The organism is Chryseobacterium indologenes (genome assembly GCA_016025055.1).
In the GTDB taxonomy this organism is placed as follows: Bacteria; Bacteroidota; Bacteroidia; order Flavobacteriales; family Weeksellaceae; genus Chryseobacterium; species Chryseobacterium indologenes.
In genome coordinates, this window is the sequence record CP065590.1 from 807,398 (window position 1) to 922,740 (window position 115,343).

General features: G+C 36.5%; 80 protein-coding genes, 2 tRNA genes and 17 pseudogenes (2 of these 99 running past the window's edge). 53 read left to right on the plus strand and 46 right to left on the minus strand.

The genetic code is table 11. From position 1 onward, the window contains the following. Positions 1–810 (plus strand): annotated as a pseudogene (locus H3Z85_03705) (methionyl-tRNA formyltransferase) (it extends 140 nt beyond the left edge of the window). Between the two features lie 66 nt (positions 811–876). On the opposite strand, the gene H3Z85_03710 reads toward H3Z85_03705, so the two are convergent. The 5 genes and pseudogenes from H3Z85_03710 to H3Z85_03730 all read right to left on the minus strand — a co-directional run bounded on the left by H3Z85_03710 (position 877) and on the right by H3Z85_03730 (position 5,561). After that, a complete protein-coding gene (locus tag H3Z85_03710) occupies positions 877–1,137 on the minus strand; it encodes a hypothetical protein (protein QPQ52581.1) in 261 nt (86 codons plus the stop codon). Then, positions 1,137–1,955, minus strand: coding sequence for a GLPGLI family protein (locus H3Z85_03715; GenBank protein ID QPQ52582.1), 819 nt, complete (start codon positions 1,953–1,955; stop codon positions 1,137–1,139). The genes H3Z85_03710 and H3Z85_03715 overlap by 1 nt, the downstream gene beginning before the upstream one ends. Before the next feature lie 740 nt (positions 1,956–2,695). Beyond that, the gene (locus H3Z85_03720; GenBank protein QPQ52583.1) at positions 2,696–3,280 is read right to left on the minus strand and encodes a Crp/Fnr family transcriptional regulator; all 585 of its coding nucleotides are present in this window, start codon (positions 3,278–3,280) and stop codon (positions 2,696–2,698) included. Between the two features lie 87 nt (positions 3,281–3,367). Further along, positions 3,368–4,488: pseudogene (ribB, locus tag H3Z85_03725) on the minus strand (3,4-dihydroxy-2-butanone-4-phosphate synthase). Between the two features lie 68 nt (positions 4,489–4,556). Further along, positions 4,557–5,561, minus strand: a complete 1,005-nt coding sequence (locus H3Z85_03730; GenBank protein QPQ52584.1) for an LLM class flavin-dependent oxidoreductase — start codon at positions 5,559–5,561, stop codon at positions 4,557–4,559. 392 nt (positions 5,562–5,953) lie between these two features. Between H3Z85_03730 and H3Z85_03735 the strand changes: the two genes are divergently transcribed. Then, positions 5,954–6,799 (plus strand): M12 family metallopeptidase, encoded by an 846-nt coding sequence (locus H3Z85_03735; protein ID QPQ52585.1) that lies wholly within the window; start codon positions 5,954–5,956, stop codon positions 6,797–6,799. Positions 6,800–6,854: 55 nt separating this feature from the next. Here H3Z85_03735 and H3Z85_03740 read toward each other — a convergent pair whose 3' ends face one another. Further along, positions 6,855–8,981 carry a helix-turn-helix domain-containing protein gene (locus H3Z85_03740; GenBank protein ID QPQ52586.1) on the minus strand — a complete coding sequence of 709 codons (2,127 nt, stop codon included), beginning with the start codon at positions 8,979–8,981 and terminating at the stop codon, positions 6,855–6,857. An 82-nt stretch (positions 8,982–9,063) separates the two neighbouring features. On the opposite strand from H3Z85_03740, the gene H3Z85_03745 reads away from it, so the two are divergent. Beyond that, positions 9,064–9,516 carry a hypothetical protein gene (locus tag H3Z85_03745; GenBank protein QPQ52587.1) on the plus strand — a complete coding sequence of 151 codons (453 nt, stop codon included), beginning with the start codon at positions 9,064–9,066 and terminating at the stop codon, positions 9,514–9,516. A 170-nt stretch (positions 9,517–9,686) separates the two neighbouring features. Here H3Z85_03745 and H3Z85_03750 read toward each other — a convergent pair. Further along, positions 9,687–10,224 (minus strand): annotated as a pseudogene (locus H3Z85_03750) (gamma carbonic anhydrase family protein). 167 nt (positions 10,225–10,391) lie between these two features. On the opposite strand from H3Z85_03750, the gene H3Z85_03755 reads away from it, so the two are divergent. The 3 genes and pseudogenes from H3Z85_03755 to hemH all read left to right on the plus strand — a co-directional run bounded on the left by H3Z85_03755 (position 10,392) and on the right by hemH (position 12,856). Further along, positions 10,392–11,270, plus strand: coding sequence for an iron-sulfur cluster biogenesis protein NfuA (locus H3Z85_03755; GenBank protein QPQ52588.1), 879 nt, complete (start codon positions 10,392–10,394; stop codon positions 11,268–11,270). A gap of 8 nt (positions 11,271–11,278) precedes the next feature. Continuing rightward, positions 11,279–11,806 carry an NAD(P)H-dependent oxidoreductase gene (locus H3Z85_03760; protein ID QPQ52589.1) on the plus strand — a complete coding sequence of 176 codons (528 nt, stop codon included), beginning with the start codon at positions 11,279–11,281 and terminating at the stop codon, positions 11,804–11,806. A gap of 15 nt (positions 11,807–11,821) precedes the next feature. Continuing rightward, positions 11,822–12,856: pseudogene (gene hemH / locus H3Z85_03765) on the plus strand (ferrochelatase). A 72-nt stretch (positions 12,857–12,928) separates the two neighbouring features. On the opposite strand, the gene H3Z85_03770 reads toward hemH, so the two are convergent. Further along, a complete protein-coding gene (locus H3Z85_03770) occupies positions 12,929–14,881 on the minus strand; it encodes a M4 family metallopeptidase (GenBank protein ID QPQ52590.1) in 1,953 nt (650 codons plus the stop codon). A gap of 390 nt (positions 14,882–15,271) precedes the next feature. After that, on the minus strand, positions 15,272–16,492 hold the full coding sequence (locus tag H3Z85_03775) for a DUF5103 domain-containing protein (protein ID QPQ52591.1): 1,221 nt from the start codon (positions 16,490–16,492) through the stop codon (positions 15,272–15,274). A gap of 70 nt (positions 16,493–16,562) precedes the next feature. On the opposite strand from H3Z85_03775, the gene H3Z85_03780 reads away from it, so the two are divergent. Beyond that, positions 16,563–17,201 (plus strand): MBL fold metallo-hydrolase, encoded by a 639-nt coding sequence (locus tag H3Z85_03780; GenBank protein QPQ52592.1) that lies wholly within the window; start codon positions 16,563–16,565, stop codon positions 17,199–17,201. A 150-nt stretch (positions 17,202–17,351) separates the two neighbouring features. On the opposite strand, the gene H3Z85_03785 is transcribed toward H3Z85_03780, so the two are convergent. Genes H3Z85_03785 through H3Z85_03795 form a run of 3 tightly spaced genes read right to left on the minus strand, consistent with a single transcriptional unit; the run spans position 17,352 to position 22,512 of the window. Then, positions 17,352–19,775 (minus strand): TonB-dependent receptor, encoded by a 2,424-nt coding sequence (locus H3Z85_03785; protein QPQ52593.1) that lies wholly within the window; start codon positions 19,773–19,775, stop codon positions 17,352–17,354. A 23-nt stretch (positions 19,776–19,798) separates the two neighbouring features. Further along, the gene (locus tag H3Z85_03790; GenBank protein QPQ52594.1) at positions 19,799–21,280 is read right to left on the minus strand and encodes a trehalase; all 1,482 of its coding nucleotides are present in this window, start codon (positions 21,278–21,280) and stop codon (positions 19,799–19,801) included. 2 nt (positions 21,281–21,282) lie between these two features. Beyond that, positions 21,283–22,512 (minus strand): MFS transporter, encoded by a 1,230-nt coding sequence (locus tag H3Z85_03795; protein ID QPQ52595.1) that lies wholly within the window; start codon positions 22,510–22,512, stop codon positions 21,283–21,285. A 123-nt stretch (positions 22,513–22,635) separates the two neighbouring features. Here H3Z85_03795 and H3Z85_03800 point away from each other — a divergent pair, with 123 nt between their 5' ends. Then, the gene (locus H3Z85_03800) at positions 22,636–23,541 is read left to right on the plus strand and encodes a helix-turn-helix transcriptional regulator (GenBank protein ID QPQ52596.1); all 906 of its coding nucleotides are present in this window, start codon (positions 22,636–22,638) and stop codon (positions 23,539–23,541) included. A 127-nt stretch (positions 23,542–23,668) separates the two neighbouring features. Here H3Z85_03800 and H3Z85_03805 read toward each other — a convergent pair whose 3' ends face one another. Next, positions 23,669–24,223 (minus strand): thioredoxin family protein, encoded by a 555-nt coding sequence (locus H3Z85_03805; protein ID QPQ52597.1) that lies wholly within the window; start codon positions 24,221–24,223, stop codon positions 23,669–23,671. Between the two features lie 309 nt (positions 24,224–24,532). On the opposite strand from H3Z85_03805, the pseudogene H3Z85_03810 reads away from it, so the two are divergent. The 4 genes and pseudogenes from H3Z85_03810 (at position 24,533) to H3Z85_03825 (ending at position 31,426) form a co-directional block, all read left to right on the plus strand. Next, positions 24,533–25,128, plus strand: a pseudogene (locus H3Z85_03810) (TetR/AcrR family transcriptional regulator). Positions 25,129–25,491: 363 nt separating this feature from the next. Beyond that, on the plus strand, positions 25,492–26,652 hold the full coding sequence (locus tag H3Z85_03815) for an efflux RND transporter periplasmic adaptor subunit (protein QPQ52598.1): 1,161 nt from the start codon (positions 25,492–25,494) through the stop codon (positions 26,650–26,652). A gap of 40 nt (positions 26,653–26,692) precedes the next feature. Next, complete coding sequence (locus tag H3Z85_03820; GenBank protein QPQ52599.1) at positions 26,693–29,875, plus strand: efflux RND transporter permease subunit; 3,183 nt, start codon at positions 26,693–26,695, stop codon at positions 29,873–29,875. 138 nt (positions 29,876–30,013) lie between these two features. Continuing rightward, on the plus strand, positions 30,014–31,426 hold the full coding sequence (locus H3Z85_03825) for an efflux transporter outer membrane subunit (GenBank protein ID QPQ52600.1): 1,413 nt from the start codon (positions 30,014–30,016) through the stop codon (positions 31,424–31,426). Positions 31,427–31,592: 166 nt separating this feature from the next. On the opposite strand, the gene miaA is transcribed toward H3Z85_03825, so the two are convergent. Beyond that, complete coding sequence (gene miaA / locus H3Z85_03830) at positions 31,593–32,507, minus strand: tRNA (adenosine(37)-N6)-dimethylallyltransferase MiaA (protein ID QPQ52601.1); 915 nt, start codon at positions 32,505–32,507, stop codon at positions 31,593–31,595. A 43-nt stretch (positions 32,508–32,550) separates the two neighbouring features. On the opposite strand from miaA, the pseudogene H3Z85_03835 reads away from it, so the two are divergent. From H3Z85_03835 to nadA, 3 genes and pseudogenes are all read left to right on the plus strand, one after another. Further along, positions 32,551–33,407: pseudogene (locus H3Z85_03835) on the plus strand (YicC family protein). Positions 33,408–33,489: 82 nt separating this feature from the next. Then, a complete protein-coding gene (gmk, locus tag H3Z85_03840) occupies positions 33,490–34,053 on the plus strand; it encodes a guanylate kinase (GenBank protein QPQ52602.1) in 564 nt (187 codons plus the stop codon). A 101-nt stretch (positions 34,054–34,154) separates the two neighbouring features. Next, positions 34,155–35,173: pseudogene (nadA, locus tag H3Z85_03845) on the plus strand (quinolinate synthase NadA). A 151-nt stretch (positions 35,174–35,324) separates the two neighbouring features. Here the strand turns inward: nadA and H3Z85_03850 are convergent. Next, positions 35,325–35,495: a hypothetical protein gene (locus H3Z85_03850; protein QPQ52603.1), complete on the minus strand. Its 171-nt coding sequence runs from the start codon at positions 35,493–35,495 to the stop codon at positions 35,325–35,327. Between the two features lie 446 nt (positions 35,496–35,941). On the opposite strand from H3Z85_03850, the pseudogene thrA reads away from it, so the two are divergent. From thrA to H3Z85_03895, 9 genes and pseudogenes are all read left to right on the plus strand, one after another. Further along, positions 35,942–38,391 (plus strand): annotated as a pseudogene (gene thrA, locus H3Z85_03855) (bifunctional aspartate kinase/homoserine dehydrogenase I). A gap of 12 nt (positions 38,392–38,403) precedes the next feature. Continuing rightward, positions 38,404–39,329, plus strand: a pseudogene (locus H3Z85_03860) (homoserine kinase). Between the two features lie 22 nt (positions 39,330–39,351). Further along, positions 39,352–40,656: a threonine synthase gene (gene thrC, locus H3Z85_03865; GenBank protein QPQ52604.1), complete on the plus strand. Its 1,305-nt coding sequence runs from the start codon at positions 39,352–39,354 to the stop codon at positions 40,654–40,656. Positions 40,657–40,661: 5 nt separating this feature from the next. Then, positions 40,662–41,030, plus strand: a complete 369-nt coding sequence (folB, locus tag H3Z85_03870) for a dihydroneopterin aldolase (GenBank protein QPQ52605.1) — start codon at positions 40,662–40,664, stop codon at positions 41,028–41,030. A 33-nt stretch (positions 41,031–41,063) separates the two neighbouring features. Then, positions 41,064–42,427, plus strand: a pseudogene (locus tag H3Z85_03875) (DUF4403 family protein). A gap of 34 nt (positions 42,428–42,461) precedes the next feature. Further along, positions 42,462–42,971 (plus strand): RDD family protein, encoded by a 510-nt coding sequence (locus tag H3Z85_03880; protein ID QPQ52606.1) that lies wholly within the window; start codon positions 42,462–42,464, stop codon positions 42,969–42,971. Positions 42,972–43,038: 67 nt separating this feature from the next. Further along, positions 43,039–43,109: transfer RNA gene (locus tag H3Z85_03885), tRNA-Cys, on the plus strand. Positions 43,110–43,751: 642 nt separating this feature from the next. After that, entirely contained in the window at positions 43,752–43,979 is a 228-nt protein-coding gene (locus tag H3Z85_03890) for a glutathione synthase (GenBank protein ID QPQ52607.1), read from the plus strand. A gap of 430 nt (positions 43,980–44,409) precedes the next feature. Then, positions 44,410–45,243 carry a glycosyltransferase family 2 protein gene (locus H3Z85_03895; protein QPQ53835.1) on the plus strand — a complete coding sequence of 278 codons (834 nt, stop codon included), beginning with the start codon at positions 44,410–44,412 and terminating at the stop codon, positions 45,241–45,243. A 569-nt stretch (positions 45,244–45,812) separates the two neighbouring features. On the opposite strand, the gene H3Z85_03900 is transcribed toward H3Z85_03895, so the two are convergent. Further along, complete coding sequence (locus H3Z85_03900) at positions 45,813–46,256, minus strand: hypothetical protein (protein ID QPQ52608.1); 444 nt, start codon at positions 46,254–46,256, stop codon at positions 45,813–45,815. A gap of 347 nt (positions 46,257–46,603) precedes the next feature. On the opposite strand from H3Z85_03900, the gene H3Z85_03905 reads away from it, so the two are divergent. From H3Z85_03905 to H3Z85_03940, 8 genes and pseudogenes are all read left to right on the plus strand, one after another. Further along, positions 46,604–47,161, plus strand: coding sequence for a glycine zipper family protein (locus H3Z85_03905; GenBank protein ID QPQ52609.1), 558 nt, complete (start codon positions 46,604–46,606; stop codon positions 47,159–47,161). Positions 47,162–47,213: 52 nt separating this feature from the next. Then, positions 47,214–48,847 (plus strand): annotated as a pseudogene (locus H3Z85_03910) (hypothetical protein). A 50-nt stretch (positions 48,848–48,897) separates the two neighbouring features. Next, positions 48,898–49,968 carry a chorismate synthase gene (aroC, locus tag H3Z85_03915; GenBank protein ID QPQ52610.1) on the plus strand — a complete coding sequence of 357 codons (1,071 nt, stop codon included), beginning with the start codon at positions 48,898–48,900 and terminating at the stop codon, positions 49,966–49,968. A gap of 17 nt (positions 49,969–49,985) precedes the next feature. Then, the gene (locus H3Z85_03920; protein QPQ52611.1) at positions 49,986–50,549 is read left to right on the plus strand and encodes a thioredoxin family protein; all 564 of its coding nucleotides are present in this window, start codon (positions 49,986–49,988) and stop codon (positions 50,547–50,549) included. Positions 50,550–50,559: 10 nt separating this feature from the next. Then, the gene (locus H3Z85_03925) at positions 50,560–51,099 is read left to right on the plus strand and encodes a TlpA family protein disulfide reductase (GenBank protein ID QPQ52612.1); all 540 of its coding nucleotides are present in this window, start codon (positions 50,560–50,562) and stop codon (positions 51,097–51,099) included. Positions 51,100–51,183: 84 nt separating this feature from the next. After that, positions 51,184–51,525, plus strand: coding sequence for a DUF1232 domain-containing protein (locus H3Z85_03930; GenBank protein QPQ52613.1), 342 nt, complete (start codon positions 51,184–51,186; stop codon positions 51,523–51,525). Between the two features lie 116 nt (positions 51,526–51,641). Beyond that, complete coding sequence (locus H3Z85_03935; GenBank protein QPQ52614.1) at positions 51,642–53,021, plus strand: orotate phosphoribosyltransferase; 1,380 nt, start codon at positions 51,642–51,644, stop codon at positions 53,019–53,021. 80 nt (positions 53,022–53,101) lie between these two features. Continuing rightward, a pseudogene (locus H3Z85_03940) lies at positions 53,102–55,896 on the plus strand (aminopeptidase). 121 nt (positions 55,897–56,017) lie between these two features. On the opposite strand, the gene H3Z85_03945 reads toward H3Z85_03940, so the two are convergent. From H3Z85_03945 to H3Z85_03960, 4 genes are all read right to left on the minus strand, one after another. Further along, positions 56,018–56,827 carry a lamin tail domain-containing protein gene (locus tag H3Z85_03945; protein ID QPQ52615.1) on the minus strand — a complete coding sequence of 270 codons (810 nt, stop codon included), beginning with the start codon at positions 56,825–56,827 and terminating at the stop codon, positions 56,018–56,020. 172 nt (positions 56,828–56,999) lie between these two features. Then, the gene (locus tag H3Z85_03950) at positions 57,000–57,788 is read right to left on the minus strand and encodes a carbohydrate binding domain-containing protein (GenBank protein ID QPQ52616.1); all 789 of its coding nucleotides are present in this window, start codon (positions 57,786–57,788) and stop codon (positions 57,000–57,002) included. Between the two features lie 730 nt (positions 57,789–58,518). After that, positions 58,519–58,857 (minus strand): T9SS type A sorting domain-containing protein, encoded by a 339-nt coding sequence (locus H3Z85_03955; protein ID QPQ52617.1) that lies wholly within the window; start codon positions 58,855–58,857, stop codon positions 58,519–58,521. A gap of 124 nt (positions 58,858–58,981) precedes the next feature. Further along, positions 58,982–59,275 carry a hypothetical protein gene (locus tag H3Z85_03960; protein ID QPQ52618.1) on the minus strand — a complete coding sequence of 98 codons (294 nt, stop codon included), beginning with the start codon at positions 59,273–59,275 and terminating at the stop codon, positions 58,982–58,984. A 150-nt stretch (positions 59,276–59,425) separates the two neighbouring features. Between H3Z85_03960 and H3Z85_03965 the strand changes: the two are divergent. Then, positions 59,426–62,653: pseudogene (locus H3Z85_03965) on the plus strand (hypothetical protein). A gap of 160 nt (positions 62,654–62,813) precedes the next feature. Beyond that, a complete protein-coding gene (gene dusB, locus H3Z85_03970; protein ID QPQ52619.1) occupies positions 62,814–63,809 on the plus strand; it encodes a tRNA dihydrouridine synthase DusB in 996 nt (331 codons plus the stop codon). Between the two features lie 50 nt (positions 63,810–63,859). Here dusB and deoC read toward each other — a convergent pair whose 3' ends face one another. The 5 genes and pseudogenes from deoC to H3Z85_03995 all read right to left on the minus strand — a co-directional run bounded on the left by deoC (position 63,860) and on the right by H3Z85_03995 (position 68,342). Continuing rightward, complete coding sequence (gene deoC / locus H3Z85_03975) at positions 63,860–64,603, minus strand: deoxyribose-phosphate aldolase (protein ID QPQ52620.1); 744 nt, start codon at positions 64,601–64,603, stop codon at positions 63,860–63,862. Between the two features lie 4 nt (positions 64,604–64,607). Beyond that, positions 64,608–65,078: an Lrp/AsnC ligand binding domain-containing protein gene (locus tag H3Z85_03980; protein ID QPQ52621.1), complete on the minus strand. Its 471-nt coding sequence runs from the start codon at positions 65,076–65,078 to the stop codon at positions 64,608–64,610. A 27-nt stretch (positions 65,079–65,105) separates the two neighbouring features. After that, positions 65,106–66,041: an endonuclease gene (locus H3Z85_03985; protein ID QPQ52622.1), complete on the minus strand. Its 936-nt coding sequence runs from the start codon at positions 66,039–66,041 to the stop codon at positions 65,106–65,108. A 371-nt stretch (positions 66,042–66,412) separates the two neighbouring features. Further along, on the minus strand, positions 66,413–67,084 hold the full coding sequence (gene trmD / locus H3Z85_03990) for a tRNA (guanosine(37)-N1)-methyltransferase TrmD (GenBank protein ID QPQ52623.1): 672 nt from the start codon (positions 67,082–67,084) through the stop codon (positions 66,413–66,415). Then, positions 67,081–68,342, minus strand: a pseudogene (locus H3Z85_03995) (NAD(P)/FAD-dependent oxidoreductase). The gene trmD and the pseudogene H3Z85_03995 overlap by 4 nt, the downstream one beginning before the upstream one ends. A 65-nt stretch (positions 68,343–68,407) precedes the next feature. On the opposite strand from H3Z85_03995, the gene H3Z85_04000 reads away from it, so the two are divergent. After that, positions 68,408–69,271 carry a glycoside hydrolase family 25 protein gene (locus H3Z85_04000; GenBank protein QPQ52624.1) on the plus strand — a complete coding sequence of 288 codons (864 nt, stop codon included), beginning with the start codon at positions 68,408–68,410 and terminating at the stop codon, positions 69,269–69,271. 43 nt (positions 69,272–69,314) lie between these two features. On the opposite strand, the gene H3Z85_04005 is transcribed toward H3Z85_04000, so the two are convergent. After that, complete coding sequence (locus H3Z85_04005; protein QPQ52625.1) at positions 69,315–69,827, minus strand: 5'(3')-deoxyribonucleotidase; 513 nt, start codon at positions 69,825–69,827, stop codon at positions 69,315–69,317. Positions 69,828–70,029: 202 nt separating this feature from the next. Here H3Z85_04005 and H3Z85_04010 point away from each other — a divergent pair, with 202 nt between their 5' ends. Beyond that, a complete protein-coding gene (locus H3Z85_04010; GenBank protein ID QPQ52626.1) occupies positions 70,030–71,925 on the plus strand; it encodes an ABC-F family ATP-binding cassette domain-containing protein in 1,896 nt (631 codons plus the stop codon). A 140-nt stretch (positions 71,926–72,065) separates the two neighbouring features. On the opposite strand, the gene H3Z85_04015 is transcribed toward H3Z85_04010, so the two are convergent. After that, entirely contained in the window at positions 72,066–73,121 is a 1,056-nt protein-coding gene (locus H3Z85_04015) for a Gfo/Idh/MocA family oxidoreductase (protein ID QPQ52627.1), read from the minus strand. A 183-nt stretch (positions 73,122–73,304) separates the two neighbouring features. Here H3Z85_04015 and H3Z85_04020 point away from each other — a divergent pair, with 183 nt between their 5' ends. From H3Z85_04020 to H3Z85_04030, 3 genes are all read left to right on the plus strand, one after another. Continuing rightward, positions 73,305–75,638, plus strand: a complete 2,334-nt coding sequence (locus H3Z85_04020) for a TonB-dependent siderophore receptor (protein QPQ52628.1) — start codon at positions 73,305–73,307, stop codon at positions 75,636–75,638. 94 nt (positions 75,639–75,732) lie between these two features. After that, on the plus strand, positions 75,733–76,248 hold the full coding sequence (locus tag H3Z85_04025) for a hypothetical protein (protein ID QPQ52629.1): 516 nt from the start codon (positions 75,733–75,735) through the stop codon (positions 76,246–76,248). A 312-nt stretch (positions 76,249–76,560) separates the two neighbouring features. Continuing rightward, positions 76,561–77,151 (plus strand): outer membrane beta-barrel protein, encoded by a 591-nt coding sequence (locus H3Z85_04030; GenBank protein QPQ52630.1) that lies wholly within the window; start codon positions 76,561–76,563, stop codon positions 77,149–77,151. Positions 77,152–77,247: 96 nt separating this feature from the next. Here H3Z85_04030 and H3Z85_04035 read toward each other — a convergent pair whose 3' ends face one another. Continuing rightward, positions 77,248–77,883: a peroxiredoxin gene (locus tag H3Z85_04035; protein QPQ52631.1), complete on the minus strand. Its 636-nt coding sequence runs from the start codon at positions 77,881–77,883 to the stop codon at positions 77,248–77,250. A 98-nt stretch (positions 77,884–77,981) separates the two neighbouring features. On the opposite strand from H3Z85_04035, the pseudogene H3Z85_04040 reads away from it, so the two are divergent. Then, positions 77,982–78,868, plus strand: a pseudogene (locus tag H3Z85_04040) (mechanosensitive ion channel family protein). A 207-nt stretch (positions 78,869–79,075) separates the two neighbouring features. Here the strand turns inward: H3Z85_04040 and sucC are convergent. The 5 genes from sucC to H3Z85_04065 all read right to left on the minus strand — a co-directional run bounded on the left by sucC (position 79,076) and on the right by H3Z85_04065 (position 84,649). Continuing rightward, positions 79,076–80,266: an ADP-forming succinate--CoA ligase subunit beta gene (sucC, locus tag H3Z85_04045; protein ID QPQ52632.1), complete on the minus strand. Its 1,191-nt coding sequence runs from the start codon at positions 80,264–80,266 to the stop codon at positions 79,076–79,078. A gap of 130 nt (positions 80,267–80,396) precedes the next feature. Further along, positions 80,397–81,674: a chloride channel protein gene (locus H3Z85_04050; GenBank protein ID QPQ52633.1), complete on the minus strand. Its 1,278-nt coding sequence runs from the start codon at positions 81,672–81,674 to the stop codon at positions 80,397–80,399. A 3-nt stretch (positions 81,675–81,677) separates the two neighbouring features. Beyond that, the gene (locus H3Z85_04055) at positions 81,678–82,064 is read right to left on the minus strand and encodes a DUF423 domain-containing protein (protein ID QPQ52634.1); all 387 of its coding nucleotides are present in this window, start codon (positions 82,062–82,064) and stop codon (positions 81,678–81,680) included. A gap of 1 nt (position 82,065) precedes the next feature. Next, a complete protein-coding gene (locus tag H3Z85_04060) occupies positions 82,066–83,154 on the minus strand; it encodes a hypothetical protein (protein ID QPQ52635.1) in 1,089 nt (362 codons plus the stop codon). 166 nt (positions 83,155–83,320) lie between these two features. Then, positions 83,321–84,649 carry a hydroxymethylglutaryl-CoA reductase, degradative gene (locus H3Z85_04065; GenBank protein ID QPQ52636.1) on the minus strand — a complete coding sequence of 443 codons (1,329 nt, stop codon included), beginning with the start codon at positions 84,647–84,649 and terminating at the stop codon, positions 83,321–83,323. A 156-nt stretch (positions 84,650–84,805) separates the two neighbouring features. Between H3Z85_04065 and H3Z85_04070 the strand changes: the two genes are divergently transcribed. After that, positions 84,806–86,065: a putative DNA modification/repair radical SAM protein gene (locus H3Z85_04070; protein QPQ52637.1), complete on the plus strand. Its 1,260-nt coding sequence runs from the start codon at positions 84,806–84,808 to the stop codon at positions 86,063–86,065. 14 nt (positions 86,066–86,079) lie between these two features. Then, positions 86,080–86,838 (plus strand): TIGR03915 family putative DNA repair protein, encoded by a 759-nt coding sequence (locus H3Z85_04075; GenBank protein QPQ52638.1) that lies wholly within the window; start codon positions 86,080–86,082, stop codon positions 86,836–86,838. A 760-nt stretch (positions 86,839–87,598) separates the two neighbouring features. Here the strand turns inward: H3Z85_04075 and H3Z85_04080 are convergent. Together H3Z85_04080 and H3Z85_04085 are read right to left on the minus strand one after the other, a co-directional pair. Further along, the gene (locus H3Z85_04080) at positions 87,599–88,399 is read right to left on the minus strand and encodes a DNA alkylation repair protein (GenBank protein ID QPQ52639.1); all 801 of its coding nucleotides are present in this window, start codon (positions 88,397–88,399) and stop codon (positions 87,599–87,601) included. Further along, positions 88,396–89,034 carry an AhpC/TSA family protein gene (locus H3Z85_04085; protein ID QPQ52640.1) on the minus strand — a complete coding sequence of 213 codons (639 nt, stop codon included), beginning with the start codon at positions 89,032–89,034 and terminating at the stop codon, positions 88,396–88,398. Before H3Z85_04085 ends, H3Z85_04080 begins: the two co-directional genes overlap by 4 nt. A gap of 96 nt (positions 89,035–89,130) precedes the next feature. Between H3Z85_04085 and H3Z85_04090 the strand changes: the two genes are divergently transcribed. From H3Z85_04090 to gap, 4 genes are all read left to right on the plus strand, one after another. Next, on the plus strand, positions 89,131–89,487 hold the full coding sequence (locus tag H3Z85_04090; protein ID QPQ52641.1) for a helix-turn-helix transcriptional regulator: 357 nt from the start codon (positions 89,131–89,133) through the stop codon (positions 89,485–89,487). Positions 89,488–89,821: 334 nt separating this feature from the next. Next, positions 89,822–90,694, plus strand: a complete 873-nt coding sequence (locus tag H3Z85_04095; protein ID QPQ52642.1) for a DUF4846 domain-containing protein — start codon at positions 89,822–89,824, stop codon at positions 90,692–90,694. Positions 90,695–90,777: 83 nt separating this feature from the next. Further along, a complete protein-coding gene (gene pfkA / locus H3Z85_04100) occupies positions 90,778–91,764 on the plus strand; it encodes a 6-phosphofructokinase (GenBank protein QPQ52643.1) in 987 nt (328 codons plus the stop codon). A gap of 33 nt (positions 91,765–91,797) precedes the next feature. Then, entirely contained in the window at positions 91,798–92,802 is a 1,005-nt protein-coding gene (gene gap, locus H3Z85_04105; GenBank protein ID QPQ52644.1) for a type I glyceraldehyde-3-phosphate dehydrogenase, read from the plus strand. A gap of 68 nt (positions 92,803–92,870) precedes the next feature. Here the strand turns inward: gap and H3Z85_04110 are convergent, their stop codons facing one another. Beyond that, the gene (locus tag H3Z85_04110) at positions 92,871–93,371 is read right to left on the minus strand and encodes a hypothetical protein (GenBank protein ID QPQ52645.1); all 501 of its coding nucleotides are present in this window, start codon (positions 93,369–93,371) and stop codon (positions 92,871–92,873) included. 178 nt (positions 93,372–93,549) lie between these two features. On the opposite strand from H3Z85_04110, the gene H3Z85_04115 reads away from it, so the two are divergent. The 3 genes and pseudogenes from H3Z85_04115 (at position 93,550) to recA (ending at position 96,972) form a co-directional block, all read left to right on the plus strand. Beyond that, on the plus strand, positions 93,550–94,347 hold the full coding sequence (locus H3Z85_04115) for a helix-turn-helix transcriptional regulator (GenBank protein QPQ52646.1): 798 nt from the start codon (positions 93,550–93,552) through the stop codon (positions 94,345–94,347). A 71-nt stretch (positions 94,348–94,418) separates the two neighbouring features. Then, positions 94,419–95,616: pseudogene (locus tag H3Z85_04120) on the plus strand (DUF2236 domain-containing protein). A gap of 354 nt (positions 95,617–95,970) precedes the next feature. Beyond that, complete coding sequence (gene recA / locus H3Z85_04125; GenBank protein ID QPQ52647.1) at positions 95,971–96,972, plus strand: recombinase RecA; 1,002 nt, start codon at positions 95,971–95,973, stop codon at positions 96,970–96,972. 124 nt (positions 96,973–97,096) lie between these two features. Here recA and H3Z85_04130 read toward each other — a convergent pair whose 3' ends face one another. Continuing rightward, a complete protein-coding gene (locus tag H3Z85_04130; protein ID QPQ52648.1) occupies positions 97,097–98,539 on the minus strand; it encodes a hypothetical protein in 1,443 nt (480 codons plus the stop codon). Positions 98,540–98,708: 169 nt separating this feature from the next. Continuing rightward, positions 98,709–101,600, minus strand: coding sequence for a S9 family peptidase (locus H3Z85_04135; protein QPQ52649.1), 2,892 nt, complete (start codon positions 101,598–101,600; stop codon positions 98,709–98,711). A gap of 152 nt (positions 101,601–101,752) precedes the next feature. Here H3Z85_04135 and htpG point away from each other — a divergent pair. Both htpG and H3Z85_04145 read left to right on the plus strand, forming a co-directional pair. After that, positions 101,753–103,646, plus strand: a pseudogene (htpG, locus tag H3Z85_04140) (molecular chaperone HtpG). 257 nt (positions 103,647–103,903) lie between these two features. After that, on the plus strand, positions 103,904–104,302 hold the full coding sequence (locus H3Z85_04145; protein QPQ52650.1) for a helix-turn-helix transcriptional regulator: 399 nt from the start codon (positions 103,904–103,906) through the stop codon (positions 104,300–104,302). Positions 104,303–104,456: 154 nt separating this feature from the next. Here the strand turns inward: H3Z85_04145 and H3Z85_04150 are convergent, their stop codons facing one another. Next, positions 104,457–104,753, minus strand: coding sequence for an MGMT family protein (locus H3Z85_04150; GenBank protein QPQ52651.1), 297 nt, complete (start codon positions 104,751–104,753; stop codon positions 104,457–104,459). A gap of 98 nt (positions 104,754–104,851) precedes the next feature. On the opposite strand from H3Z85_04150, the gene H3Z85_04155 reads away from it, so the two are divergent. After that, positions 104,852–104,998 carry a hypothetical protein gene (locus tag H3Z85_04155; protein ID QPQ52652.1) on the plus strand — a complete coding sequence of 49 codons (147 nt, stop codon included), beginning with the start codon at positions 104,852–104,854 and terminating at the stop codon, positions 104,996–104,998. A gap of 166 nt (positions 104,999–105,164) precedes the next feature. Here the strand turns inward: H3Z85_04155 and H3Z85_04160 are convergent, their stop codons facing one another. The 5 genes from H3Z85_04160 to H3Z85_04180 form a co-directional block, all read right to left on the minus strand. Then, on the minus strand, positions 105,165–106,136 hold the full coding sequence (locus H3Z85_04160; protein ID QPQ52653.1) for a deoxyhypusine synthase family protein: 972 nt from the start codon (positions 106,134–106,136) through the stop codon (positions 105,165–105,167). 440 nt (positions 106,137–106,576) lie between these two features. Then, positions 106,577–106,957, minus strand: a complete 381-nt coding sequence (locus tag H3Z85_04165; protein ID QPQ52654.1) for a GreA/GreB family elongation factor — start codon at positions 106,955–106,957, stop codon at positions 106,577–106,579. Between the two features lie 290 nt (positions 106,958–107,247). Next, a complete protein-coding gene (locus H3Z85_04170; GenBank protein QPQ52655.1) occupies positions 107,248–107,892 on the minus strand; it encodes an outer membrane beta-barrel protein in 645 nt (214 codons plus the stop codon). A 45-nt stretch (positions 107,893–107,937) separates the two neighbouring features. After that, positions 107,938–108,330, minus strand: coding sequence for an aminoacyl-tRNA hydrolase (gene arfB / locus H3Z85_04175; GenBank protein ID QPQ52656.1), 393 nt, complete (start codon positions 108,328–108,330; stop codon positions 107,938–107,940). Between the two features lie 46 nt (positions 108,331–108,376). Then, positions 108,377–109,402 carry an AMP-binding protein gene (locus tag H3Z85_04180; GenBank protein ID QPQ52657.1) on the minus strand — a complete coding sequence of 342 codons (1,026 nt, stop codon included), beginning with the start codon at positions 109,400–109,402 and terminating at the stop codon, positions 108,377–108,379. 100 nt (positions 109,403–109,502) lie between these two features. Here H3Z85_04180 and H3Z85_04185 point away from each other — a divergent pair. After that, a tRNA-Gln gene (locus tag H3Z85_04185) sits at positions 109,503–109,573 on the plus strand. A 1,287-nt stretch (positions 109,574–110,860) separates the two neighbouring features. Here H3Z85_04185 and H3Z85_04190 read toward each other — a convergent pair. Together H3Z85_04190 and H3Z85_04195 are read right to left on the minus strand one after the other, a co-directional pair. Continuing rightward, complete coding sequence (locus H3Z85_04190) at positions 110,861–111,532, minus strand: hypothetical protein (GenBank protein QPQ52658.1); 672 nt, start codon at positions 111,530–111,532, stop codon at positions 110,861–110,863. A 2-nt stretch (positions 111,533–111,534) separates the two neighbouring features. Further along, positions 111,535–115,343, minus strand: partial view of a VCBS repeat-containing protein gene (locus H3Z85_04195; GenBank protein ID QPQ52659.1) — the 3' portion only. 3,106 nt of this gene lie beyond the right edge of the window; only the last 3,809 of its 6,915 coding nucleotides appear in the window; its start codon lies off the right edge, out of view; its stop codon occupies positions 111,535–111,537.

Below are 115,343 nucleotides of genomic sequence, written 5' to 3' on the forward strand. Positions count from 1 at the left end.
TCAATCACCGGTAAAAGTATACGCTGCCGAAAATAATATCCCTGTTTTTCAGCCGGAGAAATTAAGAAACCCCGAGTTTCTGGAAGAACTTCGAAAGCTGGATGCCGATGTTTTTGTAGTGGTCGCATTCAGAATGATGCCTAAAATCCTTTTTGAAATGCCTAAAATGGGAACTTTCAATCTTCATGCTTCTTTATTACCGGATTACAGAGGTGCTGCTCCCATCAACTATGCAGTGATCAACGGTGAAGAAAAAACGGGTGCAACTACCTTTTTTATCAATGAAAAAATTGATGAGGGAAATATTTTACTACAGGCAGAGCTTGAAATTTCACCTAATGAAAATGCCGGAAGCCTCCATGACAGACTGATGGAAATAGGAGCTGAATTAGTCGTTAAAACACTGGATGGATTGGCAGAAGATGCTATTGAGGAAAAACCTCAGCCACAAGTTGAACATCCTAAAAATGCATATAAGATATTCAAAGAAGATACCCGAATCAATTGGAATGCTCCCTCTAAAACAGTTCATCAGTTTATTCTCGGAATGTCTCCTTACCCTGCAGCATTTACCACTTTAAAAATAGGTGATGAGGAAAAAGGACTAAAAATATTCGGAGGTACATTTGATCTGACCCCGCATGGGCAACCTGCCGGAACATTAAGCATTTCTAAAAATGAATTTAAAATTTACACTGAAGACGGAACTTATTTCCCGCAGGAACTTCAATTAGAAGGTAAAAAAGAATGACAGTAAAAGATTTCCTGAACGGCTTTCGTAATTTTGACGAAATCTCATTGAAGGATTAAAAATACATTCATATTCCATAAAAAGTCACAGAAGTTTTCTATACTGCTGTGACTTTTTGTATCACCCTATGAGTCTTTACCCACAATTTTCCTTCGAACTCTGCTCAAAGATTCAGGAGTTACTCCCAGATAGGCCGCAATCTGAATATTGGTAAGACGATGCACTGTATTAGGGTATTTCTGTAAAAATTCGATATAACGTTCCTCGGAAGATTTACTTAAGTTATCAATGATCCTGCGCTGTAATGCAATAATAGACATTTGAAATTTGAGCCTCATCAACCGTTCTATTTCCGGCATTTCGGAATATATTGAAGTTGTATTCACTAATTTAATAAATCTAATTCTATAATATTGTTATCTTGTTTCAACTCTTCAAGCGCTGCTTTTTCAAATTGGCGGAAAATTTCATTTCCGGAGTGAAAAACGCCATTAGCATCCGTTTGATCCGGAAAAGCGCCTACTGAACCTGCCATTGGATTTTTTCTAAAATTCTTATAAATTTTCATATATTTTAAATAATTTATTTTCACATCTTTATAATTATTTACGTAAGGATAAATAAAATCACCTTTTGTTGTTTTTATTCCTTTAAGTTCAAAAATGTGGCTTTTGTGATCATCCTCAATTTTAAGAATCAATCCTGGAAGTCCAAAAAATTTATACGGACCACTTTGTATAGGGATCTCTTTTGAAAACCACGCAATCCACTTTCTGCCTGCAAACTCTGTGGTTGCTTTTTGAACATCATATCCCAAAATAGTATTAAATTCCGCAAGTATATTCCATTTTAAGTCTATATTCTGACTAACTGCATATCTATAAGGTCCAAGATGTGTAATAAATTCAATCTTTTGAGTACTAATATCTCTAACTACTCTATCTTTATTCATTTTTATATTAGGGGGCATCGAAAAAATCCCTTTCTTTGAATCTGCATTCAATGTTGAGTCCGATTTGTATTTTTCAAAACTATAGAATTCTGATTTCTTGCTACCAATATTCAAAACCATTATTTCTTTATCTGAATTTTTCAAGTTTGTTGAATCGTGAATAAATTTGTATTCGTAGAAAAATTGTTTGTTTTGGCCCAAAACATTAATTGAGGTTAGAATAAGAATTATGATTCTAATTGTAATCATCATATTTTTTTATTTAAATTAAAAAGCTGTCAAATAATTATTTAACAGCCTCAATTACTTTAGTCTCTTAACAAGCTCTTAAAAAATAACCTGATGGACAATTGCTGCCAGTACTACATCCACCGCAAGTATAGAGATTTGCACAACATTGATAAGTGCTTAGAGGACCCTCTCCTGGATCTTCACAACCCATAGCTCCTCTTGATTGTTCACATTTGGTTCCTCCTGTTAGTTTTCTAAGGTCAATACGAGATAATTTTTTTAAATTCTTCATTGTAAAATAAATTTTGTAATTAAGCTGTAAATATATAAATTAATTTAATCACTGTACAGGGAATTTTATCATATCAATTCTTAGTACAAGAATTGATGAAGGTTTACCTTTTGGAAGCCTCCACATCAAATAGAAAAATTGTCGCAGAATCCTCCTTAAAACAAATTAGTAAAACGATCAAAATCAACAATTTGATATTTAAAAATTTTAAATTAAATAACCCACGTCTTAATTTAATTAATATCTAGAAATAATGAATCTGCCTTTGGAATTAAAAAGACCAGTAGAAAAAATACATCTTGCTAATAGAAGCGAACCATTCTGGAACATTGACCTTTCAAAACAGAATTTACGAACTATGCCTCTTATGTAAATAATAATATATTCCAGTTTATTAAAAGTTTACAAATTATGATACTACTTTCTGTAAAGCAACATTAATAGTAAATAGTATATTTTTTGTATCGCCCTATGAGTCCTTGCCCACAATTTTCCTGCGAACTCTGCTCAAAGATTCAGGAGTTACTCCCAGATAGGCCGCAATCTGAATATTGGTAAGACGATGCACTGTATTAGGGTATTTCTGTAAAAATTCGATATAACGTTCCTCGGAAGATTTACTTAAGTTATCAATGATCCTGCGTTGTAATGCAATAATAGACATTTGAAATTTGAGCCTCATCAACCGTTCTATTTCCGGCATTTCGGCATAGAGTTTTTCTTTATCGGCTTTTTTAATAATAAGAATTTCGCTGTCCTCAAGAGCCTGGATATTGAGCTTTGAAGGAATGTTATTAATGAAACTGTCAATATCAGAAATCCACCAGTTTTCAATTCCGAAGTATAATATCTGTTCATCAGCATTGCGGTCCGTATGAAAAACTTTAAAACAACCTTTCGTTACAAATCCCTCATAAGTACAAATACTGCCTTCTTTTAAGAGAAATTCTTTCTTTTTTACTTCCTGTAGCGTAAAGGCATTACAATATTTCTCCAGCTTTTCGTCTGAGATATCAATATACTCTCTGATATGTTTCTTTAAAGACTCGGTCATAGGTTTAAAAATAAAAAAAAGGTTTAGAAAAATCCTAAACCTTTTTTTATTATATCAATCAATTCGAAAACTGTCGATTAATATTTGTTATAGTTGTACCAGCTCAGTCACTTCTACATCATATCCTCCCACCTGAGGTTTGATATTAGGATTTTGAGTGATTACTTTAAACTTATTAATTCCCAGATTCTTTAAAATCTGCGTTCCGATACCATAATCTCTGTAGTTATATGCTAACGTAGGATGTTGCTCCTGCCCATCCTGATAATTCATAAACTGCTGAAGCTTTCTCAGTGTATTCTCAGAATTGGACACATTGTTAATAAATATGATCGCTCCTTTTCCTGCTTCGTTCACCATATTGGTAACTTTTTCCAGCAGGGGTTTTTCACCGTTATTCAATCTTGTTAATACATCAAAATAGGAATCTGAAGACTGTACTCTTACCAAAACAGGTTCATCAACAGTCCAGGCTCCCTTTGTAAGGGCAAAGTGAATCTGGTCATTGGAAGTCTCTCTGAAAGCATAAAAATCAAACTCACCATAGTGCGTTTTTACTTTTTTCTCTTCAAGTCTTTCAACAAGATTTCCCTTCTTAAGCTGATAATGAATGAGATCTTCAATAGAAACGATCTTCATATCGTGCTTTTGAGCAAAAGCCTGCAGGTCAGGTAAACGAGACATTGTACCATCCTCATTCATGATCTCACAGATCACCCCTCCTTCCTTTAAACCTGCTAAGTGCGTAAGGTCAATAGCAGCTTCTGTATGGCCTGCTCTTTTTAAAACACCTCCTTTTCTTGCACGAAGCGGGAAAATGTGACCAGGTCTCATAAAATCAGTAGGTTTAGATTTTTCATCCATCAAAGCTAAAATAGTTTTCGCTCTGTCACCTGCAGAAATACCTGTAGAAGTTCCGTTCCCCAAAAGGTCAACAGACACCGTAAAAGCTGTCTCTTTAGGATCGCTGCTTCTGCTTACCATCACTTCCAGCCCCAGCTCGTCACATCTTTTTCAGGAAGCGGCATACAGATCAGCCCTCTTCCGTGAAGTGCCATAAAGTTGATAATTTCAGGAGTGGTCAGTTCAGCAGCACAAAGAAAATCTCCTTCATTCTCTCTGTCTTCATCATCTACTACTATGATTATTTTACCATTTCTAAGGTCTTCAATGGCCTCCGGAATAGTATTTAATTTAATATCAGACATTTTTACTTTTTATTTGTGCAAAGATACTTATAAAAATAAGCATTTGCCAATTAATTATGGATGGTTTGTTAGGCTTTGGATAAAGAGTTGACAGCTTCTCTTATAATTTCGTATGATCTTAATCTTTTCTGATGATCGTAAATATGTGAATTGATCATCAGCTCGTCTACATTGAATCTTTCCTGGAAATCTTTAAGTTTTTGCTCAATTTCTGCCTGGTCTCCGATAAATGTATATCTAAGCTTTTGTAAGACCATAGATTTTTCCATGGGTGACCATATTTCATCCATATCATCAACCGGCGGAGCAAAAGGTTTTCTGTCATTTCTTACTATATTGATAAAAGCCTGGAATAAGGTAGTTGAAATTTTATGAGCTTCCCCGGAAGTTTCTGCTGCCACTCCGTTCACACAGGCGATGATATAGGGTTGATCAAGATATCCTGAAGGCTCAAAGTGTTCTCTGTAAATCTTAAACGCCATTTCCATCTGCTCCGGAGCAAAATGTCCGGCAAAAGCATACGGTAAACCGAGCTCAGCCGCCAGCCAAGCACTATCTGTACTTGACCCTAGAATATACAAAGGAATATCCAGACCTTCCCCGGGGATGGCACGTACCATCGCATCGGAATTTTCTTTGGAAAAATATCTCTGCAGTTCCAAAATCTGTCTTGGAAACTGTTCGTTGATAATGGCGGGATTTCTTCCCAGCGCCTGAGCAGTCAATCCGTCGGTTCCCGGTGCTCTTCCTAATCCCAGATCAATTCTTCCGGGGAAAAGAGATTCCAGGGTTCCGAATTGTTCAGCAATAATTAAAGAGCTGTGATTGGGAAGCATAATTCCTCCTGAACCAACCCTGATTGTTTTGGTTCCGTTGGCAATAAAACCAATTAAGACGGAGGTTGCCGAGCTGGCAATACTTTCCATATTATGGTGTTCGGCCAGCCAGAATCTTTTATAGTTCAGATTTTCGGCATGATTGGCTAAAGACAGGCTGTCCTGAAAAGTATCGTGAATGCTTTTATCCTGCTTTACGGGGGCAAGATCTAAAACAGAGATTTCAAAATTTTTCATATCGGGATTTTCATTTTTCTAAAGGAGATCATGGTATCTCTCTTTTTTATTTCACAATTTTAAATTCGGTCTTTTACAACCAAGCAAATTTAAAACATATAAATTGCATTAGTTACTTTTTGTAATTGATAGGATTGATTGATGAGTTCAGGAAAAAACTATGGGAAAACAACAATCGTTATTAAAGAAAATCATATGATTTTTATGAAAAAAAATTATTCTGAATGATCAACTCCCAGCATTCTTCCTATATGATCATTATTCGAATTTTAAATTTTCTGCCATATAAACATTTTAACATAAATAATTCATTAATAAGAGAGATAAATTATTATATTAGTATTTGAAAATAGAATTGAATCAAATTTTCACACCATTTTAAAAATATACATATGAACAAAAAAATCAATGAGTTATTCCTTCAGAAAATTCCTGTGGGAAAGACAATTTTTGCAGGTTTAATGATTGCGACTATGCTGACATCCTGTAGTAAAAACAATGAAGAAATTACTTCTGAAGCTCAAACCAATGCCTTACCCAGCGGAAATGTTCAAAAAGGTCAGTTGAACGGGCAACCTATCACTTATATCAAAAAGGACGGAAAGAATTTTTTCCAGGGAGATATTGTGCTTACTGATGAGCAGCTGAATGATCAATCGGTGCAGAAAGGAGGTGCAAGTTTCTCAAGGTGGCCCGGAGGCAAGATCTATTATACTGTTGCCAGCAATATGGGCTCTATTAATGCCAATAAAATCACTACTGCGGTTAACGAGTATAACAGCAAAACCCACACACAATGGATCCCTCGTACCAATCAGACAAATTATGTTGAATTTATATTCGGAAGTTCATCAGGATCGGACGGCTGGGCTCATATCGGATATCGGGGAGGCAAGCAAACTGTTTCCCTGGATCAGTATATTTCTGTAGGATCTGTGATTCATGAAATGGGACATACGGTGGGACTTTATCATGAACATACCCGCAAAGACAGAGATCAGTATGTAACGATCTTATGGAATAATATCCAGGACGGACAGGCTTACAACTTCGATATTTACAGTTCCGGGACAGATATCGGACCTTTCAACATCAATTCAGTGATGATGTACTGGCCGAATTCGTATTCTAAAAATGGTCAGCCGACGATTAAGAGGGCCAACAACACAAGCTTTACTTATAACAGGACAGGATTTACAACCGGAGATATTAATACAATCAATACCATGTACCCTTAATTTATTTTTATAATCGTTTTCACAATCTTCATTATCAAAAAAGGAAAAGAATTCTTTACGAATTCTTTTCCTTTTTATAATTATAGTGATTCAGAAGAATCCTTATTTCATTGAACTCAAAATTGCTCGGTAATACATTTTTCCATTCTGTAAGGGTTTCGTGGGCTTTTTTGTAAAACTCTGCTTCGAAAGCTTTGATCTTATCTGTGGTGATCACTCTTGAAATATCCAGTAATCCCTGTTCTGCAAACTTGGCAAGATGTCCAATTACAGTTTCTTTTACCAATCCTCTTTCCAGTGCAATTTCACCTATTGTTTTTCCCTGTTCAAAAAGCTGGAAAGTCAATACCTGGGAAGGAACTTTTGCGATTTTAAGGTTGATTTCTTTATCATTCTTCTCATCTAAAAGCCTGGTGTCAAGAAGATGTATTTCTTTCAGGCTGTTCAGGTATTCTTCAATATCTTCTAACCAGTCCCGGAATTCTTCATTGTATTGTTTCAACCCCTTTGCCCCTTTTATTTCAGCATAAAATTCTTTTAACGGATTGAAAATTTTATCTCTGATCTCGATAAAGAAGAAATTAACAGCACCTTTGGTTTTATTTTCAATTTCGGACCATTCTTCTTTTTGTTCAATAAAATGATTCACCTTCTGAAAAATGATACGTTCCAGTTTTTCAAAGATTTTACCCAGATTCACCGACTCATGTTTCAGCTGAAGATAAAGCTGATTGGTTTTTACATGATCAATATTTTTAGTTACCACCGAAAGCTTATTCCAATCTTCTACCGCCTTCAAAATCCATATACAATCTAAGGTACGAAGAACTTTTCTGATGCTGTAATCGTATTTTTCCTGATTCAGGATAGACTCCACCTGATCATTAACGACAGTATTGCTGTGGAAATGTAGAATTCTGTTGTCTTTAAAAATAACTTCAGGGGTAATTTTAGATTTGAGAACAATGCCTTCCAGTGTGCGGCAACGTGATAATGCAACATATACCTGACCCGCTGTAAAACTTTTTCCGGCATCGATGATGACTTTATCAAATGTAAGTCCCTGACTTTTATGAATCGTAACGGCCCACGCCAATTTGACAGGGAATTGTTCAAAGCTTCCCAGAACCTCTTCTTTAATATTTTTGTCGGTATCCAGAAAATATTTCTTCTGCTCCCAGGTTTCTTTTTTAACGGTAATCTCCTGTTCACTTCCTTCTAAAGCAACCTTGATTTCATCTTCATCCAGACCAATAATTTCACCAAGCTTACCATTAAAATATTTTTTTTCTCCGGAAATATCGTTTCTGATGAACATAATCTGTGCCCCGATTTTCAATTCCAGGAACTGATCATTGGGAAACTGGTTTTCTTTAAAATCACCTGTAAGTTTTGCTTCATAAGTTTTTGGATCGACTTTTATTTCAGCCAGTTTTTCCTGATTGATTTCATCTGCCATTTTATTGTGAGAACACAGGTATACATAAGATTCCTTACCCATATCGAAGTCAGGATCGTACCTTGCATTCAGATGGTCAAAGTCTATATTTCCTACATCACCATCCCTGATTGCATTCAGAATTTCAAGAAATTCCTGATCAGACTGACGGTATACTTTTGTAAGCTCGATAGTAACCAGAGGGATTTCTTTAATTGCATGGCTATCAAAAAAGAACGGAGAATTGTAGTACATTTTTAAAATATGCTCATCTCTCACCACAGGCGGGAGCTGAAACAAATCTCCAATGAACAACATCTGTACGCCGCCAAACCGCTGATTATTTCTTCTGATAAACCGAAGGGAAAAATCCATCATATCCAGCACATCAGCCCTGAGCATGGAAACCTCATCGATAATAATAATCTCCACCTCTCTTAACAGCTTGAGCTTATCTTTTCTATATTTGAAGTGAGGCATCAGATCGGCAATATTATTCGCCAAACTGGTATCTATTCTTTCTGTAGTAGGCAGAAAAGTTCTTAACGGCAGTCCAAACATAGAGTGAATGGTAACTCCTCCTGCATTGATCGCGGCAATTCCGGTAGGAGCGATTACAATATGTTTTTTCTTCGTTCTTCTTACAAAGTCGTTCAAAAAAGTGGTTTTTCCTGTTCCTGCTTTCCCGGTCAAAAAAACACTTCTGTTGGTATATTCTATTAAGTCAAAAAAATGATTGTTCATCGTCGTCAAAAATACGGAAATGAATTTGAATTTCTTACCTTGGCACAAGTTTTGAAAATTCTTTAACAGAAAAAAAGTTACTGTGAAAAAAATTCATATTTACATTCCTTTATTAGCATTATGCACTGCATTTACTTTAGTTTCTTGTAATAGCTCTAAGAACATTAACACCAATAAACCGATCGATATTGCAGACCGGCCTGCCGATGAAGACAGCCAGAAATATGATCAGGCTCAGCTGGATAAGATTAAAGCCTCTATTGAATCTGAAGTATCGGGAGAAACATGTACAAATGCAAGTGACTGGGCATTTACCCCAATGGGTGTAAAATCCTGTGGCGGCCCTCAACAATACTTGGCATATCCTAAAAAAATGGAAAGCTCCGTCCTCCCAAGAATCAATGAGTATACAGATAAAGTAAGGATTTTTAACGAAAAATATAATATTATGTCCGACTGTATGGTAATCCCCGCTCCTACGTCTCTCAAATGTGTAAACGGAAAAATACGGCTTATTACCCCGGATAATAATTAAAAATAAAGCAAAGGTCAATATCAAATCGAAAAAAGCTTCGTCATAAGATGAAGCTTTCTTTGTGTATAAACCAATGATTTTTAAAACTGTTTACATTTCATGGGTAAGGTCTTTCTCAAAGTAAAAAGTAATATTCTGAAATCACTTCTCCACTCTGAAAGTATGAAACTTTACAATTCGTAATTTTTAACGTTCTCTTTGTACCATGACGAATATTTCACGTAATTATCAGCAATCCTGTTGACTTCCCCTTCCAGTAGCTGGGCATTGATATCCTTGATTTTTTTTTGCCGGTACACCACCCCAGACTTCTCCTGACTTGATGTGGGTTCCCTGAGTCACTACAGAACCTGCACCTACAATTGAATTTTCTTCTACCAGACAGTCATCCATGACAATGGCTCCCATTCCGATCAGCACATTATCTTTAATGGTACAGCCGTGAACAATTGCATTGTGTCCTATTGAAACATTATTTCCGATATTCAGAGGATGTTTCTGGTATGTACAGTGTAACATTGCATTATCCTGTACATTTACTTTATCCCCCATTTTGATATAATGTACATCACCTCTGATCACTGCATTATACCAAACGCTGCAATCTCTACCCATAGTAACATCACCGATAATGGTAGCTGTTTCTGCTAAAAAGGTGTTCTCTCCTACCTGTGGTATTTTCCCTAAAAGTTCTTTTATAAGTGCCATAGTTTTAATTTGAAAATTTAATATTTATCTCACCTGAAAGGTATATTTTGCTAATTTCTATAGTCTGGTATCTAACTTCTAAATTACAGCGATAGCAAAAATCTAACTCTCAGTTCGCAGCTTCTAACTTGTAATGCGTATTTTTGTATCTCAAATTTAACGAAAAAATGCGTACCGTACTTATAGAACCAACTGAAAACCCAAAAGTGATGAAATTTGTAACTGATTACAATTTGATTCCGGGATCTTTAGAGTTGGACAGAAACTCAGATATTTCAGAAATTCCTTTGGCTCAGGAACTTTTCAATTATCCGTTTGTAGAAAGAATTTTCATCACGGCTAATTTTGTAGCTGTAGCAAAACAGGATACTGTAGAATGGGAACATGTAGTGGAAAGCCTGAAAAATGTAGTTGAAGATGAATTACTGGCTAACCCGAGAATTTACCTTCAGAAGAAAAAAGAAATGTATCAGATTTATGCAGAAATGACTCCGAATCCTAATGTAATGAAATTTGTTTCAAGCAAATTACTGATGGATGGTTTTGTAGAAGTAAAATCAAAAGAGGCTGCTGCAGAAGTTCCTTTGGCTGAGGCTATTTTTAAAGAGTTTGATTTTGCCACAGAAGTTTTTATTTCGGACAATTTTGTAGCGGTTACCAGAGATAATTCTGTGGAATGGCATCAGGTAATGATGACCGTGCGTGCCCTTATTGCTGAATATCTTCAAAATGGTGGTGAGATTTCAAAAATCGAACCCCAGAAACATGAGAATCCGGTTGAAAAAATCATCAACAGGGATTACACGGAAGACGAGCAGAAAATTTCAGATATTCTGAACGAATATGTGGCACCGGCAGTAGAAAATGATGGTGGAAAAATTTCATTAATGGAATATGACCAGGCTAATAAAACTGCAAAAATGTTGCTACAGGGAGCTTGCTCAGGATGTCCAAGTTCTACTGCTACTCTGAAAAACGGAATTGAAAATATTTTAAAACAATTCGTTCCGGATTTAGTTGAAAAAGTAGAAGCGGTAAACGGATAAGAGTTGCGATGACTTCCGGCAAGAAAATTTTGGTTATTATTGGCAGTGCTACAAAAAACTCCAGCAATCAGAAACTTATCGAACAAGCATTTGAGAAAACGGGTAATCCCCATTATCGGATGTACGATGATCTTTCTGTCTTACCACATTTTGACACATCACTGACTGATGTTGATACACCGGAAGAAGTTATAAAAGTCAGAGAAGCTATCAGAAGTGCGGCGGGAGTGATATTTTCTACACCCGAATACATCTTCAGTATTCCGAGCAGGCTGAAAAACCTACTGGAATGGTGTGTTTCTACCAATGTTTTTTCTGATAAACCCGTTGCATTTATAACAGGTTCTGCCAACGGAGAAAAGGGTCATGAGGAATTATTACTGCTTTTAACAACTCTGGGAGCCAGAACAAATGATAAACATCAGCTTCTCATAAAAGGGATTAAAGGAAAATTTGAGCCAGATGGCTCAGTTGAAAACAATACCTTTGCTAAAGTATCAGAATTGGTAATGGATTTTTCAGAATCCGTTTCATAATTAAAATTAGAAATATTGAATAAAAAAGGAATTCTACTGGTTAATCTTGGATCGCCAAGGTCTACGGCAGTAAATGATGTAAAGGAATATCTTGACGAATTTCTGATGGACGAAAGAGTGATCGACTACCGTTGGATTTTCAGAGCTCTTCTTGTTCGTGGGATTATTTTAAAAACAAGACCCGCCAAATCTGCTGAAGCCTACAAAACCGTTTGGACGGATGAGGGCTCTCCATTAGTGGTCATTACTGAAAAGATTCAGAAAAAACTTCAGAAGCTGGTCGATGTTCCGGTGGAAATCGGGATGAGATATGCTGAACCCAGTATTGAAACCGGAATTCAGAAACTTGTAGATCAGGGAATTTCTGAAATTGTTCTTTTTCCTTTATATCCGCAATATGCTATGAGTACGACGGAGACGGTTATTGAAAAAGCTGAAGAAGTACGAAAAAGAAATTTCCGAAGGTAAAAATCAATTATATTCAACCTTTCTACAACAGAGATATTTATATCAGCTGTCTTGCAGAAAGTATCAAAGAAAAAATTGCCTGAAAACTTTGATGCACTCCAGTTTTCTTATCATGGTGTTCCTGAAAGACACATTTATAAGACAGACCCGTCAAAAACATGTAAAATTGATGATACCAACTGTATCAACAGTCAATCAGACACTCACAATGCTTTCTGCTACAGACACCAGTGTTATAAAACAACAGAAGCCGTGATCGCTAAAATGGGGCTGCCTAAGGAGAAAACCATTGTTTCTTTCCAGTCAAGATTAGGAAATGATAAGTGGATTGAGCCTTACACTGATGAAACCTTGGAAACAATTCCCGGAAAAGGAGTAAAAAATCTGGCCATTGTGTGTCCCGCCTTTGTATCGGATTGTCTTGAAACCTTAGAAGAAATTTCGGTGGAAGGAAAAGAACAATTTATGCACGGCGGAGGCGAAAGCTTCCATTACATCCCGTGTCTGAATGATGAAGACCGCTGGATCGATGTAGTAAAGACGCTTTGCGAAGAAAAGCTCAATGATTTCTATCTGGTATAAGATCATTGTAATCATATAAATAAAAGGCCGCTGAAATTTTCAGCGGCCTTTTTTGAAAGACATATTTACGAATTATTTTTTAATCAGGTTTCCTGCTTTTTGTCCGTTCACCGTTACTACATATATTCCCGGAAGAAGATTGGACGGCAACTGAATATTTACTCTGTTTGTTCCATCTTTAATGGTAACTTTTTCAGAGACTTCTCTTTTTCCTGTTAAACTGATCAGTTCCACAGCTCCTTTTCCTTCTTTACCTTCAAACACCACCTCAAATTTATCTGTAGCGGGATTTGGGCTAATAGTGTAAGCTGATGCATTGGGCGTAGCTGCCACCAATCCTGCCGGAGAAGTACCTCCACCAACACCTACAGCATTCCAGGCATTAATAACCTGATTGACTTCATTACTGCCGGCTCCGTATAGATCTGTTGCCGCCTGGATAGAAGATGTTCTGGTATTGGAATAGTTTGAAGACGAAGTCAGATAAGATGTTAATGTTCTGTAAGCAATAGCTCCTGCTTTATCCAGTCCGATTCCGCTAACATTATAAGCAAAACTGTTATCATTCGTTCCGGATCCTCCTGTTACTAATAAATAATACCAGAAATTCAACACTCCTGAATTGGTATGAACTCCACAATAATCATTTGCTTGAGTAGGGGTACAAGATGAAGACGCAACTTTCCAGTATTTTCCCAAATAAGTATCCGGATGGCTAAATGCGTTAGGGTTTGACATATCCCTGATAGGATAGCTAAAGTCTTCTCCTAACTGCCAGCTTGCCTGAGTAGGTCTGGCCCAACGCTCTATAGAATTTCCAAAGATATCTGAAAAACCTTCATTCAAAGCTCCCGATTCTCTTTGGTACACAAGGTTGGCTGTTTTAGAAGTCATTCCGTGGGTAATTTCATGCCCGCAAACGTCAATAGCAGTCAATGGCTTGCCTCCGTTTGTTGTAGAACTTCCATCTCCGTAAGTCATTCTGGAACCATCCCAAAATGCATTAAAGTAATTGGTAGAATAGTGAACATATGACTTAATAGCAAAATTATTGTTATCAATACTCTTTCTTCCAAACTTGGAATATAAGTAATCTACCGTCATTTCTGCTCCCCAGTGGGCATCGGTGGCATACTGATCTTTATTGGCATTGACGTTATTCCAAACGTTATCCGTATCTGTAAAATCTACAGCTGCAGAATAACTGGTTCCTTTCTTTAAATTATAGGTTTCAACGGCTGTCCCTGCGTTTCTTCCCGTTTCTCTTAATCTGTAGCTTCCGTTATATGAGTCGGCCACAATATTTCTGTTTCCGCTGTAAGCCGTTGTTGCTGTTCCCGGAGCATTGACTTCATGAATGATTGCATCTACTCCCAGCACTTTTCCGCTCTTAGCATCTACAAAGACGTACTGTCTGCTTAATGGTTTCTCAGCGTAAATATCAAATTTATAGGCTAACGTTAGATTTTGAATTTTTTCATCGGCAGGATCAGAATAATACACCAATTCACCTTTAGGGGCAAAACTTGCATTGGCATCATTGGTTTCTTTTTTAATGAAATCTTCCTCTTCTTTATTTTGCCATTTGTATGAATCTGCACCTACAAATGATAATGCATTTTGCAATGCGATGCTCTCGGAGATATTGGCTTTCTTCTCCATCCCTTTGGAAGGCATCTGAAGTATCCATTTACCCGATTCACCTACAATTTTTCCATTTTTGGTCTGTACGGCCATCATTCCGTATTCTACAGGAATACCATCAACAGTTTGCTGGAATCTGTGCGTTTCAAATCCTAATGCATCTTTTTCCAATCCTAATTTACGCCCTTGTCCCGGTGCTAGTCGCTGAGAGGTTTCATCAAATAAAAGGGGACTTCCCTGGAAATCGGGACCGTTTTTATCAAATCTCATGAATTCGGAGTGTAAGCCATTTTTACCAGGAATTACTTTAGATGGTTTGTCTTGTCCAAAGACGAAGGAGCAGGCGGCAACACTTGCCACTAGAATAAACTTTGTTCTCATAATAATATTTGTTAAATGTGAAAACGAATTTATAAACTTTTCATAAAAAACCAACATATCATTGAGGAATTTTCAATTGATATTATAAATCAATAAATAAAACACAATAATGATTTTAAAACAAAGAAAATATTATAAAGATAATTTTATCACAATATTGATTTTACATTAAAAAAATTAACATAAAATCAATATTTTATGAATTAATATTTTTCACCATGCCGTGCATTATATTTCAATGTCCTAACAATCATAAAAACACATATGAAACTAGTATCCATGGGAGTTATAATATCAAAAACAAAAGCTATCTCAAGAGAGACAGCTTTTTACTTTTTCAATTTATCTAAATAAAATAAATATAATTAAGCTAAAAAATGAAAAATTTTCTTACCTCTTACTGCTTACAGGCGTTCTAAATTCTCCATATCCTATTAGCCCGTCGTAATTTCTTCCAAAAGGAGCATAATATAAAAATCCCTGGTAGAGATTTTCTGTCTGCCAGAAATTTCCGTTCACTTCTCCAAAGTTTAAAGGCCCATTTGCTTCTTTTGTAGCCAGAACATAATTATAAAATCCTTGTTTTAAGAATATCCGGGCAACATACTGTTTGCTGGCTGCATCATATTGCATCTGATTTTCTTTACCGGGCAAAAAATTATTAAAACCTCCCAATACATAAATTTCCCTATCTACGGGATCGGACTCAAGATAAAAATGTACCCATGAATAATCTGCTTCCCTTCCGGCATCTCTTTCTCTCCCCAGATCATTTCTTCTGTAATACCAGGCTCCGTTCACATCAGGCTGATATTGGTAATTTAACGGAAATGCCCATACAGGATACAAATAGGTTTGATTAACATCATCTTTTATTTCTGTTGCCCGTACCATATCTGCCGCCATATTCATATTTTTATTATCGAAATAATAAAATTCATTGTCTCCCGGAAAAACAAGATTCATTTGCTGGAAAAGCAATTGATTTCCCAAAACACTGCTTGGCTTCAAATTCGGAATAACCATATTAGGATTGTTATTCTGCATGACATATAAGCTCATCGAATTGACATTTGAAGAAAGATCACCGCCTGCAGAAACGGCTTTTACTTCTATTCTCTGATTTACATTAGGATTCTTGGCATCGGCAATTCTTGAAACATTCAAAGCAAGAGAAGCTCCATTTTCCACGACGTAAAATCTTCTTTTTAAAAGAGGGTTTTCAACAGAATCTTTATAGACGATCAACTCGAAATTCCCTGAAACTTTAGGCTGAATTTTATCATTGGGGAAAGTCAGTTTATAATGAGTATAAGCCTGCAGAGTATTGAATGAATACTGAAACTGATCAATCAGATCATTCATGCTGCCGTTGGCAAATTCTGTATAAAACAGGGTATCCTCATTCCAGTTTCTGTCATAGTGTCTGATGGTATATCTATAAATCTGGCTTCCATTGGTAAGATCATCAAAGCTCAGAACCAACTGCTCACCAAACTTAATAACAGGAGTTTCGTCGTTGGTTTGTGGATTAAACAACTGGATGCTCTGGATATTCTGTCCATATACCAGGCTTCCGAGAGAAAGTAAAAGTATGCGCAAAGTTTTCATTATGACGAAGATAACGAAAAATAGCCATTTTCTTAATAATATCGTATTTTTGAAATAAAAATATTCAGATATGCTTCAGATTCAAGGTTTCGTATTCAATTTTGCAAGCGAAAACACCTACATCCTTTACAACGAAAATAAAAATGCCTGGTTGATAGACCCGGGAAATATGAATGCACAGGAAACCCAGGCCATAGACAATTTTATTAAGGAAAACGGGTTGAACATCCAGAAAATTCTTCTTACCCATGCCCACATTGATCATGTACTTGGTCTCCAATGGGCGTTTGATACTTTTAAAGTTCCGGTAAGTCTCCATCAGGATGATCATGAGGTACTGAATATGTTGCAAGCCAGCGGAATAAGATTCGGAATGAAAATCGATCCGGTAAAAGTAGATATTGAATATGTAAAAGAAGGGGACGAACTGGAACTGGACGGAGAGAAATTTACAATATACCATGTACCGGGGCATTCTCCGGGAAGCGTGGTTTACCATAATGACCAGCAAAAATTCATGATCTCCGGTGATGTACTTTTTGAAGGCAGCATTGGCCGTACAGATTTGTATAAAGGGAACTACGAACAACTGATCGACGGGATAAAAACAAAACTTTTCGTGCTGGATGATGCCACTCAGGTATTCTCAGGCCATGGAAATCCTACGACAATAGGTTTTGAAAAACAATATAACCCGTTTTTAAAGTAGACGGAATTTCAGTTCGAAGAGAGTGATTGAGAGTATTGGCTTTATACTTAACCTTATGATGCTTACGGAAGCATTTTCCTGAACAATAAAAAAACAAAACCGTCAGAAAAATAATTCTGACGGTTTTTCAGTGTTATAAAGAAATAGAGTTTAGAAATCTAAAGTAACCGAAGCTCTGGCAGCAGCTCCCATGATAGGTCTGGCCATGATGATACCATCTCCCGTCGGTGATCCTGCTCTTGGATCTCCTTCCGTAATACCAATTGTATTAAAGATATTGGTTCCATCCACTGCAAAACGAATTTTTCCAAGCTGATAAGACATTCCTGCTCCAAATTCTGTGAAAGATGGCAGCGTCTGTACATTCAGCTCATCCTGGAAACGTTTCCCGTAATAGTTCATACTTACATAAGCACGCCATGATTTTGTAATATTCACAGCGGGAGCTATATTAAAATAGAACTTCGGCATTCTTCTCACAGTATTTCCTTCGAGCAAACTTCCTGCTTCCAGATTTTTATATTTAGGATTCTGAACAGTTCCGTTGAAAGCTACTTCCAGGACATTATTAAATAAACGGGCATATCCTTCTATTTCTACCCCGAAATTCCTGGTATTGGCAAATATATTTTCTGATCTTCCGTCTGAGAAAACATCTGTAAATGAAAGATTTTTTAAGGATGAATAAAACGGAATCACAGCCAGGTCAAAAGTACGGGAGTAATATTTATATCCTACTTCAACCTGATTCGTTGATACTGATTTTAAAGGTTTATCAGGGTTCGGATTGGAAAAATAATTGTAATATGCTTCTTCATTCGGAGACCTGAAACCATTGGAGAAACGTGCATATACAGCATTTTCTCTGTTAATTTTATAGTTGGCCGCCAACGTGAAAGAAACTTTATCAATAGTATAGTTCCAGTAGGTAAATTTATTTCCCAATACACTCATGTTGTCATCAGCCGTTGTGGTATTAAAGCCATGGGTCCCGTCAGTGGTTAACCCTGAATTGTTTAAATTGGCTGTCGTTGTATTGGCAAAACTTCCTTTATAATAATCATGGCTGTAACGAATTCCTCCATTCAGACTCAATGCATCGGTAACGTTATAATCCAGGTTTACATAAAGGGCATTCAGGCTTCCCTGGGTTTGTGTATTTCTCTGCAGAAAGGTCATGTCTGTTACCCCGTTGTAGGTTTTAGAATACCCGTTTGCATTGGGGCTTAGCGACGGATCTACGAGATTTAACAGCTCCGGTCTGTCTGTGGCTGTAGCCAGAATATTACTCCAGTTCCAGTATTGCTGGGATTTCCAGTTGGATTTATAAAAACCGGCAGTTACATTTCCTTGGTCAAATTTATAATTAAGCTGTAAGTCATTCACAAAATTATCCATCTTTTTATCGATAGCCCAGAATCCTAACTTTTGCACGTAAGCAGGATTTACAATAGCGCCATTACTTACTAATGAATACTGATAATTGGTCATGCCCATATTCTTTGCAAACTCAGCTCCGGTTTGAGGTGCTCCAGCCGGGAAAATTCCCGTATAGTTCATATTGATATTGGTGTATCGGGTTTTATTGAGAACACTGAAGTTATTCCCAAGGTCATATTTGAATTCAGCTCCCAATACATCCACTTTCGGATGAATTCCATCTTCCAGGTTTCTGCTGAAAAAGCCGCCTCCCGCCTGTGGAATATTCAGCTGACTGATCGCTCTGTAGCTGTAGGTTCCATAATTCGGATCAAAGCCATCAAATCCTTTCAGCTTATTTCCATTTTGAATTAAAGGAATTGGCAGGAAGAAGGTATTCCTGTCATCTAATTTTTTATAATATACTTTAACGTACCCTTTGTCGAACACATATTTCAGATTCATTCTGATCTGTCCGCCGTTATTCGCTTTAAAACCGGTTTTCCTGATTCCGTCATCAGATCGGTAGAAACCACCTATATTGAAAAACAGTTTATCTTTAACCAAAGCACCTCCAAGATTGACGTCTGTACGCATCAGTCCATAGGTTCCCGTTTCAATTTTTGCGGTTCCCTTAAAATCATTGGTTCCTTCCTTCGTGATAAAATTGATAAGACCTCCGGGAGAATTCGTCGCAAAAATGGAACCTGAACCTCCTCTTAAAGCTTCGAGCCTGCTGACAGAATTGTCGACGCGGAAAAAATTATCCGCATTGGCAAACTGAAGGGCACCATCTTCAAAAACGGGAAGACCATCTTCCTGTACCTGCACAAATTCATAAGCTCCTGCAGATGGAATTCCCCTTGCAAACAGGTTATTTCCCACTTCACCTCCTGAAGTTTCAACAGCAAAGCCGGGAACCCTCTGTAGTAAAGCAGCAGCACTGATAGGATTTTGCTTCTGTATTTCCTTTGCACTAAATGTGGAAATCGCAGTACTGGATTCTATTTTTTTCTTTGGATTGGAATTTCCTGTAATAACAACCTGGTCGATAGACGAAACTTTCACAGAGTCCTGCGGAGTTTCCTGAGCATACGCATTATTGAAATACAATGTAGCTGTAGCGGCGACTAAAAAGATTGATGTTTTTTTCATAGCCCTATTTTTTATTGTTTTTTTCAGTTTTGTTGTAATTTTAAATACACTCCATTCGTCCACCCGAATCCATCCTGATTGGGGTATTCCCCGCCGCCTGCTATTGTTTCTGTATCCAGTGCATTGTATTTTTCCATGAGTTTTCCTGTGTTTTTGTAGACTCTTTCTACGTTGGAACACCAGTTATTTTTTATTTTTTCCGCCACGTCATTAAACCCGTAATCTCTCATGGCTTTATAACCAAGCCATTGATAAGGAGCCCAGGCATTGGGCAGATCCCATTGCTGACCGGAATTCTTTGTTGTGGTGACAAGACCTCCCTGATATAAGAATTTTTCAACGAGAGCATCAGCAACCGCTTTAGCCTGCTCCTGATCTGCTAATCCCAGAAATAAAGGGTAAAGAGCAGCAATATGTTCAGACGGTGTTTTTGTGTTTTTTTTAATCTGATAATCTTTGTAAATCTTCGTCTTTTCATCCCAGAAGTATTTGTTGATCATCTGTCTGCGTCTTGCTGCTCTTTCAGTAAAATAATCCCCTTTCTCACTCAGCCCCTGAAGCAATGAAGATTTTGCCAAAGTCATTTCCAGATGCCATAAAAGGCAATTCAGGTCAACTTGGGCAAGATTCAATGTTTCAATGGTCTGTATATGTTCTCCGTCTGCAAACCATCTGCTGGAAAAATCCCAGCCGGATTCGCAGGCACTTCTTATATTTCTGTAAAACTCTTCTCCTGAAGCACTTTCTTGATCTTCAATATCGATCAGATAACTTTCAGGACGCGGTGCATTTTCTTCATCATAGTAACGGTTCAAAATATCACCATCAGTGGTTCGGACTACTCTTTTGACTTCAGAGCCTGCTTCCATCCCTTCTTCCCCATTCATCCAGAAAGCATACTCTTTTTCTAAAGTAGCATGATATTGTATATAGATATTTTCTTCTTTTGTGGTTTCAAAAAGGAGATCCAGCATCAATGAAAAATACGGAGGCTGTGATCTGCTTAAAAAATGGGTCCTGCTGGCATTCGGAACAAATCCTACGTGTTGGATAAGGTAGGAACAATTTTCCACAATATTTTCCATCATTTCCACTCTTCCGGAAACCTGTAATCCCAGCATGATAAAATAACTGTCCCAGTAGAAAAATTCATTAAAACGTCCTCCCGGAACAATATAAGGCTTGGGTAATTTTAAAAGTGTTCCTTTTTCCTCGTAGGCGGTGCGGGTCAGCTCATCCCAAAGTTTTTCAATATGTTCTTTAATAGGAAGATGATCTTCTCTCTGAATTGAAACTCTTGCTCCCAAAAAATCAAAATGAGCCATCACAAAAGCCTTCAGATCAAAACCTGCATTACTTTTTTCTTGTGCATATTTTGCATTAATTTCCGCGATTGGAAATAAAGGAACAGCATCGGTCATCATTTTTTGATCTTCAAAGATTTTTGCTCTCTGAACATCATCGAAAAGAGTCTGAATTTCTTTTAAATAAAGCTGGTTGTTCATTTTTATTTGTTTGGATTTATTTTTAATTTATTCATGAAAATAGCTGACGTGATCAACAACGAAAGCGGAATTAAGGAAAGATAAAAAGCCTGCTGTCCGCTGAATTCCTGAAACACAAACCCGGTAATAATAGAGCCTATCGTACCTCCGATCGCAGAGAAAACCACAATCAGTCCGGACATTGCACTGTGTAAATATTTCGGTATTGACGCCAGAATTACAGAATTAATACTCGGATAAATTGGTGCCAATAAACCACCCATCAAAGGGAAAAGATATACGACAAGAGGTGCATTGAGCCAACTTGTATTGGTATCGATATGAATATCATGGGTCAAAGGAAGGACTAATAACAAACTGACCCCAAAACCAATCACACAAAAGGAAACCACATAGATCCAGCTGAATTTCTTGGAAAAGAATCCTGATAGAAATCTTCCCAATGCAAAAGCTCCGGCCAAAACCGCTCCGGCCTGAATACTCATAGAAGTAGGTACTTTCAGAATCTCTTTATAAAAAGTAGGTGTCCAGGTCTGGAAACTCTGCTCTACCAATACGAAAAGAAATGCACAGAGTAAAAAACATAATACTTTTTTATAGCTGAATAGGCTTGCACTATTTCTCAAATCACCCAGTAAATCAGTTTTCTCACTTTTGGCTTCCCTTTCGTTCAGTTTTGAAAAGAACAGGAACAAAAAGGATAAGGCAGAAAGGATGCCCAATACCCAATATACGTTTAGCCATCGGGTAGATTGGGGATTATGGTCATCGATATATAAACTGAACAACACATTTCCTGCCAACACTCCAATCATGAAAAAACCTTCGAGAAATCCCATAAAGCTTGAATGCTCCTTATCTGTATTGGTTACTAAGCCAATTGAAGTAAAAACTGATATTTTAATTAAGGCAAAAGAAACCCCGACAATAGCAAATAATATTTTAAAAAACCAAAAAGCATTGGCAAAAGGCATTACAAAACACATGCAGCTCACGAGAAATAAAGCGATCAGCATAGAATTTTTGATTCCTATTTTAGGAAGAAATGAAGCCAGAATGAATGAGCAGATGGCAATGGGAAGATCTTTAAAGCCTTCCAGAACACTGGCTGATGATTTTGAAATTCCAAAGTTTTGCTGCACCTGCAAAATAACTGTTCCCACAGAATTCAGAAGAATTGCGAAAACAAAATAATTTAAAAATAGTACAGCTTTAATGTTGAAATTTTTCATCCGGATCATTTCTTGGTGGCTAAGATAGAAGCATTTCGGTTAACAATAATTTAACACAGTAAACCAATATTTGAACAATATTAATATAATTAGTATTTTTAGTGGATAAATATGATTAATTAAATGAAAGTTACTTTTGAAAGAGTAATTCCCAATGAGAAAAGTTCATTCTGTACTATTCACAACAACTCCCCTATTTCAGAATTCAAATGGGAATATCATTACCATCCCGAAATTGAGCTGGTATGTGTTATTTCAGGGAATGGAACACGACACGTGGGTTATCATAAAAGCAACTATACCAACGGGGATCTTGTTCTGATAGGCTCCAATATTCCTCATTCCGGATTTGGATTGAACTCTATTGACCCGCATGAAGAAATTGTTCTTCAGTTCAAGGAAGAAATTCTTCAGTTTCCCCAGCAGGAAACTGAAGCCAGATCTATTAAAAATTTACTGGAACTCTCAAAATATGGTATTCACTTCCATCAAAAAGTGAAAAAAGCCCTATTGCCCAAACTGAGGCTCATGCTGGAGTCAGGAGGCTATAAAAGGTATTTATTATTGCTGGAAATCCTTTTTGAACTGTCTACATGTGAGGACTACGATCTTTTAAACAAAGAAATTATGCCGTACACCATCATTTCTAGGAACAAGACCCGCCTTGAAAATATCTTCACCTATGTAGAGCATCATTATGATAAAGAAATCAATATTGAGGAAGTCGCTAAACTGGCCAATCTTACTTTACCTGCTTTCTGTAACTTTTTTAAAAAAGCTACTCAGATTACTTTTACAGAATTTGTAAATCGGTACCGGATTAATAAAGCGTGTCTGCTGATGGCGCAGGATAGATCTATTTCAGAATGCAGCTACCAGTGCGGGTTTAATAATGTAACGTATTTCAATAGAATGTTTAAAAAATATACCGGCAAAACACCTTCTGAGTTTATAAAGAATTACTCTCACAATAACGTGAATGTAGACTTGAAGGTTGAAAAAGAAGCTAAGGCTAACGTAAGTTTTTAAAGGGAACCTATGTTGGATGCTTCTGTCTTATAAAAAAAAGCTACTCCGAAAGAGCAGCTTTATATTATATTCATCGAAAAATGTAAAAAGCATTTTCAACTTTCCATTCTCCATTTTCAATTCAAAATTATTTCCACTTAATATTGCATCCCATGCTTGGTCTCTGAATTTCTTCCTGTGGTTCTCCCGCCAATAGATTTTCAAAAGCGATGATTAAGTCTTCCCCCGTTACATCTTTATTATTTCCTGGTCTTGAATCATCCATCTGACCTCTGTAAACAAGATCCAGTTTATCGTCAAAGAAATAAAAATCAGGAGTACATGCTGCATCATAGGCTTTTGCTACTGCCTGGCTTTCATCAAATAAGTAAGGGAAATCAAATTTCCTTTCGATCTGGAATTCTATCATTTTCTCCGGAGAGTCAGCTGGATATTTCTCGATATCATTTGCATTGATAGCAATGAATTCAATTCCTTTATCATTATAATCTTCATAGAGTTCATTGATCTTATCGATCACATGAAGCACAAACGGACAATGGTTACACATAAAGATAACCAGTGTTCCTTTTTCTCCTTTCAGCTCTTCCAGAGACTGAATTTCATTCGTTTCTGAGGGGTTCGGAAGCTCAAAAAAAGGTGCTTTTGTTCCTAATGCCAACATATTTGAGGGAGTATTCATATCCTTTTTCTTTAGTTCACAAAGATAAAGATTTCTTTGATTATACGATAAGGAAGATCAACATGAGAGGTTAAAGTCATAGAATCTGCAAAAAAGTTTTATGCCAATTATATTTATTGACCAAGGCTATTTACTGTATTAATTTTTACAATAACCTGAAGATTATAGTCTTGTATCGGCTTCTGTTACTAATTTCTTTAAGTTCAAACCATATGATATTCCCTGCTTTTTATCATTAAATCAAAATAGGGTTTGGAAGATATCTTAAAAAGTTTGTAGTTTTGCTAACACTGTTAGAAAAGAAATATCATGGGCCTACATGAACGTCGTCAAAGAGAAAAAGAATCCATCCGTGCAAATATTTTGCAGGCGGCTTTCACTTTGGCTAAAAATGAAGGCTGGGCTTCTCTTTCAATGCGTAAAATTGCAGATGCTATTGAATACAGTGCACCTGTAGTTTACGATTATTTTGAAAACAAGGAAGCTATTTTATTTGAAATCTCTCTGGACGGTTTCCATAATTTACACATTGAATTATTAAAAGCACAGAAAAAACATGACACTCCGGAAGAGCAGCTCGTTGCTATCGTTGATGCTTACTGGAACTTTGCTTTTAAAAATAAAGAATATTATCAGCTCATGTTTGGGCTGGGCATGCAATGTTGCGGAAAAGGACAGATGAAAAAGAATTTTCATCATTTCAGGAAATGATTTATGAATGTACGTATGAGATTATCAAAAAGAACGGATCAAATCCGGATAATGCCTGCCATATGTCACATGCGTTATTTTCGGCAGTTCATGGTATGATCTCTATTATGATGATGCGTAATGCAGACATTCCTTCTACAATGAACAAATCGGCTCTGGATGAAACTGTTTCATCTTTTATTAAGTCTTTGTAAAATTTTTTTGAACTAAAAATTAACACCGTTAGGAAATTTAACACCATATTAAGTTAACTATTTCATTTAAAAATTAATTAAAAGCAGAAAGTACAATGTAAACTTTTACCAATTCAAAAATCAAGGTAATCATTTACCTTAATAATTAACACTGTTAGTAAAAATAACACAGATACACCTCATCTTTTTATATATCAATCAACATTAAACAATTTTTCAATTATGGACATTATCGACTTGATCGGGCATTAAATAATCTGTCATTTTTTTTGAACAAAAAATTAACACTGTTAGGAAAAAATACAGCATTTATTAGCAAAAACATTACTTAAATCAACACTTCATTAAAAAAATTAAACCAAAATGAAAATACCTGGAAAAACAAGCTTTATTGTACTTATTTCAAGTATAATTCTTTTACAAAGCTGTACGAAGGCTGCAGAGGGATCGAACACTGCGCCGCCAGCTCCTGAACTTCCGGTTTATACCGTTATATCGTCTCCTGCCACAACCTACCAGGAATTTCCTACCGCTTTGGAAGGGAAAAACAATGTAGAGATCAGATCTCAGGTAGATGGATATCTGGATAGAATTTATGTAGAAGAAGGCGCTTATGTAAGAGCCGGACAACCATTATTTAAAATAGATTCAAGAAGCTACGGCGAACAGATGAATATGGCTCAGGCCAATTTACAGGCTGCTAACGCCAATATCGAAAAAGCAAGAGTAGAAGTTGACAGACTTCAGCCCTTGGTTGCCGCAAAAGTAGTTTCTGACGTTCAGCTGAAGACCGCAAAAGCCAATTATGCAGCAGCCGTAGCAGCCGCTTCACAAGCCAAAGCATCTGTAGGAAGTGCAAGAATCAATGTAGGTTTCACCACGATTACGGCTCCCGTAAGTGGATATATCGGAAGAATTCCTTACAAAAAAGGAAGCCTGATCTCAAGAACAGACCCGAATCCATTGACTTTATTATCAGACATCAGTGAGATTTATGCTTACTTTTCTTTAAGTGAGCTTGACTTCATTGCTTTTCAGAATAAATACCCGGGAGGAACATTAGAAGAGAAACTAAAGAATATGCCTATGGTGGAATTGGTAATTGCTGATAACAGTACCTATCCCGAAAAAGGAAGACTAAGCATTGTAGACGGACAATTTGATAAAACAACCGGAGCCATCAGCGTTCGTGCCGTTTTTCCTAACGCCAGCGGAACTTTGAGAACAGGAAATACCGGAAGAGTACGTATGCCGCAACTTCTCTCCAATGCAGTCGTTATCCCTCAGGAATCTACTTTCGAAATTCAGGACAAAACCTACGTATATGTATTGGGCAAAGATCAGAAAGTAACCGGAAAGCCTATCAAAATATCCGGAAAAACAGACAGCTATTACTTTATTTCTGAAGGCCTTTCTCCAGGTGAGAAAATCGTTTACACCGGCATTGGAAACTTAAAGGACGGAGCATCTATCAGACCGAAAAATATTTCTTCCGACAGCTTGCTAAGAGCAAAACCTTTATAGTCAGTTTCAGATACAGAAGACTTAAAAAAATAAACTTCTTATGTTAAAACAATTTATAGAAAGACCGGTACTTTCAACGGTCATCTCCATCATACTCTTATTATTGGGAGCTTTATCTCTCTTTAATTTACCCATTGCCCTCTTTCCGGATATCGCTCCACCGAGCGTTCAGGTAACGGCATTTTATCCGGGAGCGAATGCTGAGGTTGTAGCGCGTTCTGTCGCTACTCCAATTGAAGAAGCGGTAAACGGAGTTGAGAATATGACCTATATGACGTCAAACTCAAGTAATGACGGTACCATGACCCTGAGCGTTTTTTTCAAACAGGGATCTGATCCTGATAATGCTGCCGTAAACGTACAAAACCGTGTATCGAAAGCGATGAGTCAGCTTCCACAGGAAGTGGTACAAGCAGGGATCTCAACACAAAAGGTTCAGAACAGTATGATCATGTTTATGGGTCTTACCAGTGAAGATGCCAAACAATACGATGAGCTTTTCCTTCAAAATTACCTGAAGATCAATGTCATCCCTCAGATACAGCGTATTCCGGGGGTAGCTCAGGCGCAGGTATTCGGAACAAGAGATTATTCGATGAGAATCTGGTTGAAACCTGATCGTCTGGCAGCTAATAACCTTTCTCCGCAAGAAGTTCTCGGAGCCATCAAAGATCATAATCTTGAAGCAGCTCCCGGCCGACTTGGACAGGGAAGTAAGGAAACGTATGAGTATATCCTTAAATATAAAGGAAAACTGAATAAGAATGAAGATTACGAAAGCATTGCCATCAAAGCCAATAGCGACGGTTCTTTCTTACGTTTAAAAGATGTGGCAAGAGTGGAATTCGGTTCTTATACTTATACAGCCACCAACAGGGTTGACGGTAAGCCTGTGGCAGGATTTGCCATTCTTCAGACTGCGGGTTCCAACGCAAATGAGATCCTTACCGAAATCGAAAAGCAGGTGAAAGTAATGGAAACCACTTTACCAAAAGGGGTGAAACCTATCATCATGTATAATTCCAAGGACTTTTTGGATGCTTCCATTCATCAGGTGGTAGAAACGCTTGTAATTGCATTCATCCTTGTATTTATTGTCGTTTATATTTTCCTTCAGGATTTCAGATCTACGTTAATCCCTGCGATTGCGGTTCCCGTTGCCATCATTGGTACTTTCTTCTTCCTTCAGTTGTTTGGGTTCAGTATCAATATGCTTACCTTGTTTGCGCTGGTTCTGGCCATCGGTATTGTGGTGGATGATGCGATTGTGGTGGTGGAAGCTGTCCATTCCAAAATGGAGCAGACAGGAATGCCTGTAGAACAGGCAACAATGAATTCCATGAGTGAAATTTCAGGAGCAATTATCTCTATTACCCTCGTGATGTGTGCGGTGTTTATTCCGGTAGGTTTCATGCAGGGACCGGCAGGAGTTTTTTACAGACAGTTTGCCTTTACACTAGCGATTGCTATTCTTATTTCTGCAGTCAATGCATTAACGTTAAGTCCGGCATTGTGCGCTATGTTCTTAAATGACCCTCAGGGAGAACACGGTGAACATGGCCATAAAACAGGTTTTGGAGCGAGATTCTTCAATGCTTTCAATGCGAGCTTCAACAGCATGACCAGAAAGTATATTTACAGCCTTAAATTTTTAATCAAAAATAAATGGGTTGCCATTGGAGGTTTGGTTCTTATTACTGCAGTAAGTGTATTTTTGATTAAAAAAGCTCCGTCAGGATTTATCCCTACAGAGGACCAGGGATTTGTCTTGTATGCTGTAAACACTCCTCCGGGAAGCTCACTGGAAAGAACCCACAGAGCCACTGAACAGATTGACAAAATCATCAATGCTGAAAAAGCGACCAACCACCTTTGGGTAGCCGATGGGATGAACTTTATCAGTAATGCCAATGCTTCTCCCTATTCTGCCGGTTTTATAAAGTTAAAAGACTATGACAAACGTGGAGAGATGAATGATCCGGACCAGATCGCAGCAATGCTGACAGGAAAGGTAAGCCAGGTGAAAGATGCCAACGCATTTTTCTTTAACTTCCCTACTGTACAAGGTTTTGGTAACGTTTCCGGTTTTGAATTTATGCTTCAGGATAAAACAAACAGTTCTTTTGAACAATTGGGGACAACCACTCAGAAATTTATCGGTGAATTGATGAAACGTCCTGAAATTGCGTTTGCCTTTACCACTTATGCAGCAGGAAACCCTCAGTACACGATTGATGTAGATACTGATAAAGCAAATCAACTGGGAGTTTCTGTGACAGAATTGATGCAGACCATGCAGATTTATTTCGGAAGTAGTTTCGTATCAGATTTCAACAGATTCGGAAAATACTACCGTGTGATGGCTCAGGCCGATATTCCGTACCGTACAGATGCCAACTCTCTGGAAGGGATTTATGTAAAAAATAAAATGGGCGAAATGGTGCCGGCAAAAACATTAGTTACTTTAAAGAGAACTTTCGGTCCTGAAACTGTAACCAGAAACAACCTGTTCAATGCAGTAACCATTAACGGAACTCCCAAACCAGGATACAGTACCGGCGATGCCATTAAAGCCGTGGAAGAAGTAGCACAACAATCACTACCAAGAGGCTACGGCTACGAGTGGACAGGGATTACCCGTGAAGAGATTAAAACAGGAGGACAGACTGTATTTATTTTCCTTTTAAGTATTCTGTTTGTTTACTTCCTGCTGGCTGCACAATATGAAAGTTATATTCTTCCGTTTGCTATTATTCTTACTATTCCGACAGGAGTATTCGGAGTATTTGCTTTCACCGGAATGGCCGGAATTGATAATAATATTTATGTACAGGTAGGATTAATCATGCTTGTAGGATTACTGGCCAAAAATGCCATCCTGATTGTAGAGTTTGCCGTACAGAGAAGAAAAGCAGGAAAATCATTAATAGAATCGGCCCTTCAGGCTTCAAGATTACGTTTAAGACCGATCCTGATGACATCTTTCGCATTTATTGTCGGAATGCTTCCGTTGGTATGGACGCAGGGAGCTTCTGCAAAAGGTAACCATTCCATCGGATACAGTACCGTAGGAGGAATGCTTACAGGAGTAATCTTCGGAATATTTATTATCCCGGTAATGTATGTGGTTTTCCAATATCTGCACGAAAAAATGCCAAGCAGAAAAAAGAAAAGACTGCAGAAACAACAACTGGAAGCAGAGCTTTTATCAAGCCCTCAATAATATAAATCACTTGAAAACTCTTGAGGAATATGACATCTGCAAAAGTCACAAAGGTTTTATAACACCACTTAAGTGATCTTGAAAATAAAAATATTCCTCAGGGTTTTGTACTTCATTAAAGTTTATTAAATAAAAACTATGAAAAGATTAAAAAATATAATTCTCACATTCGCAATAGCATTAGGCTCAGTTTCGTGTGTGTCAAAACTGGCATTCGCAGAACCGGACCTTCCGCTTCCTGAAAAATTCCGGTTGACAGCTACAGCTGATACCGCAAGCGTTGCCAATCTGGAATGGAAAGAGTTTTTCAATGATCCTATTTTGCAGGGATTGATTGAAAAAGGAATTAAAAATAATTATGACTTACAAATTGCTTTAAAACAAGTTGCAGCTTCACAGGAAAAACTGAAGCAAGCCAAATACATGCAATATCCCGATGTTGGATTTGGAGTAAGCGGACAGATTTCAAAACCCTCTAAAAACAGCATGAACGGACAAAGTTTAAATCTGTTTTTAGGGCAAAATCATGTAGAAGATTACAATGCAGCTTTTAACCTTTCCTGGGAAGCGGATATTTGGGGAAAAATCAAAAATCAGCAGGAAGTTTCAAAGATGCAGTACCTTCAGACTTATGAAGGTTCAAAAGCAGTTCAAACCCAGGTGGTAGCCGCTATTGCCCAGGGTTATTATAATCTTTTGATGCTTGATAAGCAATTGAATATTGCCAAATCTAATCTGGAACTGACCAATAATACGTTACTGATTACTCAGAAAATGTGGGAAAGTGGCGACACAACTTCTTTAGGGGTACAACAGGCAAATGCCCAGAAACAGGCAACAGAACTTCTGATCACTCAATTAGAACAGAATATCGCTATTCAGGAAAATGCATTAAGTATCCTGGTAGGAGAAATACCCAATAAAGTAAACCGAACGATTGAAATGTCTGACACTTCGCTTCCCCAGAACATTACAGCAGGACTTCCTGCAGCTATGGTAAGCCGCAGACCGGATGTTCGTCAGCAGGAACTTGTTTTACTGGAATCTAATGCCTTAGTGGGAATAGCACAGGCTAATATGTATCCTGCATTGAAAATCACTGCAAACGGAGGAGTTAACTCTTTTAAATTTGATAACTGGTTTCAGATTCCGGCATCATTATTCGGTTCGGTATTGGGAGGAATCGCACAACCTATTTTCCAGAAGAAACAATTGAAAACAGACCTGGAAGTAGCTAAAATACAGAGAGAGAAAAATGTACTGGCATTCCGTCAGTCTGTATTGAATGCAGTAGGAGAAGTTTCTGATGCTTTGGTTTCTAATGAAAGCTTAAAGGTTCAGGAACAAAAAGCAACAGAGCAAACTACCACTTTAAAAGACGGAATTAAAAGTGCACAGCTTCTTTACAGAGGAGGTTCAGCTAATTATCTGGAAGTAATTACTGCACAGGGTAATTCTCTTCAGGCAGAGCTCAATCTTGCTTCCATTAAGAGACAGAGATTAAGCAGCATTGTAGATTTATACAGAGCGCTGGGCGGCGGTTGGAAGTAGTAATAAATTATATTGTTTTAATGCGGTTCTGAGGAGCCGCATTTTTTTTTGACAGATTCTCTTATAACGCATCATAATAGATCTTTTTTACGACATTGCGATTTCAACCACATAGGCACATAGATTTTCTGCGTTATTTAAAGGTATTGGGGCTTTCGTGGTAAAATTAGTATTGAAACTGTTCGGAAATCCAGTGAAGCAGCTCCTTATAATCCTGCGGAGAATATCCCAACTGCAAATAATGAATATCAGTAGCTTTCCTGTACCATGTCAATTGACGTTTAGCATATCTGCGGCTGTTTTTTTTAATTTCAGAAACCGCAAAATCAAGGTCCCACTCTCCATCAAGATATTTGAATAATTCAGAATAGCCAACCGTATTTAAAGCAGTGAGCCCTTTGAATTTTTCCAGACCTTTTACCTCATCAAGCAGTCCGTTTTCCATCATGATATCAACACGACGGTTGATTCTGTCGTACAGCTCTTCCCGCGGAGCTTCTATCCCGATTCTGATCACATTGAAATCTCTGGAGTCCTGGGAAACAGCAATTTGTTCTGAGTATTTTTTATTGGTTTGCCAGATCACATCAATTGCCCGTAAAAGTCGGCGATGATTATGAATATCTACTACTGCAAAATATTCCGGATCCAGTTCCTGTAAAATTTGCTGAAGCTTTTCAACCCCTTCCTCCTCCATGATTATCTGAAGTTTTTCCTGATTTTCAGGGTTTGCTTCCGGTAAATCATTCAAACCTTCAATTACGGCTTTTTCATACATCATACTTCCGCCAACAAGAATGACCGTATCATGATTTTTGAAAAGTTCATTGAGTTTTTGTAAGGCGTCTTCTTCATATTGCCCTATAGAATAATAGTCTTCAACGGATAGATTGCCTATAAAATGATGAGGTGCTGCTGCCAATTCTTCTTCGGAAGGTGCTGCTGTTCCTATTTTCATTTCCTTAAAAAACTGTCTGGAATCACAGGAAACAATCTCTGTTTTGAAATGCTGAGCCAAATCAATTGCCAATCTCGTTTTACCAATTCCGGTGGGTCCTACTACAGAAATCAAATTTTTCACATTGCTAATTTAAATGTTTATCTTTGTACAACAATAAAAAACTATGATTTTATCAATGACCGGCTTCGGTAGAGCCGAAGGTGTTTTTGAAGGAAAAAAATAACAATAGATATTAAATCGTTGAATAGCAAAAGCTTTGATTTAAATATTAAAATTCCTTTACGTTATAAAGAAAAAGAATTTGAAATCAGAAAAATTCTTAACGATAGAATTATCCGTGGAAAAGTAGATTGCTACGTCAACCTGGAGAATCTTGAAGAATCTAATGATGTAAAAATTAATAAGAGTTTAATTGATTCCTATATCAACGAACTTAAAAATATTGCCTCCGACGGACCTGACTTCGAATATCTTAAAATGGCAGTGAGGCTTCCAGATGCTATCACTTCCAGGCCTGATGAACTGACAGAAGGTGAATGGGAAGCACTGGCAAAAATTGTCAACGCTGCTGTAGACCGTTTTGAAGAATTCAGAACAACTGAAGGTAGCATTCTCCATGAGGAATTAAACAGAAATATTCAGAATATCAATAAATATCTGGGTGAGGTGATTCCATTTGAAGAAGAAAGAATCGTCAGTGTGAGAGAGCGTTATCAGAAAACCCTTAAAGAATTTGAAAACGTTGATGAAACCCGTTTCTATCAGGAAATGGCTTATTTCACTGAAAAGCTTGACATTTCAGAAGAAAAAGTAAGACTTACCCAACATCTTAAATATTATAAAGAAGTGATGGATAATGAAGATTTCAATGGGAAAAAACTCGGTTTTATTTCTCAGGAAATCGGAAGAGAAATCAATACATTAGGTTCCAAAGCCAATCATGCAGAAATCCAGAAACTGGTAGTGATGATGAAAGATGACTTGGAAAAAATTAAAGAACAAACCTTAAACGTGTTGTAGTTACGAGGTACGAGATGCATAGGGCATTCATTTCTAAAAGTGAGGACCAAAGCTCGAAACCCGAAGCCCGAAACTAAAAAATATGGATAAAGTAATTATATTTTCAGCACCATCAGGGAGCGGAAAAACTACATTAGTAAAACATTCTTTGGAAACATTTCCTGAACTGAAATTTTCAATTTCATGTACTACGAGACAGCCAAGAGTAAGTGAAGTTCATGCCGTGGATTATCATTTTTTATCACCTGATGAATTCAGACAAAAAATATCAGAAGGTGCTTTTGTAGAATATGAAGAAGTGTATACTGACAAATATTACGGAACTTTAAAATCTGAGGTAGAAAAAATCTGGAATCAGGGAAAAGTTGTTATTTTTGATGTAGATGTGAAAGGAGGTATTTCTCTAAAAAAATATTTTGGTGAAAAAGCTTTATCAATTTTTATAGAACCACCTTCCATTGAAGAATTGGAACGAAGATTGGTTTCAAGAAATACCGATGATGCAGAAACCATTAAAACCCGTGTAGAAAAGGCAGAAGAAGAAATGTCTTACGCCGGCGAGTTTGACAAGATCGTGATCAATACCGATCTGGATGTAGCTAAAAAAGAAATAGAAAGTTTAATAAAAAGTTTTATCAGTAACTAAAAGCTGGAAGATAGAAGCAGAATGATGTAGGTAATCACAATACTCAGATCTGACTTCTAATTTCTAACCTCTACTTCTGATAATAAAAAATTGAGGTTGATATGAGTACCGAAACATTAGAAAAAGCTAAATCTGCAATTCCTGTAAAAGGTTTTCTGGATATAAAGGATATCGCAATTCCTCAGGGTGAAGATTTGGTAAAAGCCATTCTTAAACTTAAAGAGGAAAAAAATGCCGTAATTCTTGCCCATTATTACCAGCCGGGAGAAATCCAGGATATTGCTGACTTCCTGGGAGATTCTTTACAGCTGGCAAGACAGGCTAAAGAAACAAATGCCGACATGATTGTATTTTGTGGAGTACATTTCATGGCAGAAGCTGCTAAAATTCTTAACCCAACTAAAAAGTAGTTCTTCCCGATACAATGGCCGGATGCTCTCTGGCAGACGGATGTTCAGGAGAAGGATTGAGAAAAATGCGTGAGCAGCATCCGAATGCTTTAATAGCAACATACATCAACTGTAATGCAGAAACTAAGGCGGAAAGTGATATCATCGTTACGAGTTCAAATGCTGAAACAGTTATTGAAGCTCTTCCAAAAGACAGACCTATCATTTTTGCTCCGGATAAGAACCTGGGAAGATATTTATCTAAGAAAACCGGCCGTGATATGATTCTATGGGACGGAAGCTGTGTTGTACACGAAGCATTCTCTATGGAAAGAATTGCCAAACAGCTGGCAGATAATCCGGATGCCAAATTAATCGCGCACCCTGAAAGTGAGGAAGCTGTATTAAAGCTTGCCCATTTCATTGGTTCTACCTCTGCTCTCCTGAATTATGTAGAAAAAGACGATTGTCAGAAATTCATCATCGCTACTGAAGAAGGAATTCTTCACGAGATGAGAAAACGGGCTCCTCACAAGGAACTGATTCCTGCTCTTGTTTTTGATGAAAGCTGTAACTGTTCAGAATGTTTCTACATGAAACGTAATACAATGGAAAAATTGTACTTATGCATGAAATATGAGCTTCCTGAAATTCTTATCGACGAAGAATTAAGATTGAGAGCATTAAAACCCATTGAGGCGATGCTTGATCTTTCAAAAAGTATAAAATAAAAGTAGCTGTCTCCTTTATTGGCAAAGTCAAATGCAGGAGACAGCCTTTTTTATTATTAAATCATAGGTGCATAGCAGGCTGCCGGCTTGCTTCAGCATCCCTATTCACCCGTACGGAAGTCTTGTTTTCCGGTTAAAAAACTATAATTTACTACAGCATTGGTGTGTAGCATTTCCCTCCGTGTCTCAGCCAGCATCCCCATTTTCCACCGCCCATCATACATACAAATTGCTCACCACCGCAGGCATCTATCTGGTCTTGCGTAATACCTCCACTGATACATTTCTGCTCTTGTCTTGATAACTTTTTAATTGTTTTCATAATGTTTTAATTTTTAATATTAGAAATAAAGAACACCTGCTAAAATGTTCCTCTGTTATGGATTTTACTTAATTTTCTTTTTATCTATTTAAAATTTAACGCTACAATAACCATCAATAAAATAATTTAAATATAAGAATTTCAAATAATTAAGCCAAAAGTTTCAATAAATATATCTCTAAAAAATGAGTTATTAATTTTTCTTCTGTACACTTTGCTATTTCAAAATAATTTGTACATTTGTTCTCGAACAATGAATTTTCTAAGAAACATATCTGATATTTCTGCCCTGAAATCACTTATTTCAGGCATATCTTCTGTTTCTACATTCACAACTACAACAACTACCCCATAACGGGGTAAATTTTCACATATTATTTCGGGCACCTGTACTCTTTTTTTAAAGAGTAACCATTTCTTTTTACTCAACCTCAAATAAATAATTGATGAAAATTTTAAAATTCGGCGGTACATCTGTCGCCAATGCACAGAATATCCTTCTGGTAGAAAACATAATAAAAAAGAATCTTCACAAAACAAAATTGTTGTAGTTGTATCGGCACTGCATGGTGTTACAGACAATCTGATCAAAGCTGCCGAACAAGCCGCTGTTAAAGATGATTCTTATGCTCAAACTATTAAAAATCTTGAAGAAAAGCACCTGCAGCTGGTGAGAGAACTTATTCCCGTTCTGGAGCAGAGTTCATGGCTAAGCTTTGTAAAAAAACATTTTAATGACCTTGAAGATATTTACAACGGAATCCTTGTTTTAGGTGAATTAACAGACAGAATCAAGGATAAAATTGCTTCATACGGAGAATTTTTATCCTCAAATATCATCGCAGCAAGGCTTCACTATCAGGGCTCAGATTGCTTGTGGATGAATTCTGCAGAATTGATCAGAACTGACAGCAATTTTACCAATGCAAAAGTAAATACGGAAGTTACAGAAAAGAACATCCAAAGATACATGAATGAACACCAGAATCAGATTATCATCGGACCTGGTTTTATCGCTCAGGATGAAAATAACAATATGACCACTTTAGGAAGAGGAGGGTCAGATTACACAGCGTCCATCATTGCTGCTGCAATTCACGCAGAAGAGCTTCAGATATGGACAGATGTAAGCGGAATGATGACTGCAGACCCACGTATGGCATCGAACGCCAAACCCATTTCAGAAATATTCTATCACGAAGCGATGGAACTTTCCCATTTCGGGGCAAAAGTTCTTTACCCTCCTTCCATCCAGCCGGTTATGACCAAAAATATTAATCTGAAAATCAAAAATACATTCGTTCCTGATGCCGTTGGAACCTTAGTTTCCCATTCCCTTAACAATTCAGAATATGAGAATAAGCAACTTGCGGTAGGGATTTCCAATATGAGTCATATTGCCCTTCTTACCATTGAAGGCAGCGGAATGGTTGGCGTTCCGGGTATATCAGCAAAGCTGTTCCAGGGATTAAATCATGGGAATATAAATGTCATCCTCATTACACAAGGTTCTTCAGAGCATTCCATTACTGTTGCCATTCATGAAAAAGATATATATTCAGCTGAAAATGCGATCAATACTTCCTTTGCAGACGATATCAATTTAAAAAGGATTTCTCCTGTAAAAATTGAAACGGGCTTATCTATTGTGGCGTTGGTGGGCGAAAATATGAAAAGCAGAAGCGGGGTAAGTGCAAAAATGTTCGGGTGTTTAGGAAATAACGGAATCAATATCAGAACTATTGCACAAGGTTCTTCAGAGAGAAATATCAGCGTTGTAATCTCTGACAAAGATACCCGGAAGGCCGTCAATATACTTCATGAGGAGTTTTTTGAATCCGAAATTAAGCAGGTACACCTTTATATCTGTGGAACCGGGAATGTGGGATCCAAACTGATCCAACAGATCTATAATCAAAACCGTTACCTGCAGGAGAACCTCTTGATCAATTTAAGAATTGCCGGACTTTCCAACAGCCGTAAGATGCTCTTTTCAGACAAGGGAATACAGGAAGAAGAATATGCAGGATGGATTGAACAGGGACAGGATGCCTCAGCAAAGGATTTTGCAGAAGAAATTATTTCTCGAAACTTAAGAAATTCGGTCTTCATCGATATTACTGCAAGTTCCGAAATTCCGAAAGTTTATGAAAGTCTGTTAAAAAGAAGTATCAATATCGTAGCCTGTAATAAAATCGCGGCCTCATCAGATTTTGAAGAATATAAAAACTTGAAGGATACGGCAAGAACCCACAACTGTAAGTTTTATTTTGAAACCAATGTAGGGGCAGGACTTCCTGTCATAGGTACCATCAATGATCTGATCAAAAGCGGAGACAAAATAACTTCTATTGAAGCGGTACTCAGCGGAACTTTAAATTTTGTATTTAACAATTATGATGGAAGCAGAACATTTTCAGAGGTTGTAGCCCAGGCACAAAAAGAAGGATATACAGAACCGGATCCCAGATTAGATTTATCTGGTACCGATGTAGCCCGTAAAATTTTAATCCTTGCCAGAGAATCAGGATATCCTCTTCAATTTGAAGAAATTGAAAACATAGGTTTTCTTCCTGAAGCATGTATGGAGGGAAGTGTAGAAAATTTCTATGAAAAACTTACCGAATACGAAGATCATTTTAAAAATTTATGGTCCGATGCACAAAAGGAAGGGAAAATACTAAAATATGTCGCTGAATTCAAGGAAGGAAAAGCTAAGGTCGGTCTGCAGCATGTTTCTCCGGAAAGCGATCTTTTCCACCTGTACGGAAAAGATAATATTGTCATTTTTAAAACATTGAGATATTCAGAACAACCATTGGTCGTAAAGGGTGCCGGTGCAGGCGCTGAAGTGACTGCCAGCGGTATTTTTGCAGACATTATACGTTCCATTTAAAAACAGAAAAATATGAAAAAAGTAAAATTAAGAGTTCCGGCCACCGTTGCCAATCTGGTGTGCGGATTTGATATTCTGGGAATGGCTATCCATGATCCTTACGATGAAATGGAACTCAAATTATTAGACAGCCCTGACATTATTATAAAACATGAAGATTCCTTCGGCCTGCCCGAACAGCCTTCAAAAAATGTGGCCGGAGTGGTTCTTCAAAAAATTCAGGAACACCTGAAACTCTCTCAAGGATTTGAAGTAATAATCCGCAAACATATAAAACCGGGCAGCGGGCTCGGCTCCAGTGCGGCAAGTGCCGCAGGAGCCGCCTTCGGAGCTAGCGCTTTATTAGGAGATATTTTACGCAAAGAAGAATTGATTCATTTTGCTATGTTTGGAGAAGAACTGGCATCCGGAGTACGCCATGCAGACAATATTGCTCCCTGTATTTATGGAGGAATAACGCTGGTAAAAACTACAGATCCTATTGATATTATTCCCCTCAATGCTCCGGATTTATTTGTAGCCGCAGTTCATCCGCAGGTAGAAGTAAAAACATCAGATTCAAGACAGATTCTAAAGAAAAGCATTACACTAAAAAGCGCAGTAGAACAGTGGGGAAACATTGCCGGACTTGTTGCCGGGATACAAAAAAATGATCTCCCCCTCATTGGAAGAAGTCTTAAAGATGTCATTATTGAACCTGTCCGTAGTATTTTAATTCCAAAATTTGATGAAATTAAAATGAAAAGTCTTCAGCTGGGAGCCCTGGGCGGAGGTATTTCAGGTTCAGGCCCCTCTATTTTTATGCTTGCAGAAAAAAAGAAACGGCGGAAAAAATAGCAGACCTTATGAAAACGGTATATGATGAAATTGAGATTGAAAGCTATACCTATGTTTCTAAAATTAATCCGGCAGGAATTAAAATCATTCCGGAAGCATAAAAAATAACTCTAAAAAAAGATAATGAAATACTATAATTTAAAAGACAATCAGGAAAAAGTTGATTTTAAAACGGCTACGATTAAAGGCCAGGGTAAAGATAAAGGTCTCTTTTTCCCGGAAAATATTCCTCAGTTTGAAAAAGACTTTATCAGCAACCTTCAGCAATATTCGGATCAGGAGATTGCGTATCGGTGCATGAGAGATTTTGTAGGAGACGAAATCCCGGCAGAAGTTCTACATGACATTGTATCAGAAACTGTCAGTTTTGATATTCCGTTAAAAAAAATCAGTGATTCAATTTCCGTCGTAGAACTTTTCCACGGTCCCACCCTTGCGTTTAAAGATATCGGAGCAAGATTTATGAGCAGGTGTCTGTCTTATTTTTTAAAAGATAATGGTAAAAAAGTAACCGTATTGGTAGCTACTTCTGGTGATACCGGCGGTGCCGTTGCTCACGGGTTTTATGACCTCCCAGGAATTGATGTAGTGATCCTTTATCCTAAAAACAGAGTAAGCCCTGTTCAGGAGAAACAGCTTACGGCATTAGGTAAAAATATTTATGCCTTAGAACTTAACGGAACTTTTGATGATTGCCAAAGCCTTGTAAAACAGGCATTCTCTGACGAGGAAATTAACAACCGATTATTTCTGACTTCAGCCAATTCGATCAATATTGCAAGATGGCTTCCTCAGCAGATATATTACCTACTGGCATTGAAGCAATGGCAGGTATACGAACGTGAAGCTCCCGTAATCTGTGTACCCAGCGGGAATTTCGGGAATATTTGTGCCGGGCTCCTGGCTCATTTCAGAGGTTTGCCAGCCGGGCACTTTATTGCGGCCTGCAATGCCAATGATATTGTTCCTGAATACCTTAAAACAAATAATCTCATACCACAAAAAGCCATTGCAACCCTTTCCAATGCGATGGATGTAGGAGATCCAAGTAATTTTGTAAGAATTCTGGAGCTTTTCGGGCATCAATTCAATGCTTTACAACATAAAATATCAGGGTATTCTATTGATGATCAGAAAACGATGAATACCATTAGGAAAGTTTATGAAAAATATAAATATATCCTTGATCCGCACGCTGCAGTTGCTTTTGCCTCCATGGAACAATACTTAAAAGAAAATCCCGGTCGGAAAGGGTTTATTCTGGGTACAGCACACCCGGTGAAATTCCCTGATGCAGTAGAAAATGCGATACAAACGGAAATTGATATCCCGGAAGTACTGGAAGATTTGATGAAAAAGGAGAAAAAAACTGTAGAAATAAATTCAGATTTTGAAGAATTAAGACGATTTTTGCTTCATAAAAAATAGAAGAAATGAGCAAAATATATCTTGAAGACGTAAAAATATATGCTTACCATGGAGTTCTGCCCGAAGAAAATAGTATTGGAACGTATTATATTTTAAATGCAGAACTTCATACCGACCTTTGGAAAGCCTCAGAATCCGATGATTTGAATGACACCATAAGCTATGCAGACATCAATGATATCATTCATCAGGAAATGAAAATAAAATCAAAATTGCTGGAGCACGTCGCAGGAAGAATTATTTCAAGAATTCACGAACGCTTCTCCCAAATCGATTATATTAAGCTTAAAATAACCAAAACCGCACCACCAATGCAGGGCGAAATGAAAGGTGCCAGCATTGAACTGGAAAAAAGCTTTAAACCTGAAAATTAAATCCTTACTTTCGTTTTATCAAAAACATATCAATTGAAATTCGTTAAAATATTATTTTTAGTAGCATTCATCAATGCATTTGGGCAGAATGGTGTCGATAATCAGTTAGCCACTTATAATTTCCCAAAAATAAAGTCCAGTATTACAATGCCGGTCACGATTCCGCTTTCAGAGCTTAGCAATATGATTAATGCATCTGTAAAAGAATTAATTTATCAGGACGACTCATATACGGACAACAACAATGACCAGTTTAAAGTAAAAGTCTGGAAGACCAGACCCATCCGGCTTGTAGGAGGAACCAGTCAGAATCTTCTGATCGAAGTTCCTTTGAAAATATGGGCTGAAAAAGGAATAGGTACCTTAGGGCTGTACACTTATCAGAATACAACTTTTGAGACGATCATGTCCTTTAACACAACGGTGACATTTAAGAATAACTGGACGATCATTACCAATACCCAGCCCAATGGGTTCAGATGGGTTACAAAACCGGTGCTTGATTATGGAAAAATTCAGATTCCTATCACTCCTATTGTGGAGAAAAACCTGAGAGAGCAACAACTGAAATTCTGTAAAACAATTGACCAGCAAATGGCTACGCAGCTAAACTTCCAGCAATATGCCTTAATGGCCTGGAATACATTTCTGCAACCCTTTAATATTTCGGAAGAATACAATACATGGCTGAAGGTAAGTCCTGCAGCGGTCAATATTACTCCCTTAAAGTTTTATGGTAATCAGATCAACACCACTCTTGGAATTGACATTTTTTCAGAAACTTTTACCGGAAATAAACCGGCGGCATCATTGCCGGTAACTGCAGTTTCCAACTTCAACTTCTCTCCTACTGTTGCAGATAAATTCATCTTACAAACTACGGCCAACATTCCTTTTACTGAGGCAAGCAATATGGCCAGAAAAACATTCTTACATAAGGAATTTGACATCCGGGATTCTAAGGTAAAAGTAACAGATATCCGTGTGTATGGTGTTGATAACAGAATTGTGATCGAAGCACAAACAGATGGCTATATTAAAGGAACTTCGATTATTTCAGGAATTCCGGTTTATGACGAAATAAAAGAAAAATTGTCCTTTCGGACAGCAAATTCAAATTGAAAACAACCAATATTCTTCAAAAAACAGCCTCCGTCTTATTTCAAGGCAAAATTGTGAAAATGATTGAAGAAGAATATGGAATTCCAACACAGGAACTCGAAGAAACATCAAAGAAAAGTATTGAAGAGGCCTTTAATAAAGAATATTATAAAGGATTAAAGATGAGTGGAAAAGTTTTTAATCTCAAACCCAGCAAAATTCTGTTGAGCGATACCGGAATTACGGCGGTCATTGATACCAACGCTGCACTCAAATTAATTGTCAACGGATTTTAACAATACATAATCAATAAACAAACTAATAACCGACATGAGAAAATATTTAGTAATTATAGACAGGCACAAGTCTACAAAACTAATCAGACTTACGCATCTTATCATAGACAGAATGATGATATACCTTATTTTAATTCTCTTTGGATTAATGTCTTCCCTTCTGTTTCAAGTAACAGGTTCAGACTTTTTTCTGGATATTGTACAAAAAATGGCCTCAGTAAACAGGGTTACGGATATCCTGATAACGTCTTCAATTTATTTCATCTATATATTCCTTATCGAATACCTTACGAAAGGAAGATCTATCGGGAAATATATTACAGGAAGCAAAGTCATCTGTATTGATGGTAGCGAGCCAACATTTAAGGATTATTTTATCCGTAATATTTGCAGGTTCGTACCGCTGGATGTACTTTCGTTTCTCGGAGAAAACGGCTGGCATGATAGCTGGAGTGAAACAAGGGTAATCAACATCAAAAATTATAATACTGAAAGACAGGCAAAAAGCGAAATCGACGATCTTGGGAAGAAAGAAATTGCTTAAAAACTTTTGTTCATAAAGAATTTTTACTATATTTGCACACCTCAAAAATGGTAAAAATGGTAAAAATGGTACTTTGGCCGAGCGGCTAGGCAGTGGTCTGCAACACCATCTACAGCGGTTCGAATCCGCTAGGTACCTCTTCAAAACCTCTAATTTTATTAGAGGTTTTTTATTTTTATACTTATTATAAAAATTTCGTATTCTATTTTTCTACAGAAACTGTTATTCTATCATTACTACAATTTCTCACAAAAATCAGCTTTCTTACCTGCAGGAGACTTCACCAAATAATACCATTAAAGAATAAACATTTATATACTAAAAAATCGAAGTTCCAGCCCCAAAAAAACACTAGCTATATGGTCCCACATGAGAACAAAAAAAATCCTCGGAAATTCCGAGGATAAAAACTAATAACCATGAAAACTCAAATTAAACATGAGTTGCATTTGTATATTGAAAAATCGTGCCAAAATTGAAATTTTGAAAAATATATTTTAAAATATATTTTGATACATCAAATTGGCGATTTTCTCGATTTCAATCCTATTTTTTATCACTATTATAAATTTATCATTATTAATTAAAATGATTATAAATAAAAATAATGTATGAATAATATGAATGAAAATTCAACAATTCAAATAAAACTACAAAGCTATAATCTTTTTTTCATAAAAAAAACGATTATACAAAACATATTTAAACAATTAAAATACAATAATCAATAAATGGCATAATTTATTCTTTACTTTAAAGAAATCTATAAATTCAACTATCATGAAAAATATTTTTTTTAAGAAGGAAGATTTTATCAAAAATAAAGAAGGTGAATATCAGATTCAGTTCAAAACTGAAGAAATTGGTGAAGGCTCCAATATTATTACGGAAAAATTAAATGAAAATGGAGAGTATGAAATAATTCAGGCTCCCATACGAAGATTTGAGGATTTTATTTTTATCGTTTGGGATCATCCATTCGATGGGCAGATAATTTTTGATACTTAAGTTGTATCATTCTGCAATATAAAATAAAAGCCTCCAATACCGGAGGCCTCAAAAAACACAAATGATGAAAAAAAAATTTTATATCAGAAATAAAAATTAATCGTTTAATCCTATTTCAAAACTACATTGTCTTTTCTTTTTATTTTATGATTCCACTCATAAAATTTTATCTTAAAATATTATTTTTTAAGCCCATCCTATTCTTTTCACTGAAATATAGTCTTATCCTACATTCTATATACCTATAAAGCATTGGGTTACATAAAATGAATATTTAATTTTACATATTTCACATCCATAAAAAATATTTACAATATGTTTTCTACCAATAACCCTATAATATAATAAAAAAACATTTAAAAAACCATGATCCAGGTTATATTTTGAATTTTTATAATTTGATAGCTTTACAAAAAGCTTAATTCAAAAAATTGTGATAAAATTTTCTATACTTATAGCCCACTATAATAATGGAAAGTACTTTAAAGACTGTTATCAGTCATTGATCAGTCAAAGTTATGAAAACTGGGAAGTTATTATTGTAGATGACGCCTCCACAGACGATTCTGTTGAGGTCATACAATCAATGATTAAAGATGATCCCAGATTCCGGTTGTACTACAATTCAGTCAATAGAGGTTGCGGTTTCACCAAACGGGAATGTATGAAATATGCTGTGGGAGAAATATGCGCCTATCTGGATCCGGATGATGCCCTTTATCCTGAAGCACTTGAAAAAACAGTTGGAGAATTTGTCGATAATGATGCCATTGTAGCTGTATACTCCCAAATGATGCTCTGCGATGATACCCTCATACCTGATAAAATTTTTGCAAGCACCAAACAGATTTACAACAGTCGGTATTTCTTTAACTGCCCTATTCAGTTTGCCCATTTCTTTACGTTTAAAAAAGAAATCTACTCAAAAACTTCGGGGATCAACCCAAAGCTGAAGAGTGCTGTAGATCAGGATCTCTACCTAAAGATATTGGAATTTGGAGATGTACAGTACCTCAAAGAACCCCTGTACCTGTACCGCCTCCATTCCAGCGGTATCTCACAGCAAAGCGCAAAAAAAAATGCAAAAGAATCCTTTGCCAGAGTAATTTATGATACAATGAGAAGAAGAGGTATCAAAAAAATTAATAATCAGGAGGTTCCGGAAACTTATACCAATTCACAGGAAATCTACCAGCTTCTGGACTATCAGACCAATAAAGTACATCGCCTGATCAACAAAATAAAAATCAGCTTGCATTTATAAATAAAAACTCCTCAAAATAGAGGAGTTTTTTAATCATCGAGTATATGGAATAAAATGCTCTGACTTTAGGAACATTTCAAATCAAATCTACGAGTACCCCGGTTTCTATTTTATGATCAGAATCATAACGGGAATGGGAAACGCACACAAAAAAATAAAAGGCCTCCATTCAGAGGCCTAAAAAACACAAATGATGAAAAAAATCTATTTAGAAAAATCCAAACAGAATATTGTTAATCGCTTATCAGTATTTTTTTCTGTTATACTTTTTCCAGTAAGGAAAATCATAAGTATAACACCAAAATCCGGATTTATCATTTATTTTCCTGAGAACGCAATAGCATCCGGAAACAATAAGCATTGATAGTATAAATAAAATAATCAACTCCAAAATTAATGAATCATCAATAATTTCCATTATCATACAGTTTTTTTTAGTTTTTTATAATTAAAATTTAACACAAATCATTAAACATAATGTGAAAAAACTAGTACCAACTATATATTGATTAAAAAATCCTCATAGCGAGGATTTGTAAATGTAGTTAAATATTTTGTCTTTCACAAAGTTATTCTTCCCAGATGATCGGAATATACACAGTAACATATCCATCAGCATCTACAGTAGCATCGGAAACAGTGGCCACTACCGATCCGTAGCCTACCCAACCTCCCTGGCCCTGCATGGCTGAAAAGGTATATGTACCCTCAGGAAGCCCGTCATAATATTGCGGAACCGTCTGAAAACCACCTCCGTAATAAGTTTCATAGATATCTCCGGTGCTTGCACTTTCAGCAATAAAGCTCCCCACATCATAATTACCAGAAAGAATCTTAGTTCCGTCCTGTGCCAAAAGGCCATAACGAATCTTATACGTCTGCTCTTTTTTCTCTCTATCAGATACTTCTGATCGTTCTTTAGACTGGGTTTTCATTACATCTGTAGATGAAAATGAAGTTGCAATAGTCAATAGCCCAATAATAGCCGATACTGTAAAAATTGATTTTTTCATAATTAAAGTAATTTGGTATCTCAAAAATACGGAACTTATATGAATTCAATGAAAATTATGGATTAATTTAAATTTACAAATATTAATAAGTAAAAATTTCTTTGGAAAAACAGGAAACCTATGATTTATTTTACCTGAAAAGTTGATTTCTAAGTGTAAAAGACTATTGACTCCATACGTTCAGATCGACATACAAATCACTGAAAAACAGAATCATACACAGGTGTTTTGATTCTGTTTTATTCTTCACTGACAACTTTAACACTCTTTAACTAAAATTTGGCTTCATAATTGAAAATAAAAACAAAACTAAAGTCGTTTTGGCTTAAGCTTATAAAATTTGAATTATGAAAAAGATAGTGTTAGCAGGTTTTTTATCTGTTTTTTTGATAACTGCCTGTAAGAAAGATGACAGGGTGGCTGAGAAGTCACTTGAAGAGCAAAAGCTCGAATTTCAGGCCAGACAACTTGAAATAGAAAAACAAAAGCTGGCTATTGAAAAAGAAAAACTGGTCTATGAAGCACAGAAAAAAGTAGACAGTATTTCAGAAAGCAAAAAAGCGAAAGCTGCTGCTGCCAATAATTCAAAACCACAGATCATCAGAGAGACGAGAACTGTATATAGAGACAGAAGGTCAAACTCCAATTCAGGAGGAAGCAGTAATGGAGGCTATGCAGATAACGGAAGTGGGACATCACAAGGAACTACTCAAAAAAGAGGAATGAGTAAAGCCGCTAAAGGAACCATTATCGGTACCGTCGGTGGTGCTGCAGTCGGAGCCATTGTCGCTAAGAAAAACAGAGGTCTTGGTGCAGTGATTGGTGGTGTCGTAGGTGGTGCTACTGGATATACTATCGGTAGATCACAGGACAGAAAAGACGGAAGAGTACAACCTCGCAGATAAATATTTTCAAGATAACATGTAAAGATTGCTTATTTTTAAGCAATCTTTTTTTATGATATTACTTCTCCTTTCTGCAATTTTTATTATTCCCGTCTTAACAGGTTGGGGAAAAATTTTTGAAAATCTATGGGGTAATGTATGGTCCGGGTTTTCAGGAAATATCTTATCCGGAATTTTAGGTATAAGCTTAGCCTGGACTCTTATTTCCTTCTTCTATCCCCTCAATATATATATAGAAATACTTACTATCCTGGGCGGATTGTTGTTGTTTTTTAAAGATCGCCTCTATCTTTCTTTGTATCAGTTTCCGAGGAAGGATTATTACCTGCTAGCCTTTATTTCATCAATCATTGTAATGGCAGGATCTTACTATCCTTACATCCTTGATCATTTCGGATATTACATCCCTTCTATTCAATGGATTAAGGAATATGGATTAGTCAAAGGGATTTCCAATCTGGACTTAACTTTGGGACAAATGTCGGTATGGCATATTTTTCAGGCTGGATTTTCAAATTTCTCTGATCCCTACCTGAGGATCAATGCTATACTCCTGATCATTTACACTGTATATAGTATTGAGAAAAAGAGCTGGATATCGTTGTGTTTTATTCCGGTTTTATTACTGTTCTCACAGTCTCCAAGCCCTGATCTCCCGGCTATTATTTTTTCTTTGATTATCCTGCACGAAATAATTCAGAAGCGTAAAAACACAAAACTTCTTTTTGCTTTTTCGGTATTTGTTTTTACCATAAAGCCAACGATGATATGGTTGCCCATCCTGGCTTTCCTTTATAACATTTTTATTTCTCAGTCAGGTTTCAAAAAATTAATCCCGGGAATTGCAATCCTTTTTCTATTCTTGATTAAAAATATATGGACCTTTGGATACCCGATATTTCCTGTGTCAGCAGGCGACCTTGGAGTATCCTGGAAACCCGATATTGACATTTTAAAAACCTCTTCACAATACGCCATTAGAAAAACATATGACATGCAGTATTCCTACGAAGAAATTCAAAAATTTTCAGGCTGGGAATCTATTAGAAACTGGCTTTTTCTGAAAGGAATCAAATCAAAAATCAATATTCTTCTCCTTTTAAGCCTCATTATTTTCACAATATACACCTGGATAAAAAAACAGAAGCTGATCACTTTGATCTGGGTTTCATTATGCATAAAAACCATAATGATACTGGCTTTTTCAGCTCAATACCGTTTTTTTATTGATGTTTTTTTTGTTATTTTTTTCATTCTGTTCTACGAATATTTTGACAGAAAGAGGTCTGTTATTATTTTTTCGGTGTTAAGTACTATTCTTATTTCCTTACTCACCTTCCCTGCTCTTATTCAGCAGTACATTCCAAGTTTCAGACTGGGAAATTATATGGCAGGATTCGAAAAAGAACAACTTTACAAACCTTCAACTTATCAATATCACGATTATAAAGAATATCAAATCGGGAACTTAAAGTTTAACGTTTCAAAAAATTATCCGTATAATTTTGATACTCCTCTTCCTGCAATATCTGAAAGTTACGTTTCTGAAGATATTAAAGCGGGAATTTTCCCTCAACTTATAGACAAAACTGATGTTAAAAAGGATTTATCTCCAGAAAACTGAGTCCACAAGAAAAAAAGGAAGCTGAGAAGGTCATTAATAATATCAAAAGCACTGATAAATAGAACAAATCCCGAAACTTTATTATGTGGAGAAAAAAAGGTAATTTTGTAATATGTTCAACACATTAGGTAATCTTCTTAGTCTTACAACATTTGGAGAAAGTCACGGAGTGGCTTATGGCGGTATCATCAATAATTTTCCGGCAGGTTTAACGGTAGATCTCGATAAAGTTCAATATGAACTAAACCGAAGAAAACCCGGGCAGTCTGCTATAGTTACACAAAGAAAAGAAAGCGACACAGTAAAGTTTCTTTCAGGAATCTTTGACGGAAAAACTACAGGTACCCCTATTGGTTTTATTATTGAAAACGAGAATCAGAAATCAAAAGATTATGACCATATTGCCCAGGCGTATCGTCCCAGTCATGCTGATTTTACCTATGACCAGAAATTTGGTCTGAGGGATTATCGTGGGGGCGGAAAATCTTCAGCCAGAGAAACCATGAACTGGGTTGTGGCAGGAGCTCTTGCCAAGCAATTGTTACCCAACATTGAAATTAACGCTTACGTTTCTTCTGTAGGCGATATTTTCTGTGAAAAACCTTATCAGGATCTTGATTTCTCCAAAACGGAAAGCAATGATGTCCGATGTCCGGATACAGAAACAGCTGAAAAAATGATCTCCAGAATCAAAGAGATTAAAAAAGAAGGTAATACCATTGGCGGCACAATTACTTGTGTCATCAAAAATGTTCCGGTGGGAATCGGTGAACCTATATTTTCAAAGCTTCAGGCTGAGCTGGCAAAGGCAATGCTCAATATCAATGCTTGTAAGGGCTTTGAATATGGCAGTGGTTTCTGCGGTGCAAAAATGACCGGGAAAGAACACAATGATGCTTTCAATACAGACTTCACAACAAAATCAAATCTTTCAGGAGGTATCCAGGGAGGAATTTCTAACGGAATGGATATTTATTTCCGAGTAGCTTTCAAACCTGTAGCGACGATTTTAAGACCTCAGGACAGTATTGACAAAGAAGGAAATCCTGTAGTAGTGGAAGGAAAAGGACGTCATGATCCTTGTGTAGTTCCAAGAGCGGTTCCTGTAGTGGAAAGTCTTGCTGCATTTGTATTAGCGGATCTGTTTTTAATTAATAAAACAAGAAATATCAATAATTTTTAACATAAATATTTTTCGTAATGAAAAATTACTGGGATAAAGGAATTTCTTTCGAAGAATACCTTCAGATTGCAAAAAAAAGATTAGAAAATCCGGCCAACCAGCAGGAAGCTGATTATAAACAATATTATGAGCTCGGACTTCAAAGGATGGACAGAACTATAAAAAAGTATGTCCCGGATGAAGAGCAGGTAAAAGAATTAGAGGCAAAAAACTTTGACGGAAAAATTTTAATTATTTCCGAAGCATGGTGTGGAGACGCCAGTGCAACCGTACCTGCCCTTTTCAAATTTTTTGAAGGACACAACGACGTAAAAGTTTTTCTTCGTGACAGTGATAAAAGTCTTATCAATCAGTTTTTAACCAATGGGACAGAATCTATCCCCAAGGTCCTTATTCTTGATAAAGATTTTAATGTGAAAAATTCTTGGGGCCCTCGTCCTAGATATGGTTATGAACTTCTTATGAAATACAAGGCAGATCCCGAAGCCTATCCAAAAGATATGTTCTATAATGATCTGCAGATATATTATGCCAAAAACAGAGGAAAAGATGCTGTTCAGGAAATTTTAGATCTTCTATAAAAAACAGAATATGAAAAAGAATATCATTTATGTTGTATTAATTGCGGTCATTGCCATCGTTGTATTGGTACCGGGAATAAGAAATTTTCTTAAAGACCAGTTCTTCCCGATTGCAACGATTGAAAATGCCGTACATATAAGTGAGGAAGATTACGACATTGATCTGAAAGGGATCAATGCTCCCAGTACCAATCTTAAAACCTTTAAAGACAAGCCTGTTTTCCTGAATTTCTGGGGAACCTGGTGCCCGCCATGCAGAAAAGAATGGCCGTCTATTCAAAAATTGTACGATTCCAGAAAAGGCAATGTAGATTTTGTGCTTATTGCGATGAATGACAAAGAAGAGGATGTGAGAAAGTTTTTAAAAGAAAACAATTATACTGTTCCGGTTTATATTGCTCAAAGTCCTATTTCTGAAAAAATTCTTCCGAAAGTATTTCCTACAACTTTCCTTTTGGATAAGACCGGAAGGATCCTTATCAAGGAGGACGCTACAAAAGATTGGGATTCAGAGACTGTACATCAGTTCATTGACAATATCATCAAGTAATTTTTTTAACTAAATTTATAATTAGTTGGTACAGGATTTGTGAAATTTATAGTGTTGAAAAGTTTATTTAAATCTGAACACAAAATGAAATATTCAAAATTAAATCTTGCAAAAGAAGCTATCAATCACAAGGGCTTTATAAAAAAGATCCCTGATATTTTCCGAATGGTTAAAATGTGGAGAAAAGGTATTTATCCTATGAGATCCATCGACATTATTCTTCCGTTACTCGGAATTTTATATGTCATCTCTCCTATTGACCTTCTTCCCGAATTTGCCATTCCGGTTCTTGGGGTAATGGACGACTTAGCCGTTTTATCGCTGACGATTCCTAAACTCATCAAAGAGGTTGACAAATTTTTACTTTGGGAAGCTGAGCGAAAATATAGCGGTACCCAGGTTATTGATGCTGAAATAATAAAATAATAATTATCAAATACAAACCATCCCGGAAATTCGGGGTGGTTTTTTATTTACAAATACACGATAAATTTTTGAGCCTTGTTTCAAATCCTTAAATTTGCAATATCTAATAAAAAATAATGGAAAGTAAAAAAGAATTCTTCTTAGAGTGTTATAAACTGGGCATCATCAAATTCGGAAGGTTTACTTTGAAAAGCGGTATCGAAAGTCCTTTTTATGTAGACTTAAGACCTTTGGCCTCGGATCCGAAAATTTTAAAAAAACTGGCGAATTATTTACTGGAAATGCTTCCGTTGGATAATTTTGACCTGATCTGCGGTGTTCCTTATGCTGCCCTTCCTATGGCTACAGCAATGTCTCTGGAAAGTTACATTCCATTAATTATAAAAAGAAAAGAAGCAAAAAGCTACGGAACCAAGAAACTGATTGAAGGAATTTACCAGAAAGGACAAAACTGTCTTTTGGTAGAAGATGTCATCACTTCAGGGAAATCTTTATTAGAGACCATTCCGGAAATTGAGCAGGAAGATCTAAAAGTTTCTGATATCGTAGTCGTTTTAGACAGAGAACAGGGAGGAAAACAGCTATTGGAAAACAAAGGCTACAGAGTATATACCCTTTTCAACATTTCGGAGGTATGCGATATTCTTCAGGAAACAGGAGAATTATCTGATGAGGAAGTAAAAAGAATTCAGGATTTCTTACAAGGCAATCACATTCAGTTTGAAGAAGAGATCAGACCTTCTTATGAACAAAAACTTGAAAATGCCCAACATTCAGTTTCCAAAAAATTACTGGAAGCGGCATTAGCTAAAAAATCTAACCTGATTGCTTCCGCTGACGTTACCACGACGCAAGAACTATTGGCTTTGGCAGAGAAGGTAGGTCCGCATATTGTTGCTTTAAAAACTCATATCGATATTATTTCAGATTTTGAATATGAAAAAACAATAGTTCCTTTAAAAGAAATTGCTGCTAAACATCAGTTTTTATTAATGGAAGACAGAAAGTTTGCTGATATAGGAAATACTCAGGAATTACAATTTACCAGCGGAGTCTTTAAGATTACAGATTGGGCAGATTTTGTAACTTCCCAGGTGATCGGAGGTTTTGAATCTCTGGATTGTTTCAAAAATGTAGGGGTTGTAGCTATTGTGGGCATGTCTTCAAAAGGCACATTAACTACTGCAAACTATCGTGAGGAAGCCTTAAAAGTAGCAATATCACACCCGAATGTTATCGGTGGAGTATCTCAGAACAAGATTCCCGAAGACCTTTTATTATTTACTCCGGGAGTCAATCTTGCTGATTCGGGAGATGGTAAAGGGCAGCAATATAATACTCCTGAACACGTGTTCAAGACTCTGCATACAGACTTTATCATTGTGGGAAGAGGCATCTATAAGTCTGATGATCCTGAAGCATCTGCCGTTACGTATAAAACCGAAGGATGGAATGCGTATATTAATTCTTTGGAAAAAAAAGCAATTCAGAATTAAAATCTTAGAAAGTATATACAAAATAAGCTATATTTGAGCTTTATCACCAGTATTTGAAAAAGATCAGTATTTGCCTTATTTTGTTTTGGGGAGTTGCACAGGTTTCTGCGCAAAAAGACAGCATCTATATTGAAGCCAGATTGTCTTCAGACAGAAAATCCCTTGAAATCAATCAGGAGATTGTCTATCACAATCATTCTGAAAAAGATCTTCATACGGTAAAACTCCTGAACTGGATTTCGGCATATAACAGGCGTGGAACCTCTTTAGTCTACAGAAAACTGGAAGACAGGAATCACGACCTCCATTTTGCAAAAGACAGTCAACTGGGTAAATTACTTGATCTAACCGTCAAAAGTTCAGAAAATCAGGTGATCCCTGTCAATACCCTTTCAGATGAAAATCTCTTTATTCCTCTGAAAGAAGTTTTGCAACCAGGTAAAAGCATTACACTGCAATTACAATACAGGATGCAGCTTCCCGACAAGACATTTACGGGATATGGAACATCCGATCAGAATATTGCATTAAAATATTTCTTTATTGTTCCGGATCATTTTGATCCGGACAATATTTCTGAAAGAAAATATCACGATATTGAAGAACCGGTCAATTTTAATACCTTCTGGACCGTCAATTTTGATATTCCTGTCAATAGTTTTGTGGAAGGGAACCTCCCGCAGACACAGATGAATTCTTTTAAAGGATATCTGGACTCCGACCCGGAATTCTTAATTTCACCAATTACTTATCCGTCTATTAAAACTAATATTGACGGAAATACTACTGAGATCAAATTTGGTTACAATTTAAAACCGGAAGAAAAGCAGGATCTTGAGTTTTACCTGCCACTTCATTTAAAATTTCTAAAAGAGAGAATCGGAAGCCTCCCTGAAAGTATTTTTATTTCAGATAAGTTCAAGGCAAAGGAAGATTTTTTCGGAAATAATGATATTAAATTCTGGAAATTCAGATTTCAGCTATTCACCGATGCTGAAAAAACTGATCTTGATTATTTGGGAATCATCACCAAAAAGATCCTGAATGAAAGCGTAATTGCCGATAAACAAAAAGATCACTGGTTTACGAATGGGGTAAAGTCATATCTTGAGATCCAATACCTTGACAAATTCTACCACGATACAAAACTCCTGGGTATGCTGCCGGAAACAAAAATTTTCGGAATAAAACCTTTAAAATTTTTCCATGCCTCTAAGCTTAAACTTCTTGATCGTTATGGTTTAACCTACCAGTATATCATGCTGCAAAACCTGGATCAAAAGATTGAAGAGGATTTTACCACCCTGAGCAATTTCAATGAGATGGCCATCAGCAGCTTTGAAACGGGAAGTCTGTTGAGCTATTCTGCAGACAAAATGGGAAGTGAGCGTTTTAACGATATTCTAAAAAATTATATCACTCAAAATTCCGGAAAAAGGATTAATCCTGAAGAATTTCTGAAAACTCTTTCCGAAAAAGACAAATCGACAACTTATCTTTCGGACTTTTTGAAACATAAAAACAGAGTCGATTTCAAGCTGGGTCATATTGATAAAGAAAATGATTCTTTACAAATCAAAATCTTAAAAAATACAACCGCATCGATCCCGGTAAAAATGGAAACTCAGACCAAAGAAGGCCAGAAGAAAACATATTGGATAGAAACCGAGGAGAACAAGGATGCAACAACTATTTCTCTTCCTGCTTCCGACAATATTTATAAGGTTACCCTCAACAGTGGCTACATTTTTCCTGAATCGAAATACAGGGATAATTTTCTCTATGCTAAAGGTTTATTTTCCAATACCAAAAGAATCAAGCTAAAATTAATAAAAGATATTCCGGATCCGGAATATAATGAGATCTATATAAGCCCCAGAGTACGTTTCAACAATACGTATGATAAGTTTCTTCTGGGTATTAATCTTAAAAACCAATCTTTTTTGATGAAAAGTTTCTGTATTCCGTTACTCCGACTTACAGTACGGGGACTGGAAAACTGACGGGATCAGGAGCTGCTTCCTATTCTTTCTTACCTGCTGAAAGCATAATCCGAAGCCTTACATTGGGTGCTTCGGGCTCTTACTTCCATTATGATTATGGTTTAGCATATAAAAAAGTAGGATTATTTTCAAATATTAATTTCAGGAAAAACCCAAGGAGTACTGTAAGCAGAAGCTTAGGATTTTCCTATAATTATTTTGAAAGAGATCTGAGCCCTAAAATGATTGCCAATAATGATTATAAAAAATATAATCTCTGGAGCCTGGGATATGGTTATACAGACAACAAAATGATCCATGAAAAAAGCTTTAGTCTGAGTACGCAGGGAATGGAAGATTTTAACAAAATTACCGCTGAAGGCTTCTACAGATGGGAATTTGCTCCGAAACAAAAATTAAGTCTTCGTCTATTTGCCGGATACTTCGTAAGAAATGATACCAGAAACAATTTGTTTGATTACGGAATTTCCAGGGTATCCAACTATTCTTTTTCCTATAATCTTTTGGGAGAAAGTGCAGATAGTGGCCTTCTTTCTCAGCAGTTTATTCTGGCGGACGGAGGATTTAAATCTTTTATTCCGGGTACGGTCAATCAATGGATCACTTCTTTCAATGTAGATTCAAGTGTCTGGAAAATATTTCATGTATATGCTGATGCAGGAATATATAAAAATAAAGATCTTCCTTCTAAGTTCATCTGGGATAGTGGTATTAAGGTGAGAATTATTCCTGATTTTCTGGAAATTTATTTCCCGATACAATCTTCTTTAGGATTTGAACCTGCCTTCAAAGATTATGCGAAGCGCATCAGGTATACCCTGGTCCTTAACCTGAGTTCTATCATTAATGCGGCCAGAAGAGGATGGTACTAATGAATTGAGAATGGAGCATGTAAAGTTGTGAATTAAAAGTTGAGAATCCCACTTTTTTATCCTTTGCTTTATAAGAATTAAAATAACAGCTCATTATATGGGCTGTTACTTATGTTTAAGACTAATCTTTAATAATTTTTTGTGAGATAGGAACATTGTTAATCGTTCCGGTTACAATATAGGTACCCCGCGGAAGTTCTGTGATATCCAGGGCTAAGGCAAATTTGGTTGGTGATTTTTTAACAACCTGTCGAAAAGTATCATAAACTTTAGCATCTTTAACTTCCATCCCAAAAACGATTTTACCATCTTTTATGAATGGATTCTGGACGAAACCTGACTTAGCGTTTCCTTCCAGGGAAAAATCCGTCATATTATCACTGCTTCCGTTTAAAGTTCTCTTTATTGCTGTCGTCGTAGTGGGCGACGGCGCAGGACCGTCCCCTTTAAACTGGTCTGCATTGGAGCCATATCCTACAAAATCAAGAACATTGGAGGAATCAGGACTCAAAACCTGTACGATACTTCCTGCCAAAGCAATTTTACCGGAAACATTCGAAATTTTCATCCCGGTAGATTTATTGGGAGTTCCGTCAAAGTTGATAACCGTGGTTGCAATAAAATCCGGGGCAGGTAAATCTTCTGTGCCACCTGCTATAGGTGCTTCCTGAATCAGGTAAGTCTGATCAGGCCCCAAAGTGAGGTCAGGTAAGGTATGATATTGAGTAAAGGGTCCGATTGCCGGAGCATATTGTATACTTGCACCTGTTAAAGAAACCGGTGAGGTACCAATATTTTTAAGTACAATATAATTATTCTTTAAGAGGGCACCCGAGTTTTCGTTGCCGCCATAAATTTCATTGATAACAATCTGGGCATTCGAAAATGCAGCTACCATTACCAATACAACACTAGTAAAGATTTTTTTCATCAACAGATAATTTAAGGATAAATTTATGATAAAAATATCAAAAACAATACCATGACATTGAGAAATCTCAAAAAAACGCCATCATTAATAGGTATATAGTAACGGAGTTTTTATGTAAAAAAGTCGGGCCACTTCTCCGAAGTGGCCCGACTCAGTTTTATCTAAAAGCAAATTAGTCTTTTAAGATTTTTTGAGATACTGCTTCTTTGTTTACAGTTCCTGTTACGATATAGCTTCCTTTTGCTAATTCAGCAACGTTTACAGTTCCGTTTTCTTTAACAGAAGCTTGTTTTACGACTTGTCCGTACATGTTGAAAATCTTCACATCCTTCACATCGGCTCCGAAAGTAATTTCATTGCTTTTTACGAAAGTGTTTTTAATCATTCTATGTTTTGAAGGTAAAACTTCTCCCACTGCTAATGTTCCTGAGGTTACTGAGAAATCATCAAAAGCAACCTGTGTAGAATTATTATAGGCACGAACTTGTAAATGTAATTTAACAACATTTGCCGGAGCAGTTACGGTAACAGAATGCTGGGTCCATGCAGTACTTGCCGGCAAATATCCATTATTCGGACCTCTTAGAGGGTCCGTAGCTGCTGTAGCTCCCTGGTAAATAGCAGCGTTTGAAGCATCTAGATAATTAGCCCAGATTCTTGCATCAGTATTATCTCCAATTGCTTTATACCAAAAAGATATTGTATAAGTTACCCCAGGAGACACAGGAATATCTTGTTCAAATCCTGTAGTGGCAGTTGCTGCAGTATATTCTACTGAATTTATACCCGCATACGGATTAGTTGTTGTTACAGTAGGCAGATAATAAGGGGTACCAGTACCCGGATTAGTTGCAGACCAACCTGTAGTTCCGTTTTCAAAACCAGGATTGATTACTAAGTTTTGTGCGTTTGCAAAAGCTGCAACTCCTACAATTCCTAAAATAGTAAAGATTTTTTTCATAAATATTTTTTTTTATTACACAGGTAAAACTACAAAAAAAACGTCATTTGATCTAAATGACGTCATATATTTAACAATAAGTTAATTAATAGATTTATTTTTTAATTATTTTCTCAGAAATCTTGTTACCATTTACAATCCCTGCTACAAATGCCTTTCGGAAGCGCTGTAACATGTACTGTTCTATTCTCAACTACTGACGCCGTTTTCATCAGTTGACCGTTTATATCGTAACTTTTCACCACTGATTTTACTCCAAAAAAAAAAGTCGTTCACTACCGAAGTATTCTTAATAAATAATGCTTTATCTTTTGAACATTTGATACTCCAGGAATAGATACAGCAATCCATTGAGGCCAGCATCTGCTCTAACATATCTTTCACCGGTATTATTAAAGGCCACTGAAGTACCTGAAATACTATATAAAGAAGCAGCATTAATTCTTTTTCTCCTCCAAAGCTCCAGCTTACTCCGTTATCACCAGTATAACTGCCTGTTCCAAATCCGTTGAAATGGCCGCCTATAGCTGTTTCAGACCCCTGCGCAGCAACAAATATTGTAAAACACGTGAATTAAGTAAAAACAATGAATAAAGCTCAAAATAATCGATTATTACATTATAATAACATTAATTAAATTGTCTACAGGTTTTGGTCATAAAAAGTAAGAAACAACAAAAAGAGGTTATCAGATTTCCGATAACCCCTTTTATACTGATATAAAGTAAAACTATTTTTTAATTACTTTCTCAGAAGTACTTTTTCCATTTACAATTCCCGTTACAATATAAATGCCTTTTGGAAGCTCTGCGATATGTACTGTTCCGTTCTCAGCTACTGATGCTGTTTTCACCAGTTGTCCGTTTACATTATAAATTTTCACCTCTGATTTTACACCAAAATAAATGTCATTATCTACCGAAGTATTTTTAACGAACTTTTTAGCAGATGCTTTAGCATTATCCACTGAAAGAGATCCGTTCATATCAACTTTGATATCATCAATAAAAAAACGTTTTGAAGTTGAAGCGGCTGCAAATTTCAGTTTTGTAGCGGAAGTTCCTCCCACTATATTTACCGTGTAATTAGAAAATGCAGAATTAGTTAACGTAAAACTGCTTGCTCCGTTAATACTTCCACCACCACTAATAGTAACCGTTAATGTAGTGTTATCGGTACCATATCCACCTGCTCTAAAAGTTAAAGTAGCATCTCCTGCAAGCCCGTTTAACGCGGGGGGTGGTTACAGCTCCTGCTGTACTGGACGAACCCGCTTTTATACATTGTGCGGCACCACCTGCTCCTGCAAATACCCATCCTGCACCTGTATAAGCATTTAATGAATTGGTTCCGATATTTCCCGACCAGACATTATCGTTTCCTCCCGTTCCTGCCAAGTCATCAAAACTAGCATTGAAAATAGTAGTCTGAGCAAAAGTAATAGTGGCAAACATTGCTGTTGCCAATAATGAATAAAGTTTTTTCATGTTGTAAGAATTTAATAATTAATAATTTTTCGGCTAAAATACAAGCGAATTTTCAAGACTTCACAATAATCAGATTAAATTTCTGTTAATAATCCTGGACCTCTTGGTATTAACATTTTTTAATTATTTTTACGAATTATTTTCAAGGGCTTGCGGAATTTTATTCTTCTATTTGTTTTCTTTTCTTTAGGCATATTTTCAGGAAATGCTCAGGTATTTTCGTGGAAAAATCCTAACGTTCCTGAAGATAGCATTAAAAGAGACAGTATTCTCGCCGCAAGACTGGAACAGGATATCTTTGCAAAAGACACCCTGGACTTTATAAGAACCAATAATAAAATTGTTATAGACGAAGCTGTACTCGCCAAAAATGATAAAAAAAGATTTTTAGGCGAGCTTAATTCTAAAGGTTCAATCATCCGTGGAATCACTTTTGGTAATAATCAGGGGCAGTCTGTTCAAAGTTCAATGGACCTGCAGATTTCCGGCCGGCTTTCAAAGGATGTCACTATTCTGGCAAGTATTTCGGATCATAATTTGCCAATTCAGGCTGATGGATATACCCAGACTTTGGAAGAGTTTGATAAGATTTATATACAGCTTAATATTAAAGATAAATCGATCCTCAGGGCCGGTCATTTAGATTTGGTAGAAGCGAAAAATTATTTTGCCAAATACCAGCGAAGAAGTATGGGAATTCAGTTCCAGACAGAACTTGGAAAAGAGAATAAAACTTTTATAGACGTTTCCGCAGGAGTAGCGAGAAGTGAGTTTCACAGGGTACGTTTTCAGGGTGTTGAAGGAAACCAGGGACCTTACCGTCTGACCGGTAAAAACGGAGAACAGTTTATCACCCTTATCTCCGGTTCGGAACAGGTTTTTATTGACGGGATCTTAATGAAACGAGGTGAAAACCAGGATTACATCATCAACTACAATACAGGCGAGGTAACCTTTACCAGCTTCCGCCCTATTTTCCAACAGAATTTTATTACAATTTCATATAACTACGCCAACAGAAACTATTCCAGATATTTATTTACCGGAAAACTTGAACATCAGAGAGAAAAGTTCAAGGTAGGCCTGAATTGGTTTATGGAAAACGACAACAAAAACGCACCGCTTTCTTTAAACCTGTCAAAAGAAGATGAAGAGATTCTGGCCGACGAGGAAATGATCCTAATCTGATGTACGCTCCATCCGGAGTTCTTACAGAATACGACGTTAATAAAATCCTGTATCGTAAGAATGCTGCAGGGAATTACGAGTTTTCAACTGATCAGAATGAGCCTCTTTACCAGGTTTCTTTCACCTACTTTGGAGTAAATCAGGGTGATTATAAAACTGCACAAACTACCAATAACGGCCGTGTTTTTGAATATGTAGGTCCTAATGCAGGGGATTACAGAGCCGTAAGAAAACTGCCTTCACCACAAAAATCCCAGGTATTCTCCCTTAACTCAGAATACTTATTGAATGAAGGAAAGATTGGTGCCGATATTTCATTGAGTAATTACGATGTCAATTTATTTTCTTCGAAAGATTCGGATCAGAATATCGGATATGCATACCGTATTTTCGGTAATAAAAGTTTTACAAAAAACAACTGGAAAGGAACTCCGAGCTTTGAATATCAGTACATCGACAGGCAGTTCCACATCTTAGACCGTATCAATGATGTTGAATTCTCCAGAGATTTTAACCTCGCACAGGAATTCAACAAGAAAACCCAGAACAGATTTATTTTCAGCTTTTTAAATAAGTGGAATAATAAGTCCACCTTAAATTACCGCATCAATTATCTGAACGAACAGGATTCATATAAAGGGATCAAAAACGATCTTGATTTTGGCTGGATCAGCGGAAAATTTTTCACAAAAGGTACTCTTTCTTACCTGAGTACCAACGCTACGCTTCAGGACACTAAATTTATCAGAGGAGGAGTTTCAACAGAATACACCGGTAAAAAAGGAAGCTGGACAATCGGAGGAAGCATGGAACATAATGAGAAAAAATATAATGATTCTCAGCTCATGGATGTCACCAGTTTCAGCTGGAAAGAACTCTTCGTGCAAAAGAAAATTGGCGACAGCACCCGCACCAAATTACTTGCCAAGGTCTATATGAGAGATAACGACTCAGTACGCGACAACAGGCTTCAAAACATGAATAATATTTTGGGGGTTATGGCTGAAAGTCAGATTATCAAAAACGAAAGAACCTCTTTAAATGTTCTGATTCACTATAGGAAATTCTTTTATCAGAATGTAGATCCTAATGTCACCACCAGAAATAATGACTTTGTGGTTGGAAATATTCTGTATAATCAGCAGCTTTTCAGAAACGGAATGCGTCTTCAGGCTTTTTTATGAACTTGGAAACGGGCAGGAAGCTCAAAGGGAATTCCAGTATATCAAAGTAACAGATGGCCAGGGCATTTATAAATGGACAGATTACAACGGAGACGGCATTCAGCAGCTCGATGAGTTTGAGATTGCGGAATATTCTGATCTTGCAAAATATATCAGGGTTTACACCAATTCGGTCAGATATATTCCTTCCAATAAAAATAAATTACAGCTGGCATTATTTGTTAATCCGGCCATTGTTTTTAATTCAGAAAATAAATTCTTAAAGCGCTGGAACTTCAATGTTTCTTTAAATTCTCAAAATTCATTCTATAAAAAAGATAAAGTTTTAGTTTTAAATCCATTTGAAAAAAACAGTGATCAGATTCTTAAAAATCAGAACATCTTAGCCTCAGTACAGTTTAATCCCACTGATAAATCGGGATGGAACGGGAACTACAGATTCATCACCAATGACAACCTTATCAATGCCAATTTCAGTAACGAAGAGCGTCAACAGACTTCTCAATTTGTGAATATAGGATATTGGTTCAACAAAGAATTCAGGGTGGATTGGGAAAACTCCGTTCATGATATTAAAAACTCTTCCCAACAATTTACAACGCGAGATTATCGCCTCAATAATTTTGAAACCAAACCAAAAGCCACGTATAAATTCACAGATGCCATACAAGCTGAACTTTCCTCTGCTTACCGTCAGAAAAAAAGATTGGATGGAGAAGAATTACTGAAAGCATTCGATGTGACCGGAACGATTCAATGGGAAAGGAAAAAAACGTCTATCCGCGGAAACTTCTCGTTCATCAACAACAATTTCAACGGAAACAACTTCAGTATCGTAGGAAACCAGATGCTAGATGGTCTGAAGCCTGGAAAAAATCAGGTCTGGAGCGTATTTATTCAGCAGGCTATCAACTCTTTCATTCAGTTAAATTTAAATTATGAAGGAAGAAATTCGGGTGACAGGACGATTCATATTGGAAGTATGCAGGTGAAAGCAAGCTTTTGATAGTTGAAAATAGTAAATGCATGCACTCTGACTCGCAAATAAGTTTTTTCAAATTCACGATCTATTAGTATTCGGAACTTTTCAGGCATACAAAACTCTCCCATCACACTCATAGATATTATCATATTTTAGAATGTTTAGAATTTTGTAAATTTGCACCATGATAAAAATAGGCAACATAGAACTGCCGGAATTTCCACTTTTGCTGGCTCCGATGGAAGACGTAAGTGATCCTCCGTTCAGACGTTTGTGTAAAATGCACGGTGCAGACTTGATGTATTCGGAATTTATTTCGTCCGAAGGACTGATTCGTGATGCTATCAAAAGCCGTAAAAAGCTGGACATCTTCGATTATGAAAGACCCGTTGGTATACAAATCTTTGGGGGAGATGAAGAAGCAATGGCCATGTCGGCAAGAATTGTTGAAACCGTCAACCCGGATTTGGTAGATATTAACTTCGGGTGCCCTGTAAAAAAAGTTGTTTGTAAAGGGGCGGGAGCAGGTGTTCTGAAAGATATTGATCTAATGGTGCGTCTTACGAAGGCAGTGGTAAGTTCTACTCATTTGCCGGTAACTGTTAAAACCCGTTTAGGCTGGGACAGTACCTCCATTAATATTGATGAAGTAGCAGAGCGTTTGCAGGAAACGGGGATCAAAGCCCTTACGATTCATGCCAGAACCCGTGCACAAATGTACAAAGGGGAAGCTGATTGGGAACATATTTCAAGAATCAAACAAAATCCGAATATTGAAATTCCAATCTTCGGAAACGGTGATATAGATTCTGCTGAAAAAGCATTAGAGTATAAACAAAAATATGCATGTGACGGGATTATGATCGGACGTGCGGCTATCGGTTATCCATGGATATTTAATGAAATCAAACATTTCTTTGCAACAGGTGAACATTTGCCTGCTCCTACGATTTCTGACCGTCTGTTAGCAGTACGTCAGCATGCAGAATGGAGCGCGGAATGGAAAGGAGAAAGATTGGGACTGGTTGAAATGAGACAGCACTACAGCAACTATTTCAGAGGTATTCCCCATTTCAAAGAATTCAGAAAAAAGTTTCTTGAAGTCTTTACCATGGAAGAAATGGACAGCCTCATTAAAGAGACTCAGCAATTCTACGAAGAATATCAGGCTCAGGTATAAAACAAAAAAACCATCAATTAAATTGATGGTTTTTTTTATTAAATTTTATTTTAGTATCCTCCTGATGAAGATTCATTTTGAATTAAAGCTAGTGCTGACGAGGTTCCTATTCTTTTGACACCCATGTTGATCATTTTCTCAGCATCTTCAGGCGTTCTTACTCCACCTGCTGCTTTTACAGGAAGTTTACCTGCATTATCCAACATGATTTTTATTCCTTCGAATGTGGCACCGTTCGGTTTTCCGCCGGTCGTTTCATAGAATCCTGTAGAGGATTTAACGAAAATATTGGCTAAATCATTTTCAGAAAAATTTTCTTCTGCCCAGTTAGAAATACTTTTGGTGAGATCAGCGATTTGCTCATCAGTCAATGCGGCAATCTCGATAATCCATTTAACAATTTTATGATGCTCAAGCGACAAACTTGTGCATTTTATAAATTCGTTTTTTACCAATTCCTTGTCTCCCTGAAGATAAGCATTATAATTAATGACAAAATCAAGTTCATCTGCACCGTCTCCAATTGCTTTTGATGCCTCTGCAAGCTTCTCATCAACTGAATACGTTCCTTCATGAAAACCGATCACAGTTCCCACTGCAACATTTGAATTTCTTTCCTGAATATATTTTTTGATTTCAGATACATAATCCGGACGAATCATCACGGCAAAAATACCATTATCAATGGCTTCCTGAGCCAGTTCTTTATCTTTTTGAAGAGTTGCTTCATGTGAAATCCCCGATTGTTCAGGAGTTTTCAGGTAAGTTGAATCCAAATATTGGGCTATGTTCATATCGTTATACTTTCAATTGTCTGTAAATACCTTGTTCCAAAGATATAAAAGTTTCTGTTCTTGTTACTCCTTTCAACTTTTGCAGTTTGCTAAGGATTTGCATCAAATGATCATTATCTTTACAAAGAACCTTAAGGAATATTGTATAATTTCCGGTTGTATAGTGGGCTTCCACTACTTCGTTGATATCATGCAAAGATTTTACCACTTCAGGATAATGACTTGGCTGATCCAAAAACACGCCGATGTAGGAAATTACCTTATATCCGATTTTTTTAGGATTAAGGAATGAAATTGAGTTTTCAATAACTCCCGCGTGTTCCAGTTTTTTAATTCTTTGATGTACTGCTGTAGTGGAAATCCCTACATTTTTTGAGATGTGTGCTAATGATGTTTTAGCATTATCCATCAACATGTAGATAATTTCTTTGTCGATTGAATCTAAATGATAGCTTGTGTTGCTCGAATTTTTCATTTCTACTTTTTTATTATTTATGTTTTTTTACTGTAAACTTTTAAATGTTACAAAAACCGGAAAATGATCACTATATCCTCCTAAATACCGGGTACCAGCGTATGTTCGGAAGGGTCTTCCTTCAAAATTTCTGGTCCTGCTGCTGATTTTTTCAGAATTAAAAATATGTGCACCCTGAAAAGCCAGTGTATTATTATCAAGAAGGGATCTCGACATAATAATCTGATCATACAGCAATCCAGATTTATAATGAAAAGTAGAATAATTTCTTGCAGAAAACAACTCCTGAAAAGGGTTCATCAAAACCTTCTCATGATCGTTGTCATAGAGAATTTGTACTAAATTTTCATCATCCGGGTTTTCGTTAAAATCACCACACAATATGACATGTTCTTTATCAGCGTTTACTAGTTTCATAATCCGCTCACGGATTTCGGCCAGGATAAAGGATCTTTTAGGTTTATTAATATCTTTCTCTCGCTTAGAGGGAAGATGCGCGATAAAGACATTAATAATTTCCCCTTTATACTTAACTTTTGAAAAAAGCACGTCTCTGGTTGTGTCGTAATTTCCTGTGTTTTTATTTATAATTTCAAAAAAGAAAGTAATGGTTTCAGAATCTATAACCTCTACTTTATTTTTATCATATAACATTGCTACATCTACCTTTCTTTCATCCATTGAATTGTAATGTACAATTCCATATTCAGCGTTGAAAGGTTCCATTTGAATAAGATCTTCCAAAACTTTCCTTCCGGAAACCTCGGATAATCCTATCATAAATGGCAGTATCCCATTTTCCTCCTTCATCAATTGAAATACGTGTGAGATTTTAAAAAGCTTGTTTTTATATCTCTTTTCATCCCAGTTCCGTAAGCCTGACTTTGTAGGATCTAATTTGTGTACAGGTTTAGGATCTGGTAAGAATAAATTTTCAACATTATAAAAAGAGAACAATTCCATCGACATTAATTTCTATACTTTATTATTTTGTTCTTTCTGTTAAATGTAAATTTATTTTTTTTCAAATTTTACTGATTTTTTAATCATTTCCTTGAATATTCTTCTAATTAAGAAACATTTCAAATATAACAAAAAAATCAACAAAACAAGATATATCAAATTAAATTTTCAATTATTGGTGATATTTACGTCACAAATCGAAATTTGAGCAACACTAAAAATCAAAATAATGAAAATAAAATTTCAACCAAAAACTATTTTTGCTAATATTTTACCTTTAATTTATTGATATAACAAATATTATTCCATTTAACATTTTGATAAATGGAATAGTTAAAAAGATTATGTTTGAAGGAATATTAGACGTATTTTTAAAGCAAATCGGGACGTTTTTCCTGGGTTATTCTTACCGCTTCATCATGGCGCCACTCTTCAATTTTACTAAAATTACCACTTAACAGAACTTTAGGGACATCCAACCCTTTATAACTTTCGGGTCTCGTGTAGATCGGCGGTGATAAAAGATCATCCTGAAAGCTATCAGTCAAGGCGCTCTGCTCATCATTTAAGACACCGGGAAGCAGCCTGATTACTGAATCCGCAAGAACACACGCCGCCAGCTCGCCTCCTGTAAGAACATAGTCTCCTATGGAAATTTCTTTTGTGATGTGAAGATCTCTCACTCTCTGATCAATTCCCTTATAGTGTCCACAAAGAAAAATAAGATTTTTCTTTATTGAAAGGCTGTTGGCAATTTTTTGATTCAAGGTCAGTCCGTCCGGTGTCAGATAGATCACCTCATCATAGTCACGCTGAGCTTTAAGTTCAGATATGCATTTATCCAATGGCTCTACCATCATGACCATTCCTGCGCCTCCGCCATAGGGTTCATCATCTATTTGCCTGTGTTTATTGGTTGCCCAATCTCTCAGATGATGAAAATGTACTTCTGCCAATCCTTTATCCATTGCTCTTTTCAGAATAGAGGTTTTAAATGGACTTTCCATCAATTCAGGAAGTACGCTTATGATATCAATTCTCATTGTAATGTTTCGTTTTTCTTAGTAGGTATAATAATTAATCTTAAAGAAGAATCTTTGTTGATGTAGCTCCACATCCAGTTAAAGAATATAGCAAGCTTATTTCGGACGCTCAAAATTAGCATTAAATGAAGAAACATCCAGAAATACCATGCTAAAAAGCCCTGGAATTTAATAAATGGTAAGTCTACAACAGCTCTGTGCTTTCCTATTGTTGCGAGCGAGCCTTTGTCATCATACTCATATTCTTTCCATTCATCCGGGATTTTCTTTAAAAGATTTTTACCTAAATTTTTTGCTTGATTAATGGCTACGTTAGCTACCTGAGGATGGCCTTGCGGATATTTAGGGGTCTCCATGTATGCAATATCTCCAATTGCATAAATATTTTCGTAGCCTTTTATTTTGTTGTATCGATCTACAATATATCTGTTTCTTACTAATTTTTCTTCCGGGAATCCTCCAACGACATTCCCTGTGACACCGGCTGCCCAGATTACATTATTGGACGGGATTTCTTTCCCGCTTTTCAAATGAACCTTATCACCGTCATAATCGGTAACAACCTCTCCACTAAGGAAAGTCACTCCAAGATCTTTAAGGTATTTTTCCGATTTGTCCTGAGCTTCCTTGCTCATTACAGCAAGGGGCTTCTCGGTGGAGCTTACCAAAATAATCTTCAGATGATCAAAATTCATATAAGGATAATCCCTGGGCAGAATATCTTTTTCATTTCTGCAAAAGCTCCTGCCAGCTCTACTCCTGTGGGACCGCTTCCTACAATGACAATATTCCAGTTTCCATCATCGCTTCTGCTCTTTTCAAGAATCAGTTTTTCAAAAGTCATTAACACATGATTTCTGATGCTGATGGCCTCCTGGGTATTTTTCATTCCGAAAGCTTTTCCTTCCAGTTCTTTATTGCCGAAAAAATTAGTTTTACAGCCTGTTGCAATGATTAATTTGTCATATGTAAATTCTGCTTCATCAGTAATTATTCTGTTATTGGCAGTGTCAATTTCTCTGACGTCTGTCATCCGGAACTGTGTATTTCTGGATTGCTGAAAAATTTTTCTGAAAGGGAAAGAAATATTGGAAGGTTCTATCCTTCCGGAGGCTACCTGATAAAAAAGCGGCTGAAACATATGATGATTCATCCGATCCAGAACAATTACTTTTTTGTTCTTGTTATTCAATGTTTTTGCAAGCTGCAGCCCCGCAAATCCTCCTCCTATAATGATGATTTTTTCGCGTGTTTCCATAATACACAAATTTACTGATTTTATTTAGCATTTAGCAGTGAAAAAAGTTAGTTTTGCAAAACTTTATGACACAAAAAAAGTACACCAAAAAAACTGCCAAACAAATCCACAAACACAGACGAAATAATTATTTTTTCCGTCGCAGGGTAATATTGGCAATCCTGATTCTGGCTTTAATCGGAACCGGTTTTTACCTGAAACAATCTATCAGCTATTATTATGCTTTGTACTTTAATAAATTTACCCATAAAAAACTTCACAACAGTGAAAAGGAGACCTTTAGGATTCAAAAAATACTCAGTGCCAATCTTGATAAAACATATGGTTTTGATGTTTCCCATTATCAGAACAGGGAAGACATCAAATGGGATAGTTTAAGCATCGGCAATAAGACCATTCCGCTCGAGTTTGTGGTAATGCGTGCCACTATGGGAAATAAAAGCGCAGATAAACACTTTGACGAATTCTGGGAAAAAGCAAAAAAGCACAACCTGATCCGTGGAGCCTATCATTTTTACAGAGCAGATGAAGATCCTATCATTCAGGCCAATAATTTTCTGGCCAATGTAAAACTGGAAAGCGGAGACCTTCCTCCGATTCTGGATATTGAAAAGATTCCAAAACGCAAAACCAATAAAAAGTTGGTGGAAGATCTGAAGGTCTGGTGTAAAATTGTAGAAGAAACCTATGGGGAGAAGCCTATTATTTATACTTATTATCACTACTACAAAGATTTCCTGAAAGGTGAATTCAAAGATTATCCTTTGTGGCTAGCCAATTATAATGATGTTCCGACTCCGTCTCCCGATGATCAGTGGGACTTCTGGCAATTCACAGAGAACGGAATCGTTCACGGCATCAATGCCAAAGTTGATCTTGATATCTATAACGGGAATTCCTGGTCTCTGAAAAGACTTACTTTAGATTAAAAAAGGAAGTTTGCAAAGCTACCTTCCTTTTTTGTGCCTGTTTTTATAATATATTCATTATTTCCTCCCAGGAATCTACTCTTTTGTAAGTTTCGTTTTCAATCAGTTCATTGTGAGGCTGTGTAAAGATGAATCTTTCTCCTTCAAAATGGTTTAAATTTTTAGGATAATCATCAATCATTACATCTCCGGAAACCACTCTTTTGCTTCCGCAAAGAACAATCTGTTCCCAGCTTATAAATGGGAAATGCTCTTCCAGCCAGTCGTATTTTTCACGTAAACTGTTAGGAAATTCCATGCCTGCAGATACGATATACAATTCATATTTATTGTTCAGGTATTCTATTGCTTCACGGCTTCCCTTCATTACCGGTAAGGTACGGAAAAAGCCAGGTTCGTTGACGTGTTTCTTGCCATTAGGAAAGGATTCAATTTCAGGCTTTCCTGACAAGGTACTGATCTCTATTTCTGTTCCTGAGTCTCTTTTTTCAAATTGTATCAGCTGATGATAAACATCTGCCATTACCCCATCCATGTCGACAATTACTTTTTTCATTATTTTAAATCAGGTTTTATATTATTTGTGATTGACTGTTATATCTATCAAATTTACTGAATCCTTTTTTGAGAGGACGGACACAGTTTATTAAAAAATTATCAATATTCATTTGTATATAGGAAGTTCCGGAAAATTTTATGATTACATTTTTGTATTTTTGCGGCTCAGTTTTAATTTAAAATCAAACTATTAATTCCCAATGAATTACGTTTCTGCCGAAAACCTTACCAAATCTTATGGTATCAAAGTTTTGTTCAAAAACATTTCTTTTCACATCAATGAAGGAGACAAGATTGCGATTGTTGCTAAAAACGGAAGTGGAAAATCTACTCTTCTGAAAATATTAATGGGTAAAGAAATTGCGGACAGCGGTACTGCGATCATTAATAAGGATATCCAGGTTGTTCTTTTTGACCAGGAAATTGATTTTGATCCTGATTTAAACATTGAGGAATTCATGATGACTTTGGATTCTGCCCCCATCCTTGCTCTTAAAAACTATCACAAATCCCTTCATTCAACCGACAATGATTTTATTGAAAAAGCATTAGCCGATATGGAAGCCCACAAAGCATGGGATTTGGAAAACGAGATGAAGCAGATTCTTTCGCAGCTTAAAATCACAGACCTGGAAGCTAAAATGGGCACTCTTTCGGGAGGGCAAATCAAACGTGTAGCATTGGCAAAGCTGTTAACGGAAACCAGAGCTGAACACAGACACACGCTGCTGATCATGGATGAGCCGACCAACCACCTTGATGTGAATATGGTGGAATGGCTTGAAAATTATCTGAATAAAGCAAAAATCACTTTATTACTTGTAACCCACGACCGATATTTCCTTGATAGTGTCTGCGATATTATCTGGGAAATGGAAGACGGCAATCTTTACACCCACAATGGTTCCTACGCAACCTATCTGGAAAATAAAATGATTCGCGAAGATAACCTTAACGCTACCATTGACAAAGCCAACAACCTTTACAGAAAGGAACTTGAATGGATGCGACGACAGCCCAAAGCAAGAACTACCAAATCAAAAAGCAGAATTGACTCTTTCTACGAAACAGAGAAAATAGCAAAAACCGACACCAGAAAAGACGGGCTGGAACTGGATTTTGAAATGAAGCGTCTGGGAAATAAAATACTCGAATTAAAGCATATTGATAAGAGTTTTGGCAGTAAAGTTTTATTGAAGGATTTCAGTTACCAGTTTCAGAGGGGAGAAAAAGTGGGAATTGTAGGTAAAAATGGTGCAGGTAAATCTACCCTGCTCAATATCATTCAGGGGTTTGAAAAAGCTGACCGCGGAGAAATTGAAACCGGAGAAACGATTTCTTTCGGATATTTTTCCCAGAAAGGCCTTACCTATAAAGAAGACGAGCGTGTCATTGATTTTATCAAAGAAATTGCAGAATTTTATCCTTTAGCTAACGGAAAAAGTCTTTCTGCCTCTCAGTTCCTGAGATTATTCCTTTTTGATGATCAAACTCAGTATAATCCGATTTCAAAGTTATCAGGAGGTGAAAAAAGAAGACTTCACCTGATGTATATTCTTTATCAGAATCCTAATTTCCTGATTTTTGATGAGCCTACGAACGACCTTGACCTTCCGACATTAACTGTTCTTGAAAATTTTCTGCAGCAATTTCAGGGTTCTTTGATTATTGTTTCTCACGACAGGTATTTTATGGACAGGATTGTAGATCACGTACTGGCTTTTGAAGGAGAGGGGAAAATAAGAGATTTTGTAGGAAATTTCTCAGAATACAGAGAAGCAAGAAGCCGTGAAGAAGCTTTAGAGAAAAATTCAGCAACAAAACCTGAACCTGTAAAAGAAGCTGCCTCTAATCCGCAAAATATTTCATCTTTACCTTCTAAAAAGAAAAAGTTAACTTTCAAAGAGCAAAAGGAACTGGAAACTATTGAAAAAGAAATGCCTGAACTGGAAGTGCAACGGGCAGATATTCTGGAAATGCTCAATAATGAAACAGACTACGAGAAGATTGCAAAATTATCTTCAGAACTGGAAACCGTCTCTGAAAAACTGGAAAACCATGAGATGAGATGGCTGGAACTCCAGGAAGAAATTTAATCTCTAATGTATAAGGTATGAATTATGAGTTGACCGGTAAAAAGTCGAAGGAAGGAAAGATTTGAATGAAAAATATTTCTGCTTCACTCACCGTCACTTACCTTAAAGTTTAAATCAACTCATAATTCATCATCTGTCATTTATAGTTTGATCACCTTCTCTTCTTTTGTACTTTCTACAGAAGCATCAATGATTTTCATATTCTGAATAACTTCTTTTCCCGGCGAAGGTAAAGCATATCCGAAAACGATATGTTCATAGATTTGCTGGTAATAATCCATATAATTTCCTGCCTCACTGGAGGTCGATACTCTTTCTGTTTCGGAGTTTTCATTTATAATATGTAAGATTCCGTCACTCTCTTTTAAAGGTTTCGTCCACTCTTTACCATATACAGGAATCGCTCCTGCTACCAGTTCATTTTCCTGATTATCGGTTCTTTCCTGCAGAAAGGTTCCCCTATCGCCATGAATTTTATAGGCATAATGATCTTCTTTGGTGAAAACAGAAGATTTCAGCCTTACTCTTAAGTGATCTTTATAAAATAAGAGGATTTCAAAATAATCGTTTGCAAACTCGCGTCCTTTCATCGAGAATACATCGGCGAAAAGCTTATCAGGATATCCAAAGTACTGTACAGCCTGATCTACCAGATGAGCGCCCAGGTCATGCAACGAACCTGAACCGATCTGATCAGGATTTTCTTTATGCTGCTTGCCACTTGGTGTAGTACGGAATCTGTCAAATCGTATCTCTGCTTCTTTAATGTTTCCCAGTTTTCCTTCTTTGAGAATCTTTTGAACCTGAAGAAAATCACGGTCAAATCTCCTGTTTTGGTAAACACTTAAAAACAATCCTTTTTCTTCTGCGAGTTTCACCAGCTCTTCAGCTTCAGAGACATTTACTGTAAATGGTTTTTCAACAATAATATTCTTACCTGCATCCAATGCCTTCTTTGCATATTCATAATGGGTCTGAACCGGAGTGTTAATAATTACCAGTTCTACATCTGCCTCCGCAAGCATTTCCTCGACGGAACGATAGATCGTTGCTTCGGGATACTTTTCTTTAGATTCTTCCTTACTTCTTTCTACAATAGCAGAAATGAAAAACCCCGGATGTTCTTTTAAAAAGGGGGCATGAAACACCTTCCCGCTCATTCCAAAGGCACAAAGCCCTGCTTTTACCAATTGCATATTCTAAAATTTTCAACAAATATATTCATAAAAAAGATGATGATAGCCGATCTGAAGCACTCATAGAAATAATCCATTTATTGAGCTACAAAAGAATGACAAAAATCATAAAATTATTTTTATCTATTCTAAACAAATACTTACATTTGCGCGTTATTTAAAACTGTTCTACATAAAAATAAAATGAAAAGACAACTACTTTCTTTAGGTCTTCTATTTACCGCTGTTTCATTGAGCGCACAGCTAAAAAACGTTGAAGCAGATACCATTAGAACCCAAACCATCGAAGATATCAATCTTCACAAAACCGGAAATCCAAATCAGGCCCGAACCTTATCTACGAAGTCTAACCTGACGGTAATGGAAAATCCTCAGCCGATTGCCATTGTTACTCACGAGATCATTGAACAACAACAGGCTAAGCAATTGAGCGATGTTCTTCAGAATGTCAACGGTATGTATGTGACCTCTTCAAGAGGAAATTCACAAGACAGTTTCGGGGGACGCGGTTTTGCTCTGGGAAATGACAATATTTTCAAGAACGGATCAAGAGTTAATAGTGGGGTTTTTCCTGAAGTAAGCGGTTTAGAAAGAGTGGAAGTCTTAAAGGGAGCCAACGCCATGCTTTTTGGTAATGCAGCTGCGGGAGGAATTATCAATATGATCACGAAGAAGCCGAAATTTAATTTTGGCGGAAGCATAGGATTAAATGGTGGAAGCTGGAATTCTTATAAACCTACGATTGACGTTTATGGGCCTTTGTCTGAAAATATTGCATTCAGAATGAATGGTGCCTATGAATATGCGGAGAGCTTCAGAGATGTTGTAAAATCTGAGAAACATTACTTCAACCCATCCTTTTTATTCAATATTAGTCCAAAATCTCAATTGATTGTAGAGGCAGATTATCTTAAAAATGATGTGACTCCTGACTTCGGAATCGGAACCATCACAAACAGAGACGGTTCTTACCAGATGAATGAGCTGTTGTCCAGAAATGCATTTTTAGGCACAGACTGGCAATATCAGAATGTGGAACAGCTTTCTACAAATGTTACATTCAATCATCAGTTTAATGAAAGATGGACATTAAATGCTATGGCATCTTATCAGAACTACACAAAAGATTACTTTTCTACAGAAAGAGTGCAGTGGGGATATGCAAAAAACTCCAACGATCTTGTTTGGAACAGACCTTTAAACAGAACTTATAACGAACAAAATTATACTTCTGCCCAAGTTAATTTAAATGGAGAATTCAATACCGGAAGAATTAATCATAAAGTCTTAATCGGTGCAGACGCAGATTACGGTTCTTCAGATTCATATACGTATTATAATCCTGCTATTTCTGATATGAAAAAGGCTGTATACGGAACTTCATATTTCTACGGAACCAATGGAGGATCTGATCTTTTAAATCTGAATAACCCGTCAACCTGGGCAAGCGGATCAATGCCGGACTCCAGAACCTATGAAAAGAACAGAATCAATACGAGAAGAATAGGTTTCTATGCACAGGATTTCATCAGTCTTACCAAGGAGTTTAAAGTATTAGCAGGTCTTCGTTGGTCATATGTTGAAAATATGCCGACCATCAATACGAAGTTTACAATTAATCAAAAGACTTTGGTGAATAACACTTCTACATCGGATCAGGCTATATCACCTAAAGTAGGCTTGGTGTATATGCCCAACAACGATCTTTCGGTATTTGCAACGTATACCAATTCTTTTGTGGCCAATTCAGGATATATGTCTAATGAAATTAATAATTTGGATACTTCAGGTGAATTGGCAGACGTACAGGCAAGAATTCGTAAGTTACCTCAGCAGGGTATAAAACCTACCACTGTAGATCAGTACGAAATAGGAGCAAAGAAGAATTTCTGGAACAATGCTCTGGCTGTTAATATAACTGCCTATCAGATCATTTATAACAATTATTACCAAAATTATTTTTATACTGCTGTAGACAATAAGGGAGTTACTTCAGTAATTACGCCCGATTCAAATTTAAAGGAATTAGCAGGTAAAATGCGAAGCCGTGGTGTAGAATTGGATATTACAGGTAATCCGACGGAAAACCTTTCCATCATTGCAGGATTCTCGTATAACAATTCTGTGTATATTGATACACCTGAAAAAGGATATGTTGAAAATCAAAGATTGGTAAGAACCCCGGCAACAACAGCTAATGCTTCAGTTTTCTACAAGTTTACCAATTATGTAAAAGGATTAAAAGTAGGTGCAGGTATTTACTATATCGGTGATAGAATTGCCGGTTGGAATGATTCCAAATCTACCAACATCTCCAGAAATGGCATCACAAGAATGATTCCTATAAAAGATTATACGACTGTCACATTATCTTTAGGATACGACTGGAAGAAATTCTCGATCCAGGGGAAAGTGGGTAATCTTTTTGATGTAGTGAATTATAACGTTCACGAGAACTATTCAGTGAATCCGATTACACCGAGAAACTATTATTTTACGCTGACTTACAGACTGTAAAAAACAAGTATATACCTACTTCAACACTAAAAGTGGAAATTGCATTTGTTGCAGTTTCCACTTTTGAAATTTTAAAAAACAAAACAAAAACGATATGGATAAGATTAAGGACACGAGAACTTTCATGAGAATCACACACCGTTATCTTGGATATTTCCTTGCAGGTATTATGGCAGTGTATGCATTAAGCGGAATACTTCTGGTGTACAGAGACACAGATTTTCTGAAGAATGAAAAAAAGTATGATAAAGTACTTGCGAAGGATCTTACTGAAAAGCAGCTGAAAAAGGAACTGAAAATGAAAGGTCTTGAAGTGGAAAAAACAGAAGGTACTGTTCTTCATTTTAAAAAAGGTACTTATGATGCAGCAACCGGAAAGGCACAGTATTCTAAAATGGAACTGCCTTTTGTACTGGACAAGATGGTTTCTCTTCACAAATCACAGTCTAAAGATGCCATCTCTCCTTTGAGTGTATTCTTCGGGGTAGCTCTTTTCTTCTTTGTTATCTCAAGTTTCTGGATGTTTAATCCCAAAACAAAAGCATTCAAACGTGGAATCAAGTTTACCATTGCCGGTTTGATTATTTCACTGATTCTTTTATTTATTTAAAAAAACCGAGAACAATCGGGATCATTTGTTAATATTTTAAATAATAAGAAGTAAGTTGATTGTATGCGTTCAATACAACATAAACTTCTATTCATGTAGCTTTCAATAACTTCGCTCTATTAGCTATTTACCTTTTAAGACTTTCATATATTATTATGAAATTGATAATGATAATGTTAAAAATATGTTTATATCAACACTCAATTATTAACACTTTTTTTGAAAAATTGTCTAAAATTAAGAGTCTGGCACATTTATTGTTTTTTCTATAATTCGTGAATAATAAACATTTAATTATTAAAATAATAAATTATGAAAAGACTTATTTTAACAGGGATATTAGCTGTGGCAGGTTTAACAGCAACTGCAAACGCTCAGATTCAGAAAGGTAATTGGATGGTAGGTGGTAACCTGGCAGGTGCAAACTTCGGATTAAACAAAGGAGGAGGTTATGATTTTAACATCCAGCCGAAAGGAGCTTATTTCATCGAAGATAACATCGCAGTTGGGGGTTATGTAGATTTAGGATTTAAAGGAGCTAAAGATGCACCTACTACTTTCACGTATAATGTAGGAGCATTAGGACGTTACTATCTAAATCCGGGGGAACAGGGAGTAAACAACTTGCTTCACCACGGAAGATGGTTTTTAGAAGGTAATTTAGGAGTTGGAGGAACATCTATTTCTAAAGGAGGATCTTCATCTAACGGACTTAATTTTGGATTCGGACCTGGTTACTCTTACTTCATCACTCCAAATATTGGATTAGAAGGTTTAGTTAAATATGACGCTAATGCAGGATTCGGAAGCGGTGGATATACTAACAAAATTACTTTTGGTTTAGGTTTCCAGATTTATCTTCCGACATCTAAAGGAAAACAAATCATCAACGACGTTAAGTAATCACTGAATACTTATAAAAAAAATGAAAGCGGCCCGAAATTTATTTCGGGCCGCTTTTCGTACAAATTAAAACTAAACTATAAAAAATCAAATAAATCATGTATTGGGTTGAGGAGTGTATCTTAAATACGGTTTTACTTCCGTTACTCCCTTAGGGAATATCTTTCTGGCATAGTCGGTAGAAATATTCGGAGGAACAATGACATCATCACCATTCTCCCAATTCGCCGGAGTAGCCACAGTATAAGCGTCTACCAGCTGTAAAGAATCCAGGACTCTCAGTATTTCATTAAAATTTCTCCCTGTAGAAGCCGGATAGGTAATAATCAGTCTTACTTTTTTTGACGGATCAATAATCAGCAAAGAACGAACGGTGGCAGTGACTGAAGCATTAGGATGGATAAAATCATACAATTCTGAAATTTTCCTTTCTTTATCAGCAATTATAGGAAACTGAACCTCTGTATTCTGAGTTTCATTGATGTCTTTAACCCAGTTTTGGTGGTCCTCTACTCCATCCACACTTAATGCAATGACCTTTGTATTTCTCTGAACAAAGTCAGCGTGCAGCTTAGCAGTAAAACCCAGCTCTGTAGTGCAAACCGGCGTATAATCTGCAGGATGTGAAAATAATATTCCCCATGAATCTCCGAGATAGTCGTGAAAGTTGATTTCGCCTAAAGAGGTCTCTGCGTGAAAGTTGGGTGCCGTATCTCCTAGTTTAATTGACATAATACTTCGTGTTTGTTAGTCTACAAATTTAGTAGACTTTTTGATACTGGCAAAATTTTTGATAAAAATTTATATATTTATTTCAAAAAAAAATAATCATGCAGAAAACCGGACTCAGCTATGTAGACCTTGTGTATAAGGTATTGGAAAGCTGGTATGTGACATTTGCCGAAATTACTCCTAAACTGATTGTCGGAATTTTGGTATTTACTTTTTTCTTATCACCAGTAAATATCTAAGTATTGCCGCCGTCAAAATATTTCACAAATTCTTCCCGAAAAGCCAAAAAGAAAGTTCTTTAGTTACTTTGGTAGGAATTTTCAGATTTTTAATCATGCTGATGGGAACCTTTATTTCCCTTGAAATTATGGGGTTTAGCGGATTTCTCTGGAAATTTATCGGAAGTTTAGGGGTCGCAGGGGTCATTGCAGGGGTTGCGCTGAAAGATCTTGTTTCCAGTATTTTCTCTGGAATGCTCATCGGAATTGACAAAGCATTTAAAGTAGGAGATTATATCACGATCGGAGCTCATTCCGGGACGGTACAGGAAATTGGCTTCCTTACTACCAAGCTCCTTACTGATGACGGAAAGAAGGCTTATATTCCCAATCAGGTTGTTTTCAACGCTCCGTTCTATAATATTACGGCTTCCCCTCAACGCAGGATTATTTTAAATTTTGAAATTCCCGCCGATGAAGATATCAGCAAAGCTCAAAAAGGAATTCTGGACGTCATAAAGAATCTGGATAATGTGGATAAACTGGACACTGCAGAAGTTATCTTTACTGATTTAAAGCAAGGTTCTTTCAATCTACAGGTTAAATTCTGGATCAAAGTAGGGGCAAACCTTGCCCAGGTAAGAAGTAAGGCATATTTAAATATTAAAGAGAGGCTAGATGCGGATAAAATCCAGCTGGTAACGCCAACAAGCATCAGTATTACCAGTGGTGAGACCACTTTACCGGAAAATCATCTCGATAAGTAACAAAACACACAGACAATAAAAACCACCTCAGTTTGAGGTGGTTTTTTTATGGTGAACGGTAAAAAACCTAACAGGTTTTTGAAACCTGTTAGGTTTCCAATAACCCAATTCTCTCCTTAGATTAAAACGTTACCATTAGTTTACTTTGACCAAAAAAAAAACCGTTTCAAACATGAAACGGTTTTCTATTTATTTGAAAGTTTCAGATTATGCTAAAACTTCTTTTACTTTGTTTGCAGCTTCTTCTAAAGTAATTGCAGAGTGAACCGGAAGACCAGAATCATCAATTAATTTTTTAGCTTCTACCGCGTTAGTTCCCTGTAATCTTACGATCAATGGAACCGGAAGGCTACCCATAGCTTTGTAAGCATCTACAACCCCCTGAGCAACTCTGTCACATCTTACGATACCTCCGAAGATGTTGATCAGGATCGCCTTTACGTTGGGATCTCTTAAGATGATTCCGAAAGCAGTCTGTACTCTCTGAGCATCAGCAGTACCTCCTACGTCAAGGAAGTTTGCAGGGTTACCACCGGATAATTTGATGATATCCATAGTTGCCATTGCAAGACCGGCTCCGTTTACCATACAAGCAACGTTACCATCCAATTTTACGAAGTTAAGACCGGCTTCACCAGCTTCAACATCCATCGGATCTTCTTCTCTTGTATCTCTAAGCTCAGCTAAATCTTTGTGACGGAACAATGAGTTGTCATCTAAAGTTACTTTAGCATCTACAGCGATAATTTTGTTATCAGAAGTTTTTAATACAGGGTTGATTTCGAAAAGAGAAGCATCAATTCCTGTGTACGCATTGTAAAGAGATGAAATAAATTTCACAAATTCTTTGAATGCATTCCCTTCAAGACCTAGGTTGAAAGCAATTTTTCTAGCCTGGAAACCTTGAAGACCGATCGCAGGATCAATCAACTCGTTGTGGATCAAATGAGGTGTTACTTCAGCAACGTGCTCAATATCCATACCACCTTCAGTAGAATATACGATTGTATTTTTCCCTTCAGCTCTATCTAAAAGAATAGAAACATAAAATTCTTTAGTTTCAGATTCTCCAGGATAATAAACATCTTCTGCAATCAAAACAGAGTTTACTTTTTTACCTTCAGCAGAAGTTTGTGGAGTTACCAACTGCATTCCGATGATATTCTGAGCGTTTTCTTTAAGTTTATCCATGTTTGGAGAGAACTTAACACCCCCACCTTTACCACGACCCCCTGCGTGAATCTGTGCTTTTACAACCCAAGCCTGTGCTCCGGTTTCAGCAGTCAATTTTTCAGCAGCTGCTACAGCTTCGTCTACGCTGTTTGCAACGAAACCACGTTGGATAGCTACTCCGTACTTTGATAAAATCTCTTTTGATTGATACTCGTGAAGATTCATATTATTTTTATTATTTTATTTAAAAATTTAAAGGTTGACAAATTTACTAAAAAGACACGGAAGTTCAAGTTTATTGACTTAAAATTTAAAGTCTGAGTGACTTGATTTTTAACATATCTTCCATTTTTCTTTATTCTTCCGTTAATTTCTCAGATTGAGATCCGATAAACGGAATTCTTGGGGCAAGGAAATACCCGGTTAAACTGGCAAACAAGATCGGGACAAAATAAGTAAATCCGGTCAGGGTTCCCAAAATAATTGTTGTACTCATCGGTGTTCTTGTCACACAGGCATTGATAGCTGCCATACAGCTTACAATCGCTAAAGTGGTATCTACAGAGGGGAATAGAGTGTGGATAATCAACCCCAGCGTTGTTCCTACAAAGAACAATGGAATGATAAAACCACCCCTCCATCCTGAAGTTACTGTAATGGCGATCGCCAGAATTTTAAAAACAAGGACTAAAATCAAAAATTTCAATCCGAAATTTCCACCGATCAGCTGATTGATCTCGTTGTGACCAAAATATCTGGTGATCGGAAAATTATAAGCAATAATGCCCAGGATAAGTCCTCCAGTCAAGGTTTTGATGTAAATGGGAAACTTCCTGTATTCAAAAACTTTTTTGAAGAATTTCACCACAAAAATGAAAATCCATCCAAAAAAAGTTCCTACAGCTCCGAACAATGTCGCATATAAAAAATCATATACTCCTGTATAATGATAAGCCTTCAGGTCCCAGGTTACCCCGATTCCTAAATGAATAATCAATGCAAACATCAGATAACTGAAGCAGCTTGCCACCAAAGCCGGAATAATCGCTTTATAATATTCCACAGCATGTTTGTGATGCAGGATTTCGAGGGAGAAAAGACTTCCGCCAAGCGGTGCGCCGAATAATGCGGTAAAGCCTGAAGCCATTCCGGCGATACTCAAGGAACGCAATTCTTCTCCTTTCAATCTGAAAATTTTTCCAAGGTAAGTTCCTGTAGAACCTGTTACCTGTACCAAAGGAGCTTCCGGTCCTAAACTTCCTCCTGATGCCACACAAAACAGCGAGGATAAAATCATGGAAGGATTATTCTTCGGATCCAGTTTTCCTTTATTGAATCTGATATTATTAACAATCAGGTGAATTTCTCCGGGATCGCCGATAAAATGAATTACCAGACCAGCCAGCAAGCCGCAGATGGCCATGGTTGGAATTACCTGCCACCCTTGAAATTCAGCCAGAAACTCTGTAAAATGTTCTAAAACAATCCAATATCCACCGGCAATAATACCTCCTACCAGACCTGTAACAGCCCACATAAAAAAAGTACGGCTAAACACAAACGGATTAAATCTGATAGGTTGATCTAAAAGATTAAATGTTCGTATTAACCGTCTTCTTCTATTAATTTTCATTATTTAGATCTTATTTTTAGCAAAATAAAGAATAAGCATTCCCCAGCTTAAGATCATCATCAATCCTCCCAGCGGCGTGATAGGCCCCAGAAATTTCAGATTCACTCCCAGATAATCCTGCATGCTCAGGAAATAGATGCTCACTGAAAATAATAATGTTCCTGCAATCATTAAAATGGAAGTCCATCTCTCCGCAGAAGTTTCAAATTTCAAGATATATCCGATGATCAGCAGAAAAAATGCCGCGTACATCTGGTATCTTACTCCTGTTTCAAAACTCTCCAGTCTTTCTACAGCTAATATTTTCTTTAAAGCGTGTGCCCCGAAAGCACCAAGGATTACAGAAACCATTCCGTAAACTGCTCCAAAAATCAAAGTAATTGTTTTCATTTTATAACTCTTCTAATTCTAGGGTTAATTTCTTTTTTGTTTTAAGATCCTGCCATGTACCGGTAATTTTATTCCCGTCCATTTCCGCTTCTACCAGGGCTCTTCGAATCCATTGACTTGTGGCATCATCATAATGGTCATTCTCAACAATGGAAATATGCTGACCTTTCAATTGCCCGTCCCATTTGATCAGCTTTTTACTCTTATCATACCAATACCCGGCCTGAAACGTACTGACTCCGGATTTATCTTCTGCAGGATAAAAGCGGCTGATAAAAACAGTCACCGGATATTTTCCATCTATTTTTCCTTTGTATAATTTATTTCTGAAACTTGTTGTATTGACTTGCTCAGAGCCGGAAATCAGATTTTTAGCATAAGGGCTCCAGTGCTTATCAAGATCTTTATATGGAATTACAATTTCATGACTATCCAGCTCATCCAGGGCTCTGCTTGCATGATTAGAGCATCTTCCGGCCACAAAAGTTAATTTATCTTTTCCAAAAAAGTATCTAATATACTCCAACGTATGACCTGTAAAACAGTCTTCGTAAATAGCAATCTGATCTTTCACTTCTTCCGTAGGATTTTTTTCGGCTCTCAGCCTGACGAGAAAATCAGAAATTCTTTTCTTTACTCCTTTCTGAATGATTCCTTCAACAATTTTCACTGAATTGGGTTGAAATAAATCTTCGGCATTGATGAAATTTCCTGTTCTCAGATCAAAGTTTTTCCAGACCGCAAAATTTTCAGGATAGGCACCTGTAGCTTCGCCATCCATTCCGATCGTCAAAATATTTTTTGGGGATTCAATCTTTTCCCAACTGTTAAAATAAATATAGTTGGAATAAGAAGTCGTTCCGGTAGAAACCAGCTTGGAAGGGCTTACGGGTGATCCCGGAACATATTCAAGTTCGTTTACCTGAAGAAAAGTATTGATCTTTTTCTCTACATCTGGATGATCCGGATAGGAGATTACCGGAAACACAAAATCTTCTGTTTTAGGCGGCAAATCACTAATTTTCACATTTTTCTGCTGCGAAAAACTGAGTCCGGAAATCAATAGAAAAACTGCAATACTTTTTTTCACTATTTTGATTTTAGGTATATTAAAATAAATTTAGCTACCAATGTGGAAATTCCCAGTATGATAAACATATTGGCAAATCTTTTGGAACTTCTGAACCCTTCATTATTGGTTTTCTTTAAAAAGAATCCAAAAAGAAGGAACACAATTGGCAAAATGATCTGTAGCATTAGTTTCCTCTCATTCTGTTAAATTCATTGATCACCTCATGGTGGCTCACTGTTTTATCTTTGAAGTAGGTCACGAAATGTTGTTTTTCCTCTTCAGTAGCTCCTAATTGATTGAGAATATTTAGAAGGTGCATCTTCATATGCCCTTTCTGGATCCCGGTGGTGACCAGAGAACGTAATGCTCCGAAATTCTGGGCAAGTCCTGACACTGCTAAAATGCTCATCAACTCCTGTGCTGAAGGTTTTCCGAGAAGCGCAAGAGAGAATTTTACCAATGGGTGAAGATTTGTCAATCCACCGACTACTCCTACAGAGATAGGAAGATCGATCCAGAATCTGAACACTCCGTTATCTGTGGTGCAATGTGTCAGTGATCTGTATTGTCCGTCTCTTGCTGCATAGGCATGGGCGCAGGCTTCCGTTGCCCTGAAGTCGTTTCCGGTAGCGATTACTACTGCGTCTACTCCATTCATAACGCCTTTGTTGTGTGTTGTTGCACGGTAAGGTTCAATTTCTGCGATGGTGACGGCCTGTTTGAATTTTGCTGCAAATTCTTCAGGGGAAATACCGCTATCATCTTTTAAATCCTCCATTTTACAGGAAACCTCAGCTCTTACGATACAGTCAGGAGTAAAATTGGAAAGGATATTCATCACGATCTGCAATGAGTTTTTTTCTTCCTGAGTAAAATCTTCACTCGTTGCTACTTCCTGTCTCAGGGTTTTTCCAAACTGTTCAAGACATGAGTTGATAAAATTGGCTCCCATGGAGTCTACTGTATCAAAGCTGGCCTTTAACTGATAATAATTCGGCATTTCTGCTGTTTTATCGACCAGGCTGATGTTCAGAATACCACCACCACGTTTTCTCATATTCGAGGTGATGTCTTCCGTAGTCTCCAGTAATTTTTTCTTTAAACTGAAATTAAAGAAATGCAATAATTTGTGCGGTTCCACATTGAAAATAAAGTGGGTATGCCCTAATTTTTCGGTATTGATAATGGTAGTTTTAAAACCACCTTTATCGATCCAGAATTTTGCAGCTTTGGAAGCTGCTGCCACTACGGAACTTTCTTCGACAGCCATTGGAAGAGCCAATAGTTTTCCGTCAATTAAAAAATTCGGTGCAATTCCATAAGGCATATAAAAATTGGAGATGGTATTTTCAGAAAACTCCTCATGAAGTTTCTGAAGATCTGCATCATCGTTCCAATATTGTTTCAATATATTTTGGTATTCCTGATTTCCTTCAAGATATTCGTTTACGAGCCAGTCGATTTTCCCCTGCTTTGGAAGCTTGGAAAAACCTTCGATTGGTTTATGATTCATGATATAAACTTTAATGAGCCGTAAATATAATGATTTTGAGACTCTTTTTTGTTGATAACTTCCATGAAAAAAGCTTGACTTTTATCAATTTTGGAACTAAATTTGAACACAATATAAAATACAGTACGATACAAATAATATCAAACATTTTATCTGATGAACTTTGAACGCCTTAAAGAAAAACTCGAAATCCTTGCAGACGCAGCAAAGTACGATGTATCGTGCTCTTCAAGCGGCGGGACAAGGAAGAACAAAAAAGGGGGTTTGGGTGATAGCTCTGTAAGCGGAATCTGCCACACCTATACAGAAGATGGAAGATGTGTTTCTTTGCTTAAAATTCTATTGACCAATCATTGCATTTACGATTGTGCGTATTGTGTATCGAGAAGTTCAAATGATATTAAAAGAGCGGCATTCACCGTGGAAGAGGTAGTTGATCTTACTATAAATTTTTACCGTAGAAATTATATCGAAGGATTATTTCTAAGTTCAGGAATTTTCAAAAATGCAGATACAACCATGGAGCGACTGGTGCGGGTGGCCAAAAAACTTCGCCTTGAAGAAAATTTCAATGGGTATATTCATCTGAAATCAATTCCGGGAGCAAGTGATGACCTGATGCAGGAAGCTGCCCTGTACGCAGACCGGTTGTCCGTTAACCTTGAAATCCCCACCGAAAGCGGGTTAAAATTACTGGCTCCTGAGAAAAACAGGGAGGATATGCTGAATCCGATGCGTTATATTCAGAAAGGGATCATTCAATATGAAGATGAGAAGAAAATTTTGAAAAAAGTTCCCAAATTTGCTCCGGCTGGACAATCTACCCAGATGATTGTAGGGGCTACGAATGAAAATGACCTGCAGATTATCAAAGTGGCTGATCACTTTTATAAAAATTTTAATCTGAAAAGAGTGTATTATTCAGGATATGTTCCTGTTTTGGAAGATAAAAGGCTTCCTTCTCTTACTACCGAAGTTCCGATGCTTCGTGAAAACAGATTGTATCAGTCGGACTGGCTGATGAGATTTTACGGTTTTAAGGCAGAAGAAATTCTAGATCCTCATATTCCTTTTCTTGATCTGGAAGTGGATCCGAAATTAAGCTGGGCACTGCGACACCTGGATCAGTTTCCGGTAAATATTCAAACGGCGGATTATCGGATGATCTTAAGAATTCCGGGAATTGGTGTAAAATCTGCACAAAAAATTATCAGTGCGAGACGTTTTCAGGTTTTAAGCATCGATCATTTAAAACAGTTGGGCGCAGCAGTAAACCGGGCCAAATATTTTATTGATTTTACCGCAGGAAATGCCTATTTACGATATTTAACAGATAAAAATTTCAGAAAACTCTTGGTAGGAGGAAGTTCTTCAAAGTTTCACAACCAATTCTCACAACAATTGAGTTTATTTTGATTTAAACTGAATATATGACAAACCTGCTCTACGACGGAAGTTTTGACGGCCTTTTTACAGCAATATTTGAAGTTTTCGAATATCGCTATCATGATGCGGAGATAGTGAGCAGACAAAAATTTCATCAGGAAAATATTTTCGCAGAAATTCATGAGGTCATTACCCAGCCCGAAAAATCAGAAAGAGTTTTGCATAAGCTGAAACAAGATATCGGCAAACGTGGCATTCACCAACTTTTAAAAGTTTTTTTGTCTGAAGATCCGGAATCGGAAAGATTAACCTTATCCGTTGTAAGAAAATCGGTAAATCAACCAGGAATAAACATTCTTGAAAACTTTGCTGATCCTGATATTTTAAAAATTTCAAAAATCTGCAAGTCCGTCGATCGTGAAAGGCATAGAATGACAGCTTTTGTTCGGTTCGAGAAAATGCAGGATGGTATATTTTTTTCACAGATAGACCCCGACTTTAATGTTTTACCATTAATCAGAAAACATTTTAAGGACCGTTATCAGGACCAGAAATGGATGATCTACGATCTGCGCAGAAATTACGGAATTCTCTATGACCTTGAAAACTGCGACTTCTTTTATCCCGATGGACAACTGGATCTGAATCATTATCAACAAAAATTTCATGATGATGAAAAAAATTATCAGGTATTGTGGCAACGGTACTTCACCAAAACAAATATTGTTGAAAGAAAAAATTTAAAACTTCATGTTCAGCACGTTCCAAAACGATACTGGAAATATCTGACGGAGAAATGGTAGTTTTTTATTTCTTCCGAAAATAAGTCTCGAACCCATAACCTTATTAGAAATAAAATTTTGAGTAAATATGGAGAAAATTGTCATATTGTGGATAACTTTTTTCTTATTAATTAAAAACATGTCTTCTAAAAATGCTTCTGTTATTAATATTACACAACATCTTAATTATCATTTGTTTGTAATAACCCACAATCTACATTTCGATATTGTGGATAACTTTTTTCATTTGAATTAGGTATTCCGATCATTCATAAAGCAGCATTACAAGGGCTTTTTGTAAGATACTAATATCAAGAATGATACAGTAAAAAATATTTAAAAGATGATATTGTGGATAACTTTTTACTACAGATGACGCAGATTTGCACAGGTATTTTTTTAAAAAAAGAAAGATGTGACTCTCAACAATTATTTTTTTTCTAAAATTTCATTGCCTACTAATGTCACGAGTTTGCACGAAATTTTATTTTTAAAATCACTAACAAGTCATCAAAACTCATATTGTGGATAACTTTTTTTTCATTACTCATGATCTGATCTTGCTGAAGCAGCTTGTACACTTATTTTATATAGAAAATTATGCCTCAAGTATTTACAATCCACATAATCCGACATACTGATATTGTGGATAACTTTTTCGTTGCAAAATGATCATATTATATTGGAAAAATGACCTGTCTAAAGGTTCTATATAACCGTCTTATTATCAACAGGCTGCCAGGGAAAAGGTTTTAGAAAACATAATATTGTGGATAACTTTTCATTTCCGGATTGTCCGTAAAGCTTTTTTAACAATATACTTTGTTTCTCTCGTTGGACTTTCTTTAAGCCATTCATCACAGACCTCAATGACAAATTCAGGTTGTGACTTGCTCGCGTCATTAAGCCAGTTCCCAACGCTATCCTGGACATATCTCGATTCATCCGAACGCAGTGGCTCTAAAATATCCAGTCCCAGTCCCGGATTTTGTTTCAGTTCAGCTATATGTTCACACCATACTCCGCGAGGCCTGGTACATTCGCTGGCAAAGCGCCGTACGTACTCATTTTTGTGAGCAGTCCATTCAGATAAAATCGCTATTGACGCGGAAATATTTTTTGCGATATCGGGACGCAGTGTCATCCAACTTATTTCTCTCACTCCGAAATGTTGATCGGAGGCAAAGCTTTGTATTCTTAGGAACCTTTCTTTGAGACTCATTGTATTATTTCTTCCGATCATGTATGCAGCCCAGCAACGAACCAGATCTGATTGGTGAACAGAAAGCTCTGATACCAATCCTTCGTCTTTATTTTCAATAACCAAATCGAGAATCCCTGTTCCTATTGCCTCATTAACCGTATTGACAGTCTGTTTTTTCAATCCGTCTACTTTTTTTAAGACAGGTTTCAGATATTCTTCCCTATGATGCTCAAGAAGCAAATTTTCCAGCAGCAGTTTCTGGTCCACAGCCAGCCATTCTGTAAGATTGGCGGTTTCAATCTCACCTTTATTCAGTTGGTGCAAAATTTCTGTAGGTATGTCTTTTACAGAACGTGCTCCTTTTCTCTTTTCGGTCATAATGCTTGTATTAATTCTTCCACATTCAATCGGTTCATGTAATTTACATCTAAAAATTTATAGGTAACCATTTTATTTTCATCGACCACAAAAACAGCAGGAACAGGTAAACTGTTTTCTTCATTATTATTAAAATCAGAAAGTCTGATGCCTAAATTTTGGTAGTGAGACAGCACGAAATCCTGTAATTGAAAGACTATTCCCAACTTTTTAGCAAATTCATTATTGTGGTCTGTTAATACTTCAAATTTTAAGTTATTTTTTTCAATCATACTGAGAGAATGATCGGGACCTTGAGGAGAAATGGCCAGCAGAACAGCATTTTTAGCTTTGATTTCAGAAAGATGATCCTGTAAAAACTTCAGCTCCAGATGACAATATGGACACCAGCTTCCTCTGTAAAAAGCCATAATCATTTTCCCGTTTTTAAGGATATCTTTTGAATGAATTGTCCTGCCGAAGACATTAGGCAGAGAAAACTCTGGCATCAGGTCTCCGGTCCGGATACTGATTTCTTCTATGTTTTTTGTCTTTATTTCTTCAATAGATTGTTCAAAAGCTTCGAGAACCTCCTGTGGAAGTTGTGAAAAGAGGTTTTGATTCAACTGATAAATTTGGGTGGCCAGGGTGTGCATTGTTTTTTTATTTATTATTTTTACAAAGTTCTAAAAGCCTTTAGAAACAGGCAATACCGCATATTTTTACCCCATAGGGATAAAAAAGTCAATTTTATGGAAACAAAGGGAAGAGCAGAGGAAAATAAAATTTGCCCGTTAGAAATAGCGGTGAATACAATCAGTGGAAAGTGGAAAATTCCTATCGTTTGGCAGATTAACGAAGGAAAAAAGCGTCCCAGTGAATTTCTTCGTGGGATCGCTAAGGTGGACCGCAGAGTTCTCAACCAACAGCTTACAGAAATGGTAGAAGACGGTATTCTTGGAAAACAGTCATTTAACGAACTGCCTCCACGGGTTGAATACAGTCTTACCCCACTTGGAAAGCAACTTGTCGGGATTCTATGGCAGTTGAATGATTGGGGAAAACTTTTAATTCCTGGTGACGAAAAACATCCGGAAAAGGATCATTAACTCCCGGTTAAAGCACATCGTCTTATTTTTTATATAACTTATAAATTACAGGATAACCCGTTCGGTGTTATTTTGAGAAAAAAAATTGATATAAAATATCAGTAAAAAATGTATAAAAATTTTGTCATAGTTTACAGATTAAAAGGAGTGAATAATTTCATACATACAGCTATTATCTCGGTATGATACAGCAAATTATGAATTTACATTGAGTTCTATTTACAATATTCATTATATATTCTATCAGTGATTAAAAAATTTAAACAAACAACTCTTGTAATTATCTCAATATATGGCATTAAATCTTTATCTTTTATCATCAAAATCCACATCCATGAAAAAAATTATTGTGAGTGTAGTGTCAGGCATATCTATTCTGAGTTGTACCAAGGATACCTTATCATCAAATACAAGCCGGCTACAAACCAGGGATTTAGTTTCCGAAAATCATGTACAGATCAATAAGGATAAAAATACGATCAGGGAAAGGTTTGATCCTCCCATTGATTATAATTGGGTTAATGAGAAACCGGATTCTTTTGGGTATTTTATTGAAAATTTTAAACTAAAACCTTATGGAAGCCAGATTCTGCGATATGACGGAACGCCTATCTCTGCGCAACATCTGCACGAAGCGGTTTTTGATATTGACACAGGAAATAAAGATTTACAACAATGTGCTGATGCAGTTATTCGTCTGAGAGCCGAGTATTTGTATACTATCAAAAAATCTGATGAAATCAAATTTCATTTTACCAGTGGAGATTTGCTCAGCTGGAACGATTATAAAAACGGAACCAGAGCTTTTGTTAACGGACATTCCGTAAGCTTCAGAAAAACGATGAGCTTTGATGATTCTTATGAAAATTTCAGGAATTATCTTGATCTCATCTTTACTTATGCGGGGACTATTTCATTAAATAAGGAGACCAAACCGATCGATAAAAATGAAGATTTAAAGACCGGAGATATACTGATTACTCCTGGAAGCCCGGGCCATGTGGTATTTGTTGCAGGCGTTTGTAAAAATCCAAAAGGCGACAGATTATTTCTATTAGGAGAAGGTTTCACTCCGGCTCAGTCTATCCATCTGCTTTCCAACCCATTCAGTAAAAAAAAATCGCCCTGGTACGATCTGAATATCAACGCTCCGGAGACCAAAACTGCGCGCTATATTTTTAAACCGACAAACTTCAGAAGCTTTTAATTGTTTATATTCAAAACAATTGGAAACTTACTGCTATAATCTGAACTTGTTTTTGTAAATTTGTGTTCGTAATTTTTTACTAGATGAAAGAAAGTGCTGTAAAAAAGATTGCAGTTCTTACTTCAGGAGGAGACTCCCCAGGTATGAATGCTGCATTAAGAGCGGTAGTAAGAACCGCCAACTACTATAATATCGAATGCTATGGAGTAAGGGAAGGCTACAATGGCCTTATCAACAACGATTTCCTTAAAATGGGAGCCCGTTCCGTAAAAAATATAATCAACCAGGGTGGAACGATTCTAAAGTCTGCCAGATCTGCTGAATTCAGAACAAAAGAAGGACGTCAGAAAGCTTACGACAACTGTGTAAAGCTTGGAATAGACGGATTGGTATGTATTGGTGGGGACGGTACATTTACCGGTGCCAAAATTTTCAATGAAGAATTCGGAATCAGAGTGATTGGAATTCCGGGAACGATCGACAACGATATTTTTGGGACAGATAATACCATTGGGTATGACACTGCTTTGAATACTGCCATGGATGCAATTGATAAAATCCGTGATACCGCAACTTCTCACAACAGAGTTTTCTTTGTAGAGGTAATGGGCCGTGATGCAGGCTTTATTGCACTGAACAGCGGATTGGCTGCAGGAGCACTAGATATCCTGATTCCTGAGAAAAAAGACAGCATTGATGAGCTTTTCGCCAAATTCAGAAATGCTGAAAAAACAGGAAAAGCTTCAAGTATTGTAGTGGTAGCGGAAGGTGAAAAATTAGCCAACGTTTACGAACTTGCGGAAAAAACAAAAAAGACCTTTCCTGATTATGACATCCGTGTAGCCATTTTGGGGCATATGCAAAGAGGAGGTTCTCCGAGCTGTGCAGACAGAGTTCTGGCGAGCAGACTGGGCTACGGTGCAGTAACGGGATTGATGGAAGGACAAACCAATGTAATGGCAGGAATGCGTTCCAATGACTTGACGTACACACCGATAGAAGAAGCCATTAAAAAACATAATGAAATCAATAAAGATCTTTTGCTGATTTCAGAAATTTTAGCACTCTAAATTATTTTTTAAATCTAATAAAAACAAAGTATTATGTCAACAATTAAAGTAGGTATCAACGGTTTTGGTAGAATTGGACGTCTTGTTTTCAGAGCAATGACTGAAAGAGACAACATTGAAGTTGTAGGAATCAATGACCTAATCAATGCAGAATACATGGCTTACATGTTAAAATATGACTCTGTACATGGTATTTTCCCAGGTGAAGTTTCTGTAGAAGGAAATGATCTTGTCGTTAACGGAAAAAGAATCAGAGTAACTGCAGAAAGAGATCCTAACAACCTAAAATGGAACGAGATCGGTGCTGACTATATCGTAGAATCTACAGGTCTTTTCTTATCTAAAGATACTGCTCAGGCTCACATCAATGCGGGAGCAAAGAAAGTAATCCTTTCTGCCCCTTCTAAAGATGATACTCCAATGTTTGTAATGGGGGTAAACCACAAGGAACTTACCGATGATATCAAAATTTTATCAAACGCTTCTTGTACTACCAACTGTTTAGCTCCTTTAGCTAAAGTAATCCATGACAAATTCGGAATCGTAGAAGGTTTAATGACAACGGTACACGCTACAACAGCAACTCAAAAGACGGTTGACGGTCCTTCAGTAAAAGACTGGAGAGGAGGTAGAGCTGCCCTAAACAATATCATCCCTTCTTCTACAGGTGCTGCGAAAGCGGTAGGAAAAGTAATCCCTTCACTAAACGGAAAATTAACAGGTATGTCTTTCAGAGTACCGACTGTTGACGTTTCTGTGGTTGACCTTACAGTAAGATTGGAAAAAGCGACTTCTTATGATGAGATCTGTGCTGCAATCAAAGAAGCATCTGAAGGTGAATTGAAAGGTATCCTAGGATATACTGAAGATGCAGTAGTATCTCAGGACTTCGTTGGAGATAAGAGAACTTCTATCTTCGATAAAGATGCTGGTATCATGCTTTCTCCTAACTTCGTAAAACTTGTTTCCTGGTATGATAACGAAATGGGGTATTCAAACAAGTTAGTTGATATGCTTGTACACGCTGCTTCTTTATAGTTAGTAAATAATCAGTAATAAATAATATAAAACCTTCCCGATGGGAAGGTTTTTTTATAAATATTCATTTATTTGGAGAACGGGGTTCCTACCACAATTGAACTTCCCCACCTCCATGCATAATATAATTGTTGTAAATCCTGTTCATAAGTACCACAACTGGAAGGATCACTTATAACCACCCTTCCTGAAGTTGGTGAAATACCCTGCAACATAATAAAATGCCCTACTGTAGGATTGCCGCTTGGGTTTACAAATGCAATCAATTTCCATCCGGATAATAGAGTATTATACAATTGTTGGGGAGTCGCCGGATAGGTAACATTCCAGGCATTAAAATTATAAGAAGACAGTATAGCAATTACCTCTTCACTTCGTGCAGGCCTGTTCTGCGGCCATCCTGTAAGACGGGAAACAATTTGAGACTGAGTTTGACTGACTCCGGCTTGTCCAAGTGCGCTTTGAATGCAAGCTGCCCAGCACCACATTGTGGCTTCCTGACAATATATCTGAGCTTTTGTAATTCCTATCAAGCAAAACAAAAACAATACTAGTAATCTTGTTTTCATGATTATTTATTTTTAAGATTAAAGTTTTTTATAAGCACATATCCTTCATAGAGCGATGTAACATTAAATGTTTCTGGTTACCAATTCCGAATAAATCTACAACAGTTTTCTATCAGATAAAATACCGCAATAGGGTGATTTTTAACATATTTTGAGTAATTTTATGAAAACATCAACCATGAATAAAAAATATCTGACTCACGCTAAAAAGCCTCATCCCCTCATCAAGGTATGGAACAACTATCCTGAAATATTACAAAATGACAACAGGATTTTGCCAATTCCTTCTATCCAGGAAATCATTGGGGAAGTTTTTTCCCCCGGCAGGTTTTACTATTATGTCATTAACTTTGCCGACAGCACTTTATTTTGTCCTCATGATAGTATTTTAACATTGCATGGATTTAAGAAATACCCTGCCCATCTTAAAGAAATCATAGATCTCATACATCCCGAGGATCTTGAGTTTGTGGTGGAAGCAGAAAAAATGTCCATAGAAAAAATGAAAGAAATTGACGGCTTTGATTACCAACAGGAGCTTAAAACCAGTTATTGTTTCAGGATGAGAACTGCCAAAGGGAATTATGAGCTCTTTCATCATCAGGCACTACATACATATAAGGATGAAAATGGCAAGCTAATGCAGGCAATTAATATTCATACGAATATTGAACATATTACCCATCAAAATTCTTACACGGTAATTGTTTCCGGCATTAACGGGCGTGAAGATTTCCATCAGATGCAATGGAGTAAACAGAATAAAAAACAAGACCCCCAACCGGTAATGTTTACAAAAAGAGAAGTGGAAATTATTACCTATATCGCCAAAGGTCTTGTAGCAGGAGAAATTTCAAGTCTTTTGAATATTTCTGAAGAAACGGTACGTACCCACAGAAAAAATATCTTAAAAAAATCAAACTGTAAAAATTGTTCTGAGCTTATCAAATTAGCATTTGAGTGCGGATATTTATAATTATTTATGCCTCGTGATGCTGATAAATCTCACCAGTGCATTTCGGTGTAAAACTTGTATTTTTATATACAATGGAACGAACAATATTACAACCGCGGTTTAAAGATGCTGTACATTTCAAAGACTTTTGGGAAAAAGGCAACGGAAAACAATTGACCCTATTTTCCGGAGCAGAGGTGAGTTTTAAAGACTTTGAAAAATTTGCTACCTTCTTTTATCACATTGATGAAATGGGTGATCAGGTGGTAAAAGATATTTATTTCACAAAAAAAATTCTCCGAAGCCTCCAGGGAAATGGAAGGTTATATACGAAACGGCGTTTCTGAGACAGATAACGTTCCTGAAAGTGTAAAAAAATTATTCACCCAAACCCAAAGTCTACCCGAATGGCTTGACTATAAATTATTAAAAAGCGGCGCTGAACTCTGCATGCGAAGCAATCTTGATTCCCTTATTTCATTGAGAGACTATTGTCTGATAGGAGGTTACGATTATGCTTATCTGAATAAACCCCTTATCGTCACAGAGGCATTAAAAAAAGGAGCTGTAAAACGACTTTCGGAAACACTGGATTTCTGGGTGAATGTTACCCGCTATAATGCACTTGAAATTCATGCCAAAGGATATGAATTTGCTGTTAAGACCCGTCTCATCCATTCCTATGCAAGACTTTCTATCAAAAAACATTATAAAGAATGGGATACCGAAAATTGGGGAGAGCCTATCAATTCCTGGGATATGATGGCAACGTATATTGGATTTAGCCTGGTTTTTCTTCACAGTTTACAAAAATTGGGAAATACGTTCTCTAAGGATGAAGAAAAAGGAATTTTTCATCTATGGAAATATGTGGGATATTTGTTAGGAATTCCCGAGCTGCTGCTTCCTGATGATAAAAAACAAGCTACTGAATATTTTTATTTATGGACTTCCGTCCAGCCTCCTGCCGATAAAGACTCCGTTCTCCTCGCTCATTCTCTATTAGATGAATCGCTAGAAAATCCGATTTTAAAATATAAATTTCAGAGGAAAAACCTGAGATATCTTCATATTTGCTGTACCTGGTTTCTCCTGGATGATGATGTTTGCAAAAGACTACAGATTCCCGAGGTTCCCAATAGAAAACTATTTCCCAATTCAAAAATACTTTTCAACAAAGTTTATGACAGCCTTGTCAGTCGGGAAGCCAGAATAAAACGAGGAAATAAAGATCAGATGAAAGTATTGGAGGACTATCTGAACATTACAAAAAATTCAAATTTCCACTAATTTTCTGATTGTAAAAATCTAAGGGTGAAAAATTTTTCATGCTTCTTTGGCCAAATTCTGTTTATATATGAAGGTTTAAATTTAGACATATAAGAACAGAGATCTTATAGATAAATTTATTTCAGTATTTGTCGCAGATAAAATCCTTGCCCTTAAGGACATCATAAGAGTAAAAACTTGTGCCTTTTCGATTTCCAATAAATTTTAAATACCACATTTCGCATCTGCTTCGTTATGAATTAGATCACTAGTAAAATTTTATCATTTTTTAACTCTAAAAACAACTTTCAAAGACAAATAATATTAGTATTTGATCTTTAAATTATGTATTTTTGAGAAATTATATTAATAGAGATGAGTAACATTGATGATAAGAAAAAAGCACTGGCATTGGTGCTTGATAAGTTAGATAAAACATACGGAAAGGGAACGGTAATGACTTTAGGTGATGAATCTATAGACAATACGGTAGAAGTAATTCCTTCGGGTTCTTTAGGATTAGATATCGCATTAGGTATAGGAGGATATCCGAAAGGGAGAATCATTGAAATCTATGGTCCTGAATCTTCCGGTAAAACAACTTTAACACTTCATGCGATTGCTGAAGCTCAGAAAGCAGGTGGTATTGCTGCATTCATTGATGCAGAGCACGCTTTCGACAGAACATATGCTGCAAAATTAGGGATCGATTTGGAAAACCTTATCATTTCTCAACCGGATAACGGAGAGCAGGCTTTGGAAATTGCCGATAACCTGATCCGTTCAGGAGCTATTGATATCGTAGTCATTGACTCTGTAGCAGCACTTACACCAAAAGCAGAGATTGAAGGGGAAATGGGAGATTCTAAAATGGGTCTTCACGCAAGATTAATGTCTCAGGCATTAAGAAAGCTTACTGCAACTATTTCAAGAACGAAATGTACGGTGATCTTCATCAACCAGCTGAGAGAAAAAATCGGTGTAATGTTCGGAAACCCAGAAACAACTACCGGAGGTAACGCTCTTAAATTCTACGCTTCTGTAAGAATTGATATCAGAAAAGCAAGTGCTCCAATCAAAAATGGAGATGAAGCAATAGGAAGTCGTGTAAAAGTGAAAATTGTGAAAAACAAAGTAGCTCCACCATTCAAGATGGCTGAATTTGATATTATGTACGGAGAAGGGGTTTCTAAAGTAGGAGAAATTCTTGATACCGCAGTAGATATGGGAATTGTAAAGAAAAGCGGTTCATGGTTCAGCTATGAAGAATCTAAACTGGGTCAGGGACGTGATGCCGTAAAAGATGTTTTAAAAGATAATCCTGAACTTTCTGAGGAATTAGAAAACAAAATTAAGGAAGAATTGAAAAACAAATAGGTTTTCAAAAAATAATAAAAAGGCAATCTCAGGATTGTCTTTTTTGTTGCTGTATTATGTACTCAGGAATAAAAATGAGACGATCCTTTTGGAACCGTCTCGTTTTATTTTTAGTATGATACTGTTATGAGGCTGCAATTTTACCCTGCAATTGTAAAGCTCCGATAAGTTTCATTCCTTTGGTTAAAGTCTCAAATCTCATATTCTCTTTATTTACAAAAGCATCAATAGTAAAGAAATCTTCATTCTCTCCGTTTGTGAGTAATTTCAGTTTCAGAATATATCCTTTTACACTTCCGTCTTCAAGCAATTCGGTTTCTCTGAAATCGATCAGTTGACCAATAAAATCAAAGCATGCATAATTAGGCAGGTCCTGACTTGGAGCATAGGTCGTAAAGTCCTCGGTCATTTTAGTTCCATCCGGTAATTCGGTATTTTGATTAATTTCAAGGACAAAAACAATTCCACTGATATTAACTTTCAAATGAGGCTGCGTTAAATAGGTGTTTTTATTCTCCGCATAATCCGTTGCAAAAAACCATACTCCAAAAGAATCTCTGGCCGGACCGGCTACAATGGCATGCAGATCCTGGGCATGCTCCCATTCTCTGATAGATCTTGTTTCAAAATCTAAAGTATAGTCCGTTTTTACTTCAGGAATGATAGTGCTCACTTCATCAGCAAAAATTGTTTTAAACCTTACATCCTTAAATTCCGCTTTGTTCTTATGTTCTCCTGAAGGATCAGGAATTGTAAGAGGGCTCATATATCCTGAATAATCTTTGGTCTGAAAATTTTCGTGCCCAAAAATTCCGCCCCAGATATGCGAAAGATTGTGTACATTGGATTTTCTAATGATAATTCCAGCTTCATTGGTTGTTTCAGGAGCCTGAACTCCCTCTGTATTCGGGAAATAATTTTTACCATCAACGAGCTGAGTGTTCATAATCTCATTATTTTCCTCATGGGAAAACTCCGCAAAACCTTTGTAAGTAATATTTTCATTTTCAAAAACGTAAGGCAGACCAACTTGTTTCTTATCTTCACCCTTACAGTGATATGAAAGTGAAATGGCTTTAAATTCTCCCGGTTTCATTGCCGGAGTATGATGGCCATTTTCCTCAAACTGAGAATGGTATAAAATCATATAAGACCTGATCTTCCCTTCATTAAGTTCGTTTTCAAATTTTTCCTCCATTTTTGCAATCGCCTGTTCCGGAGAAAATGCATATGCATCTTCAGTAACTGCATATACAAAGCCTTCTATCTCTCCATTTTCTTTCTCAAAGGCAGAAATCGGAGTGTATTCACCTCTGAGCTGAAGTGCGATAGCATGCACAATGTATTCATTATAAATTTTGATTTTTTCAAACTCCTCATTTATTTTTTTCTCTTGTACAGGTTCTAAAGAAATTGATGGTATTGTTTCTACCATTTCTTCAGTCATTTCCTCTACCTCTGTTTCTGGTTCTGCTACCTCTACATTCGGTGCTTCAAACTGTTGAACCGGGATACTGCTATTCTCCTGTCCGCTATTCTTTTTCTTAAAAAAATCAAAGATTCCCATATTGTTATTATAATTGGCGGTAAATATAATAAAAGCGACGAATTACTGCATCATTTACAAAATGTCATTGTGTCACTTTCTGATGGGATGTTATTTTTGAAAAGTCATTTATCTGAGACTTAATGGGATAAAAGAATCGGCGGAGCCAAAGGCTCCGCCGATTCTTTTATCAATTAGGTTTTTCATCTGTTAACTCAAATCCCCAGTTTTTCCCTTTCTGGGTAGCTGGAACTCCTTTTGTCATCCAGACCGGAGCTTTAGCCCCTTTAAGATAATAGTCAAAAAACTGCTGCTCACGGATTTGGATATCTTTCCTGTTCTGACGTTTGACAAGGTTATGATCATCCCCGTTGTAATTCAGAAGCCATACAGGTTTTCCAAGACGGCGCAATGCGGTAAACATCTCGATTCCCTGGTACCATGGTACAGCTCCATCCTGATCGTTACTCATAATAACTACGGGAGTTTTCACTTTATCAATGGTAAAAAGCGGTGAATTTTTAATATAAAGTTCCGGTGCTTCCCACAAATTCTTACCTAATCTGCTTTGAGACTTTTCATACTGAAACTGTCTGTTCATTCCGGAAGTCCATCGAATTCCTCCGTACGCAGAAGTCATGTTGACTACAGGAGCACCACTCCAGGCCGCTGCGTACATATTGGTATGGGCGATAAGATATGCTACCTGGTAACCACCCCAGCTTTGTCCCTGAATTCCTATTTTAGTACCATCTACCCACGAATTTTGCTTTAGCTTTTCAACTCCTGAATTAATATATTCCATCGCAGATTCTCCCGGAAAACCGTCAGTATAAGAAATATCAGGAGTAAAAACCAAATATCCGTTGCTCACAAAATAAGAAATATTTAATCTTGAAGGCGTGGGAGCCGGTGCTACATAACGGTTCAGATTATCCGAAAGCTTTTCATAGAAATAAACGATCATCGGATATTTTTTGTTCGGATTGAAATCTTCAGGCTTATACAAAACTCCTGTAGAAGTATTTCCTTTTGGCGTCGTCCAGTGCACCAATTCATCTGTTCCCCAATTATAAAGATTTTGCTGAGGATTTGTCTTACTCAGTTTTTGTTGTTCTGAAAAATCCGAGGTTACAAAAATATTCGGAGAATCTGTATACGATTCCTTTACCAGAATGTATTCTTCTGCATTCTTTGCCTTCTGAAGATTTCTATATCCCCACACATTTTCCATTTGAATTTTTACAGGATCAACATTTGATTGAATCGACGTTTTAAAAATTCCATTCGCCTTGGATGTATTGTCGAATGCTGATAAATAAATAGAAGACTTTCGGTTTAAGCTTTTGATATCTTCATCCAGGTCATAGGTATCAAATGTTATTTTATTTTTTCGCCCGAATCCGTTCGTTATATTTCTTGGTTTCTTTGAACCTTTCAGGAAAAACTCCCAAAGATCATACCGGTCCCTGATAATGACAGATTCATCATTATTGGTCCAGGAGGCAATGCCATAAGAGCTTGGGAAATCCGGCATATCAAACTCTTCATCAACAAAGGAAACAGATAATCCATCATTGAGCGGGAGTGTTTGTTTTGTTTTAACGTTATAGCTCAGCCACTTCCCTTTTTCTTTGTCAAAAATCACCACATAATTTCCTAGCGGAGAGACCTCCACTGATCCGTTCAGGTTTTTAACAACTTCCGTTCGTTCTCCGGTTTTATTGTTAATCAGAAAATAGGTCTTCTTCGTTGCACCTTCCCATTGCGAAGGAATACGGTTGTTTAAACTTGTGATACCAAGGGCAAATTCAGCGTTCCCTTCATTCACCCATCGTAAAGTATCCAGATCCTCACCGTCAATATTTCTAAAAGAATCCGGTTTTTCCGTCTGCATTACAGCTGCGTATGATTTTTTCAGATCGTTTTTCAATTCTTTTAATTGTATCGTTTGCAGGTAGTCATCTTTATAATTCCAGATATCTACAACAGCATGATCATTGGCAATCATGGCAGTATCTTTTGCTATGGGTTTCGGAGCTACACCAAAATACAGCTGTTTTCCGTTTTTGCTGAATAAGGGCAAACGGTTTTCAGAAATCACCCAATTTTTTTTCATTTGTGTATTGTCATTGGTAACAATTTCTTTTTTATTTCCTTTAAAATTAAAATAATACAATTGATACAGCTTCACCAAATCATTCTGTGCAGAAGAAGTTCCTACAAATGCCAGCTGATTTCCTTCTTCATCAAAAGACAATTGTGAAAAATCGCCTTCCATTTCAGAAGCTTTCATGACTGTTCCCCTCTGCAGATCAATTACCTGCACCGTCTGAAGCGCATATTTTTTCGGCTTTGATTTGTCAGTCTCTTTTTTATCATCAGATTTATCCTCTGTTGACTCCTTTCCTTGCTTTTTATCCTTTTTTTCGTCCGGCTTCTTGGTTACAAAAGCAAGCTGCTTTCCATTTTTGCTGAACTCGTAGCGGATTACATTATCATACGTTGTATTTTTTCCATTCAAAAGATTTCGTACTACCAGCTGAAGGGGTTTCTCGTTTTTATCATCTTGTTTGTCATCGCCATCTTCTTTATCTGAGGCGTCATCTGAAGATTTATCTTTTGTATTTTCCAGAAGATACGCAACGTAGGAGCCGGATTTTTCAGGAATTTTAAATGTTTTCACATTGGGAATCTTCTCCGTCTGACCATTCAAAAAATCTACTATGGCGAGGCTGTCTTTTGTGAGTTTGTTTTTTTTAAGCTTTTTATCTTTTACCGCTTTTATATCTTTATACAAAGGACGGATCTGAAAAACGGCAAATCTTGAATCACCTGTTAAATTTACTTTTGTTGCCCTTTCAAACTTTCTGGAAGTTTTATTTTTAACTGAGTATAAAAAAAGATTAGAATTTCCTTCCTGAACATCTACGGAATAGGCAATCCACTTTCCATCATTTGTTATTTTTCTCGAACCGATATTCTGCCAGCTATCATAGACAGAATGATCTAAAGGTTTTTTCTGTCCATACATAAAGCAGGTCATGATGAGCAGAATAAAAACGGTACATTTCAACTTCATTTTTAATAATTTTTAAGGATTAAAAGTATGATATTTCTTTGACAAATTCACATAATTCCAGGATTTTGATCAGTGAAAAAATGCCATTCTGTCACTTTCTGTGTCATGGTATTTTTTTTGAGAAAGATTTGAAAATTAAAATCTAAAATATTATGACTAAAGGAAATATTAATGTATCCGTGGAAAACATTTTTCCACTTATTAAAAAATTTCTTTACAGTGACCATGAAATATTCTTAAGAGAATTAATCTCGAATGCAACTGACGCCACGTTAAAGTTGAAACATTTAACAGGCATTGGTGAAGCAAAAGTCGAATACGGAAATCCGAAGCTTGAGGTTAAAATTGATAAGGAACAAAAGACTTTACGTATCATCGACCAGGGTATCGGGATGACAGGTGAAGAAGTTGAAAAATATATCAACCAGGTGGCATTTTCCGGAGCTGAGGAGTTTCTGGAAAAATATAAAGATTCTGCAAAAGATTCAGGAATTATCGGCCACTTCGGATTAGGATTCTATTCTGCATTTATGGTGGCAGAAAAGGTGGAAATCCTTACCAAGTCTTATAAGGACGAGCCTGCTGTACGATGGATCTGTGACGGAAGTCCTGAATTCACTTTGGAAGAAACAACAGATAAAACAGACAGAGGTACAGAAATTATTCTTCACATTGCTGAAGATTCTGTAGAGTTTTTGGAGGAAACAAAAATTCGTGAGTTGTTATTAAAGTATAACAAATTCATGCCTGTTCCTATTAAATTCGGAACGAAAACACATACTTTACCATTACCGGAAGATGCTCCTGAGGATGCTGTAGCTGAGACTGAGGAAATAGACAACATCATCAATAATCCTGCACCGGCATGGACTATTGCTCCAAGTGAACTGAATAATGAAGATTATATGAAGTTCTACCACGAGTTGTATCCTATGCAGTTTGAAGAGCCTTTATTCCATATTCACCTGAATGTTGACTATCCTTTCAACCTTACCGGAGTCCTTTTCTTCCCGAAATTAAGCAACAACTTAAATATTGAAAAGGATAAAATTCAATTATATCAAAACCAGGTATTTGTAACAGACGAAGTAAAAGGTATTGTTCCGGATTTCCTTATGTTGCTGAGAGGAGTGATTGATTCTCCGGATATTCCGTTGAATGTATCCCGTTCTTATCTTCAGGCAGACGGAGCTGTAAAGAAAATTTCTTCTTACATCACGAAGAAAGTAGCTGATAAAATGGCTTCTCTGATCAATGAAAACCGTGAAGATTACGAGCAAAAATGGAATGACATTAAAGTAGTCATTGAATACGGAATCGTTACAGAAGATAAATTTGCAGAAAAAGCAGATAAATTCACCTTATACCCTACAACAGACGGAAAATATTTCCTTTGGGATGAGCTGACTGAAAAAAATCAAACCGCTGCAAACTGATAAAGACAATAAATTGGTAATTCTTTACGCAACTAATGCTGATGAACAACACAGCTATATTCAGGCTGCAAAAGATAAAGGATATGAAGTCCTTTTACTGGATACTCCTATCACTCCACATGTGATCCAGAAACTGGAAACTTCGAAAGAAAATATTTCATTTGCAAGAGTTGATGCTGATCATATCAATAATCTGATCAAAAAGGATGAACCTGTAATTTCAAAGTTAAATGAAACAGAAAAAGAATCTTTAAAGAAAAATGTAGAGGAAGCTATTCAGGATTCTAAATTTACGGTTCAGCTTGAAGATCTTGACAGCAGCGATGCTCCGTTTACGATTACCCAGCCTGAGTTTATGCGAAGAATGAAGGAGATGCAGGCAACCGGTGGAGGCGGTATGTTCGGAATGGGAGGTTTCCCGGAAATGTATAATCTTGTTGTGAATTCTAACAGTGAACTTTCTCAACAGATCTTAAAAACGGAGAATACCGAAGAGAAGCAAAATGTAATCAAATACGCTTTGGATCTTGCTAAGTTATCCCAAAATCTACTAAAAGGAAAAGACCTGACAGATTTTATCCAGAGAAGCTATAAGCAACTTGAAAAGTAATATACAAAAGACTGTTTCCATCTGAAACAGTCTTTTTTTGAAAATGTTGGAAGACGCAAGTCTCATAAAAATTCTTTGTGTCATTGCATTATCTCCAACAAAACAATCTAAAAATCATTAACAATTGATCTAATTTAGATTCATATTATAAAGCTTTTCTATAATTTCTATTCGCCTTCATTAGTTTACCCTACATTTTTCCGGTTTTCTATTGTATACATTGAGCTTTTTTGCCATTTTTGTATAAAATGTAGGTCATGCAAAAAGAAAAATTACGACTTATTAGAAAGCAAAAAGGCTATACCCAGCAGCAGGTAGCAGATTTTATCGCTACAGATGTATCTAATTACAGCAGGAAAGAAAGTGGTGATGTAAAAATTATTCCTGATGAGTGGAACAAAATAGCCCGTTTTTTAGATGTTCCCTTAGAAGATATTTACGAAGAAGAGATCGCAGCAGTAGTTGTTAATAATGATCATCCTGTATTTAATGACCGATCTGCAGGTGCAATCACTAATCAGAATAATTATGATAATATTCCGGGAGCTATCATTGAAAATTTACAAGGATATATTGCCTTGTTAAAAGAAGAAAACGAAAGACTGAAAGAGGAATCAAAAGGTTCTCAAAGCCCTTCGACACGAGTAAAAAAATAAAAATAGAGTGTCGGACTGGAACAATATTTATATCACTCATATCAATGGTATGGGTGATATTTTTTTTCTGATTCCGAGATTCTCTTGAAGAACAATGAAATCCGAATATTTTATTTTATAATAAGAATGATTCTGTCTCCGAAAGAAAAATTAATTACAGCTCATCTATCGGGTCCCAAAACAATTTTTTGAAACCTTTTATCCTCAGATTTTCCACAGTAATTCCTTCCGCTTCCAATCTCTTCTGGAACTCCGGAACAGATAATGTCCCTGAACTGGAAATGACACGATGGGCAGGAACATCTTCAGGGCAACCTCCCATAGCCTTTCCTACATGACGGGAATGATTAGGATAGCCTACAGCCTTGGCTATGGCACCATATGTGGAAACTCTTCCTTTTGGAATAAGTCTGGTCACATCGTATACCTGTTGTTTGAAAATTTCGTCCATAATTATTGTTTTTGCATCCTCCCAATTTGGAAAATCATTTTTAATGTTTGCATCATTTTTGAACTATCACAATTAATACTGCATTAAAAGATAAAGATATGAAAAAATCGTTTTTCAGATTGCTGAATGTGATCAATAAAAAGATCCTTCCGAAGTTGAGTAATAAGGATCCTAATCAATTATCGAAAATTGAAAAAGGTATTTTAGCTTACCGCTATTTTGTGTTAGTCAATTCATTGGATTGATTTTGTATTCCCTTAGATGAAGCAGCTTATGCAGATGAGAACTGAAAAGTCATCGTCTTTATGATTTCCAGCAAGTAATTATTATCTGTGGACCCTGCGTATTACAAAAAAAACGCTCCAAAAATTTGAAGCGCTGTTATTTTAATCTCTGTGGAGAATGGTATTCTTAATTTTCTAAGATATAAGAGAACATTAATGGTGCACAGATCGTTGCATCACTTTCAACGATAAACTTCGGTGTAGTGATATCCAGTTTACCCCAGGTGATTTTTTCATTGGGAACTGCTCCGGAGTATGAACCATAAGATGTTGTAGAGTCAGAAATCTGGCAGAAATAAGACCAGAAAGGAATGTCATGCATTTCCATATCCTGATACAACATAGGTACTACACAAATTGGGAAATCTCCTGCGATACCTCCACCGATCTGGAAGAATCCGACTCCTTTTCCTCCTGAATTTTTAGTATACCAGTCAGCAAGGTAAGTCATATATTCAATCCCTGATTTCATTGTAGTTGCTTTTAGCTCTCCTTTGATACAGTAAGAAGCAAAGATGTTACCCATTGTAGAGTCTTCCCATCCCGGAACTACGATTGGCAAGTTTGCTTCAGCAGCAGCGATCATCCATGAGTTCTCTCTAGGAATTTCATAATACTGCTCCAATACTCCAGAAAGGATCATTTTGTACATATATTCGTGTGGGAAATATCTTTCTCCTTTAGCTTCTGCATCTTTCCAGATTTCTACAATATGCTTCTGTAATCTTCTGAAAGCTTCTTCCTCAGGAATACATGTATCTGTAACTCTGTTTAGACCTCTTTCTAAAAGATCCCACTCATCCTGAGCAGTCAAATCTCTGTAATGAGGAACTCTTTCATAGTGAGAGTGTGCTACAAGGTTCATCAAATCCTCTTCAAGGTTAGCCCCTGTACAAGAGATAAAATCTACTTTACCCTGACGGATCATTTCAGCAAGAATCTTCCCTAATTCAGCAGTAGACATTGCTCCAGCCAAAGTAATCATCATTTTTCCGCCATCTTTAAGATGGGCAACGTATCCTTTAGAAGCATCCACCAATGCAGCTGCGTTGAAGTGCAGGTAGTACTTTTCTATGAATTCAGTTATCGGTTTGCTCATTTTTTAAATTTTTGCAAAGATAAAACTTAAAAACGGAATGCAACCCAAGCACTTGAAGAAAGTATTGTAAAGGGGTGCTTTTTTATCATTTGTTAAATACCCAGGTTTGAATATGTTTAATTGATTTACTTTTTGTTGGATAAACGGAAGGACGCAAAGGTTTTTTTTCTTTATTATGTACACGATAGCTGTTTCGGACGGATGTCTGAATTTCTTTTATTAATACGTAATTGTACCAGAAAAAAAATGTATTCCCGAAGCTCCATGGTCCTATGTGGCTTTAAAATTTCGAACGACATAGGAACATAGAAATATATAATTTTTATTACTATATTGATAACAACTGTTCGCCGCTATGAAAAGTATGACAGATAAAAACAGAAAACGCAGCCCAATATGGACTACGCTTTCTTTGTAAATCGACCCTATATGACAAAGTTTTATCCTTCCCAGGTTTCTACTTTCATGATTTCAATGGTTCTGTTTCCGTCTTTAAAAGGCCAGTCGATGATATCACCAACTTTATAGCCGACTACAGCAAGAGCAATTTCAGAAAGTATAGAGTGCTTATTCTTTTTTAGTTTTTCTCTGGTAGAGGGTACAAAAATATATTCATGTTCAACATCAAGGGTGTGATCCTTTAAAGTTACCTTTCTCTCGACTGTTACTACATCTTTAGGTAAATCTCTTCTCAACACCTGTTTAGCTTTTCTCAATTCTTCAGCAAGCCTTTTTTCTTCAGGTATACTTACTTTCTTTCTTCTGAGTGTATCTTTTATAGCATCGTAAATTCCTGTAGTTACGATAATTTGTTCGGACATTTTTCAATTTTTTAGGATTAACGTGCAGTTATTTTCCGAAGATCCAATGAGAACGCAGGCACAGCTATGCCTTCTTCTATGGAAAACCGCAAAAACAATAAATAAAATCCGGAGTATTCCCCTGTCTTGGATCCTGACAGGGCTTAATTGATAAAGTCCTTTGAACTTTTCAGAAAAGAATCTGTATGCAGATAAAGTAATGACAGCAACAATGATCGTCGGCGCTCTGCTGATAAAAAGATTGTTGCTGTCATTATAGTGTTATTTTTTAATTGTAACAAAGATAGAACTTAAAAACGGAATGTAACGACTCCGCTTAACGAAACTCTTGTCAGACCTTCTTTTTGGTTATCCGGCAGGTCTAAAGTTTGTCCGTTAATCTTCATTTTACTTAATGTTCCTGCGGTTATACTCAGTTTTGGTCCGATAAAAATATTATCAGACAAAGCATATTGATATCCGAAGCCAGCATCCAGCCCCAGATTGGAACCGGTACCTTTGACATTTCCTGTTTTGGTTGTATAGGAAATAACACCTATTGCCGCATCAAGAAACAATTTGTGGTTGGTGGGCTCATTGTAGTTGGAATACATGATGGATGGTCCAATGAAAGTAATATTATCATGTGTACTTACGGGAAAAGAAAAATAATTTCCTTGAGAATCACGGGTTGATAATATTCCGTTACTTGAAGCACTGTAATTGGAAAACTTTAATCCGATTCCGATATTGTTGATGTGATAGTAAGCAGAAAGATCAAAGTGAAGGCCGCTTTTTAAGCCTTTGATATAATCTTTTTCTTGTTTTGAAAAACCAGAAGGTGTTTCAGCGACTCTCCATCCGTATCCTACCGATGGGATAAATGAAAATTTTCGTTGGGCAAAAGAAAGTAAGGAAGTCGAAATAGCTCCCAATAGCATTAGTTTTTTCATCATTTTGAATTTTTGCGAAAAGATAAGACTTTTCATGAAAACAGACCATTAAAATTTAAATCTTCTGTTTTCCTTTTTATCGGAAAGTTTCTTTTTACTATCTAGTCTTTTTTGCTTTTGTGCCTTGGAAGGTTTTGTTGCGGTTCTCTTTTTAGGAACAATCAATGCTTTTTGTACGATCTCTGTTATTTTTTCAATGGCTTTATTTTTATTCATCAGCTGGGTTCTGCTTTCAGAAACCGTCAGAAACAGGAACCCGTCAGCATTGATTCTGTTTTTTAATTTATTTTGGATCAATACCTTTTCATCTTCATTAAAAAATTCTGATGCCTGAACATTCCAAAGTACAGTAACAGCAGTTTCTACTTTATTGACATTCTGCCCGCCAGCTCCGCTGCTTCTGGAAGTTTTAAAACTGAGTTCTTTTGAAAAATTTTTCATACTATAAAATTGTGATCACAGAAATCAAATAGCCGGTGTTTACCTATTAATTCCTATTTATCATTTTATGGAGTTCTATTCTGTTCACTTTTCCGTTGGGAGTTCTTGGAATCTCACTGGTAAAAATAATTTCTTTGGGTTTATGGAAACTTTTTTCAAAAGGAATTTCTGAAATTTTCTTCATAAGAGATTCTGATTCCTCTCCTTCTATGATCAACATCAATTTCTGACCCAAACTTTCGTCTTTTATCCCAATAAATACGGCTTCATTTGGAATTTCTTTTTTAACTAAGGCTTCCAGTGTTTCGGGAAAAATTTTCGCACCACCTGAGTTGATCACATTATCAATCCTCCCTAAAAACCTGAATTGATTATTATTTTTAATTTCAACTAAATCATTAGTTTGTAAAACCTCGTCATTAACTTTGGGAGCAAATATAGTAAGACATTCCCTTTCATCTAATGAAACCGAAACATTTTGAAAAGCGGTGAAATAATCTTCCGGTTCCGGCATGAGCTGTCTTAAGGCAATATGAGAAAGTGTTTCTGACATGCCGTAGGTTTCAAAGATACGGTTTGAAGGGCCAAGGTTCCTATGGATAATTTTGTCTTTAAGGCTTTCCGAAACAGCAGCTCCTCCAATAATAAGATTTTTAATGAGATAAAGTTTATCTAATGAGTTTTCGACCTGGAGTGGAGTCATGGCACAAAAATCGATCTCATCTTCCAGATTTTTAACAGGATTCAAAGAGGGATCTGTGATTATTAATCTTAATTTTCTTTCTATTGAACGTACTACCATCATTTTTCCGGAGATATATTCTACTGGCAGGCATAGCAAGGCTGTATCTCCTTCTTTTAATCCTAAAAAATTGCAGGTCATTACTGCAGAATTGAGCATTTTGCTTTTCTCAATGTCAAAGATTTTAGGGATACCGGTAGAACCGGAAGTCTGAACTTTAACCGTTTCCCCATCAGTAAGCCAATCTTTTAAAAAAGATTCAACTTTTTTTTCAAATTCCGTATTGAAATATAATGTATTAATATTGAGATTATTGAAGTCTATCAGCATGTTTTCGGTAAATAAATTCTACAGTAAATTTAAAAAAAAAATCAAAAAGTTCTTGTATGTAAAGAAAAAAGCTGTAAATTTGCACCACTAAAACAAACAGAGACTCATGGTGTAGCGGTAACACTACTGATTTTGGTTCAGTCATCTGGGGTTCGAATCCCTGTGAGTCTACAAAAACCATCCTTTTTCAAGGATGGTTTTTTGTTTTTTAATTGAATGTTTTTTCATTCTGAAATCTTATTTTATTAACATTTTGATAAAAAGAAAGTTGGTCAATCTGAAGAGAAAAAGGGTTTTGTCTTTTAAATCTCTAAGCTGTATTCTAAAGTTTTACAAAACGCAAAGGCAGGATGCAAGTGTTTATTGATGAGGGAGCTAAGAAAGCGACAAAGTCGCTGATGAAGCTTTATGGATATGCATGCGCTTAGAAAGAATCAATGAAGTTGGTTCCACCCTTTGCTTCCCTAACATAATTAGAAAGAATAGAGAAACCTTTGCGTTATATTTAAATGATATAGGCATGAATATTCCAACCTCACCAGACTGATCCTCCAAATATTATTTTTATAAATCACAATAACATATTCAGAATATTTTAATTAGTACTTCGGAATACTTCAAGTAATCGCATTGTTTTTAAATACGGTCATAAAGTGTATCAAGCTTATTCCATTAGTAAAGAAATAAAACCATCACTATATGGAATACATATATGCATTTTCAAGCTATAAAATTAACACTTAAAACCTTGTCATCAATAGCATGTTGTAATATAAAATGATTCTGAAGCGTATTTTATCATCAGCAAAAAAATCTCACCCTATTTATTGACTACTATTGCTATTCATGGGATAAGTCAAAAAAATCCGCCTCAAAAATTTGAGGCGGATCACTATTTATCTGATCATAAGAATGTTTTCAGAATTTAATTATTCTTCAATTTTAAATTGTTTCTTGTCCGGAGGGACAACTTCTATGACAACCTGCTGGTTATTTTTTAATTCTCCTTTTTTATACTCATCTGAACCAAATGCATGATTGGCTCCGAAAGTCATAAAACTGTATCTCTCATCTTTACTGAGATTAAGTTTTACTACTCCTGAAGAATCTGTATAATATTTAGCTAAGTGACTATATTGTCATGGAAAACAATCATCAAAATAGCATTACTCCAATAATTGATAATAATTTCGCTTTCATAATTTTGAGTTTTTCAGAATGCAATTTAACTTTTTTATAAAATCATATTAATATGATTTTAATTATTTTTGTTAAAAAACAAAAACCCACCTCATAAGATGGGTTATATTATTCCTGCTAACTACCTATAGAAGTTTTTTCTAATTTGTCTTAAATAAACAAAGAAGCTATCCCCTTTACGGCGGATAGCTTCTAAGTGTTAAGGTATAAGAAATATTATTTAATTAGATACATTTTTTTAATTATCCACATATTGATTTAATGTAAAAGCATAGGAATAATAAATAAATATATGACTGCAAAAATGACAATACCAATTGTAGCACTGTATATTCTATACTTCATCTGTTTATCAAAAATCTGATCCCATAAAAAACTTATCAGTAAAAAATTAATAAGCATTTTAAAAGCAATTTTAAATGTTAATCCCGAGTATCTGTTTTTTGAATAGCCACTCAGATTTTCAATAATAAAATTATTTATAAGATCTGAAAAATAAGTATTATATAATAAAATAGCTATAAAAGCGGCAATGAGATATGTGATGATTAAAAAGATACTTTTGGGCTTTACCTGATTTACTTTGTTCAAATTAATAAAAAGTAAAATACCGCCAATGATCGGGTTAATAACGGTTGAAGCCAATACAATATCATTTTTAGAGAAAAGAATAGGGTATTTTTCAGTTTCAGAACTGGTTTCCAGAATATTCTGATCTACTTTAAAGTGATCATTTTCCTGACGCTCTTTATAAGCGATAAGTTCTTCTATTCTTTTTATCTCTTCATCTGAAAACTGCACATTTCTTTCAGTTTCTAATATCTCATAAGCATACTTTACGGCCAGAGACACATACTTACTATCTTTATTTACATATTGTAATAAACCTGATGTAGGTAATTTTCTTAATACTTCTTTTTTAACTTCCATTTTTAAAATCCTCTATGCATATTATAAACAGCTTGCCTCTGTATGTAACCACCAAAACGAGTCATAAAGTTATCAAAATATTTAATAGCTCTAAAATACGTTTGATCCATATAGAATCCGATTCCTATTCCAACAGCAGCTCCAACCCAGCCTCCTACTGTAGCACCATACTCGGCACCAACAGCTGTTGCTGCCAAACTACCAAAATGTGCTGTAATAAGACCTTTAGAAGTGGTTTTAACAAATCTGAATTTAAATTCATTTTTAGTGATTCCGTTAAACTGAGTCAATTTGTGATCATAATAAATAGTACCACCCATTTCTAAATAATCAAGGGCACTTACTTTTAAATTTTTTCCGAGAGGCGTTTTTTCCACCCAGTTATCTAAAATTTTACCTAATCCTGTTTCTTCAAGCATATCTTTTGTTAATGAAGTACCGGATTTAATCTGTTCTAGCTGCTTTCTCTGAGCAGGAGTTAATTTGCTGATAATTTTATCATCATCGTCATCATCTCCAAAGCCAAACGGATTCTGATCGTGCATGGTATGATTTAATCCGGCAACAATTCCTCCAATAATAGCGCCCTGCCAGAAGTTTCCGCCAGCAAGCTCCGATCCTATTCCACCGGAGATGGCTCCAAATAGTATCTGACCAGCTGCTTTTTGTGCAAAATCTTTCGCAATAGCTCCAAATGCTGCTGCTCCTAAGCTTCCTAAGAAACCTGATGCTGCTGAAGCCAGAAAGTTTTCTCCCTGTACAGAACTTAAGATCCCTTGTGCAATAGCGTGCGTGCCCGCCTGAATCATCACAAAACCGATTTGTCCAACAGTTTCTTTAATCATTTGCGCGGCCGCTGTAATACATCCGCCTGCACCGGAGAATAAACTCCCTATTCCAAAGGTAACAGCTCCTGATATGGCTCCGGTAAAGGTGGCCTTAAAGGCTCCCAGTAAATTCCATTGATCAAAATTACCAGTGACAGCCAGACTTAACGTATATGCCGCCAGTCCTACAGCTGCTCCAATAATAATAGCTTTTACAATAGCTGCCATAGAAATTGCAAATAACGTTACAAGTTCCTCCCCTGTAGGGTCATTAAACATTAAAGGATTATTCAATACATATCCATATTTGTTGTAGTTCTGTGTATTGGTCGGATCCTGAATATTTTCATCTGCATTTAAGAATCTTCTTAATAACGGATCATACAATCTGCCGTTCATGTGAATAATTCCTACTTCTGCAAAATGTTCGTGGCTAGTATAGCCTCTTTCCAATAATAAGGAAGCAGCATTGATAATATTTTTATCTGTGATAATAGCTCCTGTACCTATCTGTAAATGAGTAAAATTACCCCAAGCGTCGAAATGTCTCTGCTCTAATTTATTTCCTGCCTCATCACTGATGGCTAGGATACTTCCAAGATAATCTTTATGCAAGAATTTATATGAGCCTCCGGTTTCATTATAGTTTTTCAAATAAACAATGTTACTTTCATATGGTGTTCCTCCGATATAAAGAACATGTTTCTCTTTACCGGTTGTGTTATCTTTTACCACTTCAAAGCTTCCGTCTTCACTGTAAAACTTTGTAAACTTCCCATCGCTGTCTGCCGAGAAATTTCCTCCAAAGGTAACTCGTTGTCTCATTTTTGTAAGACCATACTGAAAGGCTACATCTCCTTTTTCTCCATCAATAAATACCGGGTCATTATTCTCATTATAAACTACAGTTTGAATCAGGTCATTATTATAATTCTGAGTTCCGGCCGCATTTAATGTCATTCCTGTTGGTTGATAGATCTTAGCAGTATTTCCATATTTTATGATACCTACCTGATCATTTTCCAGGATTCTTCCTTTGGCGTCGTAAACATTTCGGTTATTAGGTTTAGTCCCTGTTACAGGATCTGTCCAGCTTACCAGTCTGTTATTGTCGTCATAGGTGAATTCTTCAATGATATTAAAATCACCTGTAGTTCTTCTGCTTTTCAGCTCATTTCTTACTCCATCGAAAGTATATCCTAAATCCAGAATTCCTGATTTAACCTGTGAAGAATGATTTACTTTTGTTAAGAATCCATTAACATCATAAGTATTACCAATAACAGCTGCCCCTAGCTTGGCACTAAGAATCTGCCCTCTTTCATTGGTATCTTTCAATTCCCATAAGATCTTTCCTGAATTTTTATCTTTGATCTGATACAATTCCCCGTTCCAGTCATTATAGACATTTTCAACATTTACTTTTGTCAGTACTCCTGAAGAGTATAAGCTTTTTTCGTAAGAAACAATCCTATCTTTTTCATCATAAGTAATTCCTTTCTGGATAAAATACTTATCGTTACTGCTTTCCGATGTAGCCAAAAGTCTTCCCTGTGGATCATATGTTGCTGTAGAACCATATGTTTTCCCTTTTGAAGTTCCATTTTTGGAAATTACCCTTCCTTTATTATCATAGGTATACGTAATGGTTTTATCGGTAGCCTGGCCCCCATCGACGGTAGAGATTTCTTTTTGTGTAATAAGCTGACCGAAGTTATTGTAAGTAAATTCTTTAGTTCCTTTTGGACTGATGGTTTTCTTAGGCTGTCCAAATCCGTTGTATTCATATTTGTATACTCCGTTGGAAGGATCATTAAGTTCTGACTTACGCCCCCAATTGTCATATTTTGTAGTGACAATATTTTCAGCGTATTGTGCTTTAATTTGTTCTCCTACCGCATTGTATGAGAAGATAACAGTTCCACCTTTGTCTGTTGTAGAAACTACTTTTCCTAATGCGTCTGTAGTTTTGGTAGTGGTTCTTCCATACCCGTTAACTTCTTTTACGGAAGTAATATTTCCAGAGATATAAGACTCCATTTTTTTTCCTGTAAATGAAGTAATAAGCCCCTGGCCATCAACCTTGGCTAATCCTGTAGTGGTAACCTTTGTAGGATAAACAGTATCATCGTAGGTATTAACATTCCATTGAATATTAGCAGGCAATTCTTCTGATGCCTGATCAAAATAAGGCTCTGTTTCACGGATCTTTCTTCCTAATTTATCATATACGGTATATACTGCAATGTATTTATTAACTCCAAAAGCTTTTGTTACTTTTTTATATTCCTGACCAAGTTTGTTGGTATATTTCTTTGAAATATTTCCGTCAGCATCATATTGGATAATTGCAATATTGGAATTAGTATCTCTTGTATATTGATAGGTGGTAGTACCTCCAAGATTGGTTTTAGATTTTAAGAGTTTTCCCCAACTATCGTAGGTATTTTCAAGGGTATTTCCAAGGGGATCGGTTTGTAATGTAATTTGCCCCCAATTGTTATAATCAATAGTGGTTTCCAATCCCAGGTTATCAGTTTTCTTAATAACGAATCTTCCTTTAGGATCATATACTGACATTGTAGTTTGTGTGATCGCATCTACACTGTTACCAACAACCTTTTTAACCACATTACCAAAGCCATCATAATCATAAGTATTCAGGACATATTCGGAATTATCCCTGTTCCAGGTTTTAGATGATTTTAATAAGTTTCCATTGTATGTATATTCAACTTTTGCTGACTTGGTATCTCCATAGGCCTGGATCTTATCTGTTTTGGATTTTGAGCGGCCAATGAAATAATCAGAATTTGTACCTGACGGATTATGATCATACTCGAAATTCGAAGTTGTAATTCCATAATTATTATTGATGTTAGATACAACCTGTGCTGGAAGATAATAATCACCATAAGTAATCGTACTTGAATTGGTTACCCCTGTCAAAAATTCTTTAGTCAATGTAGTTTTAGGAACCCTTG

Bases quoted from the DNA above. Each gene is read 5' to 3' on its own strand.
- H3Z85_03715 (QPQ52582.1), bottom strand. From the start codon at position 1,955: ATGATGATTACAATTAGAATCATAATTCTTATTCTAACCTCAATTAAT.
- H3Z85_03720 (QPQ52583.1), bottom strand. From the start codon at position 3,280: ATGACCGAGTCTTTAAAGAAACATATCAGAGAGTATATTGATATCTCA.
- H3Z85_03730 (QPQ52584.1), bottom strand. From the start codon at position 5,561: ATGAAAAATTTTGAAATCTCTGTTTTAGATCTTGCCCCCGTAAAGCAG.
- H3Z85_03735 (QPQ52585.1), top strand. From the start codon at position 5,954: ATGAACAAAAAAATCAATGAGTTATTCCTTCAGAAAATTCCTGTGGGA.
- H3Z85_03740 (QPQ52586.1), bottom strand. From the start codon at position 8,981: ATGAACAATCATTTTTTTGACTTAATAGAATATACCAACAGAAGTGTT.
- H3Z85_03755 (QPQ52588.1), top strand. From the start codon at position 10,392: ATGCGTACCGTACTTATAGAACCAACTGAAAACCCAAAAGTGATGAAA.
- H3Z85_03760 (QPQ52589.1), top strand. From the start codon at position 11,279: ATGACTTCCGGCAAGAAAATTTTGGTTATTATTGGCAGTGCTACAAAA.
- H3Z85_03770 (QPQ52590.1), bottom strand. From the start codon at position 14,881: ATGAGAACAAAGTTTATTCTAGTGGCAAGTGTTGCCGCCTGCTCCTTC.
- H3Z85_03775 (QPQ52591.1), bottom strand. From the start codon at position 16,492: ATGAAAACTTTGCGCATACTTTTACTTTCTCTCGGAAGCCTGGTATAT.
- H3Z85_03780 (QPQ52592.1), top strand. From the start codon at position 16,563: ATGCTTCAGATTCAAGGTTTCGTATTCAATTTTGCAAGCGAAAACACC.
- H3Z85_03785 (QPQ52593.1), bottom strand. From the start codon at position 19,775: ATGAAAAAAACATCAATCTTTTTAGTCGCCGCTACAGCTACATTGTAT.
- H3Z85_03790 (QPQ52594.1), bottom strand. From the start codon at position 21,280: ATGAACAACCAGCTTTATTTAAAAGAAATTCAGACTCTTTTCGATGAT.
- H3Z85_03795 (QPQ52595.1), bottom strand. From the start codon at position 22,512: ATGAAAAATTTCAACATTAAAGCTGTACTATTTTTAAATTATTTTGTT.
- H3Z85_03800 (QPQ52596.1), top strand. From the start codon at position 22,636: ATGAAAGTTACTTTTGAAAGAGTAATTCCCAATGAGAAAAGTTCATTC.
- H3Z85_03805 (QPQ52597.1), bottom strand. From the start codon at position 24,223: ATGAATACTCCCTCAAATATGTTGGCATTAGGAACAAAAGCACCTTTT.
- H3Z85_03815 (QPQ52598.1), top strand. From the start codon at position 25,492: ATGAAAATACCTGGAAAAACAAGCTTTATTGTACTTATTTCAAGTATA.
- H3Z85_03820 (QPQ52599.1), top strand. From the start codon at position 26,693: ATGTTAAAACAATTTATAGAAAGACCGGTACTTTCAACGGTCATCTCC.
- H3Z85_03825 (QPQ52600.1), top strand. From the start codon at position 30,014: ATGAAAAGATTAAAAAATATAATTCTCACATTCGCAATAGCATTAGGC.
- gmk (QPQ52602.1), top strand. From the start codon at position 33,490: ATGGATAAAGTAATTATATTTTCAGCACCATCAGGGAGCGGAAAAACT.
- H3Z85_03850 (QPQ52603.1), bottom strand. From the start codon at position 35,495: ATGAAAACAATTAAAAAGTTATCAAGACAAGAGCAGAAATGTATCAGT.
- thrC (QPQ52604.1), top strand. From the start codon at position 39,352: ATGAAATACTATAATTTAAAAGACAATCAGGAAAAAGTTGATTTTAAA.
- folB (QPQ52605.1), top strand. From the start codon at position 40,662: ATGAGCAAAATATATCTTGAAGACGTAAAAATATATGCTTACCATGGA.
- H3Z85_03880 (QPQ52606.1), top strand. From the start codon at position 42,462: ATGAGAAAATATTTAGTAATTATAGACAGGCACAAGTCTACAAAACTA.
- H3Z85_03890 (QPQ52607.1), top strand. From the start codon at position 43,752: ATGAAAAATATTTTTTTTAAGAAGGAAGATTTTATCAAAAATAAAGAA.
- H3Z85_03900 (QPQ52608.1), bottom strand. From the start codon at position 46,256: ATGAAAAAATCAATTTTTACAGTATCGGCTATTATTGGGCTATTGACT.
- H3Z85_03905 (QPQ52609.1), top strand. From the start codon at position 46,604: ATGAAAAAGATAGTGTTAGCAGGTTTTTTATCTGTTTTTTTGATAACT.
- aroC (QPQ52610.1), top strand. From the start codon at position 48,898: ATGTTCAACACATTAGGTAATCTTCTTAGTCTTACAACATTTGGAGAA.
- H3Z85_03920 (QPQ52611.1), top strand. From the start codon at position 49,986: ATGAAAAATTACTGGGATAAAGGAATTTCTTTCGAAGAATACCTTCAG.
- H3Z85_03925 (QPQ52612.1), top strand. From the start codon at position 50,560: ATGAAAAAGAATATCATTTATGTTGTATTAATTGCGGTCATTGCCATC.
- H3Z85_03930 (QPQ52613.1), top strand. From the start codon at position 51,184: ATGAAATATTCAAAATTAAATCTTGCAAAAGAAGCTATCAATCACAAG.
- H3Z85_03935 (QPQ52614.1), top strand. From the start codon at position 51,642: ATGGAAAGTAAAAAAGAATTCTTCTTAGAGTGTTATAAACTGGGCATC.
- H3Z85_03945 (QPQ52615.1), bottom strand. From the start codon at position 56,827: ATGAAAAAAATCTTTACTAGTGTTGTATTGGTAATGGTAGCTGCATTT.
- H3Z85_03950 (QPQ52616.1), bottom strand. From the start codon at position 57,788: ATGAAAAAAATCTTTACTATTTTAGGAATTGTAGGAGTTGCAGCTTTT.
- H3Z85_03960 (QPQ52618.1), bottom strand. From the start codon at position 59,275: ATGAAAAAACTTTATTCATTATTGGCAACAGCAATGTTTGCCACTATT.
- dusB (QPQ52619.1), top strand. From the start codon at position 62,814: ATGATAAAAATAGGCAACATAGAACTGCCGGAATTTCCACTTTTGCTG.
- deoC (QPQ52620.1), bottom strand. From the start codon at position 64,603: ATGAACATAGCCCAATATTTGGATTCAACTTACCTGAAAACTCCTGAA.
- H3Z85_03980 (QPQ52621.1), bottom strand. From the start codon at position 65,078: ATGAAAAATTCGAGCAACACAAGCTATCATTTAGATTCAATCGACAAA.
- H3Z85_03985 (QPQ52622.1), bottom strand. From the start codon at position 66,041: ATGGAATTGTTCTCTTTTTATAATGTTGAAAATTTATTCTTACCAGAT.
- trmD (QPQ52623.1), bottom strand. From the start codon at position 67,084: ATGAGAATTGATATCATAAGCGTACTTCCTGAATTGATGGAAAGTCCA.
- H3Z85_04000 (QPQ52624.1), top strand. From the start codon at position 68,408: ATGACACAAAAAAAGTACACCAAAAAAACTGCCAAACAAATCCACAAA.
- H3Z85_04005 (QPQ52625.1), bottom strand. From the start codon at position 69,827: ATGAAAAAAGTAATTGTCGACATGGATGGGGTAATGGCAGATGTTTAT.
- H3Z85_04010 (QPQ52626.1), top strand. From the start codon at position 70,030: ATGAATTACGTTTCTGCCGAAAACCTTACCAAATCTTATGGTATCAAA.
- H3Z85_04015 (QPQ52627.1), bottom strand. From the start codon at position 73,121: ATGCAATTGGTAAAAGCAGGGCTTTGTGCCTTTGGAATGAGCGGGAAG.
- H3Z85_04020 (QPQ52628.1), top strand. From the start codon at position 73,305: ATGAAAAGACAACTACTTTCTTTAGGTCTTCTATTTACCGCTGTTTCA.
- H3Z85_04025 (QPQ52629.1), top strand. From the start codon at position 75,733: ATGGATAAGATTAAGGACACGAGAACTTTCATGAGAATCACACACCGT.
- H3Z85_04030 (QPQ52630.1), top strand. From the start codon at position 76,561: ATGAAAAGACTTATTTTAACAGGGATATTAGCTGTGGCAGGTTTAACA.
- H3Z85_04035 (QPQ52631.1), bottom strand. From the start codon at position 77,883: ATGTCAATTAAACTAGGAGATACGGCACCCAACTTTCACGCAGAGACC.
- sucC (QPQ52632.1), bottom strand. From the start codon at position 80,266: ATGAATCTTCACGAGTATCAATCAAAAGAGATTTTATCAAAGTACGGA.
- H3Z85_04050 (QPQ52633.1), bottom strand. From the start codon at position 81,674: ATGAAAATTAATAGAAGAAGACGGTTAATACGAACATTTAATCTTTTA.
- H3Z85_04055 (QPQ52634.1), bottom strand. From the start codon at position 82,064: ATGAAAACAATTACTTTGATTTTTGGAGCAGTTTACGGAATGGTTTCT.
- H3Z85_04065 (QPQ52636.1), bottom strand. From the start codon at position 84,649: ATGAATCATAAACCAATCGAAGGTTTTTCCAAGCTTCCAAAGCAGGGG.
- H3Z85_04070 (QPQ52637.1), top strand. From the start codon at position 84,806: ATGAACTTTGAACGCCTTAAAGAAAAACTCGAAATCCTTGCAGACGCA.
- H3Z85_04075 (QPQ52638.1), top strand. From the start codon at position 86,080: ATGACAAACCTGCTCTACGACGGAAGTTTTGACGGCCTTTTTACAGCA.
- H3Z85_04080 (QPQ52639.1), bottom strand. From the start codon at position 88,399: ATGACCGAAAAGAGAAAAGGAGCACGTTCTGTAAAAGACATACCTACA.
- H3Z85_04085 (QPQ52640.1), bottom strand. From the start codon at position 89,034: ATGCACACCCTGGCCACCCAAATTTATCAGTTGAATCAAAACCTCTTT.
- H3Z85_04090 (QPQ52641.1), top strand. From the start codon at position 89,131: ATGGAAACAAAGGGAAGAGCAGAGGAAAATAAAATTTGCCCGTTAGAA.
- H3Z85_04095 (QPQ52642.1), top strand. From the start codon at position 89,822: ATGAAAAAAATTATTGTGAGTGTAGTGTCAGGCATATCTATTCTGAGT.
- pfkA (QPQ52643.1), top strand. From the start codon at position 90,778: ATGAAAGAAAGTGCTGTAAAAAAGATTGCAGTTCTTACTTCAGGAGGA.
- gap (QPQ52644.1), top strand. From the start codon at position 91,798: ATGTCAACAATTAAAGTAGGTATCAACGGTTTTGGTAGAATTGGACGT.
- H3Z85_04110 (QPQ52645.1), bottom strand. From the start codon at position 93,371: ATGAAAACAAGATTACTAGTATTGTTTTTGTTTTGCTTGATAGGAATT.
- H3Z85_04115 (QPQ52646.1), top strand. From the start codon at position 93,550: ATGAATAAAAAATATCTGACTCACGCTAAAAAGCCTCATCCCCTCATC.
- recA (QPQ52647.1), top strand. From the start codon at position 95,971: ATGAGTAACATTGATGATAAGAAAAAAGCACTGGCATTGGTGCTTGAT.
- H3Z85_04130 (QPQ52648.1), bottom strand. From the start codon at position 98,539: ATGGGAATCTTTGATTTTTTTAAGAAAAAGAATAGCGGACAGGAGAAT.
- H3Z85_04135 (QPQ52649.1), bottom strand. From the start codon at position 101,600: ATGAAGTTGAAATGTACCGTTTTTATTCTGCTCATCATGACCTGCTTT.
- H3Z85_04145 (QPQ52650.1), top strand. From the start codon at position 103,904: ATGCAAAAAGAAAAATTACGACTTATTAGAAAGCAAAAAGGCTATACC.
- H3Z85_04150 (QPQ52651.1), bottom strand. From the start codon at position 104,753: ATGGACGAAATTTTCAAACAACAGGTATACGATGTGACCAGACTTATT.
- H3Z85_04155 (QPQ52652.1), top strand. From the start codon at position 104,852: ATGAAAAAATCGTTTTTCAGATTGCTGAATGTGATCAATAAAAAGATC.
- H3Z85_04160 (QPQ52653.1), bottom strand. From the start codon at position 106,136: ATGAGCAAACCGATAACTGAATTCATAGAAAAGTACTACCTGCACTTC.
- H3Z85_04165 (QPQ52654.1), bottom strand. From the start codon at position 106,957: ATGTCCGAACAAATTATCGTAACTACAGGAATTTACGATGCTATAAAA.
- H3Z85_04170 (QPQ52655.1), bottom strand. From the start codon at position 107,892: ATGATGAAAAAACTAATGCTATTGGGAGCTATTTCGACTTCCTTACTT.
- arfB (QPQ52656.1), bottom strand. From the start codon at position 108,330: ATGAAAAATTTTTCAAAAGAACTCAGTTTTAAAACTTCCAGAAGCAGC.
- H3Z85_04180 (QPQ52657.1), bottom strand. From the start codon at position 109,402: ATGCTGATAGACTTCAATAATCTCAATATTAATACATTATATTTCAAT.
- H3Z85_04190 (QPQ52658.1), bottom strand. From the start codon at position 111,532: ATGGAAGTTAAAAAAGAAGTATTAAGAAAATTACCTACATCAGGTTTA.